We start from the raw sequence: 113341 nt of genomic DNA on the forward strand, positions 1-113341 counted from the left end.
ACCTGCCGTCGGTCCTCTGCAGGAGGGTCCGGACCCGTTGAACGGTGGTGGCGAACCCCTCGCGCAGATCCACGCGATTAGCCAGCACCACAGTCCATCCGGCGCGCTCGAACTGGGCATTGCGCCACTGGTCGCGCGCCTGCTGCTCGGCAGTGAAGTGATGCTCGCCCTCGTACTGCAGCACCAGCTTGGGCCTGCGGTAGCCGGCATCGCCGACGGGCGAGAGACGATCACGCGGGTCAAGCTGGATCTGCAGCTCCGGCTCCGGCAGGCCGGCATCGATCAGGGCCAGCCGAAGTCGCGTTTCCGGCACCGAGTCCGCGCCGACCCGCACCAGCTCCAGCGCCTGCCTCGCCCGCTCGATGCCCCATCTCCGACGGCCGCGCTTCACGCCGAGCCTCAGCTCTTACAGAGTGCACCACGCTTTCTGCTTAGACTCGACGCCCGACCGCGGTACGCGCACCAGCTGATCCCCCAGCTCAACCAGTGCGGGCACCGTCAGGTACCGGGCCAGCTCCACAAACAGCTCGCCTGGCGGAGAGACAGGAATGCCGCAGAGCGTATGCGACCGGTCCGGCGCCTCACCGAGCCGGTGCAACACTGTCTCGGGATCACCGCCCCCGAAGTGCGAGTGATGCAGGTCGGATAGGTGAAAGGGCCGGCTGCGGCTGAACTGCGGAGGCAGCGGCAGTCGGTAGAGCTGGGCCGCTGTGACGTGGCTGGCCCGGACCGCGGTGGGACGCGCGCACAGCATTCGCAGCAGCTCGACGTCATCAGGCCCGAGGAGGGCTGAGCCGTGCTCCTCCGGATGAGGATCGGCTCCCGTGGGCGAGGCGCGGTGACGGTAGGTCGTCCTGGCCACTCGTTCCAGGTCCCGGGCCCGCAGTCGTTTGGGCGGCACACCCAGCTCTAAGGCCTGGCGTCGGGTGAAAGTACGGCCCACAAGCGGGGCAGGAAGCGGCGTCGGAGGTCTCATACCTCCAGATTGGTCCGAATTCGACGGCCCTGCTCGCGAATTCCACAGCCTGTGGATATCCGCCTCTCCCCCGCTTTCCTGTGTGCACGCCTGCATCACTCCCCACCGCCGGCGCATCACGTGCCGGAAGGGCCCAAACTCCCGGCCAAAATGGCCGAGTTCAGCACTTTGCGACACGTAACCCGCTCAGGGCGCAGGGGCGGCGCTGGGCGCGCAGGGTGCCGAGGCGCACTTCGGTGCCCTACGTCGGGGGCACAGCAGCGCGGGCACCCCGGGCGTGCAGGCTGCAGCTCATGCGGGTGAGGCGCTACTTCTTGCCCTGGTTAGCCACAGCCTGGATAGCTTCGGCAGCCGCCTCGGGGTCCAGGTAGGTGCCGCCGGTGCTGATCGGCTTCAGGTCCTCCCCCAGCTGGTAGTGCAGCGGAATGCCGGTGGGGATGTTGACCCCGGCGATGTCCTCGTCGCTGATTCCGTCCAGGTACTTCACCAGCGCCCGCAGCGAGTTCCCATGGGCGGCCAGCAGAACGGTCTTGCCGGCGGTCAGGTCCGGCACCACCTCCGCCTCCCAGTACGGCAGGAAACGCTCGACGACGTCTTTGAGGCACTCCGTCTTGGGGGCGTCGTCGCCGAGGTCCGCGTAGCGGGGGTCCCCGCTCTGGCTGTAGGGATCGTCATCGGCGATCTCCGGGGGCGGAGTGTCATAGGAGCGGCGCCAGGTCATGAACTGCTCCTCGCCGTACTCCTCCCGGATCTCGGTCTTGTTCTTCCCCTGCAGGGCGCCGTAGTGACGCTCGTTCAGCCGCCAGCTGCGCTTGACCGGGATCCAGAGCCGGTCGGCTGTCTCCAGCGCCAGGTGCGCGGTGGTGATGGCCCGCTGGAGCAGAGAGGTGTGGACGACGTCGGGCAGCAGCTTATGCTCGGCGAGCAGCTCGCCCCCGCGGGCGGCCTCGGCACGGCCGGTCTCGGTGAGCGCGACATCCACCCATCCGGTGAACAGGTTCTTCTGGTTCCAGTCGCTCTGCCCGTGGCGGAGCAGGATCAGGTCATAGGCCATCGTGCGGGTCGGTCCCTTTCTTCAGCTGTGGTGCGGGGGCTAGTTGGAGACTTCCGGGTCGACGTCGACGAGGTAGACCGCCGCCATGCACGCCGCTGCGACGGGGAACAGCAGTCCGAAGGGTCCCGCGCCGAAGAATCCGAAGAACGCCAGGGCGCAGGCGCCGCCGGTCATCCCCAGCCAGAAGCCCTTGGTGCGCTTGAAGCGCATCTCAAACATCTGTGCGGACTTCGGGACGCATTTGATCAGCGCGATGACGGCCAGGATCAGGCAGCCCAGGGCGAAGAGCTGCCCGAGCATGATTTCGATCGCGTAGGCCCACTGCCAGGGGGATGAAGTGTCGAACTGCATGATGGCTCCATCCTAACCGGACGCAGCCAGGCCGAGCGGTCGGCCCCACAGGATGACGTGCTCTGGCGATAGGCTGGACGGGTGAACAGCTCCACGCCCGCCTCTGCCAGCGCCCGCCGGGGATTGTTCGTAGTGCTCGAAGGCGGTGAGGGCGCCGGCAAGACCACGCAGCTGCGCCTGCTGGAGGCCTGGCTGCGCCAGCAGGGGCGCGATGTGCTGGCCACCCGCGAGCCGGGCGGCACAGAGATCGGCGAACGCATCCGCCCGCTGGTGCTCGAGCACGGCCAAGGTGAGGTGGATCCGCGCACTGAGGCGCTGCTGATGGCCGCGTCCCGCGCGGCCCATGTGGAGCAGAAGATCAAACCGGCCCTGGCCGCCGGCTCAGTGGTGCTCTGCGACCGGTATGTCGACTCGTCGCTGGCGTACCAGGGTGCCGGCCGCGGGCTGGGGGTCGAGGCGGTGGAGCAGATCAATCAGTGGGCCACCGATTCGCTGGCGCCGGATCTGACCGTAGTGCTGGATGTGGATCCTGAACTCTCCAGGGCCCGCCGGGCAGCCCGCGACGGCGGCAGCGCCGGTGACCGGATCGAGTCTGCTGAAGCCGACTTCCACACCAGACTGCGAGAGGCCTTCCTCCAGCGCGCAGAGCGGTTCCCGACACGGTATGTAGTGCTGGACGCCTCTGACGAAGTGGACGCGATTCAGCAGCAGATCCGTCAGCGCGTGGCAGAGCTGCTCTCGGCAGACCCATACACGGTCCGGGAGGACGCATGAGCACCGAGACCGCCACCGCTGCCGACGACGTCTTTGCCGAGCTGGTCGGGCAGGACGCCGTGGTCAACCAGTTGCGCTCGGTGGTCGCCGCGGCCAATCCGACCCACGCGTGGCTGTTCACCGGTCCCCCCGGGTCGGGCCGGTCGAATGCCGCACGGGCATTCGCGGCTGCCCTGAACTGCACGGAAGGTCAGGGCTGCGGACGCTGCCGGTCCTGCCGGCTGGTGGCCTCGGATTCGCATCCGGCCGTGTCGCTGGTCTCCACGGAGAACGTCAGCTACCGGATCGAAGACGTGCGGGACCTGATCAGCACTGCACAGGACCGTCCTCAGGGCGCCCGGTGGCGGGTGATCGTCATTGAGGACGCCGACCGCATGACCGAACGCGCCACCAATGTGCTGCTGAAGTCTATTGAGGAGCCTCCCCCGCAGACCATCTGGGTGCTCTGCGCCCCCTCTCCGGCCGATGTGCTGGTCACAATCCGCTCCCGGTGCCGGCACGTGAGCCTGCGCGTCCCGCCCACCGAGGCGGTGGCGGATCTGCTGGTGACCCGGGACGGGCTCAACCGGCAGCAGGCGGAGTTCGCGGCCCGGGTGGCGCAGAACCATATTGGAGTGGCCCGCCGACTGGCGGGCTCGGCCGAGGCCCGCGAGCGCCGCGAGAAGGTGGTCTCTCTGCCCATCCGGGTTCGTTCGGCATCACAGGCAGTGCTGGCCGCCGCGGAGCTGGTATCGGTGGCCGAGGCGGAGGCGCAGGCCGAGGCCGAGTCCCGGCTTGCTCAGGAGGAGGCGGGGCTGCGCCGCAGCCTGGGCCTGGAGCTGGAGGAGAAGATTCCGCCGAAGCTTCGTGCGCAGTTCAAACGGCTGCAGGAGGAGAGCGCCCGCCGGGCCAAACGCTCGGTGACCGACTCGCTGGACCGCACGCTGATCGATCTGACCACCGTCTACCGAGATGTGCTCAGCCTGAAGCTGCAGGCCGGCGCCGAACTGATCAATGAGCATCTGCGCGGTGATCTGGAGCAGCTGGCAGAGGCGCTGAGCCCGGAGCAGTCATTGGCATGCCTGGATGCGTTGAGCGACGCGCGGATCAGGATCCGGCAGAATGTGCCGGCCCAGCTGGCGATGGAGGCACTGATGATGAACCTGATCCCTCGCCGTCACCGCCTGCGCTGATTCCGCACACGTCAGGCGCCGCTGAGCCTGTACTATGATGTGCATCACTGCTAGCCTGAAACTGCCGGATGACGACGGCGTCTCCGGCTTACCCCGCAGGAGGCAGACATGTCCGCGCAGTCGGCTTCAAGCACCAAGTCGCTTGGAATCCTGATCGGATTCGACGGGTCCGACCATGCGATTCGGGCCCTGCATTGGGGCGCCGTGGAGGCGCTGCGCCGGAATCTGCCGGTGACGGTGATGACGGCGTTCACGGTCCCGCGGCTGATCTCCGGCTACGTCGACTCCACTACGGAGGTCACCGGCGACTCCTTGGCCCGTCAGGGTGCCGAGCAGGTGCTGGAAGAGGCCCGCGACCTGCTTCAGGACTTTCCCGGCGACGCGCACTATCACGTGGAGTACGGCGACGCTGCAGGCGTTCTGGTCGCCCACTCCTCAGATGCGGAGGTGGCAGTGGTGGGCGCCCGCGGCCGCGGCGGTTTCATCGGCCGGGTGCTCGGCTCAGTCTCCTCTGCGCTGCCGGCCCACGCCAGCTGCCCCACGGTGATCGTGGACCGCTCCTACGAGCCCTACCACGCCGAGGGACAGGACCGCTTCACCGCACAGGACGACCGCCCAGTCTCTGTGGGGATGGATCAATCGCGCGGTGCGAAGATCGCCGCACTGCACGCCGCGCAGGCGGCCGCGGACCATCAGGTGCCGCTGCGGGTGGTGATGGCTATACCGCCGTTGGACGGAGCCCTGCTCTGGTACCCCGAACTGGGGCCCCGCGAGGAGGAGGCCGAACGGCGCCGTCGCGAGCTGGAGGACCGGCTGCAGACGCAGGTCCAGTGGCTCTCTCAACACTTCGAAAACTTGGTGATCACCCCGTACTTGGCTGATGGTCTGCCGGTGGAGGTGCTGCGCGAGGAGACCAAGCGCGCCCAGCTCACGGTGGTGGGGACCCGTGGGCGCGGCAGTCTGGCCAGCGCCCTGCTGGGCTCCACCTCGTCAGGGGTCATCATGCACGCCTCAGGGCCGGTGATGGTGGTTCCACCGGTGGAGGACTCTCGCGTGGAAGAGGAGGACGCCGCCGCGCAAGCCCCGGCCAGGTGAGATGCGCACACCTGGCCGGGGCAGACCCGTAAGAAGTGGCGGCGGCAGTCAGCGGAGCGGTAGAGTAGATGCTCGCGTGCCCACACAGGCGCGCAGGCCTCCTTAGCTCAGCTGGTAGAGCATTCCACTCGTAATGGAAAGGTCACCGGTTCAAATCCGGTAGGAGGCTCACATTTCCCGGGTCTTGCCCCCGAGTGCGGCCTCCGCTTCGTTGAGATTCTGCAGCACCTGATCGGCGCGGTGCCGCACCGCCTCGATGGTCCCGTGGTTCAGCCGCAGCATCGCCTCCGCCTCCGCGGTGGTGGCCAAGTGATTGGCAGCCCGAGAGAGCGCCGAATGCAGCATCTGCGCCCCCGCCGGGACCCGCATCTCAGTAGCCGGGTACCGCTGATGGGCCTGCTGACACAGCGAGTAGACCAGCGGGAGGCGGTCGGCCAGTTCATCACCGATGACCACCAGCTGATTGTGAACTTCGTCATCCTCCACGCCGTCGAGGATCTGGTGGAAGCGATCCAGACCCCGCACATAGCGGTCATGGGCCTGCCGCCAGAGGCCGGTGCCCAGCTCCTTCTCCAGCCGCTTGGCCCGGCGTCGGCGCGTGAACAGCTTCATAGTGGTCAGAGTCTACCGCCGAGTCGAGAACACACTTCAGCTGGCGTATAGTCGATGTCCGGAGCTGCGCCTCTGAGGCGGCGGACCTCCAGGAGCGGTGACCGAGCGGCCGAAGGTGACGGTCTTGAAAACCGTTGTAGGCAACCCCTACCGTGGGTTCGAATCCCACCCGCTCCGCACAGGATTCTTCTCTCTGCAGGAGCGCGACGGCGGCTCTCAGCTCTGGTTCTTGAACACCACGAGGAACCGGTGGGCCTCGTCGGTGGTGAGCGGGGAATGCTCAGCCAGCAGCTGTGCGGCCTCATCCACATGGTCGTCGCGCAGCAGCGCGTAGAGCTGGTCGTGGACCCAGGGCTCCAGATCCTCGTGGGAGAGAGTGATCTTCTCATCCCCGCGCTGGACCTCCAGATGGAATCCGGCCTGCTCGTCCTCCTCTGCGGCCCACTCCTCCGGGATGGTCAGCTCCTGGTCCGGGTCAAAGCCCGACTGCTCCAGCAGCTCGCGAGCCCGCGCGTCGACGTCGTCGTCATCTGCGGCCTTCTCCGGCTCGCCGCCGGGGATATCCGGCACCTGCTCGGAGTTCTCCCCCAGGATCTTTCCGGTGTGGGGGTCGGCTTCGGCCACCGGTCCCTCCGGCTCCTTGTCCACCTCACCGCGAACCTGGTCGATGGCGTCCTCCAGGTACTCCTCCTCCACGTCCGTTCGGGACTCGTCATCGGAGTTGAGATTGAAGCCCTCTTCGAACTGGATCTCTGAGGGTGCCGGCTGCGGAAAGCGGTAGAGCGCCTGGACTGCCACCACGCAGTCGCGCACGGACGCGCCGGTGGCCTCCTTGAACAGGGTCATCGCGCGGCGGGCGTCCTCGGCAGCGATGGCCTGATAGATGGCCTTGTGCTGCTCATCGGTGAGCGCCGACGCGGCCTTGCGGGCCGTGTCGGCGGTGATCTCCTCCTGCAGGCGGTGGTGCATCTTCCTCGCCTGGCGCTGCATCAGCATGCGGATGCCTAGGAAGAGCAGCACACCGAGTGCCACCAGCATCAGGATCTCCATGCGGGCCAGTCTACGCAATACGTCAGGATCCGGCAGGGCGGCGTCCGCCGTAGGATAAGCGGGTGACTATTGATCTGACCGAATCGTTCAAGGCCTACGATGTGCGCGGCATCGTGGGCGAAACCATCACCGCAGACTCAGTGCGCGCTGTGGGGGCTGCATTTGTGGATGTGCTGGACCTGTCCGGCAAGCAGGTGCTGGTGGGCGGGGACATGCGCCCTTCCTCCGGTGAGTTCATCCAGGCATTCAGCGAGGGAGCCACGCGCCGCGGCGCCCATGTCACAGACCTGGGGCTGATCTCCACCGACATGCTGTACTTCGCCTCCGGGCAGCTGCAGGCGCCCGGGGTCGTATTCACCGCCAGCCACAATCCGGCCCAGTACAACGGGATGAAGATGTCCCGGGCCGGCGCGGTACCGCTGAGCGCGGAGACGGGACTGTCGGAGATCCGCGACGCCGCCCAGGTGTATCTGCGCTCAGGTGACATTCCGGCCGCCGGCACGCCGGGTTCTGCCGACGCCGCGGACATGCTGGCCGACTATGCGGCCTACCTGCGCTCATTGGTGGATCTCAGCGGGATCCGGAAGCTGAAGGTGGTGGTGGACGCCGCCAACGGAATGGCCGGCAAGACCACTCCCGCAGTGCTCGGTGATGCGGTGCTGCCGGCACTGCCGCTGGAGATCGTCCCGCTGTACTTCGAGCTGGACGGAACCTTCCCGAATCACCCGGCCAATCCGCTGGAGCCGGAGAACCTGCGGGACCTGCAGCGAGCTGTGGTCGAACACGGTGCCGATATCGGCTTGGCCTTCGACGGCGACGCCGACCGCTGCTTCGTCATCGACGAGCGAGGCGAACCGGTCTCCCCCTCCGCGGTGACCGCGCTGGTGGCCCGGCGGGAGATTGCCCGCGCCCAGGCCTCCGGTGAGCATCAGCCGGTGATCATCCATAACCTGATCACGTCAAAGGCCGTGCCCGAGCTGGTGGAGCGCGCCGGCGGCCGTGCGGTGCAGACGCGGGTCGGACACTCCTATATCAAAGCGGTCATGGCCGAGGAGTCGGCGGTCTTCGGCGGAGAGCATTCGGCGCACTACTACTTCCGGGACTTCTTCAACGCTGACACCGGGATGCTGGCGGCCATGCATGTACTGGCCGCGCTCGGTGAGCAGGACCGGGGCCTGGGAGAGCTGGCGGCGGAGTACAGTCCCTACGCGGCCTCCGGGGAGATCAACTCCGAGGTGGAGGACAAGGCCGCGGCCATGGAGCAGGTGGTGGACGCTTTCGCAGACCGTGAGGTGGAGGTCTCGCGGCTCGACGGGGTGACGGTCAGCGCCGCCGACGGCAGCTGGTGGTTCAACCTGCGGCCCTCCAACACCGAGCCGTATCTGCGCTTCAACGGAGAGGGCCGCACCGAGGAGCTGATGTCCGCAGTACGGGATGAGGTGCTGCAGCTGGTGCGCAGCGCCTGAGGCCGGCTGCGCCCCCGCAGGTCTGTCCTGCTGGCGCGCCGGTCGCGGCTCAGGTCCTGGCTGTGGAGCGCTTCAGCAGCCAGAGCAGGTACGGGGGGCCGATGACGGCCACCACCAGTCCGGCCGGGAGCTGGTCCGGGGCGATGACGCTGCGCCCGAAGGTGTCGGAGATCGAGACCAGTGCCGCTCCCAGGAGGGCGGAGATCGGAAGGAACCAGCGGTGCTCACGGCCGATGAGCATGCGGGCGGCATGCGGAGCCGCCAACCCGACGAAGCTGATCACTCCCACTGCAGTGACTGAGGCGGCCGAGAGCACCACCGCCACGGTCAGTGCGGCACCGCGCACAGTGGGCAGGGAAACGCCCAGCACGCGCGGGGTGATGTCATCGATGCTGATCAGGTCCAATTCGCGGCGCAGGAAGATCATCACCGGCAGGCTGGCGACCAGCATCAGAGCCAGCGGCCCCAGGTCCCGCCAGGCGGTGCCGAAGGTGGAGCCTCCCAGCCAGGAGATCGCCATCGCCTGGTTGTGCGGATGCGCGGTGGCGATCAGCAGCTGAGTGACCGCCTGGGCCGCCGTCATCACCCCGATGCCGACCAGCACCACTTTCTCCGGGCTCCCTGCCGGGGAGCTGGCCAGCGCGAAGACGATCAGTCCGGCCAGCACTGCGCCGGCGGCCGCACCGGCGGACATCGTCCAGGCCGATCCGGTGGGAAGCACAATAAGGGCGATGACGGCACCGGCGCCTCCGGAGGCCGCGACCCCTAGGATTCCCGGCTCCGCCAGCGGATTGCGGGTCACCGTCTGCACCAGAGCCCCGGCCGCTGCCAGAGCAGCGCCGGCCAGCAGGGCCGCGGCCACGCGCGGGGCACGGAAGTCCAGGGTGATCTCGATGCTCCGCGGCGCCTCGCCGCCCAGCCACAGCAGCACGTCTCCCAGCCGCAGCCACCAGTCCCCCAGCAGCATGCCGGCCACCACCAGGGCCACCAGCAGCGTGCAGCTGACCACCAGCACGGTGACTCGCCGGCTCAGCCGGACCGCGCTGGGCACCCCCACTGCACTGATCTCCTGGCTTCCGCCTGCGCTGCGCATCCGGAGAGCCAGCACCACCAGGAATCCCGCGCCCAGCAGGGAGGTCACAACGCCGGTGGGGATGCCCACGGCCAGGCTGGGATCGGTGAAGCCGAAGATTCCGTCGAGGAAGACCGCACGCACCCCCACATCGGCTCCGATGACGATCAGAGCCCCCAGCAGTGCGGAGCCGGCCAGCGCCCAGCCGAAGCGGCCGAAGCGGATCACCCGTGTGGAGAGCAGCCGCACGATGGCGGGGGCGCAGAGTCCCACGAAGCCCAGCGGGCCCACCATGGTCACTGCGCAGGAGGCCAGCAGCACCGAGCAGACCAGCAGCCCGGCGCGCACCGCAGTGACCCGGACTCCCATGGACTGCGCGGTGTCGCTGCCCAGGGAAAGCACATCGGTAGAGCGGGCCAGCAGCACCAGCACGGCCGCCGCGGCCAGCACCACCGGCAGCAGCCGCAGCACACCATTGAGGCCGGAGAGGTTCAGCGTGCCGGCGCCCCAGAGGAAGAGGCCCTGGGTGGACTGGGCATAGATCATCAGCAGAGCTGCGGTCACCGAGGCCAGCCCCATCGCCACCACAGTTCCGGCCAGCACCAGCCGGATGGGCGCGGACTCGGAGAACCCGGTCAGCGCAAGCACCAGCCCGGCGGCCAGGAAGCCCCCGGTGAAGGCCACTGTCGCCGAGCTCATCAGCGGCAAGCTGATGCCGAAGGCCGCGGCCGCTGTCAGAGCCAGATGCGCTCCGGCGTTGACCGCCAGTGTGTCCGGGGAGGCCAGCGGGTTGCGGGTCATGGCCTGCAGCGCGCAGCCGGAAACCCCCAGCACGGCCCCCACGGCCACGCCGCCGATCAGTCTGGGCAGCCTGGAGTCCACCGCGATGCCTGCCAGCTGCGGATCGTCACCGCTGAGCAGGGCTCCCAGCAGTTGGCCGGCAGTGGCCTGGGATGTTCCCTGGGTTAGGTGCACTGCGCTGAGCAGCACCAGCACAGCCACACCAAGGACCAGCACGGTGAGCACCGCCGCACGTGCCCGCGCGGGGGTGGTCCGCTCAGCAGCTGCCGTGCGGCCGGCGGCCAGTGCGTCGGGGGTCTGTGTCACGTCAGCGGGTCGGTGCGCGGCGTCTGCGCTCAGCTGCCGGCGACAGTCTCAGAGACGTACTCGGCCCATTGCATGGCAGAGCCTGGGCCGCCGTAGATCCAGATGCGCTCGACCGGGTACATCCGCTCCTGCTCCACAAAGCTCAGGGAGTTCCACGCAGCGGAGTCCTCCAGGGGCGCGAAGGGGTTCTCCGGCTCAGTGGAGGCGGTCCACCAGAAGACTTCGGTGTCCTCCGGCAGCGCCATCAGCCCTTCGACGTCGGAGGTGCTGATCCCCCATTCGGGATCTCCCTCATCCTCCCAGGCGGTGCTCAGTCCCAGCTCCTCACCCACGGCACTGGCCAACGCCCCAGGTCCGTGCATCCGGAAGGTCGCGGTGTTGCCCTCCACTGAGGGGTAGAGCACCACGAACGGGGTGTCTTCAGCGCCGGCGTCGGCGATCTGCTGGCCGGCCGCATCGAGGGTCTGCTCATAGTCGGCCCAGATCTCCTCGGCGCGCTCCTGGGCGCCCAGCAGCTCGGCGGTCTGGAAGAAGGTGCGCTCCATATGTCCCAGCGGGTCGGAGGCGTCGGCCGGCTCCTGCAGCACCACCGGGGCGATCTCCTCCAGGTCGGCGCGCAGGCCGTCCGGAACAGACCCCTCCACTCCCAGGATCAGGTCGGGGTTCGCCTGCCCGATGGCTTCCAGGCTGGGTTCGGTGCGCAGCCCGACGTCGACGACGTCGTCATCCACCTCGGCGGCCGAGGCCCAGGCCTGGTAGCCCTCCAGATCCGCCATACCCACGTGGTTGCCGCCCAGCAGCTCCACGTTCTCGGTCTGAGCCCACTCCAGGGTGACCACCCGCTGAGCGGGCCCCTCCAGGGTGACCTCTTCGCCTGCGTAATCGGTGACGGTGATGGGCTCCCCGGCCGGGTCGGATTCCTGGTCACCTCCGTCTACGTCGGTGGTTCCGCAGGAGGTCAGCGCCAAGGTGCTCAGCGCCGCGGCCGCCAGCAGCCAGCGAACCGGAGCAGAGGTGGTCAGGGTCATGTGATTGTCCTTCCAGCAGGTCGGTGATGGTGTCAGGCAGCTGCCGGTGCTGCGGCGGCGAACTCGGCGAGCTTCTCCTGGTGGGCGCCGCGGCGCCCGGCCCGCTGGGCGCGCACCGCCAGTCCGCCGCCAGGCATGGGCGCCACCTGGATCGGCACCCCGTAGACCTCGCTGAGCAGCTCGGAGGTCATCACCGTCTCTGGGGCTCCGGCGGCGACGACGCGACCTTCGTCCAGCAGCACCACGTGGTCAGCGATGTCGGCGGCCTGCTCCAGGTCATGCAGCACCACGCCGATGGTCAAGCCGTGCAGGTCGGCGAGCTCGCGGATGAGGTCCAGCAGGCTCATCTGGTGCTTCAGATCCAGGAACGTGGTGGGCTCATCCAGCAGCAGCACATCCGTCTGCTGGGCCAGGCAGGCCGCCAGCCACACGCGCTGCAGCTGTCCGCCGGAGAGTTCGGAGACCGGGCGGTGCTTCAGCTGCTCCAGACCGGTCAGCGCCACGGCGCGCTGCACTGCCTCGGCCCCGCCGGGATCCGTACGCCCAAAGCGGCTTCGGTGGGGATGCCGGCCCAGCTCCACCACTTCGGCCACCGTCAGACCGGAGGGAGTGGGCCGCTGCTGGGCCAGTATGGTCAGGCGCTTGGCGAAGCTGCGCGGGGAGAAGGAGCTCAGCTCCTCACCGTCGAGGGCGAGGGCTCCCTCAGCTGCGGTGAGGCGGGACATTCCTCGCAGCAGGGTGGTTTTGCCGCTGCCGTTGGGACCGATCAGGGCAGTGACGGCTCCGGGGATGAGGTCGACGTCGACCCCGTGAACGATCTGCTGCTCGCCGTAGGAGACGGTGACGTCGCGACCGTGGAAGGTGGCTGCCCGAGTCATCTCAACTTTTTGCACAGCTGCATATTACCCAATGCAGCATAGGTTCACCTAACACTTTTTTGGTCGGGCGCTCTGACGCATCGCCGCAGCGTCTCCTGCGCACAGCCGAAAGGGCCGGGAGCTGCGGCGCCGAAGCACCGCGCTTCCCGGCCCTCTGCGGGGACTGTCAGGCGGACTGAACCCGGCTGCGCAGCTCGTCGAGCTCCTCGCGGATGGAGGCCGGCAGGGATTCGCCGAAGCGGGAGAACCACTCCTCGATGTCGGCCAGCTCCTCGCTCCACTCCTGCGGGTCGACCTTCAGGGCGTCCTCAATATCGGCATCCGACACGTCCAGGCCGCTCAGATCGAGGGCCTCAGGCGTCGGGGTGTAGCCAATGGGGGTCTCCACGGCCTCGCCGCGCCCTTCGATCCGCTCGACGATCCACTTCAGCACGCGGGTGTTCTCAGCGAATCCGGGCCAGGCGAAGCCGCCGTCGCGGTTGCGGCGGAACCAGTTGACCAGGAAGATCTTCGGCAGCTTATCCGGGTCAGCCTTGCCTGAGACCTCCACCCAGTGGTTGAGGTAGTCGCCGGCGTCGTAGCCGATGAACGGCAGCATCGCCATGGGGTCCCGCCGCACTGTGCCGACCTGCCCCTCGGCGGCGGCTGTGGTCTCCGAGCTCAGCGTTGCACCGAAGAAGATGCCGTGGTTCCAGTCGCGGGACTCGGTGACCAGCGGCACGGTGGTCTTGCGCCGCCCGCCGAAGAGGATGGCGTCCAGCTTCACGCCGTTGGGCTCGAAGTACTCATCGGCCAGCATGTCGGTCTGGTCGATAGGTGTGCAGAAGCGGGCGTTGGGGTGGGCGGCCGGCCGCCCGGAATCAGGAGTCCAGTCATTGCCCTGCCAGTCCGTCAGGTGGGCCGGCGGCTCCTCGGTCATCCCCTCCCACCAGACGCCGCCGTCGTCGGTGAGCGCGCAGTTGGTGAAGATGGAGTTGCCCTTGGCGATGGCGCGCATCGCGTTGGCGTTGGTGTGCCAGCCGGTGCCCGGAGCCACACCGAAGTAGCCGGCCTCGGGGTTGACCACGCGGAACTCGCCGTCGGGACCGGGGCGGATCCAGGTGATGTCATCGCCGAGGGTTTCGGCTTTCCAACCCTCAAGCGTGGGATCGATGAGCGCAAGGTTGGTCTTGCCGCAGGCCGAGGGGAAGGCCCCGGAGACGTGGTAGCTGCGTCCCTCCGGACTGGTGAGCTTCAGAATGAGCATGTGCTCGGCGAGCCAGCCCTCATCGCGGGCCATCACTGAGGCGATCCGCAGCGCGTAGCACTTTTTGCCCAGCAGCGCGTTGCCACCGTATCCGGAGCCGTAGGACCAGATCTCCCGGGTCTCCGGGAAGTGGACGATGTACTTCTCCTCATTGCAGGGCCAGGGCACGTCCTGCTGGCCAGGCTCCAGCGGTGCGCCCACTGAGTGCACGGCGGGGACGAAGAATGCGTCCAGCTCCTCCATCTTCCGCAGCACATCGGTGCCGATGCGGGCCATGATCCGCATGCTGGCCACCACGTAGGCGGAATCAGTGATCTCCACCCCGAATTTGGGGTCGTCGGCCTCCAGGTGACCCATAACGAAGGGGATCACGTACATAGTGCGTCCACGCATGGCGCCGTCGAAGACACCTTGAAGCGTCTGGCGCATCTCGGAGGGGTCCACCCAGTTGTTGGTGAAGCCGGCGTCGCGCTCACGCTCGGAGCAGATGAAGGTCCGCGACTCGACACGGGCGACGTCGGCCGGGTCAGAGAAGGCGGCGAAGGAGTTGGGGAAGTCCGGGCTGGTCAGCCGGGTCAGGGTGCCGGCCTCGACGAGTTCGTCGGTCAGGCGGTCGTACTCCTGCTGGGAGCCGTCCACCCAGTGGACGTCATCGGGCTGAGTCAGCTCGGCGATGCTGCGGACAAAGTCGATCAGAGGCTGATGCCGTGTGGGGGCGTTCTCTGCGATCGCGGCAGAGAGGGTTTTGCCATCACCGGGCGCCGTTGCAACGGTGGTCACTGTGTTTCCCTCCATTGGGTACAGGTTGTTCGGCTCTGCCTCGCACCGGCGGCACTGATGCGCCACAGCTCAGCGCCCGGAACGCTGAAGCGCGGACCACGTTGTCCGCACCGGACTGTATGCGCATCTCACCGGTCGGCGGGATGAAGCAGACGTGCCCACTGTAACCGGGTTTCGTCACCGGCACATGGACGCATGCCGAAATGTGATGGATTTCACTCCGCATATCCAGGGCGTTCGCGCCGGCGGCAGGGATTTGCTGGGGGCGGTGCGGGGCTGTATAGTCGTCTAAGTCCACAACGCGGATCACTGCGATGTTGGAAGCCACGCGCCTATAGCTCAGCTGGATAGAGCGTCGGTCTACGGAACCGAAGGTCTGGGGTTCGAATCCCTATGGGCGCACAGATCTACTTGAACACAAAACCCCTGGTCAGAAGGCTAAACAGGCTGAAGGCTGGGGGTTTTCGCATGCTCTGGCGCGCTCGCCAGGTTTTTGGGGTTATAGGCCATAAACGTGTTGCTGGCTCGGGCGTGTCACGGCCTGCCGGTCCAGCCTTTGCGGGCCCAGAGTCCCGACATAGAGCCCGTTGGCTGAGCCGCCATGCTCACCGCCGGAAGCTGGGACTACGGCCCGAGGGATACATAGAGCAGGCCGCAACGGTCTACGGCTTGCGGCCCGATGGCCGGCGGAAGTAGCCGGGCTCAGTCGTAGATGCTTCCCCTGTGGTCTATCTCCACGGCGACAATCACCAGCGCTTCGCGCTGCACGTCCACCAGGACGCGCCAGTCACCGACTCTGAGTCGGTACAGGCCTACCAGTGGCCCGGCAAGAGGCTTCAGCCCATCGGCGGGATCGTCTAACTCTGTGAGCCGCTGAAGCTTCGAACGAATCCGCTTGGCTACCGGCTTATCGAGCTTCCCCAGCGCCTTATCAGCCCGGGGACCATAGCGAAGTTCCCACTTCGACATGCTCAGTCATCGAGCCCGAGACGCCGCCCCAGCTCTTCATCTGAGACGGTGGGCACCTCACCAAGCCGGATCGCTTCGACATGTTCCCGCAGCTCAGCAGCCTCTTCAAGCTCTGCAATGTGGGAAGTCACCAGTTCCCGGGCAAGCTCGCTCTTCGACTGGCCGGTACGCGCTGCAATGCGCTCTAGGCGTGCGTCAGTCTCAGGGTCGAAATCCAGGACGGTAGACATGTCAGGCTCCGTAGTTGTCAGACTCAGGTGTTCCTAGTGTCTCATCACCGGCATCACCGCGCCATACACAGCAGGGACTGCACCCGCGGGATTCGGCGGGCGCTTCAGCCCGCTAGTGAGCACACGTCCCGGAAGCACTCCAAAATAGTCACCCCTGCTACGCCCTGATGGGCGCTCTGACCTGAGAGTTCCGTGAACCGCCAGGTCAGCAGAACGCCCCGAACGATCTACGGAACCGAAGGTCTGGGGTTCGAATCCCTATGTACGCACCACTGAAGAAGCAAGATGAGGGGACTCGCCGGGCCATGTTCCCAAAGTCTCCCCACATTACTCCCAAGCGGCTCTTCCGCTGGCGGCCCGCCTACGGCTGATCACCCATGGAGATGCCGATCAGCGCCCAGTAAGGCGCAGACGTCGTGCTCGTGGGGCTCTCGGCTGTCCGCCCCAGCCCCTATGCTCAGTCTCACCGCACCCTGAAGGAGACCTGAGCAATGCCTGGGATGCAATCGAACTACGCCGCCCACGACGACGACGCACCGCCGGCGCGCAAGAAGACCCTGCGGGTCCTCACCGGTCTCGGCATCGTGGCCGCAGCCGCTGCCGCACTGGTGATGCTGGTGTCTGTCCTGTCACCCGGCAACGCACGCCCCGGAGCAGGCGACGCGGCCGCGCCAGCAGCGACGGCCGAGACAGCCGGCAGTTCCGAGGAGGGCTGCCTGACGGTCAGGAGCGCGCCACCGTAGCTGAGGGCGTTGACGTGCCGGACGGCTTAGATATCGACACCGTCTATGTGAGCGAAGGGCCCCCGCCGTTGACCCAGGAGCAGGTGGAGGCCCTCGATCCGGCGAACGAGTACGTCGTTGAATGCACGGACCCGGCCGCGCTGGAAGCTCACGCCGGCCGCGAGCCGGCCGGCTGGCCTCAGGACTGGGAACCCGGGGATCCGCTGCCGGACCCGGAATGCCATCCGGACTTCATCGAGGTCCACACATGGGATCGCTTCGAGGAGTTTCACGAATGCCGTGAAGGTATTGAAACCAGCACGATTGTGCGGACTCCCGAGATGACCGACCAAGCTGCCTATCGGGCAGCGTGGGAGCAGTCGCGGGCCCGCGCCACCTGGGAGCCGGAGCAGACATGTGAGGAGATGCTCTCCCACCTGAGCGACTAGGTAGCTGCGCCGCGGCAGCTGCGGCACGGCACGGGCGCCGCCGCACCTGAGGGCGGGCCGCACATCTGAGGCAGGGCGCCTCAACTGCCTCTGAATCCTCCTCAAGGCTGATGGCCACGCGCCCTGCGCGACCTACTGTGAATGCTATGAGTGGACCCCTGATTCCCCTGATCGCCCTCAGCTCTGCCGCCGGAATGCTCACCGCCGGCGGCTTGGATCCGGAGGACGACGTGGTGCGGGAGCTCGCGGTGGAGATCGAGCTGGATGACTCCGGCACCATGCACGTCACGGAGACCTACCAGTGGGATTTCGGGGAGCGGGAGGGCCTGGGGTTCTACCGCAGCCTGGTCCAAGAGCAGGAGGCCGACGACGGCGGCAGCTACCACTTCGAGTTCTCCGACTTCACCTTCGACAGCCCCTCAGGCGCCCCGGCGGAGATTGTGGAAGTCGACGAAGACGGCGACGAGCTTCTGCTCAGCCTCGGCGCTCCCGATGACTCGGATCAGACGCGCAGCGGAGTGCAGACCTACGAACTCAGCTATCAGGTTGACGGGGCCGTCCTGCCGGAGGGGATCAGCTGGTTCGCCGCCGGCCCCTCTGCTGAGGTGCCCCACGAACGGGTGGTCACCACGGTCACCGGCCCTGCAGAAATACTCCAGGCGCACTGCCGCCAGGGTGAGCCGGAGAGCCTCACCAGCTGCTCGGCCGAGCACGATGGCACTACCGTCACTCTGGTGGCCGAGGACCTCGCCCCGGGAGAGGGTCAAGTCGTTGAGGTCTCCTTCCCTGAAGGAACCTTCCCCGCCGATGCCGCGATCTACCGCGAACCCACCGCGCTGGCCCAGTGGGGCCATCAGATCGCCCCTGCAGCAGACCGCACGTGGTCTGCCGTCAGCTCAGTCTGGCTGCCCGGCGGCGCTGCGGCCGCGGCGCTGCTGGCTGGATTCGCCGCCCTGCGTCTGCGCCGCGGCCGGGACTGGCACTACCCGGATCTGCAGCCCGGGCAGCTGCCAACCCCGGACCAGCGGGACCAGCTGGCCACTGCGCGTCTGACCCACGAGCCGGAACCGCAGCTGCGGGCCGAGCCGCCGGCCGATCTGAGCCCGGTGGAGGCGGCCATGCTGTGGCACAAGAGCGCGAGCGCCCAGACTGCCGACCTGCTCAGCCTCACCGTGGTGGACCTTGCGGCTCGCGGGCACCTGTCCCTGGAGCAGACCACCCGGGGTGAGGATGATGCCGAAGACTGGCTGCTGCACCGCAGGGAGCCTGCCGGCGCCGATGAGCTGCGGTCCTGGGAGGCGGACCTGCTGGCCGGGATGTTCGCCGGCAAGACCACCGTCGTCGCCTCAGAGCTGGGTGAGGAGTTCCATTCGGCCCAGCAGGCAGCGGTCCAGGAGGTTCGCAAGAAGTTCGATGACCGCCGGCTGTTGGAGCGTCCTATGGCGGCGGTGGCGATGGACGGCTGGCTGGCCATCGCAGCAGCCGGCCTGCTGCTGGCAGGCTTCGTAGCCATCTTCGGGCTGGCCTCGCCCCTGCCGGACTCGGTGGGCTATCTGGGCGGCGTGGCTGCTGGATTCTTCCTGATCATGCTCATCATTCAGCTGTGCACCGCGCAGGCCACCACCTCACGCACCGCCCTGGGCCGGGCCTACTACGAGCAGCTGCGCGGGCTGGATCTCTACCTGCGCAGCAGTCGCAGCACCCAGGCCGACCAGCCCGCTGACCCGGCGCAGATCACCGCGCTGCTGCCCTATGCCATGGCTCTGGGTCACGGCGAAGAGTGGGGCCAGCTGATGGATCAGCACGCCAGCGACGTCCACGGCGGCTCTGTGACCGGAAGGAGCACCGGGGGGCTGAATTCCGGGTCCTGGGCAGTGCTGATCGCGACGCTGCCCAATTCAGTGGGAGCCGCCCATGCGGGTTCCTCAGCCGGCGCCTTTTCCGGCGGAGGGTTCAGCGGCGGCGCCATGGGCGGCGGAGGTGTGGCCGGCCGCTGAAGCCCGCCCGGCTAGCCGGCCGGAGGCTCCTCAGCGGGGCGGAACAGGCGCAGCTGCGCGTCCCGGCCGTCCAGCTCGGCCCAGTCGCCGTCGTACTCAAACAGCGCCAGTCCCGCCGGCGGCCAATGCTCAGCCATACTCAGCACGGCCGTCTCATCCGAGTCCACGCTGGCCAGCTCCATGCTCAGCTGCTGGACGCCGGGCATATGCGCAATGACCAGCAGCGTCTGCACCGTCTCCGGGGTCTGGTTGATCACCGAGCACATGGTCCGCGCGTCGGCCAGATAGAGCCGGTCCTCCAGCGAGGGGGTGGCAGCCTTCTCCCCCAGCTCGGAACCGATCCAGATGCAGGTCTGCCGGGTCCGCATGGCGCCGGAGACGATGGTCATCTCCGGCCAGGGGCCGTGCTCGGCCAGCCAGCGGCCGACGTCGCGGGCTTGGTGCTGGCCCCGAGGGGTCAGGGTGCGCGCGTGGTCGTCTCCGGTGAAGCTCTGCCCGGCCTCGGCGTGCCGCAGGATCAGCAGGGTCTTGCTCTCAGGCATGGGTGTCAGCAGGCAGCCTGGAGTGTCTCAGATGGAGTATTCCGGAGCCGCCCAGACGGTGACCTCCGGGTGCTCGTAGAAGCGGTAGCCCTGGCCGCGCACTGTGCGCACCGTATTGGCCAGCCGGCCCAGTTTGGAGCGGAGCCGCCGGATGTGCACGTCGATGGTGCGCTCGTTGGGCATCTGGTCGACGTCGACGTTGCGCCACAGGGTCTTCAGCAGCTCTTGGCGCCCCACTGTGCGCATGGAGTTGTCCACCAGGTAGTTCAGCAGCTCGAACTCCTTGTACGTCAGGTTCAGGCTTTCGCCGTCGAGCTTGACCTCCCGGCGGGCCAGGTCGATGAGCACTCCGGAGTTCGAGGGGGCGGCCGGGGCCGGCTGCTGCAGCGGGGTTTCTCCGCTGCGCTTGGTCACGGTGGGGTCGCCCAGTGCTTGGCGCACCACCTCCAGATCGGTGCCTTCGGCGGCGGCGGAGGCCATGGCCATGGCGATGTGCACCTGAGACTCCGGGGCGATGTGCTCCACATAGTCGCGCAGTTCGGTGGCCATCCGGTGCAGGGATGTACCCGCAGCCGAGGCGGTGTCCTCATCCAGGCCCACGTAGATGACGAATCCGCGGGCCACTACGTCCGGGGGCACGACCTGCCCGGGGCCCTGGGGGCCGACCACCGGCATCGGAGCAGTCTCCGACTGGCCGCCGGACGCGCGCCTGCCGTTTGCGGAGCCGTTGCGCATGCGCCGAGCCAGCTCAGCACGCCGGGCCGCGTTTCGCACGGAAACGTGGACGTACCCTGGATTTTGGGCCTGACTCAGCGGTGCGGACATATGAATCGTGACTACTTTCCTGGCTTGCGGCCGGGCGGTTGGGCCCTCTCAGCATGTCCGTAATATTTGACGAACGCAAGTAACATAAGCCCAAATATTCCGGATAGTGAGATATGCGCGCCCAGGTGTGATATTTCCCACCTGCTATTCGGCCAGGCCGTAGAGCCTGTCCCCCGCGTCGCCGAGGCCCGGGACGATGTAGGCGTTCTCATCGAGCCGCTCGTCGATGGCGGCTACGTAGAGGCTGATGTCAAGGTCGCTGACTTCGCGTTCGAGCCGTTCGATGCCCTCCGGGGCGGCCAGCAGGCAGATGCAGGTGACTTTTGCCGCTCCGGCGCGCTTGAGGAACTGCACCGCCTCAGCCAAAGTCCCGCCGGTGGCCAGCATCGGGTCCAGCACAAAGACGTGCCGGCCGGTCAGGTCCTCGGGAAGCCGCTCCGCATAGGTGACGATGTCCAGCGTCTCCTCATTGCGGGCCATCCCCAGGAAACCGACCTCCGCAGTGGGGATCATGGCGGTCATGCCGTCGAGCATTCCCAGCCCGGCGCGCAGAATCGGGACCACCAGGGGCTTCGGACCGGCAAGCCGGGTGCCGGTCATCGCAGCCACCGGCGTCTGGATCTCCACCGGCTCGGTGTCCAGGGTTTCGCTGGCCTCATAGGCCAGCAGGGTGACCAGCTCCCGGGTGAGGTCCCGGAAGGCGTTGGAAGTGGTCTCCACCCGGCGCAGCTGGGTCAGCTTGTGGTTGATCAGGGGGTGCTCCACGGCATGTACACGCATGGCCACCAGCCTACCGGCGTGCAGAACCGGCCGACGCCGGCGGGCCGTAGTCTTGTCTGTATGCAGTTCTCCGTCCGGGACCCCGCCGCTCAGCATGAGCTGATCGGCCGCTGCCTTCAGGAGGCCCGCCGCTGCGCCGACTCCCAGGACGTGCCGGTGGGCGCGGTGGTGATCAGCCCGGACGGACGCATCATCGGCCAGGGGCACAACACCCGCGAGCGCGACGGCGACCCCACCGGGCATGCCGAGCTCAACGCGCTGCGTCAGGCCGCAGACCAGGTGGGCACATGGCAGCTGCCTGGCTGCAGCCTGGCGGTGACGCTGGAGCCGTGCCCCATGTGCGCCGGGGCGATCAGTCAGTCACGGATTGCCGCGGTGATCTTCGGCGCCTGGGATGAGAAGGCCGGTGCGGCCGGCAGCGTGTTCGATGTGCTGCGCGAACCGCGGCTGAACCACTGGGTGGAGGTCCACCCGGGCGTGCGCGCACAGGAGTGCGCTCAGGTGCTGCGGGACTTCTTCACCGCCCGCCGCTGAGCAGGTGGCTGCACCCGGCAGCACGGATGCGCCGCGGCGGCTCGGTTATTCACCGGTAGGCGCGCTCGTAGGGGCCGGGGATCTCCTCGGGGTGGTGTCCGAGCTGCCGGGCTGCTTCCAGCGGCCAGTGCGGATTGCGCAGGGCGGCCCGTCCGATGAGCACGGCATCGGCCTGACCGGTGCCCACTATGTGCTCGGCCTGCACGGGATCGGTGATCAGCCCGACGGCGGCCACCGGGACGCCGGTCTGTTCGCGGATGGCCGCGGCCAGGGGGACTTGGTATCCCGGGCCGGTGCGGATCCGGGCTGGGGCGTTGCCCCCGCTGGAGACATCGATCAAGTCCACACCGTGGTCCCGCAGCCAGGTGACTACCTGCACTGTGTCCTGCACATCCAGTCCGTCCTCAACCCAGTCGGTGGCCGAAACCCGCACCAGCAGCGGCACCTTCTCCCCCACGCGCGCCCGGACGGCGTCGACCACCTCCAGCAGCAGCCGGGCTCGGCCGCGCAGGTCACCGCCGTAGTCGTCGTCGCGGAGATTGCTCAGCGGGGAGAGGAACTCATGGATCAGGTACCCGTGGGCGGCGTGGATCTCCAGCAGGTCGAAGCCGGCCTGCACCGCCCGCTGGGCCGCATCGGCGAAGGCCTGCACCACTGCGGCGATCCCGTCGCCGGTGAGTGCCCCCGGCTCGGCCAGTCCTGGATACGCCACAGCCGAGGGCGCCAGTGTGCTCCATCCGCCCTGGTCAGCGGTAAGGCTTCCGCTGCGCCCCTCCTCGCCGAAAGGTCGGGCCGTGGAGGCCTTGCGGCCGGCATGGGCCAGCTGGATGCCCGCCGCAGCGCCCTGGGCGTGCATCAGATCCACCACCGGCTGCAGCTTCTCTGCCTGCTCGTCGTTCCACAGCCCGGTGTCCTGGGGCGAGATCCGGCCCTCCGGGGTGACGGCGGTGGCCTCCATGATCACTGCTCCTGCTCCGCCGCGAGCCAGCGAGCCGAGGTGAGCCATGTGCCAATCGGTGGCCATTCCGTCGCAGGCCTCGGCGGAGTATTGGCACATCGGGGGGATCCAGATCCGGTTCCGCACGGTCAGGCTGCGCAGGGTGATCGGCTCGAAGAGCTGTGGCCGCATACAGGGGTCCTTTCCGGGAGGTGGACTCTCAGGCCGGGAGTTCGGCCTTCCGCAGGTGAGCAACGCGCACCAGCCCAATTCATTCCTGACCCGTCCTCGGGGTGGGCTGGCTCAAGAACCGCGGCGGCGCGTCGGCGTCGGCGGAGCTGATAGGATGGGTTGTCGCGTTTTCGCGCACAGGTGGAGTGTCCGAGCGGCCGAAGGTGCAGCACTCGAAATGCTGTGTAGGGTAACCCCCTACCGTGGGTTCAAATCCCACCTCCACCGCCAAGTCGATCGACGTGCGAGCCCTCGCCAGGTCACCTCCTGGCGGGGGCTCCTTCCTCTCCCGAACTGGTGGGCTGCCGTAGGCTGAACGGCTATGAGCATCACCGTGGTGGCCGTCGGCAAGAAGCACGAATCTTGGGTCACTGAGGGCATTGAGCGCTATGCCAAACGGCTGCGCAGACCCTTCGACCTGCGCTGGAGGCTGCTGCCGCACTCGTCCAAAGCCGACGACGCCGCCCGCGCCGAGGAGTCCGCAAAGATCCTCCGGACTCTGCGCCCGAACCAGCATGTGATCCTGCTCGATGAGCGCGGAACCAACCTCTCCTCCCCCGCCCTGGCCAGCCACCTGCAGAAGCAGTTCGACTCCGGCCGCGAGGTGGTGCTCGTCATCGGCGGGGCCTACGGAGTCAGCTCCGAGCTCAGCAGCCGCGCGGATTTCACCTGGAGCCTCTCCAAGCTGGTCTTTCCCCACCAGCTGGTGCGGCTGATCCTGGCCGAGCAGCTCTACCGCGCCCAGGAGATCGCCGGCGGCAGGCCCTACCACCACAGCTGAGGACGAGGTCGCCGCAGGACATCGGCACCCAGTGGAACAATAGGGTGCTGTGGAGCAAGAGCAGCCCGTCATCGGCATCCTCGGCGCAGGCCGCGCCGGCACCGCGATCGCCCGCACACTGCTGGCCGCCGGCATCGCCGTGGACATCTGCTCCACTCGAGCACCGAAGGCGCTGCGCCACCACCTGAAGATCTACGCTCCCGGAGCCCAGGCGGTCTGGCCCGCCGAGGTGGCCGACCGAACCCGCAGATTCGGCCCCGGCACGGTGGTGCTCGCCGTCCCGCAGGAGGAGCTCGATGAGGTCGAGCCCGAATGGGCGGCCGGATGCGTGCTGATCGATGCGACCAACCGGTGGCAGGACGAGCTGCTGCCGGGCTGGCTGCAGGCCGCCGTCGACGAGCAGCTGCCTACCTCCATGGCCATCGCAGGCCGGTTCGCCGACTCCCGCGTGGTCAAGGCGCTGAACCACATCTCCCACCATGAGCTTCCCGAAGCAGCCGAACCGGACCTGCCGCTGGCTCAGCGCCGCGCACTGGCGGTGGCCTCTGATGACGACGACGCCCGCGGGCTGGTCATGGGGCTGCTGGTGCGCGCTGGGTTCGACCCGGTCTCAGTCGGCGGCCTTCCGGCCGGTCGACTGATGGAGCCCGACGGCCCGCTGTTCAACCGTCCGCTGCGCCGCGACGATATTCTGCGCGCCGCCGGCTGAGCCCAGCTGCCCGCGCTGTCCGGGCACGGCCGTAGGCTTAGAGGGGTGAGCGCACTGGCGAAGTTCTCCGAGCCGACGCGGACCTGGTTCTCCGCGTCCTTCGGCGCGCCCACCGCCGCCCAGGAGGGAGCCTGGGAGGCCATCTCGCAGGGACGCAATGCCCTGGTGGTGGCTCCCACTGGGTCGGGCAAGACCCTCTCGGCATTCCTGTGGTCGATCGACCGGCTGATCACCTCCGGGCAGGCCGCCGACGGTCCCGGAACCCGGGTGCTCTACATCTCCCCGCTGAAGGCCCTGGGGGTGGACATTGAGCGGAACCTGCGCAGCCCCCTGGTGGGCATCGGGCACACTGCGCGGCGCCTGGGCGCCGAACCAGCCGAGATCAGCGTAGGAGTGCGGACCGGGGACACTACCGCCAAGCAGCGCCGCGATCTGGTCCGCACCCCGCCGCATATTCTGATCACCACCCCCGAGTCGCTCTACCTGATGCTCACCTCCCAGGCCAGGCAGACTCTGCGCAGTGTGGAGACCGTCATCGTCGATGAGATCCACGCTCTGGCCGGCACCAAACGCGGGGCCCACCTGGCGCTGTCCCTGGAGCGCCTCGACGAACTGGTCACCGCCTCGAGGCCCCCGCAGCGAATCGGGCTGTCCGCCACCGTGGAGCCGCACCAGGAGGTGGCCCGGTTCCTCGGCGGCACCAGCGCAGTCGACGTCGTCGCCCCCGCAGCGCAGAAGCAGTGGGACATCACCGTGTCCGTGCCGGTGCCGGATATGGCCTCCCCCACCGCGGATCCGCCCGCCGGCGGAGAGGCGGGCCAACCCCTGCAGCCGAGCATCTGGCCGCATGTGGAGCACCGGGTGGTCGACCTGATCACCGCCAACCGGTCCACCATCGTCTTCGTCAATTCGCGCCGCCTGGCGGAGAAGCTGACCGGCCGGATCAATGAGATCTGGGCCGAGCGCAGCGGTTGGTCCGCTGAAGCCGATCTCACCGGAGAGCCCGAACCGGAGCAGCCACCACCACTGGCGCGGGCCCATCACGGATCGGTCAGCAAGGAGCAGCGCGCGCTGATCGAAGATGAGCTGAAATCCGGGCGGCTGCGCTGCGTGGTGGCCACCAGTTCGCTGGAGCTGGGCATCGATATGGGAGCTGTGGACCTGGTCATCCAGGTCGAAGCTCCGCACGCGGTCTCCGCCGGACTGCAGCGCATCGGGCGGGCCGGCCACCAAGTCGGCGAAGTCTCGGTGGGCTGGTTCTTCCCCAAGCACCGTGGGGACCTGCTGAGCACCGCAGTGGTGGTCGAACGCATGCTCTCCGGGCGGATCGAGGCGCTGCGGGTGCCGAAGAACCCGCTGGACGTGCTCGCCCAGCAGACCGTGGCCGCCGCGGCGATGGACACCCTCGACGTCGAGCAGTGGTTCGAGACCGTGCGCCGGTCCGCGCCCTTTGCGAGCCTGCCCCGCTCCGCCTATGAGGCTACCCTCGACCTGCTGGCCGGGAAGTACCCCTCCGACCGGTTCGCCGATCTGCGGCCGCGGATCATCTGGGACCGCGACGCAGGCACCATCACCGGCAGGCCCGGGGCCCAGCGGCTGGCGGTGACCTCCGGGGGCACCATCCCGGACCGGGGGCTGTTCGGGGTCTACCTGGTGGGCGCGGAGGATTCACGCACCGGCGGCCGACGCGTGGGCGAGCTGGATGAGGAGATGGTCTATGAGTCCCGGGTCGGCGACGTCTTCGCCCTCGGGGCCACCAGCTGGCGGATCGAAGAGATCACCTTCGACCGGGTGCTGGTCTCCCCTGCCTTCGGACAGCCGGCCTCGCTGCCGTTCTGGCACGGTGACGGGCTGGGCCGGCCTGCCGAGTTGGGCCAGGCGCTGGGGGCGTTCACCCGCCAGCTGGCCGCCGGAGGGGACGACGTCGGGCCCCGGCTGAGCGGACTGGGGCTGGATGAGTGGGCCCAGGAGAACCTGCTGCGCTATATCGAGGATCAGCGCGAGTCAGCCGGGGCGGTGCCCACCGACACCACACTGGTGGTCGAACGCACCACCGATGAGCTGGGCGACTGGCGGATCATTCTGCACTCCCCCTACGGGATGCAGGTCCACGCCCCGTGGGCACTGGCGGTGGGCGAGCGCCTGCACGAACGCTACGGGCTGGACGGGGCGGCCTTCGCCGGCGACGACGGCATCGTGCTGCGCGTGCCGATGATGGACGACGATCCGCCGGGAGCCGAACTGTTCCGCTTCGAACCCGAGGAGCTGGAGGAACTGGTAGTCCGCCGGGTCAGCAGCTCCGCGCTGTTCGCCGGCCGGTTCCGGGAGGCAGCGGCCCGGGCGCTGCTGCTGCCGCGGCAGAACCCGGGGCAGCGCACTCCGCTGTGGCAGCAGCGTCAGCGCTCCTCGCAGCTGCTGGAGGTGGCCCACGAGTTCCCCGACTTCCCGGTGATCATGGAAACGATGCGGGAAGTCCTCCAGGACGTCTACGATCTGCCGGCCCTGGACGAGCTCACCCGCCGCATCGACCAGCGCCGCGTCAAGCTGGTGGAGACCACCACCGTCGCACCCTCCCCATTCGCCCAGTCGCTGCTGTTCGGATACATCGCTCAGTACCTCTATGAGGGAGACTCTCCGCTGGCGGAGCGGCGCGCGGCAGCACTCAGCGTGGATCCGCGCCTGCTCAACGAGCTGCTCGGCCGGGTGGAGCTGCGCGAATTCCTGGACCTCGCGGTCATTGAGGAGGCCGAGCAGCACAGCCAGCGCCTGACCGACTCCACCCGGCTGACCGGTGCAGAGGGCGCCGCCGACCTGCTGCGGCTTCTGGGGCCGCTCAGCGCCGAGCAGCTGGGACAGCGGCTGAACGCGGAGAGCGGCGATGCCCCCGCCGGCCCGGCCCAGGCCGAGCAGTGGGCGCAGTCGCTGGTGCAGGCTCAGCGGGCGTTCCCTCTCACCTGGCAGGGGCAGCAGCGATTCGCGGCAGTGGAGGACGCTGCCCGGCTGCGCGACGGGCTGGGGGTCAATATTCCTCCCGGCATTCCGCAGACCTTCCTGGAGCCGGTCGAGGACCCGCTGGGAGACCTGGTCGGCCGCTATGCGCGCACCCACCGGCCCTTCACCGCCGAGCAGGCCGCCGCCGCGCTGGGACTTCCGCAGCCGGCCGTCACCGAGGTGCTGTCCCGGCTGAAGGACGAAGGCCGCGTGGTCGAAGGGCTGTTCTCCCCGGACCGTCAGGTCAGCGCCGAATATGTTGATGCTGAAATGCTGCGCCGGATCCGGCGGCGCTCCCTGGCAGCGCTGCGCGCCGCCGTCGAACCTGTCCCTCCCCGGGCCTATGCCCAGCTGCTGGCCGAATGGCAGTCGGCGGCCCCAGGGCATCAGGTCTCCGGGACCTCCGGACTGGCCGAAGTCTGCGCTCAGCTCTCCGGGTTTCCGGCGCCGGCCAGCGCCTGGGAGAGCCTGATCCTCCCTGCGCGGGTCAGCGACTACCGCCCCGAGATGCTCGATGAGCTGCTCAGCTCCGGGGAGGTGCTGGCCTTAGGGCACGGCGCGCTCACCGGGCACGATGGTTGGGTGGCGTTCTATCCGGCCGAGGACGCTGAACTGCTGCCGGCGCGCCAGGCTGATTCCGGTGGCGACGTGGCCGCAGACGTCCTGGAGGTGCTCGGCCGCGGGGGTGCCTGGTTTCCTGAGGCAGTCTCCGCTCAGCTGGAGGGCACCGATGCCGAGCAGGTGCGCCAGGTGCTCTGGGAGCTGTTCTGGGCCGGGCATGTGCATCCGGACACCTTCGCGCCGCTGCGCAGCTTCATGAGCACCGGCACCACCGCCCACCGCAGACGCAGCCGCCCGGCCCGCAGCGCCCGCACCTCCCGCAGAATGGCGCTGCGCCAGGCAGTGCGCGCTGCCCGCGGAGAGCAGGCCCCGGGCTCCGGTGCGGCCTCGGGCGCTCCCGGGCGGTGGCAGCTGGCCCCGCAGCACAGCAGCCCGGGCCCGGCCAGCCCCACAGAGGCCGCCCACACTCGGGCGGAAGTCCTGCTGGACCGCTACGGTGTGGTGACCCGCGGCTCCGTGGTCGCCGAACAGACACCGGGCGGATTCGCCGGGGTCTACAAGGTGCTCTCCGCCGCCGAGGAGGCAGGCCGCATCCGCCGCGGCTACTTCATCGAAGGCCTCGGCGCCGCACAGTTCACCGCCTCGGCCACCATCGACCGGCTGCGGGAGATCTCCGAGGCCCTGGAGAACGCCGACGCCTCACCGCACCGGGGACGGGCGGCAGAGGCCTTCGCACTGGCCGCAGCCGATCCGGCCAATCCCTATGGAGCCGCCCTCGACTGGCCGCAGACTCAGACCTCGGCACGGCCCGCCCGCAAAGCTGGAGCCGTCGTCGTGCTGCTCCGCGGAGAGCTGCTGCTGTATATGGAGCGCGGTGGCAAGACCATGCTGCTGTTCACCGAGGACCCCGAGCAGATGGACTTAGCCGCCCGTGCCCTGGTGCAGCGGCTTTCCCAGGCCCGCACCGGCCGCCTGGCGGTGGAACGGGTCAACGGTGAGCCCGTGCTGGGCCACCGGTTCGCCCAGTCGCTGAAGGACGCCGGCTTCGACTCCTCACCCTCGGGGCTGCGGTTCAGCGGATAGTCCCCCGGAGCATCTCATCGGCGAAAGTTCACCCTTGCGGAGCCAGCCTCCGCTAGGCTGGCATCCATGATTCTCTGCCTCCCGTTTCTGATGTTCCAGGGCCGCGCCCAGGAAGCCATCGATCTCTACCTCGAGACATTTCCCGACGCCGAGCTCCTGGAGATCCTGCACCACCCCGAGGGCACCGAGATCTATGATCCGCAGACCCGTACGGAGAGCACCACGGAGGACGACGACGAGCCGCAGGACGACGACGCCGGGGCGGAGGACCAGCACGGCCCGGAGGACGGCGAGACCGCGGACGCAGATTCTGCGGAGGCAGATGCTGACGGGGCGCAGCAGGATCCCGGGCCCGCTCAAGACGAGGACGAAGACGACGACGCCCCGGCAGATGAGGAGCCGCAGCGTTTCGACGACACCGCGGCGATGGAAACCGTGGTGGACTGGGAGACCACTCTGGTGGCCACCGCCCAGCTGAAGATCGGCGGTCAGGTGCTGATGATCCAGGACTCCCTGGTCAAGCGGGACTTCGACTTCACCCCCTCGATCTCGGTGGCAGTGGTGGTGGACACGGAGGAGGAATTCACCCGCATCACCCACCGGCTGGCTGAGGGCGGGGAGTTCCTCATGCCCCCGGATGTCTACGACTTTGCCGCGAACTTCGCCTGGGTGCGGGACCGCTTCGGGGTCACTTGGCAGATCAACCAGCCGGCCGCCCCCGACCCGGAGGATACCCAGTCTGCGGCCAACGTGGCCCAGGCCCAGGCCCCAGACTGGAGCTGACCCGCCGCCGTGGGGCAGCGCTCACCCTTGCCGGTGCGCGACGGCGTCAACGCCACCCGCCTGCGCGTGCCGCAGACCGGCCCGTGGGAGACCATCCACGACTATGTCCTGGCGACTTTCGGGCACCTGGACCCCGCTGGGATCACCGCACGTTTCCACGCCGGAGAGGTGGTCGACGCCGAGGGCAATCCGGTCAGCGTCACCACCGGCCTGGGTGAGACCGACTTCATCTGGTACTACCGCAGTCTGCCGCGGGAGGAGCCGCTGCCGGTCCGCGAGCAGATCCTCTTTGAGGACGATCACCTGCTGGCAGCAGATAAGCCGCACTTTCTGCCGACCACCCCCGCGGGCCGCTATGTGCGGGAATCGCTGCTGGTCCGCCTGCGCGCCTCCACCGGTCTGGACGATCTGGTGCCCATTCACCGGCTGGACCGCGGCACCGCCGGAGTGGTGCTGTTCTCCAAGAACCCGGAGAGCCGCGGAGCCTATCAGACCATGTTCGAGGACCGCCGGGTGCATAAGACCTATGAATGCGTCAGCGCGCTGCCTGCCGGTATGCCCGCCGATCAGCTGGCCAGGCGCTTCCCGGTGACCGTGCGCAGCCGCATCGAAAAGACCAAAGGCGTGCTGGTCAGCCAGTCGGTGGCCTACCCGGTCTCCGAGTCCGGAGGCCGGCCGGAGCTGCGCCGCAGACCCCGCCGCGGCAGACGGCGGACCCGCGCGGTGCCCGGAGCCAACGCATCCTCCTCGATCCAGCTGCTGGAGACCGGGACCAGCCCCAGCGGCCTGGCGGTCGGCCGCTTCGGCCTGACCCCGCACACCGGTAAGACCCACCAGCTGCGCATCCACATGGCGCTGCTGGGACTCGGTATCCTCCACGACCGGTTCTACCCGGAGCTTGCACCGGATGCGCCCGATGACTTCGCCGCACCGCTGCAGCTGCTGGCCGCCACGCTGAGCTTCACCGATCCGTTAAGCGGCCAGCCCCGCCGCTTCGCGTCAGCACGTAGACTGGCCGAGGCCCCCGGACACCACCTCACCGCGGGCTGACCAGGAGTTTTCATCGGCACGAGAGGGGATGCATGGTCGAGCTCCTCGAGGAATGGGGAGACCTGTACCTGCCGCTGCAGGCGCTGGCAGTCGCACTGACGGCATTCGTGCCGCCCTTCCCCTCAGAGATCATGGTCATCGCCTCGGGGGCGATGGCCTCCGGAGACGCCCTGTGGCTGCCGGCGGTCCTGCTGGCCACCACGCTGGGATGTCTGGTCGGGGACGTGGGGCTCTATATCCTCTTCCGCTACCAGTTGATCCGGCTGATCTACCGGTGGCGGTGGGGCCGCCGCCTGCACCGGATGATGCTGCGCGCCGCGATCCGTGCCGGCAAGGCCACCACCTGGATCGGGCTGCTGCTCATCCGATGGGTTCCCGGCGGCAGGTCGGCGTCAATGGCCACTGCAGGCATGATGCGCATGCCGTGGCCCAGACTGCTGCCGCTGAGCGTCGCCGGCGCTCTGATCTGGAGCGCTTGGCTGGTCGGCTTAGGTTACATTACGGGAACAACTACCGGACTTCCCCCCTTGGCGAGCACTGTGACGGCCATTGTTATCGGTACCCTGGTGGGGTTGACCGTCGCCGTGCTGGCCGCAAGGCGCCGTCGTGCTCGCGCTCAGGATTGAGTGCAAGCATCGTGGGCCGACCGGCCTGCCCGCGCACCTGCAGACCGTGACGATCCTCGAGGGGAGGCGGAGTTGAGCAACCAGGCACGAACTGAGGACACCTCGCCCGCCTCCGCTGAGCAGCCTGACAGCCCTGAGCAGCAGCACTCGCCTGAGCAGCACGACTCGACTGACCAGCACGATTCCGCGGCGCCGTTGGAGAATGGGGAGCCCCAGGAGCGGGAAGAGGCTCACCCCGCCGGCGATGCGCCCGAATCCGACAAGGCAGAGATCACCGCTGCGCCCGAAGACGCAGCAGACAGCCCGGCCGAGCCGGATGCCCCCGCCGAAGCAGAGAGCCCCGCCGAGCAGGGTGCCCCCGCGGAGCCGGCGGCCCCCACTGAGGCAGACAGCCCCGCCGAACCAGATGCCCCCGAAGCTGCAGCCGCTTCTGAGGACTCGGCCGCTGCAGATCAGGCACCCGACTCCGCGGACGACGAGTCCGCCGAAGGCGAGGATGCCGCAGCATCGGAGGACTCCGCTGTGCCGCAGACGTCCCAGCCTGCCGGCGAGCAGGACCGCGGACTCAGTGGGTTTCTGGACACTCTGGATGAGCGGGTACGCGCCTGGTGGTCCGGCCGGAAGACCCGTCGGGAGCAGGCCCGCGCAGCCGTGCCAGGTCGGCACGCCCAGCGCCGTACGGAGCGGGCCGAGGCCACCGGACCCGCTCCTGCCCGCACCAGCACTGGTGCCTCCGGCACGGCAGGACTGGTCCCCCCGCAGTCGGGCGCTGATGCGGCTGGGACCGCCGCGCCGATGACCGGCCGTATCCCGCTGCCGCCGCCCCCTCCGCCGGAGCAGCGCCATCCCGGGCAGCTGTTCACCGGCGCGATCCCGCTCATCTCCACCCCCGAGGCCGAGCCCCAGTCGCCGCCCCCGCCGGCGTCTGAGCTGCCGGTTCGGGACTCCGTCGCCGACCAGGTGCCCGGCACCGCGGCAGATGCCGCAACCGACCAGCACGTGCCGCCGGCCTATTCTGCTGCTGAGCTGCCGCCGGAGCCCGAGCTGCCCGCCGATCCTGAGGCTACCGCTGTGCTGCCGGCCTATCGTGCCCCGGAGGCGCCCCGCCCGGCGGAAGCCCCCAACGCCGCCGAGGAATCACAACAGACCGGCGCACCGGCTGACACAGCCGCAGCCGGCAGCACCGCCAGCCCCTACCCCGCACCCGCGCGCCCGCCACGGGTGCGCCGCGCTCTGGACGACCAGCGCCGCCGCGAGGTCATTGTGCAGAAGGCCCGCGCCATCGAAGACGCCACCGCGGCGTACGGACCCCGCCCCTACCCGGAGTTCGCAGATGAGGAGGAGGACCTCTACACCTATATCCCTCCCTACAATCTGCCCTCCCGGGATCCCGATCCGGAGCCGACCCGCACGGACCTCTACCGGCGGATCTATGTCACCATCGGGGCCGCGGCGGCGGTGATCTGCACCCTGTGGATGTTCGGCCTGTTCGGCGGCGGGGCGGATGAGCGGCCGCCCATACTGGGCGGAGGCGGGCTGCAGGAGGCCTATTCCTCCGGATGGTTCTCCGGTGAGCAGGCGCTGCTCTCTCCCGACTACAACTACTACTGGCTCTGGCCGGTGATCGCCCTCGGTCTGCTGGTCCATGCCGGCTTCCAGTGGACCGCAACTCAGGAATCCACACCGCGGCAGCGGCGCTCCGGCTGGCTGGTGGGCACCGCCGCGCTGCTGATGCTGCCGGTCACCGCCGGGCTGCACCACGGTCTGTTCACCCTCACGCTGCTGGCCAGCGCCGCCATCGCCGTGCTGCTGCTGGACGCAGTCCGGCAGTTCAACCTCTACACCGCCCGCAGCACTGTGGAGCGCCGGTTCACCGATGGAGTGGTGGGCCTGTTCTTCGGCTTCGCGCTGGTGCAGGCCATGTCCGCCGTCTCGGTGTGGCTGACCCAGCGGGGCTGGGACATCCCCGGCATACCGGCTCTGCTGTGGGCCGGTATCGGGCTCTTCGGCTGCGTATGGATCGCGGCGTTCTACTCCATGACCGAGCGCGGCCGCATCACCATCGCCCTGGGACTGGGTTGGGGCATGTTCTGGCTGATCTTCCCGCGGCTGCTCGCCGAGGTCACCAGCGTCTGGGTGGCCATCGGAGCCGCCATGGGTGCTTTCATCGTCATCCTGTGCACCCAGTCGCGCCGCCACCGCATCAACCACGCCGAGCGCCGCGCGGCCATGGGCCGGCCGCTGGAGGACATCATCTGAAGCGCCTCCCCTTCCCACGGCGGCGAGGTGCCTTATGCGCCGCCGGTTCCGGTGAGGCATGATGGTGCCATGTCTGTGCGCACTCCCGACCCGAACCCCGGCTGGCTCAGCGAACAGGACCTCTACGAGGCTCGCAGGCGCCTGCCGATGGTCTATGTGGAGGCCATCCCGGTGCGCCTGGACGCGCTGGGATACGTCACCGAGATCGGACTGCTCTACACCGCCGACGACGACGGCCGCTTCTACCGCACCGTGGTCTCCGGGCGGGTGCTGTACCGGGAAACCATCCGTGCCGCACTGATCCGTCACATTGAGAAGGACCTGGGGTCCCTGGCGCTGCCGCAGCTGCCGCCGTCGCCGGCCCCGTTCACCGTGGCCGAATACTTCCCCTACCCCTCGGAGACCGGACTGGTCGATGACCGCCAGCACGCAGTGTCGCTGGCCTACATAGTCCCGGTCAATGGGGAGTGCTCCCCACGCCAGGACGCTCTGGAGCTGTCCTGGCTGACCCCGCAGCAGGCCCTCTCCCCGCAGGTGCAGGCCGAGTTCGTCGGCGGACGCGAACAGCTGGTCTGCCAGGCCCTGGCCCACCTGGGCCACACCGCATAGCAACAGCTGCCCTAAGACCTAAGGATTGCACTGATGACCACCCCCGCTCCGGAGAAGTCTTCGGCCCGGCGTCGACGCGGCCCCAGCGGCGCAGCCGCAGACCGGCCCCAGCTGAGGCTGGGTGCAAGCGGATGGATCGTCTCCTGGCTGCTGCCCACCGCGCTGATGGGCGCTCTGCTTCTGGGGCTCTCCTTCGTGCCGGGACTGAACCAGGACGGCTTCCTGGCCCCGCTGATCCCGCTGCTGGGCGCAGCCGCCGTCGTCGTCGGCATCCCCGGCACCCTGCTGGTCAGCTGGCTGCTGCGGCACCAGCTCAACCCGGTGATTCATGTGCTCGGCTACGTGGTGGTGGGGCTGCTCTACGGTCCGGTGGTTCTGGTGCCGGGGGCGGCGGGACTGATGCCGCTGCTGGTTCCGCTGGTCGGCTTCCCCGCCGGCATCCTGCTGGGCGCCGGGCGATGGATCGCCCAGCCGCTTGCCCGGACGCAGCCGGCAGAATCCCAGGTGTAGGCAGCCCCGACGGAGCAGGCTCGGGCGGCGCCGTTCACACCGCCCGAGCCACAGGGGACGAGCGTAAGCCTTGAGCCGTTGCACCGAAACTCAAGGGGCTCCAGTCCATACCTGTCTGAGTGCACCGTTACTGCACTGCACCAATAGATTCTGGGAGCTGAGCCGACACCTGCCTAGTCAACTTTTGTCTAGAGATTCCCAGGAACGCTCCTGGTCAGCGCGCCCGCCCGTGGAACCGTCAGGCCTTCTTCATCCGATCGACGCGCACCCGCCAGCGGCCCTGCTCATCAAAGCCGAACTCCGCAGCTCCGCCGAAGGCAGCCGCACGGTCCTGCACACCGATCAGGCCGGCGCCGGAGCGGCTCCAGCCGTCCAGCTCCGACTGGTCCGCTGCGACCGTATTCGTCACGCACATGGTCACGTGCTCAGAGCCCACGTCGATCTCGATCCAGCACTGCGCCCCGGCCCCGGCGAACTTGACCACATTGGTGGTGCACTCCTGCAGCATGCGGTACAGCGCCGCGCTGGCCGAGCGGGAGAGCGAACCCAGGTCTCCGGTGATCCCACGGTGAACAGTGATGCCCAGACTCTGCAGGCTCTCCGCGAATGATTCGCAGCCGCGGCGAACATCCAGCTCGCTGGCCGAGGAGCTGACCTCGTCGTCGACCACATCTTCATTCTTCAGCAGGGCCAGCATGCGCCGCAGATCGTTCAGCGCCTCCCGGGAGGACCGGCCGATCACCTGCACGGCCTCCCGGTAGGCCTCCTCGGTGTCCTTCATCTGCGCAGCCCGCGCCTGCATAGCGATGATGGTGATGTCATGGGCCACGATGTCGTGCAGATCCCGGGCGATCGACTTGCGCTCCGCCGCCACCGCCTTGCGGTGCCGCTGCTCCAGCTGCTCCAGCTCCTGGCGGGTCTGCAGGCGGGCAGTGGTCGCCCGGCGGAAGGCGCCGCCGATGGCATAGGCCACCAGCACCGCAATGCTGATGCCGAAGAACGCCAGCGTTCCGGTGAGCGGATCGTCCAAACCGACGGAGACCAGAACCGTCCAGACGATCATGAAGACCAGCGTGCCGCGGCGGAACCGCGCAGTGGAGGTCAGCGACGTCAGGCCGGTCAGCAGCACCGCCAGGGTGACCGAATAGGCCATCCCGTCCACAAAGAGGGCCATCACCAGCACCAGCAGCCCCGGAGGGACCGCGTAGGTGACGCAGACCCACAGCAGCATCACGCAGCCCACGGAGAGCGCCCCTGCCACGGCCAGACCCAGCGGGATCTCACGGTCTGCGGTGAGCTCGTAGATCACATCGGTGCCCAGGCCGATTCCGCAGGCCAAGGTCACCACCACCAGCACCCATTTGTTCAGCTGTCGGCAGGACCAGAAGCCGCCGGCCTCGAACTCCTCGGCCACGCTGCGCAGCGGTTCGGGTGTGGACGGCATAGGGGGAAGTGTAGATCCCCTCTCCTGAACGCTCCCTGGAAACCTTCAGGATATGTACAGTCAGCGATGGCTGTTCGGCATAGGATGGGCACCATGACCGTTGATGGGCAAAATGCTGACACGGAGTCTGGTGAGTCCCGGTGGGACTCGGCGGCTCCAGTCCGCGTACTCATCGCCGATGACCATCCGGTGATGTCCACCGCGCTGCGCACCTATGTGGACTCCACCTCTGGGATGCGCTGCGTCGGTGAGGCCCGCAACGGGGACGAGGCTGTGCGAATGTGCGCCGAGCGCAGTCCGCATGTGGTGATCATGGATCTGCACATGCCCACTATGGACGGCATCGCCGCCACCAAGGCCATCCGTGCCGAATTCGCTGAGGTTGCCGTGCTGGCGGTGACCACATTCTCCACGGAGCGCTATGTGATTCCGGCGCTGCGGGCCGGGGCGGGGGGCTACATCGTCAAGGACGCCGAGCCGGAGGAGATCATCCAGGCCATCCGTGAGGTGCATGAGGGCCTGGCGCCGTTCTCCCCCGCTGTGGCGCACCAGCTGATGGTCTCGGTGAAGAACGACCCCTCCCAGCTGCGGTCCGCCCTGGCCCGGTTCCCGGAGGCCCCAAGCATCCCGGAGCGGGAGCTGCAGTGTCTGCAGCTGCTGGCCAAAGGCTGCTCCAATGCGGAGATCGCCTCGCAGATGATGGTCTCTGAGGCCACCGTGAAGGTGTATATGGGCCGGCTGATGAAGCGGCTCGAGGTCCGGGACCGGGTGCAGCTGCTGATCCGGGCCACCGAGCTCGGTGTGGTGGACCCCTCGCTGAACTGCCCCCGGCGGCCTCCGCAGCATTAGTGACTCTCGGGTAACATGTGAGTCATGGCACAGGAGTACGACATCGTCACCCCCTTGGACCTTGACTACTACGGCGTGTTCGCCGATATCGACGAAGCAGACCGCGCCTGGTGGCAGCGGGCCCGTGAATTCACCACCGGAGTGGAGGAACGGATGATCGGCCACTGGCAGCGGGAGGAGTATCCCACGGATCTGGTGCAGCAGGCCGGTCAGCTGGGGCTGCTCACCGACGGGGTGGACGTCAGCTCGCTGGGGATGAAGCCGATGTCCGGCATGGCGGCAGGGCTGCTGAATATGGAGACCTCCCGGGCAGACGGTTCCCTGGGCACTGCGCTGGCGGTCCAAGGCGGACTGGCGCTGCGGACCCTGATGCTCTTCGGCTCCGAGGCCCAGAAGGCCCAGTACGCCGAGGGGATCGCCACCGCCTCCGTGCTGGGGTCCTTCGCGCTGACCGAACCTGACCACGGCTCGGACTCGGTCTCCCTGGAGACCACCGCCACCCTGCACGGCGACGAGCAGAGCGGCCACTATGAGATCCACGGGGCCAAGAAATGGATCGGCAACGGGGCCTCCGGCGGAGTGACGTTCACCTGGGCGCGGGTCTCCGGCGGCGAGTTCGACGGCCAGGTCCGCTGCTTCCTGGTGCCCCAGGAGACGCCCGGCTACCGGGCGGAAGTCATTGAGGGCAAGGCCTCGCTGCGCGCCATCCACCAGGCGCTGATCCGCTACGAGGGAGTCACGGTCCCGGCCGATGCTGTGCTGCCGGGCAGCCGCAGCTTCAAAGATGCGGCCACTGTCCTGTTCGCCACCCGGCTGGGCGTGGCCTGGTCCGCGGTGGGCCACGCCGCCGCCTGTGTGGAGTCCGCACTGAACTACGCGAAGCAGCGCAAGCAGTTCTCCAAGCCGATCGGTGCCCATCAGCTGGTGCAGGAGCGGCTGAGCTGGATGGTCTCGGAACTGACCTCGATGCAGCTGCACGTCAAACATGTCACCGAGCTCGATGCCGCCGGCCGGCTCTCCGGCCCGCAGGCGTCTATGGCCAAGTACCACAACACGCGCAAGGCCCGGCAGATCGCCCAGACGGCCCGCGACTTGCTCGGCGGCAACGGCATTCTGCTGCAGAACAAGGTGGCCCGGCATATGGCCGATATCGAGGCCATCCACACCTATGAGGGCACCGAGTCGGTGCAGTCGCTGATCATCGGCCGCGACCTGACCGGCTACTCCGCCTTCGCCTGAGCCCGAGCGCCAGCGGCCGGCAGGCGACCTGCCTCAGCCGCGCCGGTAGAACGGCGGTGTGACGACCTCGAAGTCCTGCGGCCGGCCGCGCAGGTCCACCTGCACTGCGGTGCCCGGCTCGGCGTGCTCCACGTCCACATATCCCAGGGCGATGGCGTGGCCCAGGGTCGGGCTGGGCGCCCCGGACGTGACCTCCCCAATCGGGCTGCCCTCGCTGCTGGTGATGGTGTAGCCGGTTCGGGCGGCGCGCTTGCCGGAGCTGACCAGCCCGACCAGTCGCTGCCCGGTGGTCTTGCCCAGGCCGCGCTCCTTGGCAGCCTGCAGGGCAGCGCGGCCCACAAAGTCCTCCTCCTTGGAGAAGGCCACCACCGGCAGCCCCGCTTCCTGCGGGGTGCGCTCGGTGGAGAGCTCATTGCCGTAGAGCGGCATCCCGGCCTCCAGGCGCAGCGAGTCACGGCTGGCCAGTCCGCAGGGCACCAGTCCGTAGTCGGTGCCGGTCTCCATCAGCGCCCGCCACAGGGCACCGGCCCGGTCGTGCGGGAGATACAGTTCGAAGCCGTCCTCACCGGTGTATCCGGTGCGCGCCAGCAGGATCTGGTCGCCTCCGATGGTCACAGTGGTCTGGGCGTAGTAGGGCAGCTGCTGCACCAGGAAGGTCTCATCGGCCCGCACCACCGAGGAGATGATGTCCTCAGAAGCCGGTCCCTGGACGGCGATCAGGCTGATCGCCTCCGATTCGTCCCATATCTCCACGTCGAAGCCGTCGGCGCGTGCGCGCAGCTCAGCGGCCACCCGCTCCCGGTTGGCGGCGTTGGGGATCACCAGGTACTCAGCGGGTTCGATCCGGTAGCTGATCAGATCATCGAGGATGCCGCCGTCGGCATTGCAGATCAGCGAATACTTGGCCCGCCCGGGTTCGACGCGGGCCAGGTTCCCCACCAGCGCGGTGTTCAGGAACGTGGCGGCGTCGGGACCCACCACGCGGACCTCCCCCATATGGGACAGATCGAAGATGCCGGCCGCTGAACGCACAGCCCGGTGCTCGGCCAGCTCCGAGGTGTACTTCAGCGGCATCCTCCACCCCCCGAAGTCGGTGAAGGTCGCACCGAGAGCCTCATGCTCAGCCGTCAGGGGGGTCTGTTTCAGATCAGTCATCGCAGTCACTCGCGTTCCTCATAGGGCTTTCGGGAATTCATAGGGCTGCAGGGGCAATGACAAGCCGAAAGCCCTATGAACAGTAGGTGGCACAGAGCCGGGTGCTCAGTCCACTTCGAAGGCTTCCGGCGGCGGGCAGGAGCACACCAGGTTCCTGTCACCGTGGGCGCCGTCGATCCGGCTGACCGGGGGGAAGTACTTGTCCTGCAGCAGCCCGGCCACCGGGAACGCGCCCTGCTGCCGCGGATAGGGACGCTCCCAGGTGTCACCGGCGACGACGGCGGCCGGGTGGGGCGCGTGCCGCAGCGGAGAGTCCTCGAGCGCGAACTCACCGTCGATGACCTGCTGGATCTCGGCCCGAATGGCGATCATCGCCTCGATGAACCGTTCGATCTCTGCCAAATCCTCGGACTCGGTCGGCTCGACCATGAGAGTGCCGGCCACCGGGAATGCCAGGGTCGGGGCGTGGAAGCCGTAGTCGATCAGCCGCTTGCAGACATCTTCGGCGGTGACGCCGGACTGTTTGGTCAGCTCGCGCAGATCCAGGATGCATTCGTGGGCGACCAGGCCGTTCTCCCCGGTGTAGAGGGTGGGGTAGTGCTCGGCCAGCCGTGCTGAGATGTAGTTGGCGCTCAGCAGGGCGTGGGCCGTGGCCCGGGTGAGCCCCTCGCTTCCGGTCATGGCGATATAGGCCCAGCTGATCGGCAGCACTCCGGCTGATCCGTAGCCGGTGGAGGTGATGGCAGGCACTGCGTGCTCGCCGCTGCCGCGTCCGGGCAGGAAGGGCGCCAGGTGCTCGGCCACCGCCACCGGTCCCACGCCGGGGCCTCCCCCGCCATGGGGGATGCAGAAGGTCTTGTGCAGGTTCAGGTGGGAGACGTCGCCGCCGAACTCGCCCGGCTGGGCCAGGCCCACCAGTGCGTTGAGGTTGGCGCCGTCGATGTAGACCTGCCCGCCGGCGTCGTGGATGCGGCCGCAGACCTCGCGCACATCCGATTCGTACACCCCGTGGGTAGAGGGGTAGGTGATCATGATCGCTGCGATCCGGCCCGGATGCTGCGCGATCTTGGCGTCCAGGTCCTCCAGGTCGATGGTGCCGTCCTCGGCGGTGGCCACCACGCTGACCTGCATGCCGGCCAGCACGGCCGAGGCCGCATTGGTTCCGTGGGCGCTGGCGGGGATCAGGCAGATGTCCCGATTCTCCTCACCGCGGGAGCGGTGGTACTGGCGGATGGCCAGCAGTCCGGCGTACTCCCCCTGCGAGCCGGCGTTGGGCTGGATGGAGACGGCGGCGTAGCCGGTGATCTCCGCCAGCCGATTCTCCAGGTCCTCGATCAGCCGCTGCCAGCCGCGGGTCTGGTGCTCCGGGGCGAAGGGGTGGATGGAGGCGAACTCCGGCCAGGAGATGGCCTCCATCTCCACTGCGGCGTTGAGCTTCATGGTGCAGGAGCCCAGCGGGATCATGGTCCGGTCCAGCGCCAGGTCGCGGTCGGCGAGTCGGCGCAGGTAGCGCATCATCTGGGTCTCCGAGCGGACCTGGTGGAAGATCGGGTGGGTCATGTATTCGCTGCGGCGCACCAGAGCCTCCGGGTAGGAGCGCTGCCCGGCAGGCTGTGTCCGGTTCAGCACTTCCACGCCCTCCTGTGCGGAGGAGGCCAGCCCGAAGGCGTCGAGCACGGCACCCAGGTGAGTCTCGGTGGTGGTCTCGTCCACGCTGATGCCCACCGTGGTCTCTTCCACCCGGCGCAGATTGATCCCGGACTGCTCGGCGGCGAAGATCACTGCCGCTGCCGTCTCAGAGGAGTCCATCTGGACCTGGACGGTGTCGAAGAAGCTCTCGCTCACCAGCCGGTGCCCGGCGCCGCTGAGCGCGACGGCCAGCCGGCGCGCCTGCTGGTGGACCTTCTCGGCAATGCTGCGCAGCCCGTCGGGGCCGTGGTAGACCCCGTACATGGAGGCGGCCACGGCCAGCAGGGCCTGGGCGGTGCAGATATTGGAGGTCGCCCGTTCGCGGCGGATGTGCTGCTCGCGGGTCTGCAGCGCCAACCGGTAGGCGGGTCGGCCCTCGGCGTCCTTGGAGACGCCCACCAGGCGGCCGGGCAGCTGCCGCTGCAGGCCGGATCGGACTGCCATATAGGCCGCGTGGGGGCCGCCGAAGAACAGCGGCACCCCGAAGCGCTGGCTGCTGCCCACTGCGATATCGGCTCCCTGCTCCCCGGGAGGGGTGATCAGCGTCAGCGCCAGCAGGTCGGCGGCCACTGTCACCAGGGCGCCGCGGTCCTTGGCTTCGGAGATGATGGCGGAGTGGTCGGCCACGGTCCCGGAGTTCCCCGGCTGCTGCAGCACCACGCCGCAGATCTCGCCTGCCGGCAGCCCGGCGCTGAGGTCGGTGAACTCCAGGTCGATCCCCACGGCCTCGGCCCGGCCGGTGAGGACCTCGCGGGTCTGCGGGAAGATGTCCTGGTCCACCACGATCTTCGCGTCGGCGAGCTTCTTATTGGCCCGGCGCATCAGCAGCATCGCTTCGGCAACCGCGGAGGCCTCATCCAGCAGTGAAGCGTTGGCGATCTCCAGCCCGGTCAGGTCAGCGACCATGGTCTGGAAGTTCAGCAGCGCCTCCAGGCGCCCCTGGGAGATCTCCGGCTGGTACGGGGTGTAGGCGGTGTACCAGGCGGGGTTCTCCAGGACGTTGCGCAGGATGACCGAGGGCGTATGGGTTCCGTAGAAGCCCTGGCCGATCATATGGGTGGCCACGGTGTTCTCCGCGGCCAGCTGACGCAGCTGCTGCAGCACCTGGTCCTCGGTCGCCGCCGGCGGCAGGTTCAGCGGCTCCGGCTGGCGGATGCTCTGCGGCAGCGCGGCGTCGACCAATGCGCTCAGGGAGTCGAAGCCCAGGGCCTCAAGCATTCTCTGCGCGTCCTGCCCGAGGGCTCCGATATGCCGGTCGACGAATGCGGCGGGCAGGGATCGGTCGGCGGTGAGCTGGGGTGCCGGGGTGTCGGCCATTGCGTGTTTCCTTCGCTGAGCAGGTGCTGGCATGGTGATCCTGGGCGAGGCGGTCACACCGCCTCGCGCTCCCCCGCTCTGTTTCGGACCTGAGAGATTCGCCGGGCGCGACGGCGCCAGCGGCTTGCACCTTGGGTGAGAGCCGCGTCTGCGGCTCTGCTTTCCAGAGTTGCCACCCCAGCGCGGTACAGGTGCCTGAGAGTTTGGTTCAGGGGAGAATCTTGCTCCTTCGGCGCCGGCCGGCTCAGCTGTGCTGGCCGCCGGTCTCTCCCGCGATGAGGACATGGCCGGTATTCAGTTGAGAACCATCTGGGTCCATTCTGCCAGAGCCGCCGAACGGGCTCGGCTGCTGCTCAGCGCCGGGAGATCCGCGCGTCGATGAGCACCAGCACCGCGACCACCGCGAAACCGGCGACGGCGACGCCGGCTGCCGCACCGAGCAGCTCGTCAGGGGGCAGCAGGCCGCGGTCCTCAGTCTGCCAGGGCCACAGCGCGCGCAGGGCTCCGAGCATCACACCGGCCAGCACGATCAGCGTCATCGCCGGATGATGATCCAGCAGCCACTTCAGCGCCTGCACAATGCTGACCACGCCCAGCAGCAGACCCAGGGCGAAGACGCCCAGATAGGCGAGGTCGAAGTCCCGGGCGGCTTGGATGGTGGGCTCGTAGAGACCGAAGGTCAGCAGCAGGAACGACCCGGAGAGCCCCGGCAGCAGCAGCGCGCACACGGCCACTGCGGCGGCGGGCAGGATGCTCCACCACTGCGGTTCGGTCTGGTTCGGCGGCAGCGAGACCAGCGCGAAGGTCACCGCTGCCGCGGCGGCGCCGGCGGCGAGGTGGCGGCCCCGGACCGTCGGGGCCATGCGCACCGGCACCGCGATGGAGGCCAGCACCATGCCGAAGAACACCGCCCGGGTCAGTTCGGGGTGGCTTTCGATCCAGTCGCCGATGAACTGCACGGCGGTGAACAGTCCGATCAGCATGCCGATCAGCACCGGCAGCACCACGCGCCAGTGCACTTCGCGCAGGTGCCGGCGGAATCCCGCCACCCGGTCGGGACCGGTGATCAGCTGCCGGAACGCGGCCACGACGGCTGAGGCTGAGCGGATCAGCTGGCTGTAGATCCCCACCACCAGGGCCACGGTGCCTCCGGAGACGCCTGGGACTGTTTCGACCACGCCGATCATCGCTCCGCGGACGACGTTTCCGGGCACTGAGGTGCGCCGGTCAGGCAGCGGGGCTTCGGTCTGCTGGTGCTGTGCGGAGGAAGGCTTCTGGCTCATCGGGGGCAAGCTTACGCGGTGCAGCTCAGTGCTCGGGTGTGAGGGTGTCCGGGTCGACGGCGAGGAACCGCACTTCCGCGCCCGGGGGCAGCTGGGCGGCCAGCCCCAGGTCCGCGCGGACCACCACCCCGATGACCGGATAGCCGCCGGTGACCGGGTGGTCGGCCAGGAAGAGAACCGGCTGTCCGGAGGGTGGAACCTGTATGGCCCCGCGCACCATCGGCTCGGACTCCAGCTGCTCGGTCCGGCTGAGCTCGATGCGCCCGGCCTCCTCCTCGCTCTGCAGCCGAAGGCCCACGCGGTCGGACTGCTGGCTGACCTGCCAGTCGGTGGTCTGCAGGCGGGTCAGTCCCGGGTTGCTGCCGCGAGTCCCGGCGAACCAGTCGTGGCGGGGCCCTGGGATGAAGCGCAGCGTGGTGACCCCGTCCGGCTCCGGCAGCGCCGTGCGGGCGACATCGGCGATGCCGACGAACCGTGAGGTCGCTCCGACCAGGCCGAACTCCTCTCCGGCCGAGACCGGCGCGGGCCCCAGGCCGGAGAGCGTGTCAGTGGCTGCGCTGCCCAGGCTGCGCACCGCGGCCAGCCCGCCGGAGACCGCCACATAGGAGCGGATGCCCCTGCTGGGACGGCCCAGGCGCAGGCGCTCACCGGGGAACATCCAGAACGGGGCGCGGGCCGGCACGCTGCGGCTGTGCTGCTGGGGGGTCTCCGGGCGGGCGGCACCGGTTCCGTGGAGTGCCATATTCGAGGTCTGCTGCTCCTGGTCGGTGAGGATCTCCGGCTCCACCTCGGCCCCGGTGACCGCCAGCACCAAGGTCTGCCGTGCAGTGAGCTGCAGACCCCCGTAGAGCACCTCGAGCACCGGTGCGGCGTCGTCGTTGCCCACCAGCTGATTCGCCTGGCGCGCCGCGGTGAGGTCCGCCGCCCCGGAGCGCGGCACGCCGAGGTCGCTGAAGCCGGGCCGTCCGGTGTCCTGCACCAGGGTCTGCACACCGGGATCGGTGACCTCCAGGGCGGGATCGGCTGCCGCAGCGGCGGCCCTGCGGCGCCCGGGGTCGGGTTCGGGGACGCTGATCGCTTCGCGGCGGGCGGTGTAGCGGACGGTGTCGCCGGGCCTGATCAGAGCCGGCTGGCTGCGGGATTCGTCCCACAGCTGGGCGTCGGTGAGTCCGATCAGCTGCCAGCCTCCGGGGCTGCTGCGCGGATATACGGCGGAGAACTCGCCGGCCAGGGCCACCGAGCCGGCCGGAACCCGGGTGCGCGGCTCGGCATGCCGCGGTACGGGGGCGACCCGGCTCCGTTTGGGGCGACGGCGGCGCAGCGTCTCCGCCGGGGCGCAGTAGGTGAAGCCTGGGGCGAAGCCGCCGAAGGCGCCCACCCACTCGGTGGAGGTGTGCCAGCGGATCAGCGCCTCTGCGCTGAGGCCCACCGCCTCGGCGGCCGCGTGGAGGTCCTCTCCGCCGTAGTGCACCGGGATCTCCACCTGCTCACCGGCACTCTCCGGGGCCGAACGGGTCTTGCGGCGGCGCAGGCTGCGAACGGCCGCGGCGGCGTCTCTGCGTGAGCGGAAGTCCAGCAGCAGGGTGCGGGAGGCGGCAACGGCTTCCCGCTGTCCCGGCAGCGGGTCTTCTATGAGTTCCCGGTGGACGGCGACCACTTCGGCCAGGGTGTTCAGCTCCAGCAGCAGGGCACGCTGGCCCACCCATCGCAGGGTCTCGGCCATCAGACGAAGCTCCGGATCTCAACGCCGCGCTCGTTCAGCCCAGCCTTCACTGCTCGGCTGATCTGCACTGCATCGGGGGTGTCTCCGTGCAGGCAGATGGTCTCCGCCCGGAGCGCGCGCATCGAGCCGTCTGCGGTCTGAACAGTTCCCTCCTCCACGAACTGCAGCACCTGCTGCACCACGGCTCCGGGGTCGGTGATCACCGCACCGGACTCAGAGCGGGAGACCAGCTCCCCGGCTGCTGTGTAGGCCCGGTCGGCGAAGACCTCCCCCACCACGGGCACGCCGAGGTCCTCGGCGCACTCGATGCCGGCCGAATCGGCTGTCTCGGCGGCGGCCTGCAGCACCAGCGGCACCTGCCGGCCCGCGGCCCGGGAGAACTCAGCCACTGCGGCTGCCACGGCTTGGGCGTGCGGGCGGTGGCTGCGGCAGGCGTGGTAGAGGGCGCCGTGCGGCTTCACGTACTGCACGGTGGTGCCGGCCGCTGCCGCACAGGCCTGCAGCGCCCCGATCTGATAGAGCACGTCGGCGGTGAGTTCCTGCCGGGAGGCGTCCAGGAAGCGGCGTCCGAATCCCGCCAGGTCCCGGTAGGCCACATGGGCGCCGACGGCCACACCGGCCGCCGCGGCCGCTGCTGCGGTGGCGCGCATGGTCACCGGGTCTCCGGCGTGGAATCCGCAAGCGATGTTGGCGCTGCTGACCTGCTGCAGAACAGCCTCGTCGTCGCCCATCGACCAGGGGCCGAAGCTCTCGCCGAGATCGGAGTTGAGGTCGATGTGTGCTCTGGTCGGCACCACGGCTCCCTAGATTGAGGCGGCATGTAAGAATCGATGTGTGGATCAGGATACTTCCCTCAAGGGCGCAGCGGCTGAAGGCAAGGAACGCCTGTTCACCAAGGATTTCGTCTTCGCCACCTTGATCAACCTGATCATCACCACCGGGTTCTTCACCCTGGTGACCGGTCTGGCGGTCTATGCCGCCACCGAGTTCGCCGCCGGGGAGACCGCCGCCGGATTCGCCGCGAGCGCATTCGTGGTCGGCGCGCTGGCGGCACGGTTCTTCGCCGGCAAGTATGTCAACACCCTGGGTCGCAAACGCATCCTGGTGATCTGTCTGCTGCTCTACACGGTGGCCGGCGTCGCCTACCTGTGGGTGGAGAGCTTCGAGCTGCTGATTCTGCTGCGCGTGGTGCACGGCATTTCGCTGGGATTCGGGCAGACGGCGCTGACCGCGGCGGTGTTCGACATCATTCCCAAATCGCGGCGTGGTGAGGGGTCCGGGTACTACCTGCTGGCCAACTCCCTGCCGCCGGCCATCGGTCCGCTGGCGGCGATCCAGCTCTCGGAACGCTACGGCTTTGAGACCATGTTCATCGCGGTGAGCATCATCTCCGCGGTCGCCTTCGGCCTAGCGGTGATGATGGACGTCCCGGAGGTGCGCCCGGTGGGAGCCCGCATGGTGGACCGGCTGCGGCTGCGTCCGCGGGACATCATTGAGCCGCGGGCCTTCTCCATTGCGCTGGTGGCAATGCTGATGGGTATCTGCTTCGCCTCGGTGATGACCTTCCTCAACGGGTTCGCCCGCGACCGGGGAATGGTCGACGCCGCCAGCATGTACTTTCTGGTCTACTCGGCCATGATGCTCATCACCCGTCTTTTCATGGGGAAGGTGCAGGACCGCTTCGGCGATAATGCGGTGCTCTACCCCACTCTGACGATCTTCATCGGTTCCATGGCGCTGCTGGCCTGGTCCCCCGGCCAATGGGCGATCATCCTTGCCGGGGTGGGGGCCGGATTCGGGTTCGGCGCGCTGATGCCCGCGCTGCAGGCGATCATCGCCTCCAAGCTGCCCACCCACCGGATCAGCATCGGAGTCTCCACCTTCTTCATCCTCATGGACAGCGGCTTCGGCTTCGCACCGCTGTTTCTGGGGCCGTTCGTGGAGGCCTGGGGCTACCAGATGATGTACGCCGCCTGCACCGCGGTGGTGGTGCTCACCGTGGGCGTCTATTGGGCGGTGCACGGCCGGTTCTCCGTCAAACAGGGTGTGGCTCGCCGCAGGTCCGACCGGTGGGTCAGCGATGCCACCGGCGTCATGCCTCGGGTGGGCCCTCCGGCAGCTGGTCGGGAGCGTGGGCGCTGAGGAACTCATAGACCTCAGTGGTGTCCACCCCCGGGAACGCGCCCTGCGGCATCGCCGCCAGCAGGTGAGTATTGGCCCGAGCCGCCGGCCACGCCATCCCCTCCCACTGCTGGGCAAGCTCCGGCGGCGGGGTGCGGCAGCAGCTGGGATCATCCGGACAGCGCGAGACCGAACGGCTGGTGGTGTCCCGGCCGCGGAACCACTTGGCATGCTCGAACGGGACTCCGATGGACAGCGAGTAGATCCCCGAGGAGTGGCCCTCGGTGCGTGCTGTGCACCAGTAGGTGCCAGACGGGGTGTCTGTGTACTGGTGGAAGGAGCGGAACCGGTCTTCGACGTCGAAGACCTGCCGTGAGGTCCACTCCCGGCACACCGGCTGGCCTTCGATCGCCCCGGAGTGGTCAGTGGGGAAGCTGACGCCGTCGTTCTCATAGGCCTTGTGGATGATCCCTGATTCGTGGACCTTCTGGAAGTGGCAGGTGATCCCCAGATGCTCGGTGGCCAGATTGGTGAACCGGTGCGCGGCTGACTCATAGGAGACGGCATAGGCATCGCGCAGGTCCTCAATGGCCAGCTCTTTGGCGCTCTGAGCGGCGGAGAGGTACTGCACTGCCGTGCGCTGGGGCATCAGCAGGGCGGCGGCGAAGTAGTTGGTGTAGACCCGCTGGCGCAGGAACTCTGAGTAGTCCTGCGGCTCGGTGTGGCCCAGCACATAGTGCCCCAAAGCCTGCAGCAGCACGGAACGGTCGTCCCAGTCCCGGGTGCGCCCCTGGGTGAGGTAGACGATCCGGTGGCGCTGGTCAGTGACCGAGCGGGTGGAGTTGGGCAGGTTCGGTACGAACCGCAGACTGAATCCCAGGTGCTCGGCGATATCGGCGGCCACGTGGTGGCTCAGCGGACCGGATTCGTGGCCGACGGCGGAGAGTATCTTCTCCGCCTCCGCTTCGATCTCCGGATAGTAGTTGTTCCGCGAGCGCATCTCCTCGCGCAGCTCGGTATTGGCCCGGCGGGCCTCCTCCGGGGTGGCCGCCTGCTCCTCCAAGCGTCGGGTGAGCTCACGCTGCAGGGCAACCAGGGATTCCAGGACATCCATGGGCAGGCGGTTGGAGACCCGCACAGTGGGCAGCCCCAGGGCTGCGTAGAGCGGACCGCGCTGGGTCTTCTCCAGTTCGATCTCCAAAGCGGCGCGTTTGGAGGGAGGCTCTGCACCGAAGAGGTCATCGAGACTCACCTCGAACGTGGCTGCCAGCTGCTGCAGCTGGGACAGCTTGGGTTCGCGGCGCCCGTTCTCCAGCAGCGACAGCTGTGAGGGCGAGGTGCCGACGGCGGCCGCCAGATCATCCAGGGTCATGCGGCGCTTCTTGCGCAGGTGGCGGACGCGGCGTCCCAGGGCGATGAGGTCGATGCCGGAGTCGCTCTCCGAACGCGCTGGTCCAGCCCCTGCAGCACGGTGGGCGGCAGCGGGTCGGGAGGCAGCGTGTGCGTGCTTCGTTGCGCGCATGGAGTTCAGTGTAGGGCAGGACGGGAGGCGGCGCGGACGGTCCCGCCGCAATGCATATTGCCGCAGTTGATATCGCAAACACCGGGGTTTGATAGTTTGTCTCTTGACGATCACGCGCACGAGGGAGTTTCAGAGGGGTGCCCGAGAATACGAATAGGTCAGGATCCGCAGTCAGTGTGCGGAATGTCTATAAGGCATTCGGCAGACGACCCGAGACAATTGTGCGCAGGCTCAAAGAGGGGGCCGAGCGCGAGGAGCTGACCTCCCTGGGGACTGCGGCGGTCATCGACGCCAGTTTTGAGGTGGCTCAGGGCGAGATCTTTGTGGTGATGGGACTCTCCGGCTCCGGGAAGTCCACCTTGATTCGCACGCTGAACGGCATTCAGCCGGCCACCGACGGCACTGTGGAGATTTTCGGTGAGGACATCACCGCAGCGGGCCCCCGTCAGCTGCGTCGCATCCGCCGGGAGAAGATCTCCATGGTCTTCCAGCACTTTGCGCTGATGCCCCACCGCACTGTGGGCCAGAACGCCGCCTACGCTCTGGAGGTCCGAGGAGTCAATCGCGTCGACCGGGAGCAGAAGGCCGCAGAGGCATTGGAGCTGGTCGGGCTCAAAGGATATGCCGACTACCGCCCCCATGAGCTCTCCGGAGGGATGCGCCAGCGAGTAGGTCTGGCCCGCGCCCTGGCTGCCGAGACTGAGCTGCTGCTCATGGACGAAGCGTTCTCCGCCCTGGATCCGCTGATCCGCAAGGAGATGCAGGACCAGCTTCTGGAGCTGCAGCTCGAACTGGGCAAGACCATCGTGTTCATCACCCACGACCTCAATGAGGCGATGCGCCTGGGCAGCCGGATCGCAGTGATGCGCGACGGCCGGATAGTGCAGAACGGCACAACCGAGGAGATCCTCAACGATCCCGCCAATGACTATGTGGCCCAGTTCATCCAGGATGTGGACCGCACCCGGGTGCTCACTGCCGGGGACGTCAAGGAGCCGCCGGTGGCGGTGCTCGGCGCAGGGCAGGGGCCACGGGCTGCCCACCGTCTGATGCGTGAGCATCAGAGCAGCGCCCTGTGCGTGGTGGACCAGTCCAGGCGGCTGCAGGGTGTGGTGTATGAGGACGACGCCGCCGAGGCCGTGGCTGCGGGGAAGGACACCCTGGCCGGAATCATCCGTCCGATGCCCACTACGGCGCCGACCACCATCCTTGCGGATCTGCTCCATGCGGCCGCGGAGCACGCCGCCGGGGTGGCCGTGGTGGATGAGGCTGGACGCCTGCAGGGCGTGATCCCGCGGGTGACACTGCTCAGCGCCTTGGCTGACCCCAGCACCGACGCCGTCCAGACCGTCCCCGAGGAGGTGACCCCATGAGCGCCCGCACCCCCTTCGCTGCGGAGGAGACCGAAGGCGCCGGCATCCCCCGGTTGGACGTCGGCCTATGGCTGGAAGAGGGCTTCGACTGGTTCCAGGAGACCTTCGCCCAGCTCATCGCGTGGTTCGACTACGCTTTCACCACCACCTCCCAGGGGTTGGCAGATATCTTGGCCGGCCCGGACGCCCTCATCCTCACCGTGATCCTTGCGGCGATCGCTTGGCTGATGCGTGACTGGAAGTTGGCTCTGCTGACCGTGCCGCTGATGCTGTTCATCGTCGCGGTGGACCTCTGGGAGGAGGCCCTGGAGACCCTGGCGCTGGTCGCAGTGGCGGCCATCGTGGCCCTTCTCATCGCGATCCCGCTGGGAATTCTTGCGGCGAAGTCCCGTGCAGTCTCAAGCGCCGTCAGACCGGTCCTGGACCTGATGCAGACGATGCCGGCGTTGGTCTGGCTGATCCCGACGATGGCCATGTTCGGCCTGGGCATGCCCGCCGGCATCACGGCTACCATCATCTTCGCCCTCCCGCCGGGTGTCCGGTTCACCGAGCTGGCGATCCGCCAGGTGGACTCCGAAGTGGTGGAGGCCGGACATGCGTTCGGGGCCGGGCAATGGCAGATTCTGTTCCGCATCCAGCTGCCGCTGGCGACCAAAACCATCATGGCCGGCGTCAACCAGGTCATTATGCTGGCGCTCTCTATGGCCGTCTTCGGCGGGTTCGTCGGAGCCGGCGGCCTGGGCAATGAGGTCAGCGCCGCCATCAACACTCTGGACCTGGGGCGGGGGCTGGAAGCTGGCCTCTGCGTGGTCATGCTGGCCATCTACCTCGACCGCGTCACTGCCGCGCTGGGCTCCCTGGAGGGAAGCACACTGAGCCGGCTGCTCCGGCGCCGTCCCAAAGCTGCCGGCCAGCCCGGCGAAGGGACTGAGGCTGCTGCGGCGAGCACCAAGACCGGCTGATTGACCTGCCCGCCCCGGCGGCGGGATATGTATCAGAGAAGTTCGCACCATTGAGAAAGGAATGAGGAGATCATGCATACCTCATCGACATTCGTGAAATCGGCTGCAGTCCTCTCCGTGCTCGGCCTGACCCTGGTCGGCTGCGGGGATGACAGCGGCACTGAGGACGACGCCGGCGAGGCCGGCGGCGGCGGCGAGGGCGGCACCATCACCCTCGGCTACATCGACGGCTGGACCGACGGTTCCTCCACCACCTACCTCTGGCAGCACATTCTTCAGGAGCAGGGCTACGAGGTGGAGATTGAGGCCCTCGGCGACGCCGCCCCGGTCTACCAGGGTCTGGCCGATGGGGACATCGACGTCTACCCCTCTGCCTGGCTGCCGGCGACCCACCAGTCCTACATGGACGAGCACGGCGATGCTCTCGAGGACCTCGGCGCCTACTATGAGGGCGCGGTGCTGACTCTGGCTGTGCCCGAATACACCGAGGTCGACTCCATCCCTGAGCTGCTGGATGACCCGGCGGCCTTCGACAATCAGGTGGTCGGCATCGAGGCGGGTGCGGGCCACATGGACGTCACCGCCAACACGGTCTTTCCGGGATACGGCCTGGATGAGGAGTTCGAGCTGATCGAGTCCTCCACTGCGGCTATGCTCTCCGAACTCGACAATGCCGTCTCCGCCGAGGAGGACATTGTCGTCACGCTGTGGCGCCCCTTCTGGGCCTACGGCCAGTGGGATCTGAAGGACCTGGAGGACCCGGAGGGTCTCCTGGGCGAGGAGGAGACCCTGAACCTCATCGCCAACGCTGACTTCAGCGAGGAGTTCCCCGAGGTTGCTCAGTGGATGAGCGACTTCGAGCTCACCGATGAGCAGTACGCCGAGCTTGAGGATCTGGTGGTCAACGAGTACGACGACGGCCCGGAGGGCGCCGTTGAGTGGGCCGAGAACAACCAGGACTTCATTGATGAACTTGTCGGCTGATCCTCAGCTGCGCTGAGGGCCGTACGCAGCACTGTGCCCCCGAGGAGCTCAAAGGGCTCCCGGGGGCACAGTCGTCTCTGCCCGCGCTGGGGCGCGGTCAGGCCGCCTGCTCCAGCTGCCGGGCTAACGGCTTCTGCTGCTGTCCGGCAGGCGGGGTGCGCGGGACCAGGACCGCTTCGGTCTCATCCTGGGCGTCCTCCTCATCAGCCTCCGGGCACCGGGGGGCCAGGTGGATCGCGCGGATGGTTCCGAAGGGCAGATCCTTCATCTCCTCGGCGGCGGCAAAGAGGTCCTGCCACAGCTCCAGCTCCGCCTCGGTCTCCAGCCCGAGCAGAGAGATGAAGGGGGCTCTGCCCTGGTGCAGCAGCCGGCGCGCACTGGAGTGGATGTGCAGGCCGAAGTCGACGATCCCCGCAGAGAGCGGCGCCTCGCCGCAGCGGATCCGCGGCTCTTCAGCGCCCAGCGCCCGGGGGGTGATGAACGGCGCGGGCTCCTGCTCCAGGTGGCGCTCCATGAGCTGCCGCCACGTGCCGGACGCGGCTGCCGGGGAGGCTTGGGCATTTCGCTGGGCGTCCTCGTCGCTGCGCAGCTGCTCAGCGCGGTCTCCGAACCGGCGGTGCAGGGCGGAGAGGAACTCCAGGGCCTCGGCGGTGCAGACTTCCTTCTCACGCGGGGTCGGCGGTCCGGTGAGGGTCAGTCCGTTGATCGTGATCTGCTGGTCGGTGCTCATGGTGTGACTCCTTTGTCAGGTCCGGGTGGGTGGGCGGCTCAGTGGAACTGGCCCTCTTCGGTGGAGCCCTTCAGGGCCACGGTGGAGGACTCGGGGTTCAGGGTGGTGGAGACGGCGTCGAAGTAGCCGGTGCCCACCTCCCGCTGGTGCTTGGTGGCGGTGTAGCCGGCCGCCTCGGCGGCGAACTCCTTCTCCTGCAGCTCCACATAAGCCTTCATCTGTTCGGCCTGGTAGCCCCGGGCCAGATCGAACATGGAGTAGTTCAGCGCGTGGAAGCCGGCCAGGGTGATGAACTGGAAGGTGAAGCCCATCGCACCCAGCTCCCGCTGGAATCTCGCGATGGTGTCGTCGTCCAAGTGCTTCTTCCAGTTGAAGGAGGGCGAGCAGTTGTAGGCGAGCATCTGGTCAGGATGCTCAGCCTTGACCGCCTCGGCGAACTGCCGAGCCGTCTCCAGATCGGGTGTGCCGGTCTCCATCCAGATCAGGTCGGAGTAGGGGGCGTAGGCCTTGGCCCGGGCGATGCAGGGCTCGATGCCGTTTCGCACCTTGTAGAAGCCCTCGGCTGTCCGCTCACCGGTGATGAACTCGCGGTCCCGCTCGTCCACGTCGGAGGTGATCAGGGTGGCGGCCTCCGCGTCGGTGCGGGCGATGATCACGCTGGGCACCTGGTGGACATCGGCGGCCAGTCGGGCGGCCTGCAGGGTGCGAATGTGGTGCCCGGTGGGGACCAGCACCTTGCCGCCCAGGTGGCCGCACTTCTTCTCCGAGGCCAGCTGGTCCTCCCAGTGGACCCCTGCGGCGCCGGAGGCGATCATCTGCTTCATCAGCTCATAGGCGTTCAGCGGCCCGCCGAAGCCGGCCTCCGCGTCGGCGACGATCGGCACCAGCCAGTCCTCCACGCTCCGGCGGCCCTCCAGGTACTCGATCTGATCGGCCCGCAGCAGCGCGTTGTTGATGCGGCGGACCACATGGGGCACGGAGTTGGCCGGATAGAGCGACTGGTCCGGGTAGGTCTGTCCGGCCAGATTGGCGTCGCCGGCCACCTGCCAGCCGGAGAGGTAGATGGCCCGCAGCCCGGCTTTGACCTGCTGGACCGCCTGGTTCCCGGTCAGCGCACCCAGGGCGTTGGTGAACCGCCCTGTGCGGCCATCCTCCTGCAGCTGCTCCCACAGCTTTCGCGCCCCGCGGTCGGCCAGGGTGAACTCCTCCTGGACGGTGCCGCGCAGCCGCACCACCTCTTCGGCGGAGTAGTCGCGCCGGGTGTGGGCCCATCGGGGGTCGGTGTCCCATGCGCGCTGCAGCGCCTGGACCTTCTCCTCGAACACATCGCGGGTCTCCGGCTGCCCCGCCTCCGGGGGCTGGGATGTCTGCTGGGGGGCCAGTGTCTCGGTCATGGGAATCTCCTTCGGTATGGTGTCCGCGTTTTTGGGGACATTCCCAGTTTTCGGGCCGCACAACCGGCTCTCCAAGCCTTTCTGCGCGAAAGATCTGCAGTTCTTCGCAGAATCGCAAGAATTGCAGAAAGCGGAGTTCTACACGGTGTAGAACAGATCGGTAGACTGGTGCCAGCACCGTGACCCGGCCACCGAAGGAGCGCCATGACCACTGACTATTCCTCCAGCCCCATGCCGAAGCTGACCTTCGCCACCGGCGGTGTCCTCGTGGCCGTCGGTGTGATCGGCTACCTGGCCTCCCTGGTCGGCGGTGCCGACAGCTGGACGGCGCTGATCCCTGCGATCATCGGCGTGCTGCTGCTGGTCAGCGGCTGGATCGCGCGGAAGAACCTGATGGCCGGGATCCACATTGCCCTGCTGATCGCGCTGATCGGGGCGCTGGGCATGTTCATGCCGCTGCAGAGCCTCGGCGCACTCTTCGCCGGCGAGGCTGAGCGACCCGGTGCTGTGATCTCTGCGCTGGTCTCGCTGATCGTGCTGGTGATCTACCTGATCCTGGGCGTGCGCAGCTTCTTGGCTGCCCGCCGCTGGAAGAAGGCCTGAGTCTTCAGCCGGACGGCTCCGGCACACACTGCAGCTGCGGGGAGAACATCCCGGCGCCGGCGGCCTCGGCCTGCTCCCAGGCCTGCTGAATATCCTCCAGAAACCGGTCATTGGGCGCCGCGTAGTACGGCTCGGCCCAACCCTCGCGGGCCAGCTGCTCATTGACGAAGGTCTCCTCCGCGAACACTGCGGCCAGCAGCCGGCCGTAGTGGTCTCGGGTCTCGGCGTCGAACTCAAGCACCACTGAATCTCCGGGCTGCAGCAGCTCCCCCAGCCGTTCGGCCGCCTCCGGCCCTCCGCATTCCACCTCCCGGTCGGGGTGCACCGACTCAGGGGTGTCGATGTTCAGCAGGCGCACCCGCTCCTGCTCGCCGTGAAGGTCCACCACCAGCGTGTCGCCGTCTACCACGCGCACCACAGTGGCCTCCGCTGCGTCCACGGCGCCGCCGTCGGGGCCCTGAGCGTCACGATGCTCAAGCCAGCCCAGAACCACGCCCAGCAGAATCGCCACGGCCACCACGGCCGCCCACGCCAGCACAGCACGGCGGCTGCGGAAGCGTGGACGGCGGCGGGGCATGGCGGCTGGGCTGGTCGGGTCGGCTCAGATCACTTCTTCAGCGCGTCGGCCACATCCTGCAGCAGCTGCGGGATGTCATCACGGCCGGTGACTGCCTCGATGAAGACCAGCTTCTCCCGGTGGGCCATAGCGTCCCGGCAGGCCTGGAGCAGCTCTGCCTCTGTGGCGGCCCGGCGGTAGATGTAGTCCTCCTCGCCGGCGCCGAAGAACTGCGGGGCAAGCTCCCAGCGCCATGGCGCAATGTCGTTGTAGGGCTGATCGGGGCCGTGGATGGCCCGCTCCACCGTGTACCCGTCATTGTTGACCAGCACGACGACGGCTGGCAGCTTCTCACGGACGAAGACTCCCAGCTCTTGGATGGTCAGCTGGGCCGAGCCGTCTCCGATCAGCAGCACCGGCCTACGGGACCGGTCGGCCAGCCCCGCGCCGAGGATCGCCGGCAGCGTGTATCCGATGGAGCCCCACATGGGCTGACCGATGAACGTCGACTTCGCCGGGAAGCGGTGGGTGGCCATGCCGAAGTAGCTGGTGCCCTGGTCTGCGGCCACAATATTGGCCGACTCCAGCTGGGTGGCCAGGATCTCCCAGAGCGCGTTCTGCCCCAGCGGTCCCTCCCCCGGCTCTCCGGGGAGCTGGGCGGCCGGGGCTTCACTGGCCGGCATCGGCACCACGGCCTGGCCGCCATCGGCGCTGCGCAGCTCAGCCACCACCCGGTCGATGACCTCCAGGGCGGCTTCCAGGGAGATGGGGGTGAAGACCTCGCCGGCCACCCGTGCCTCGAACCGGGAGATCTCCACCAGGTTGGCCGGCTGCAGATCCATGGAGAAGCCGGCGGTGGTGTTGTCGGTGTACTCCACACCCAGGGTGATCAGCGCCTCGGCGCCTTCAATGGCCTCGCGCACGTGCTGCTGGGAGGCCGCTCCTGCGTAGATGCCCACAAAGTTCTCATCGGACTCGTCCACCAGGGTCTTTCCCCAGGCCAGGGTCGCAAACGGAAGCTCAGCGGACTTCAGGAAGCTGTTGAGCCGATCTGCGGCGCCCAACCGGTGCACCAGCAGATCTGCCAGCACGGCGGTGCGCCTGCCGGGCAGAAAGCGGCGCAGGGCGTCCTCGAAGGCTTCCTCGGCGCCGGGGGTGGTCACCGGCAGGTCAGTCTGCAGCAGCGCAGACGGTCGGTAGGCCGGCACCTGCGCCACATCGTGGGCGAGCATCAGATAGCCGGGCTTGCGGCGGAAGACGACCTCGCGCAGCACCCGGTCGATCTCCCAGGTGGCGGTGGCGGCGTCGAGGTCGGCGTGGGCGCAGGTGACCTCCTGGGCCATGCGCAGGAAGTGCTTGAAGTCGCCGTCGCCCAGGGAGTGGTGGATCTTCCGGCCCGATGCCTGGGTCTCCTTCGGCGGGGCCCCGACGATCTGCACCACGGGCACGGACTCGGCGTAGGAGCCGGCCAGCGCGTTGATGGCGGAGAGCTCGCCGACGCCGTAGGTGGTCAGGAAGGCGCCGATCCCGCGGATGCGCCCGTAGCCGTCGGCGGAGTAGCCGGCGTTGAGCTCGTTGGCCGAGCCCACCCAGCGGATGGTGTCATGGTCGACCACGTGGTCGAGGAAGTGCAGATTGAAGTCACCGGGGACTCCGAACATCTCGGTCAGGCCCAGCTCGGCCAGCCGGTCCAGCAGATAGTCGCCGATGGTGTAGGTGTTCTCGGACATCAGGGGTCGCCTTCCGATCAGTGCACGGCCAGCCTTGTGAGCCGGCTCAGCGCGAAGTGGGTGTGCGGCTGCCGTCGGTGACCATTCTTACCCACGGAGCGGATCCTCGCTGCCTGAGCACCTGAGCGGCCACCTGAATCCCGGCGCATGCGGGCCCCGGGCGCGAAAGAGCCCCACGCGCACCTGCCAGAGCCCACCTACCCTTGCTACCTTCCGGTCCTGGGGGAGTTCAGCAGGATGACACCACGCGTGGGGCCAGGCTCCATGGTATCCCGCACGCCCGCTGCTTGGCGAACCGGGGCCGGCCCCGCCGCCGCGCACCGGGGAACCGCCGGCGTAGGATGGCTGCAATGTCACAGACCAGCAGCCCGCCCCGCACCCAGTCCGCAGACCCAGCACCCACCCACCCCCTGGTCAATCTGCGTGACCTGGGCGGGATCCGCGTCTCCACCGGCCGGCTGCGGCCTCAGCGGCTGTGGCGCGCTGACGACCCCAGCCTCTCCCCCGCCCCGGAGATCCGCTCGCTGGCCGAGCAGGGGCTGACTGCGGTGCTGGATCTGCGCTCCACCGGCGAAGTCGCCGCCTCCCCGCACTCCCGGGCCGCGGAGCTGGGCCTGCGCCACCACCACCTGCCGCTGGCCGAGACGGCGGTCCACCCGCTGGCGCTGGTGCGTGCAGCCCCGGAGGTGAAGTCACCTGCCGACGTGGGCCGCTGGTACGCATCACTGGTGCGCAGCCACCTGCACGAGGTGGTCGACGCGCTGCGGCTCATCGGCCAGGCCGACGGCGGTGTACTCTTCCACTGCGCCGCAGGAAAGGACCGCACCGGGATCCTGGCCGCCGTGGTGCTCACGCTGCTCGGCGTCGACCGGGCCGAGGTTGTGGCCGACTACGCGGCCACTGAGCAGAATCTGCCGGCCATCTTCACCCGGCTGCGACTGGCTCCCTACTCGAAGCCGGGCACAGCCGATAACGACGACGCCCGGCGGGCTGCCGAGTTCTTCTCCAGCGGACATCCGCTGCTGGGGGCTGAGGCCGATTCCATGGACTCGATGCTCACCGAGCTCGGCGGCGAGCCCGGGCTGCTGGACCTCATCGCCTCCCAGGCGGAGCCGGACAGCGTCGTCGGCGCACTTCACCGCAGACTGGTGGACTGAACTGGCCCCCGGCCGGACCCGGCGCGGCGCCCGGCGCTTGGACTCCGGCTGCAGCGGATGTGCATCCACGGCCAGACGTCAGCTAGGATGTAGTCTGCTCATTCGCCGAGCATCGGCGGAGCGAGCAGACAGGTGCGGTGTCCGAGCGGCCGAAGGAGCAACGCTGGAATCGTTGTGTAGGGCAACCCCCTACCGTGGGTTCAAATCCCACCCGCACCGCAGATTCATAGGGCGGGCCCCGGACTCCGGTTCGGGGCCTGACCCATATGGAGGGGACCTATGATCAGCCGCAGCGGCGCCGACCTGATCATCCACGCCGATAACGCCGACGTGCTCCCCCGCCTGCCGGAGGCTGCCTTTCAGCTGATCTATATCGACCCGCCGTTCAACACCGGGATCCTCCAGCAGCGACGCACACTGCGCAAGTCTCCCGACGGCGGCGAGTCCCGGTCCGGCTTCCGCGGAGGGCAGTACACCGCGCAGGAGACCCGGCGGGTCAGCTACGCGGACGCATACGACGACTACCTGGAGTTCATCGCCCCGAAGCTGGAGCAGGCCCACCGCCTGCTGCACGCCACCGGCACACTCTACTTCCACATCGACTACCGCGAGTCTCACTACTGCAAGGTGCTGCTGGACAGCATCTTCGGCCGGGAGAACTTCCTCAATGAGATCATCTGGGCCTATGACTACGGCGGCCGCGCCAAGGACCGCTGGCCGGCCAAGCATGACACCATCCTGGTCTACACCAAGACCGCCAAGGGCCACTACTTCAACCAGGATGCGGTGGACCGCATCCCCTATATGGCCCCTGAACTGGTCAGCCCGGAGAAGGCTGCGTACGGCAAGCTGCCCACTGACGTGTGGTGGCACACCATCGTGACCACCAACGGACGGGAGAAGACCGGCTACCCCCACCAGAAGCCGGAGGGGATCCTGCGCCGCATCCTGCAGGCCTCCTCCGCGCCGGGCGACTAGGTGCTGGACTTCTTCGCCGGAAGCGGCACCACCGCGGCGGTCGCCCAGCAGCTTCACCGGCGCTTCGTGATGGTGGACCACAATGCCGAGGCCATCGCCACGATGCGCCGTCAGCTGGACGAGCAGAACGTGGAATTCCTGGACGCCAGCGGTGATCGGCTGTCCGGCGAGCCGTGACTGCCCTGTGCTGTGTGACACAGGGTTAGCCCGCTGGTCACCCTGAGTTCATCCGGCCCTGGTGATATACAGAGGACAGCGCTCCATCCTCAACGAGGCCGGAGCCCCACCTGACCGCCGCCTGATGAGGATCACACGCACCTATGAGCCCCGCATCTGCTGCACCGGCACGTGGCCGCCTGCGCCGCGCCCTGTCCGCCTTCGCCCTCGCCGCTCTTCTGGGAACCGCACTCTCCCCCGCCCACGCTTCGGCCGAAGCCGAGGCGCCGGAGGGGCCGGAGTGTGTGAGCATCAGCGAAGTCAATGCCAGCGGCGGAAGCAGCGCCTCCCCGCATCCGCGCTACGTGGAGCTGCACAACAGCTGTGAGACCGACGTCGACGTCTCCGGCTGGTCCGTGCAGGGCTATCAGAGCAGCGGCACGCTCTACAACGGTGGGAGCCGCCAGCTCAGCGGCTCCGTGCCGGCCGGCGGACACTATCTGATCCTCGGGCCCGGCAACGGCCAGGAGCCGCTGCTGCACGACCACGACGCCGGCTATGCGCTCAACACCGCCGGCGGAGGGGCCTCCGTGGTGGTCTTCTCCACCCCGGAGCCGGCCGAGGTCAGCGGCGACGTCTCGGACCACCCAGATGTGGTCGACGCACTCGGCTGGGGCGGAGCGAGCATCGCCGCCGGAGAGCCTGCCCCGGCCGCGGACAATCCGCTCACCCTGCACCGGACCCAGAGCACCGGCAGCAACGCGCAGGACTTCAGCGCAGCTGAGCCGACTCCCATGTATTCCGGCGGCAGTGCGGCCGGCGAGCCGGGACCCGGCTATCAGGGGCCGGAGACGCTGCTGATCAGCGAGGTCTACACCCAGGGCGGAGAGCCTGGTTCGGTCTACCAGCATCGCTATGTGGAGCTGTACAACTACGGGACCGAGGATATTGACCTCACCGAGTGGTCCCTGCAGTACGGCAATGCCGCCGGCACCTACAACGGCAACCTGGACCTGACCGGCACCGTACCGGCCGGGGAGCATTTCCTCATCGCCTTCGACGGCGCCCGCTCCGGGGCAGGAGCACCGCTGAACGACGACACCGGCACCTCTCTGGCTGAGCACGCGGATCAGCTGACTGAGGACTACTTCGGCACCCTGTCCTACTCCTTCGCCCTGACCACCGCGCCCGGAGCGACCACGATCCCTGACGGGCCGGTCGAACAGGCGGAGGTGGTCGACGCCCTCGGCTACGGCCAGGCCCGCTATTGGGCCGGCGAGGCGCCCTCACCGGGTCCGGAAGACGCCTCAGAGGTCGTCGCTGTGCAGCGGACTTCGGAGCTGACCGGAAGCTCGACCGACAATGCGTCCGACTTCGCCCTCTCGGCAGAACTCGTGGCCACCAACTCCGCCGGAGAGGATCTGCCCGGTGAGCGCAGCGAGCCCGGAGACCCAGGGGACCCGGGAGACCCGGAAGGGCCCACCGACATCCGGCAGATCCGCGGGGAAGCCACCACCGATCCCTCCGACAACCCCATGATCGGCGAGTCGGTCACCATCGAAGGCTTCGTCACGGCCCGCTACGCCGACGCTGAACATGACTCCCGGGCCCATGACGGCTTCTACGTGCAGCAGGAGGCTGCCTGCGGCGAAGCGGACTTCAGCGACCTTGAGGTCTCCTGCGCCATCTTCGTCTACATGGGCACCAGCTGGGACGGTGCCGAGGTCTCAGCAGGCGACTATGTGGAGGTCACCGGCACAGTGGACACCTGGCGGGAGACCGGCGCGGCGGAGTCCATGCAGCTGCAGATCACCAGTCCGCAGATCGAAGTCATCGACCTGCAGGCCGAGGGCCTGGACGTCGTCGAGCCCCTCCCCTACGTCTATGAGGGATTCGTGGAGGCCAGCGAGCGCGAACGGCTCATCGGCATGCTGATCGAGCCCGCCGGGGACTGGACGGTCACCGACAACTACGGCCTGCTGCACGGGGAGCCGGACAGCGTCGGCGGTGTGCTCGGCATCGTTGACGGCACCGAGCCGCTGTGGACCCCCACCGCTCAGCACGCGCCCGGCCCCGAGGCGGAGCAGCTGCAGGCGCAGAACGATCAGCGCTATATCCGGCTCGGCCATGGCGGACGCAACCGCTGGGCGAGCTTCGCCTTCGACCGGCATATGCCGCTGCCGTACCTGCAGAGCCACGACACGGTCCGGGTAGGAGCAGCAGTCGACTTCACCGCCCCGGTGGTTCTGGAGCACCGGTACGACGGCTGGCGCTTCGAGCCCACCAGCTTCCTGCCCGGCAACCCCGAGGCAGAGCCGGTGAGCATTGAGAACACCCGCCCGCAGGCGCAGCTGCCCGAGCCCGCCGGCGACCTCCGGCTGGCCGGGTTCAACGTGCTCAACTATTTCCCGCACGTCGGGCAGCAGTTTGCGGACTGCGGCTACTACGAAGACCGCTTCGGGGAGCCGACCACGACCCGAGACTGCACACCCCGCGGGGCCTACACCGAGGAGCATTTCGCAGTCCAGCAGTCCCGGATTGTGGAGACCATCACCGCAATGGACGCCGACGTGGTGGCCCTGCAGGAGATCGAGAACTCCCGCCACTTCGGCGAAGACCGCGACTATGCGCACCAGCGCCTGGTCGAGGCGCTCAATGCCGCCGAAGGCGAGCAGACCTGGGACTTTGTGCCGGTGGAGACCGCACCGGAGGATGAGGACGTCATCCGCAACGGCTTCATCTACAAGCCGGAGGCCGTGGAGCTGGTGGATGCGCTGATCCTCTTCGACGACGGCGTGGCCCATCTGGACTCCGACGCCCTGGACGGCTACGACCTGGAGGATATCTACTCCAACGCGCGCGAACCCATGGCCGCGATCTTCCAGCCTGTCGGCGGCTCCGAGGAGGACCAGTTCGTCACCGTGGTCAACCACCTGAAGTCCAAAGGCTGCAGCGGGGCTGAGGGCGGCAATGCCGACCAGGGCGACGGTCAGGCCTGCTACAACCCGGACCGGGTGCAGCAGGCTGAGGCGCTGGCCGCCTTCACCGAGGCGGTGCAGGACCATTACGGCACCGAGAAGTCCTTCCTGATGGGCGACTTCAATGCCCATGCCCAGGAGGACCCGATGCGCGCCCTGTACGAGCAGGGCTTCACCAATGAGTCCCTGGGCCAGGCCTCCTATATGTTCTCCGGTGAGATCGGGGCCCTGGACCACGTGCTGACCTCGGATGAGGCCTCCGAGGCCGTGGCGCAGACCCACATCTGGAACACCAACGCCTTCGAGCCCATTGCCCTGGAGTACTCCCGGTACGAGGCCTCGGGCACCCCGGGGCTCTATGAGGAGCCGCAGTGGAGCAGCCAGGTCTGGCGAGCCTCGGACCACGATCCGATCGTGGTCGACGTCACGCTCACCGACGGTGAGGAGACCCCGGCCTGGGACGCTGAGGCCGTCTACACCGGCGGGGAGACCGTGGTGCACGACGGCGCCGCATACACCGCGCTGTGGTGGACCCAGAACCAGGAGCCGGGGGCATCGGACTGGTCCGCCTGGTCAGAGATCGGCGAACCCACCACCTGCGGCGGCGAGACCTACCCGGCCTGGGCCTCCAGCACGGAGTTCACCGGCGGTGAGACCGTGGTGCACCAGGGAGGCGCCTACACCGCCAAGTGGTACAGCCGCAGCCAGCAGCCCGGCGACCCCTACGGCCCGTGGGAGAAGATCGGAGACTGCTGAGCCGCAGAAATCCTCCGGCAGTCGCATTCGCATCCGCAAACAGAGCTGCTGGGGGTGCCGCGGGCAGATCAGTGCCATTCTGCCCCTAGCACCGTTTATACGATCGTGACGAGATCACGCCAATCGTTACACACTTTGCGGATATTTGCGTTGCGTTGCATCCGCAAACTCACGTATCGTCGCTGTCAGACGCCCGATACGGCGTCCCCGCCCCGGCGGGACCGATCACGACAGCGACCCAGGAGCGTGAGCATCATGACCCCCATCCGACGCACATCAGGCGGAGCACGAGTGCACCTGCTGCGTTCTGCCGCCGCGCTGGCGGCAGCCGCAGGAATAGCACTGAGCACAGCCGGCGTCGTCGCCTCCGCACAGCACACCAGCCCTGCCGCGGAGCGTGAGGCCTCCGGCACGCTTCACGACGACCAGACGGCCGTGGACCAGGACTGCGCGGCAGCAGCGCCCCCAGACCCCGAGCAGGACACCGGCGGGGACGCGGAGATGCCGGCGGAGCGTCACGGGCCCGAAGGTCCCACGGCCGAGAACCTCACGGACGAGACCCGCTACAGCATCTCCTTCGGAGAGGGCGGGACCGGTCAGCTCCCGGTGAACACCGGCTTCCTGGTCTACACCGAACTGGGAAGCTATGTCAGCGACGGAACCCAGATGCGGATCTGGCTGGTACCTGCTGATGGGCCGGGCAGCGCCATCGATCTGGGGCCCAGCACTGCCGTCGAGCACTGGTATGCCGACATCCACAACCCCCACCAGGACTACACCAGCCGGATCGTGCTGCCCGCACAGATCCCCAGCACCGTTCCTGATGGCCAGTACCACCTGGTGGCGTCCAGCTATGACCACTACGTCTTCGGATGGCATGAGGTCACCGTGGACAGCACCCTGGATGTCCCGGACCAGGAACCGCAGCCGGACTACCCCGGTGAACCGCTCTCCGGGTGAGCCGCTGCCCCCAACTTCCAGGCCGGCCCGGATAGTCTCGAGAATGATGGCACTGACCGGTTCCCGGCAGAACCCCTAGGCGAAGGAAGCGATTCCTATGACCACCACCGCCACCGCACACCGGCTGACCGCGGCAGCGGCAGCCGCCTCCGCCCTGCTGCTGGCCCTGCCGGCTGCCGCATATGCCGCGGCGCCGCAGGCTGAGGACCTCTCTGAGGACACCTACGGAGGCGTCTCCCTGGGCGAGGGGGTGGGCGCGTTCCCCAATGATTCGACCTTTGAGCTGATGCTGGCCTCCGAGGACTTTGAGATCCCCGAGTCCGTGGAGGTGTGGGCGCTGCCGCCCGATGACGGCGATCCGGTGCTCATCGGCTCGGGCGAAACCACCAGCGACGTCTACCAGAACCCGGGATCACCCACCTACCCCGAGCAGGAGGTGGAGCTGATCGAGGTCAATTTCCCCAGCTCGGAGGTGGCCACCTCCGACTGGTACGCCTTCGCCGCCGTGGACGAGGCCACCGGCGAGCTGATCACCTGGACCTCCTATCCGGTGGTGCGCGAGGGCGATTCGGCTGATTTCTCCGGCTCGCCCAGGGACAACTGGCCGGTGCCCGACCACAGCGAGAACACCGAGCCGAGCAGTGATCCGCCCACGCTGGAGACGCTCACCGAGGACACCTACGGGGTGGTGAGCATCCTGCGGGACGAACCGGTCATCCCTCTGGACGAGGCCTTCACAGTGGACGTGGAGACCTCATCGGCCGACGTCGACCTCTGGCTGCTTCCTCCCGGCGGAGAGGATGCGATCTTCCTGCCCGCTGAGATGGTCTCCGACGGGGTGGGCGTCTCCGCTGAGAACCCGCGGTGGAGCACCACCGTGGACAGCGAGATGGTGGACTACAGCGGGATCTACGGAATCGTGGCCACCAATGAGAGCGACGGCCTGATCGGCTGGACCCCGTTCGCCCTCCATGTGGACGACCAGCCGCTGCAGCCCGGGGACCCGGGAGTCCACCAGAGCGAGGCGGGCTACTCCGACCGCAGCATCTGGCCGATCCCGGACTCGGTGCCCGGGCCGGAGGAGGGCCAGACCGCCGGCGAGGAGGAGCCGGAGGAGGAGACCGCAGATCCGTCTCCGACGCCCACCGGCGAGGAGACCGGCACCGAGCTGGCTGACCAGCCCGAGGCCACTGCCTCTCCGGACACCGCCTCGGTCACCGGAGGAGTCGATGGATGGGTCATCGTCCTGGCCTTCACCGGTGCCGGGCTCATCATTGCCGGAGTGGCGTATCTGATCGCCCTGCGGCGCCGGTGAGGCCCGCTCAGGCCGGACTGACGATGGTGTCCACCCGCTGGAAGGACTTCAAGTCCACATAACCGCAGGTGGCCATGGCATGCCGCAGCCCGCCCATCAGGTTGGAGGTGCCGTCGGTGTGATGCCCAGGGCCGATGAGCACCTCCTCCAGCGGGGCCACGGTCCCGACCCGGGTGCGGTGGCCGCGGGGGAAGTTCGGGTGCACCGCCTCCAGGCCCCAGTGCCATCCCTGACCGGGTGCTTCTTCGGCGCGGGCCAGGGTGGTGCCCAGCATCACGGCATCGGCACCCATGGCCAGCGCCTTGACGATATCGCCCGAGGTCCCCAGGCCGCCGTCGGCGATGACATGCACGTACCGGCCGCCGGACTCATCCAGGTAGTCCCGCCGGGCCGCAGCGATATCGCTGATGGCCGTGGCCATCGGCACCCGGATACCCAGAGCACGGTGGGTGGTGGAGGCTGAGCTGCCGCCGAATCCGACCAGCACCCCGGCGGCTCCGGTGCGCATCAGGTGCAGCGCTGGGGTGTATCCGGCAGCGCCGCCGACGATCACCGGGACATCCAGCTCGTAGATGAACTCCTTGAGATTCAGCGGGTTCGCCTGCTCGGAGACATGCTCGGCCGAGACGGTGGTGCCGCGGATGACGAACATGTCCACCCCGGCGTCCACCACGGTCTGGTAGAACTCCTGGGTGCGCTGCGGGGTCAGGGAACCGGAGACCACGACGCCGGCCTCACGGATCTCAGCCAGTCGGCGGGTGATCAGCTCGGCCTTGATCGGCTCGGAGTAGAGCTGCTGCATCCGCCGGGTGTTGGCGGCGGAGATCTCCGCGGCCTCCAGGTGGACAATCTCCTCCAGCACCGGCTCCGGGTCCTCGTACCGGGTCCACAGACCCTCCAGGTTCAGCACCCCCAGTCCGCCGAGCCGGCCCAGCTCAATGGCGGTGGCCGGTGACATCACCGAGTCCATGGGCGCACCGATGACCGGCATGGAGAAGGTGTAGGCATCGATCTGCCAGTCCAAGCTGACGTCCTGCGGGGAGCGGGTGCGCCGGGTGGGCACGATGCTCACATCATCCAGCGCCCAGGCGCGCCGGCCGGAGGTGGCCTGTCCGATGGGGATCTCGTTCACTGCTGCCTCACCTTCCGCGGTAGTTCGGGGCCTCGACGGTCATCATCACATCATGGGGATGCGACTCTTTGAGTCCCGCCGAGGTGATCCGCACGAACTGGCCCTTGGCCTTCAGCTCACCGATGGTGTGGGCCCCGACGTAGAACATGGTCTGCCGCAGCCCGCCGGTGAGCTGGTGCAGCACCGCCGAGAGCGGGCCGCGGTAGGGAACCTGCCCCTCGATGCCCTCGGGGACGAGCTTCTCATCATCAGGCACATCGGCCTGGAAGTAGCGGTCCTTGGAGTAGGAGGTGTTCTTTCCGCGGGTCTGCATCGCGCCCAGCGATCCCATGCCCCGGTAGGCCTTGAACTGCTTGCCGTTGTAGAAGACCAGATCGCCCGGGGACTCCGCGGCTCCGGCCAGCAGTGATCCCAGCATGACCGAGTCGGCTCCGGCCACCAGCGCCTTGCCGATGTCCCCGGGGTGCTGCAGCCCGCCGTCGGCGATCACCGGCACTCCTGCCGGCACGGCCGCCTTCGCGGACTCGTAGATCGCCGTGATCTGGGGGACCCCCACACCGGCCACCACGCGGGTGGTGCAGATGGACCCGGGGCCCACGCCCACCTTGATCGCATCGGCACCGGCATCCACCAGCGCCTGGGCGCCGGCCCGGGTGGCGGCCTGGCCGCCGATGACATCCACGCCGGCGGCCCGCGGCTCAGCCTTGAGCTTGGCGATCATCTCCAGCACACCGCGGGTGTGACCGTTGGCAGTGTCGACCACCAGCACGTCCACTCCGGCGTCGATGAGCGTCATCGCCCGCTCGAAGCCTTCGCCGAAGAAGCCCACTGCCGCTCCCACGCGCAGCCGGCCTTCGGCGTCCTTGGTGGCCTGGGGGTACTTATCCGCCTTGTCGAAGTCCTTGATGGTGATCAGACCGGTCAGCCGGCCGTCGTCGTCGACCAGCGGCAGCTTCTCCACCCGGTGCTCACTGAAGATCTTCAGCACCTCCGCATTGGAGATGCCCTCCTTCGCGGTGATCAGCGGCGGGCGGGTCATCTTCTCCGCCACGGTGGTGGTGGCGTACTCAGCCTCGGGGATGAAGCGGATGTCGCGGTTGGTGATGATGCCCAGCAGCGTGGAGTCCTCATCGACCACCGGCAGCCCGGAGATCCGGTAGTGGCCGCAGATCTCGTCCAGCTCCGCGATGGTCGCCTGCGGGGAGATGGTCACCGGATCGGTGATCATCCCCGATTCGGAGCGCTTGACCTGATCGACCTGCTTGGCCTGGTCCGAGATGGAGAGATTGCGGTGAATGATGCCGATGCCGCCCAGCCGGGCCAGAGCGATGGCCATCGGGGCCTCGGTGACGGTGTCCATCGCCGCGGAGACCACGGGAGCCTGGATTTCGATATTGCGGCTCAGCCGGGTGGAGGTGTCCGCCTCCGAGGGGATCACGTCAGTCTCCCCCGGCAGCAGCAGCACGTCGTCATAGGTCAGTCCGGTCAGGGCGAATGGATCGTGCCCCTCGGCGTGGATATGGCTCACGGATGGCGCCTCTCGGGTCGTTCGCGGCAGATCAGTGCAGAGCGTCAACAAGTCTACTTCTCCTGATGTTCCTCTACAGACCGGCCAGCCCGAAGCTGGTCAGCACCAGCGGGAAGGCCAGGAAGGCGACGGCGTCCAGCAGGAAGTGCGCGATCACCAGAGGCATGACCCGGCCGAACCGCAGGTAGATCCAGCCGAAGATCAGCCCCATGAGCAGATTGCCCGCCCCGGGGCCGAAGCCCTGGTAGAGGTGGTAGGCCCCGCGCAGCACCGCGGCGGCCAGCACCACTGCACCCATGGCGCGGCCGTCGGTGGTCTGCGGCCAGATCCGCCGTGCCCGGTCGAAGAGGTAGGCGATCATGATCACCTCCTCCAGCAGCGAATGGCGCAGCGCGGCCAGCAGCAGCGCCGGCGGGGTCCACCAGTATTCGGTGACATCGGCCGGAACGATCTGCGCGGTGATGCCCAGGCTGCGTCCGGCGAAATAGACCACCAGGGTGCCCGCTCCGATGAGGCCGAACAGTCCGGCTCCCAGAGCCCAGTCCCGGCCGGGCCGGCGGAAGTCCAGCCCCCAGCGGCGGAAGGGGTTCTCCCCGGAGAGCAGAACCAGGTAGATCACCAGGGCCACCGGAGCCAGGGCGAACAGCGAGTCGAGCAGCTGGTAGGCGGCGTCGAATCCCTCAGCCCGGGACCGTGAGCGCTGCACTGTGGCGGTCTGCTCGGCCAGCGGAGCAATGCTGAGCCGCTCGGCCAGCTGCAGCACTGCGTAGATTGCCGAGCGTCCCAGCGAGAGCGCCAGCACAATGCCGACTTCCCATGCGTAGAACCGGCGGGAGCGAGCGTCAGTTCGGGGCGGCGCGCCCCCGGTGGTCAGCTCGGTCATGGGCATCAGTGTAGACATGAAAGAACCCCGCCGGTCCCGGGCCTCGAGCCTGGGTCGGCGGGGTTCCTTCAGCGCTGGGGGCGAGGAATCAGTCCTCGTCCTCCTCGTCCTTCTTCTCCACCACCAGAGTCTCGGTGGTCAGCACCAGAGCGGCGATGGAGGCTGCGTTCTGCAGTGCGGAGCGGGTCACCTTCACCGGGTCGATGACGCCGGCGCTGATGAGGTCTCCGTACTCCCCGGTCTTGGCGTTGTAGCCGTGGTTGGGCTCCAGCTCCGCGACCTTGGAGGCGACGACGAAGCCGTCCTCGCCGGCGTTCTGGGCGATCCAGCGCAGCGGCTGGACCAGAGCACGCTTGACGATGCCCACCGCAGCGGCGGCGTCGCCGGTCAGCCCGGTGACCTCGGCATCCTCGTCCAGCACCGAGAGCGCGTTGATCAGCGCGGTGCCGCCGCCTGCCACGATGCCCTCTTCCAGGGCAGCGCGGGTGGAGGAGACGGCGTCCTCGATGCGGTGCTTGCGCTCCTTCAGCTCCACCTCAGTGGCGGCGCCGACCTTGATCACGCCCACACCGCCGGCCAGCTTGGCCAGGCGCTCCTGCAGCTTCTCGCGGTCCCACTCGGAGTCGGTGGCATCGGCCTGCGCCTTGATCTGGGCAGCCCGCGCCTCGACGTCGGCCTTGGAGCCGGCGCCGTCGACAATGGTGGTCTCGTCCTTGGTCACCGTGACGCGCCGGGCGGTGCCCAGATCGTCCAGGCCGACCTGGTCCAGCTTCAGGCCCAGGTCCTGGGTGATGACCGTAGCGCCGGTGAGCACTGCGATGTCCTCCAGCATGGCCTTGCGGCGGTCGCCGAAGCCCGGTGCCTTCACGGCCACCACGTTCAGGGTGCCGCGCAGCTTGTTCACCACCAGAGTGGACAGGGCCTCGCCCTCCACGTCCTCGGCGATGATGAACAGCGGCTTCTTGGCCTGCAGGACCTTCTCCAGCACCGGCAGGAACTCCTGCATATTGGAGATCTTGCCCTGGTGGATGAGGATCAGCGGGTCCTCCAGGACGGCTTCCTGGCGCTCAGCGTCGGTGACGAAGTGCGGGGACAGGAAGCCCTTGTCGAACTGCATGCCCTCGGTGATGTCCAGCTCCGTGGAGGTGGTGGAGCCTTCCTCGATGGTGATCACACCATCGGTGCCCACCGCGTCGAAGGCGCGGGCCAGCAGCTCGCCAACCTCGTCGTCCTGAGCGGAGATGGCGCCGACGTAGGCGACCTCCTGCTGACCGTTGACCTCACGGGCGTTCTCACGCAGCCGGCGGGTCACCGCATCGACGGCGACCTCGATGCCGCGCTTGATCTCACCAGGAGCCGCACCGGCAGCCACATTGCGCAGGCCCTCCTTGACCAGCGCCTGGGCGAGCACAGTGGCGGTGGTGGTTCCGTCGCCGGCCACGTCATTGGTCTTGGTGGCGACCTCCTTGGCCAGCTGCGCGCCGAGGTTCTCGTACGCGTCCTCCACCTCGATCTCACGGGCGATGGTCACGCCGTCGTTGGTGATGGTGGGCGCGCCCCAGGACTTGTCCAGGACCACATTGCGGCCCTTGGGGCCCAGGGTGACCTTGACGGTGTCGGCGAGCTTGTTGATGCCGTCCTCCAGTGCCTTGCGGGCGGCATCATCGTAGAGAAGCTCTTTTGCCATATGTTCTGCTCCTTAGAGTCGAGCCGGTGGGTCTTACTTCTCGACCTTGGCGAGAACGTCGCGAGCGTTGAGCACCAGGTACTCCTCGCCGCCGACCTTGACCTCAGTGCCTCCGAACTTGGAGTAGATGACGACGTCGCCGGTGGCCACGTCTACCGGCAGGCGCTCGCCGGAGTCAGAGACCTTGCCCGGCCCCACGGCGACAACCTCGCCCTCCTGGGGCTTCTCCTTGGCGGTGTCCGGGATGACCAGGCCGGAAGCGGTGGTCTGCTCGGCCTCCAGGGGGCGGACAACAATGCGATCCTCGAGGGGCTTGATGGAGACTGACACGTCAGTTCTCTCCTTTGCTGTGGAGTCGAAAATTTCCTTGACTGTTGCTCGCCTTGGGAGTGACCAACCGTCGTCGCGGGTGAAGGAGATGCGCAGGCATCTCCACCGGTGGCGCGTCCTTCAGGCTTGAACCCGGAGAGTTGACGGCCCTCCAGGCGTTAGCACCCGAGCGAGCTGAGTGCTAATACAAACTATATGACCCGCCTAGCACTCGATCAAGCAGAGTGCTAAAACTCACCGGCGCTGCAGAATCCGCCCCAGCGTCTCGACCGGTTCACGGATCTGCCGGAACGCTTCGTCATAGACGCTCTCGGGCAGCATATAGGGGTCGACGACGTCGTCCTCACAGGATGATTCGGCCCCGCGGCTGCGCGCCCGGTGGGCGGCAGCGGTCAGCGCGGCCAGCTGCCCGGCCGTGCCGGACTCAGAGCGGACGGCGGCCAGCTCCTCCTCCGGCAGCGAGTCCAGCAGGCGGCCGAACTCTCCGATGGTGAACATCCGCTCGGCAGCGGAGGGCACCTCGGCGAGCATGTCCTCCACGTGGACTGCCGTTGCGGCCAGGATCAGATCCGCCTGGGCGACCATCTCGGCGGTGACCTGCTGCGCCACAAAGCCCTCAGCATCTGCGCCGTAGTCGGCGACGCGGCGCTTCATCGGCTCCTGCATGTCTTCGCCGTCGTGGGCGTGGGTGCCGCCGGAGCGGACCTCCACGGCCGGGTCCTGGACGAACAGCTGAGCAAGCAGCCGCTCCATGGCCGGGGAGCGGCAGATATTGCCTGTGCACACGGTCAGGATGACGAACGGATCAGTCACCGGCGGGCTCACTCTCCTTCAGCGTTCAGCAGCTCGGATGCGGGCCGTCCGGAGTGGACGGCGCGGATGAAGAACGGGAACCGGGCGGTCTTGGCTTCGGTGATCAGCACGAAGTCCCGGTCAGGGTCGGTGGTGAAACCCTCTGCGCGGTACAGCTGGTGGGCGGTGCGCATACTGGTGAGGCTGCACAGGGTGACCGCCTGGATCTCCGGCCGGGCCTCGGCCTGGGCGATCACGTGCCGCACCAGCTGCCGGGCGATTCCGCGGCCCTGAAACTCCGGGGCCACCGCCAGCATGCGGAACTCGATCTCACCGGGCCGGGAGACCTCCGCCCAGGGGCCGTCCCAGTCGGTGACGGTGACCGAGCCGGCCACGGCACCGTCCACGTCCGCCACCCACACCTCTGCGGCCGCGGCCCGGTCGGCGACTTCACGCAGATGAGCGATGTAGCCGTCCTGGGCCGACATATGCCCGCCGTCGATATAGGCGGCGACGGTCAGGTCGCCGATGCGCTGGTAGTCGCGGGGTTCGGCGCGGCGGATGCGTGCCGGAGAGCCGGTCATGAGGCGCTGGAGTCCCCGCTGACCCGGCGGCGGCGACGCCGGCGACGACGCTGACCGGCCGAGGAGCGCTCCTTGCTGCCGGCCGAGTCCTCTGCCGTCTTGCCGGAGCCCTGCTGGGAACGGCGGCGCGGCCGCGAACCGCCGCGGGGACGCTCGCCGCGGCCGCGTGGCTTCCGGTCCTCCGGACCTCCGAGGTCCTCCAGCTTCTCCGCCTCCAGACCTGCCTTGGAACGCTTGTGGCGCGGCAGCCGCCCCTTAGTCCCCTTCGGGATATCCAGGTCCTCGAACAGGTGGGGCGAGGAGGAGTAGGTCTCCACCGGCTCGGACACACCCAGGCCGATCGCCTTGTCGATCAGCTTCCAGCGCGGCACGTCCTCCCAGTCCACGAAGGTCACCGCAGTGCCCTTCTGGCCTGCCCGGCCGGTGCGGCCGATGCGGTGCAGATAGGCGGACTCATCCTCAGGGCAGACGTAGTTGATCACGTGGGTGACATCGGTGACATCGATGCCGCGGGCGGCCACATCGGTGGCGACCAGCACATCGACCTTGTCATTGCGGAAGGCCCGCAGCGCCTGCTCCCGTGCGCCCTGGCCCAGATCGCCGTGAATGGCGCCGGCGGCGAACCCGCGGGAGATCAGCTCATCGGCAAGTTTGTCGGCCTGCCGCTTGGTGCGGGTGAAGATGATGGTCCGACCGCGCCCGGAGGCCTGCAGGATCCGGGCGATCATCTCGTCCTTGTCCAGCGAGTGGGCGCGGTAGACCACCTGTCGGATGTCCTTCTTAGTGACTCCGAAGTCCTCGGGATCCGCTGCGCTGATATGGGTGGGCTTGGTCATGAACCGCCGGGCCATGGAGACCACGGGGCCGGGCATAGTGGCGGAGAAGAGCATGGTCTGCCGCACCTCGGGGACGTAGGAGAGCAGCTTCTCCACGTCGGGCAGGAAGCCGAGGTCGAGCATCTCGTCGGCCTCGTCGAGCACCACGATGTTCACGTTCTTCAGCACCAGGTGCTTCTGCCGGTGCAGGTCGATGAGGCGGCCGGGGGTGCCGACCACGATCTCCACCCCGCGGGTGAGCTCTTCGATCTGCGGCTCATAGGCCCGCCCGCCGTAGATGGTGGCGATGCGCACGCCCATCTGCGATCCGGCGACCTTCAGGTCCTCGGCCACCTGGACGGCGAGCTCGCGGGTGGGAGCCACGATCAGCGCCTGCGGCGATCCCGGGGACGGCAGGTTCTGGTACGCCTCGGTGCCGGGCGCTGCCACCCGCTGCAGGGCGGGAATGCCAAAGCCCAGGGTTTTTCCGGTGCCGGTCTTGGCCTGGCCGATGATGTCATTGCCGGCCAGGGCGATCGGCAGCGTCTCGGCCTGAATCGGGAAGGGGGTGATGATGCCCTTCTCCGCCAGGCTGGAGACGATCTCCTCGCGGACGTCGAAGTCCGCAAATGTCAATGTGGTTGTCTCAGTCTCAGCAGTCATTCGTTCTTTCAGTCGGCGACGGCGGCGAAGCCGACCGTCTGTTTGGTGTCCGAGCCGATCTCCACGTACCCGATGGAGGCCACCGGGACCACGATCGTCTTTTCGCGACGATCGGTGAGGCTCAGCAGCGGCTTGGAGTTTTCGATCGCGTCGGCCACAGCCTTCTCCACGTCCTCAGGACTCTGGTCCGTCTCCACCACGATCTCCCGGGAGACGTTCTGCACTCCGATGCGTACTTCCATGCCACTCCTTCAGGCTCAGCGCGGACATGCGAGGATTCGCAGCGCCCGCGCAGTACAGGTCTGCTCACCGTCGATAATATCTGGCCGGTGCAAATCGGCTCCGGCTCAGCCCTCCTTGGGGAAGCCGGAGATGCCGCGCCAGGCCAGCCGGGAGGTCAGCTGGGCCGATGTCCGCAGGTCCGGGCGCTCGGAGAGTCTGCTCCAGTGCCGGGCTGCGGTGGTGGCCATGCCCAGCAGGCCGTGGCCGAGCATCGTCGCCTCCGCCATCGGCTGGCCGGTGTCATCGGCGATCACCTCGGCGATCGCCGCGGCCATGGCATCGTGGAACCGCTCCAGCCGGTCGGAGACCTCCTCATCATGGTCCATGCCGGCGGCGAAGACCAGGCGGTAGGCCTCATCCTCGCGGGCGATGAACTCATAGAAGGTGGTCACTGTTCCGGTGACCCGCTCCTTATTGGTCTCCGCCTCGCTCAGGGCAGAGGTCAGCTCGTCGCGCAGCTGGCTCAGGTGGGTGTCCAGCAGATCCAGAAACAGCTCGTGCTTGCCCGGAAAGTGCTGGTAGAGCACCGGCTTGGAGACTTCGGCGGCTTCGGCGATGTCATCCATGGAGGCGGCGTGGTAGCCCTTGGCGACGAAGACCTGCAGGGCGCAGTCGAGCAGCTGGCGGCGGCGCTGCTCCCGCGGCAGGCGTTTGGTCCGGCCGTTCGCGGCACTCTCGGGTGAGGATGCGGAACTCATGGGTTGACATTGTACGGCTGGCTGCCGGTGCCCAGCTGCAGGATCCGCGCCACCTGATCTGCCTCGGTGGTGTTCTCCCCCAGGCGGTTCGGCTTCCCGGCTGCTCCGTGGTAGTCGGAGGAGCCGGTGACGATCAGGTCGTGACGGGCCGCCAGATCCAGCAGCAGCGCTCGGCCGGGCTCCGGGTTGTCCCGGTGATGGACCTCCACACCGAGCAGACCGGCGGCCACCAGCTCCTCCAGCTGTGCCGGACTCAGCGTCTGCCCGCGGCCGACCGCCATGGCGTGGGCGATCACCGGGACTCCCCCGGCCTGCCGGATCAGCCGGATGACCTCCACCGGGTGGGGGTTCTGCTGACTGACGTAGTAGCGGCTGCGCCGGTGCAGGTACTTGCGGAAAGCCTCCGACCGGTCCGCCACCATGCCGGCGGCCACCAGCGCATCGGCCAGATGCGGGCGTCCGATGGCCGCGTCCGGGCCGACCTGCTCCAGCACGGCCTCCCAGGTGATGGGCAGGTCCTCCGCCAGCCGGGCGCAGATCTGTTTGGCCCGCTCCACCCGTCCAGCCCGAGCGGCGGCATTGAGCTGCCGCATTCCCGGATGCTCCGGGTCGTGGAGGTAGCTGAGCACGTGGACGCTGATCCCGGCGGCCATCGAGGTGACCTCCATCCCGGGGATGAACCCCAGACCGTGAGCCTCGGCCGCGGCCCGGGCCTCAGCCCAGCCGGCGGTGGCATCGTGGTCGGTCAGGGCCAGCCCCCGCAGTCCTGCCCGGGCGGCTTCGGCCACCACCATCGCCGGCGGTTCGGTGCCGTCGGAGACCGTGGAATGGGTGTGCAGGTCGAAGCTCATCTCAGCATGAAAGACTACCGGTATGAGTGAGTCACCGAGCCAGAAGTCTGCCCAGGAGCTGTCCGACCGCGTCAACAACCGCTCGCAGCGGCCCACCTCCGAGGCCTTCAAACAGTTCATGGCCTCCCACTGGGCGCCTGCCGAGCAGCCGCAGCATCGGCGCGATGAGGTCGCCGACTACGCCGCCCGCCGTCGTCGTGAAGTTTCTGAGCGGTTCCCCGGCGAGCGCCTGGTGATCCCCGCCGGCCCGCTGAAGGTCCGCTCCAATGACACTGACTACCGCTTCCGGCCCCATTCGGCCTTCGCCCACCTCACGGGCCTGGGCGTGGATCACGAGCCGGACGCAGTGCTGGTCTTCGAACCGGTGGATGAGGGGGCCGGCGACGACGGCGGGCACCACGAGGTCACCCTGTACTTCAAGCCGATGGCGGGCCGGGACTCGGAGGAGTTCTACGCCGACTCCCGGCACGGTGAGTTCTGGATCGGGCCGCGCCCCGGGCTGGAGGAGTTCCGCCAGCGGCTGGGGGTGCGCACCGCCGATGCCTCCGAGCTGGAGGTCGCGGTGACCAAGAACGCCGGGGCGGTGGAGATCGGCGGCACGCGGATCAGGCTGCTGCGTGAGGTGGATCTCTCCGTGGACGCGCTGGTGGACACCTCACGGATCAACACCGGCGTGGACCTGGAAGCCTCGGATGCCCTGGACGCCGAGCTGACCGAGTTCGTCTCCGAGCTGCGTCTGGTCAAGGACGACTGGGAGGTGGAGCAGCTGCGCACCTCGGTCTCGGCCACTATCGCCGGGTTTGAGGATGTGGTCCGGGCGCTTCCGCGGGCTGTGGGGCACGAGCGCGGCGAGCGCGTGGTGGAGGGCGCCTTCTTCGCCCGGGCCCGCCTGGAGGGCAATGACCTGGGGTATGACACGATCGCCGCCTCCGGCAACAATGCGACCATTCTGCACTGGATCCGCAATCACGACCGGATCGAGCCCGGCGAGCTGCTGCTGCTGGACGCCGGGGTGGAGGCGGATTCTCTCTACACCGCTGACCTGACCCGCACCCTGCCGGTCTCCGGACGCTACACACCGGTGCAGCGGAAGGTCTACGAGGCGGTGCTGGCTGCCGCTGATGCCGCCTTCGACGTGGTGCGGCCGGGCATCCGGTTCCGCGAGATCCACCAGGCGGCGGTGACGGTGCTGGCTGAGCATCTGCAGCAGTGGGGCCTGCTTCCGGTCTCACTGGAGGAGGCGCTGTCCCCGGAGGGGCAGCATCACCGCCGGTGGATGCCGCACGGCACAAGTCATCACCTGGGGCTGGACGTCCACGACTGCGCTCAGGCTAAGCGGGACCTCTACCTGGACGGGGTGTTGGAGCCGGGCATGGTCTTCACCATCGAGCCGGGCCTCTACTTCAAGCAGGAGGACCTCGCGGTCCCGGAGGAGTATCGCGGGATCGGTGTGCGGATTGAGGACGATGTGCTGGTCACCGACGATGGCGCGGAGAATCTCTCCGCCGCGCTGCCGCGTGAGCCCGATGCGGTGGAGGCCTGGATGGCCGAGCTTCAGTCCTGAGCCTCAATGCCGATCGGGCGGCCCTCGAAGAAGGTCTGCAGCACCACAGTGGTGCGGGTGTTCACTGAGGCCGCCTGCCGGATCTCGCGGATCAGGGCTTCCAGGTCCCGGGGTGTGGGCACCCGCACAAAGAGCATGTAGCTGGCATCGCCCGCCACCGAATAGCACCCCTCGATGGCGGCCAGGTGCTCCAGGCGCTGCGGGGCGTCATCGGCCTGGGCAGGGTCCAGCGGCGTGATCTCGATGAAGGCCGACAGCGGCCTGCCCAGCGCCTCCGGGGACAGCTCAGCCTTGTAGCCGCGGATCACGCCGCGGCTCTCCAGCCGCCGCACCCGGGTCTGGACCGCGGAGACGGACAGCCCGGTCTGCTCGGAGAGCTGGGCCAGCGTGGTGCGAGCGTCCTGGGAGAGCTGGCGGAGGATGACGTCGTCGATCTGGTCGTGGGACCCGGCTGGCATCGGCTCAGCTCTCCTCTCTGGGGGCGGGGTCGAACCGGCGGTCGCGCAGGTAGGGGTTCTGCTGCCGGGAGCGCTGCAGCGTGGGTTTGTCGATCTGGCAGATCAGCAGCTGCGGCTCGCGCCCGGCAGCGGCGACGGCGGATCCGTCCGGTCCGATCACCCGGCTGAGCCCGCCGTAGCGGTAGACGGCATCTGCTCCGCAGTAGTTGGCGTAGGCCAGGTAGATCTGGTTCTCCACCGCCCGGGCCGGCAGCAGGGTGGTCTGGACCTGGTCATAGTCGGCCATATTGGCGGTGGGCACGCAGACCAGCTCGGCCCCGGCGACCGCCAGAGCGCGGGTGACCTCCGGGAATTCGACGTCGTAGCAGACAGCGGCACCCACCTTCCATCCCCGCCAGGTGACCACCTCCCCCGCCGAGGCGGCGGGCCGGTCGAACTGTTGACGGTCCAGATCTCCGAAGTAGTGCAGCTTCCGGGTGTCGAAGAGGCGCTGACCCGAGCTGTCGACGAATCCGACAGTGTTGAACACCGCGCCGGAATCCTCCTCCGGGTATCCGTAGAGGATCGCCAGCCCGCAGCGCTGCGCGATGGCGGCGGCATGCTGGGCCGAGGGGCCGTCGGCCGGCTCGGCCAGGGCGCGCGTGCGCTGGCGACCCAGGGCGTATCCGGTCAGATGCATCTCCGGCAGGATGAGCAGGTCCGCCCCGGCCTCCGCGGCGGAGGCGGCCAGCTGCTCCATGCGCTGCAGATTCTTCGCCGTGTCCCCGATGACAGGCTCCACCTGCCCCAGGGCCAGGCGCACAGCGCTGCTCATGCGGGCAGCTCCACCGGACCCAGTTCGGGGTAGGCCTCGCCCGGGCCCGGATTCTCCGGATGGGTGGAGCCTCCGAAGTGGTGCAGGATGCCCCAGACGGAGTTAAGCGCGGTCTGCACGGCCCCCTCGGCCCACGCCGGCGTGAAGGAGATGCTGTCTCCGGCCAGGAAGATTCCGCGATGGGCCTGGGGCATGGTGTCCTGCATGAAGTGGCCGTACATGCGGTGATTGTAGCGATAGTGCCCCGGCAGCGCCCCTTTGAAGGCGCCGAGGAAGTACCGGTCGGCCTCCCAGGAGACGGTCACCGGCTCACCGATGATGTGCGAGCGGATGTCGACGTCGGGGTAGATCTTCTCCAGAGCGTTCAGGGCCAGCTCGGCGCGCTTCTCTGCGGGGTAGGGCAGCATCTTCAGCGCATCTGACATCCAGGAGTAGGTCAGGCAGATGACGCCGGGCTGGTCCTCCCCGTTGTCGAACAGGTAGGTGCCGCGGGTGATCCGGTCGGTCAGGGTCATGCTCATCAGCTGCCGGCCGGTGTGCGGGTCGCGGTCCTTCCAGAAGGGCCGGTCCACCATGACGAAGGTCTTTGACGACTGCATATAGCGCGTCCGGTCCAGGGCCATCCACATCTGCTGGGAGAACAGGGACTCATCGCAGTCGATCTCGGTGGTCAGCAGCCAGCTCTGGCAGGTGGCCAGCACCGCCTGGTAAGTGCGGACTTCGCCGGAGGCCTCGGTCACCGCGATGCTGCCGTCGGCGCACCGGCGCAGGGCCGCAACCGCTCCCCGGGGTGCGTGATCCGGGTGCAGCGACGCCAGGGAGGTTCCCTTCGGCCAGTAGGCGATCTCCTCGGGTTCGCGGCGCCACAGCCCCAGCGGCAGCTGCTCGACTCCGCCGACCACCAGCTCCTGGTCGGTGTCGCATTCGGTGACGACCACCCGGAGGATCTCCAGCATCGAATTGGCGAAGTCGGAGTCCCAGCCTCCAGTGCCGAATCCGACCTGGCCGAAGACTTCGCGGTGCCGGAAGCTCAGTGAGCGGAACTCCTCGGCCTGGGAGACGAATTCGTAGAAGCTGCGATCGTCCCATGCGGCGACGATCCGGTTCCACATCCGCTTCAGCCGGTGGGCGTCGCGGCTGCGGATCGCCTGCTGCAGGCCGCTGAGGCCGAACTCCCGCTCCAGCGCGGCGTCCCAGGCCTGGGCGACCTCGGTGAACAGGGCAGGAAGGTCCTCCAGCTTTTCGGCGTACCAGGTCTTGCCGCCGAGATCGATGACGGTGCTTCCGGCCGCCGGTGTGAGCGGATTCGGAAAGGGGGCGGTGGACAGCCCCAGCAGGCGCAGATAGTGGTAAAACCCAGCCGAGGAGACCGGGAACCGCATCCCGCCCATCTCCGCGACGACGTCGCTGCACCGGTCGCCGTCGTCGATCCTGAACCGCTCTGAGCGCAGGCGGCCGCCGAGGCGTTCGGCCTCATAGACCACCGGGCGCAGGCCCAGGCGCATCAGTTCGTATGCGGCCACCAGCCCCGCTATGCCTCCGCCGATGACGGCCACCTCTGAGCCGTGCGCCTGCTCCGGCAGCCGCCCCAACCCGGCGGGATGGGCGAGCCACTCATCATAAGAGAACGGAAAATCTGGCCCAAAGACCGTCAGCTTTCGGTCATTCTCCTGGGATTCACCATGCTCAGCAGTAGAAAATGTGGTCATAAGCCGATCATAGCGAAACTGCTCCAGATCAGTTCTGAGCGATGGAGTCCAGTACGATGCTGATCCCTTCGGTCAGCAGCTCCTTGCTGATGGTCAGCGGAGGCAGGAAGCGAATGACATTGCCGTAGGTGCCGCAGGTCAGGGTGATCACCCCGGCTCTGCGCGCAGCCGCCGCCGCAGCACCGGTCAGCTCCGCATCCGGGGCACCGGTGTCCGGGTCCACCAGCTCCACCGCAAGCATGGCCCCGCGCCCGCGAACATCCCCGATGCGCGGATCCTTCTGCGCAGCGCCGCGCAGCTGCTCCAGCGCGGTGAGCTCAATATCGGCGGCCTTGGCGCAGAGATCCTGGTCTTCCATGGTGGCGATGGTCGCCAGCGCGGCCGCGCAGGCCACCGGATTCCCGCCATAGGTGCCGCCCAGTCCCCCGGCGTGCACGGCATCGAGGATCTCGGCCCTGCCGGTCACCGCAGACAGCGGAAGCCCGCCGGCAATGCCCTTTGCCGTGGTGACCAGATCCGGCTCCACCGACTCGTGCTGGCAGGCGAACCAGGAGCCGGTGCGGGCGAATCCGGTCTGGATCTCATCAGCGATGAAGATCACCCCGTTCTCCCGGCACCAGGCGGCCAGGCGCTGCAGGTAGCCCTCGGCCGGGACGATGAACCCGCCCTCACCCTGGATCGGCTCCACAATCAGTGCTGCCAGGTTCTCAGCCCCGACCTGGGTCTGCAGGGCGGAGATCGAACGCTCAGCCGCCTCGGCGCCGTCGAGCTGGTCCCGCAACGGGTAGGAGCCCGGAATGCGGTAGACCTCCGGGGCGAAGGGACCGAAGCTGTGCTTATAGGGCATCGACTTCGCCGTCAGCGACATCGTCAGGGTGGTTCGGCCGTGGTAGGCGTTGTCCAGTGCGGCCACCGCCTGACGGCCGGTGTAGGCCCGGGCGATCTTGACCGCGTTCTCCACCGCCTCAGCTCCGGTGCTGAACAGGGCGCTGCGCAGCTGTCCGCGGATCGGCACCAGTTCGGCAAGCTTCTCCGCCACCGCGATGTACCCCTCATAGGGGGTGGCCATGAAGCAGGTGTGAGTCAGCTGCTCAACCTGGTCCTGCACCGCCTGGACCACTGCCGGGGCGCTGGCCCCGACACTGGTGACCGCGATGCCCGAGCCCAGATCGATCAGCCGGTTGCCGTCGACATCCTCGACGATGCCGTCCTGGGAGCGGACCGCATAGGTGGGCATCGCCGAGGCGACCGCCGGAGCCACGGCTGCCGCCTGTCTGGCAGCCAGCTGCCGGGCCTTGGGGCCGGGGATCTCAGTGGCCAGGTGACGGGACTGCGGCAGCTCTGCCATAGCGGTTCCTTTCGTAGGGGAGGGTCAGCGGAAGGCCGGGAGGCCGGTGAGCTTCTGGCCCAGGATGAGCGTATGGACCTCGTCGGTGCCCTCATAGGTGCGCACCGATTCCAGATTGTTGGCGTGCCGCAGGGGCGAGTAGTCGCCGGTGATGCCGTTGCCGCCCAGCACGGCCCGGGCTTCGCGGCAGATATCGATGGCGGTGCGGCAGTTGTTCAGCTTGCCCACTGAGATCATATGCGGCTCCAGCTGACCGGCATCCTTCAGCCGCCCCAAGTGCAGGGCGAGCAGCTGGCCCTTGTTCAGCTCCACGGTCATATCTGCCAGCTTCTTCTGGGTCAGCTGGTAACCGGCCAGCGGCTTGCCGAACTGCAGCCGTTCTCCGGCGTAGTCCAGGATGGTCTCAATAGAGTCCCGCGCGGCGCCCATCGCACCCCAGGCGATGCCGTAGCGCGCCTCGGATAGGCAGGCGAAGGGCCCGCGCAGCCCTGGGTTCTCCGGCAGCAGCGCCTCGGCGGACAGGCGGACATTGTCCAGGTCGATATCGCACTGCTGGGAGGCGCGCATAGAGAGTTTGCCGCCGATCACGCTGGCGGTGAAGCCGGGAGCATCGGTGGGGACGATGAATCCGCGGACCTTCTCCCCCGAGCCGTCCTCGGCTGGTGATTTGGCCCAGATGATGGCGATATCTGCGATGGCTGCCAGGCCGATCCAGCGCTTCTTCCCGTTGAGCACCCACTCTTCGCCCTCACGGTGTGCTGTGGTGCTCATCGAAGACGGATCGGAGCCGGCGGTGGGCTCGGTGAGTCCGAAGCAGCCGATCACCTCGCCGGAGGCCATCTTGGGAAGCCAGTGCTGCTTCTGCTCCTCGGAGCCGTTCTTGTAGATGGCAGACATCGCCAGCGAGCCCTGGACGGAGATGATCGTGCGCAGACCTGAGTCCCCGGCCTCCATCTCCTGCATGGCCAGGCCGTACTCGGTGGCGGAGCGTCCGGCACAGCCGTAGCCCTTCAGGTGCATGCCGAACAGGCCCAGCTCAGCCATCTCGCCCAGCAGCTCGGTGGGAAGCACCGCGTCCTCGTACCACTGGGCGATATTCGGCCGGACGCGGCGGTCCACAAAATCGGCCACCCGGTCACGCACCGCACGCTCCTCGGCGGTGAACTGGTCCTCGAGATTCAGCAGGTCGGTGGCGGCACGGCTGGCCACGGGCGGCTCCTTCGGTCGGCGGTCGGTCGGTTCAGAGTCTCTCGCAGCCTCCGGCGGACTAAGGCAATTTATGCACAACTTTCATGAAAGTGGGTGAATATGCGCCTCAATCCGCAAAGGTGCGCTCCGAGCGGTTAGCGTACAGGGTCATGATGCAGCCGTCTGGTCACCTCAATCACCTCGCGCAGTGCGGGGCTGAGGTCCTCGCGGCGCCAGATCAGCCTGACTTTCAGCGGCGGGGGCTGCTCGGCGATGGGGCGGAACTCCACGCCTTCGGCATGAATATGCTCCCGGACGGTGGACTGGGTCAGGGCCACGCCGTATCCGGCGGCCACCAGCACCAGCGAGGTGGCCGAGTCGGGGGCGATCTGGGTGATCTTCGGAATGAACCCGGCCTGGCCGGCCAGCGAGTGCAGCCGCTGCGGCAGGGCGGCGGCCGGCCCGCTGGGCAGCACCACCCAGCTGTCGGCGTGCAGCTCTTTGATGGACACCGCTGCGCGGCGGGCCAGCCGGTGGCCTACCGGCAGCGCGATGAGCAGCTGCTCCTGGGCGATGACCATAGACTCCACCTGGGCCGGCAGCACGTCCCAGCGCCCCAGGGCGCAGTCCAGCTCGCCGGCCAGCACGCGGTCCAGACCCAGGTGGGACAGCATCGAGGAGACCAGCTGAAGCCGCAGCCCCGGCAGCCGGTCCCGGATCTGGCGGGCCATCGGCCCGACCACGTGATTGGTGGAGGGACTGGCGAAGCCCAGGCGCACTCGGCCGGTCCGCCCCCGTGTGGCCTCCTGCACGATTTCGGCCGACCGGTCCACCAGGGTGACGATCTCCTGGGCGTGCGGAAGCAGCGCCTCTCCGGCGGCGGTCAGCCACACCCGTCGGGTGGTCCGCTCCACCAGCTGGCTGCCCAGCGAACGTTCCAGCTGAGCCACCGACCGGCTCAGCGCCGACTGGGTCATCCGCAGCTGCTCGGCTGCCCTGCCGAAGTGGCGCTGCTCGGCCACTGCCACAAAGCACCGCGCCTGCTGGATCTCCATGGGCACATCGTAAGTGAGAGGACACCGCGCATATGCACTCATCTGTGACCGGCCCGCTGGCCGGCGTCGTCGTTCTGGACCTGTCCCGGGTTCTGGCCGGCCCCTATGCCACCATGCTGCTGGCCGACCTCGGCGCCACTGTGATCAAAGTGGAGTCGCCGCAGGGCGATGAGACCCGCACCTGGCGTCCCCCGGAGCGCGACGGGGAGTCCACCTACTTCCAGAGTGTGAACCGCAATAAGGCCTCGATCGCCCTGGATTTGGCCGAGGACGGTGAGATCCTGCAGCAGCTGGTGGCGCGGGCGGATGTGCTGGTGGAGAACTTCAAGCCCGGTGGATTGGAGCGCTTCGGGCTGGACTATGCCACGCTGTCTGCACGGCATCCGGAGCTGATCTACGCCTCACTCTCCGGCTTCGGCCACCAGGGTCCCGGCGCCGCCCTGCCCGGCTATGACGTGCTGGTGCAGGGGGCATCGGGCCTGATGCACGTCACCGGCGATCCCGAGGGCGAACCCACCAAGGCAGGGGTGGCTGTAGTGGATGTGATCTCCGGGCTGCACCTCTACGGGGCGGTGCTGGCGGCTCTGTATGAGCGAAGCCGATCGGGCAGGGGACAGCATCTGCAGGGCAGTCTGATGCTGTCGATGCTCTCCGGACTGGTCAACCAGACCTCGGCGGCGGCCAATACCGGCATCTCGCCGGCCCGGATGGGCAACGAGCATCCCAGCCTGTTCCCCTACGGCCCGTTCCCCACCGCGGAGGGCACGCTGATCATCGCCTGCGGCAACAACGCGCAGTTCGCCCGACTCTGCCAGGTGCTGGGCTGCCCGGAAGCGGCCGAGGATCCGCGCTGGCAGACCATGGCCGGGCGCAACGAGCACCGAGGACCTCTGCGTGAGCTGCTGGAGCAGCGGCTGAGCCGGCACAGCTCGGAGCACTGGTCCCAGGCTCTGCGCGAAGCGTCCGTGCCTTCGGCCCCGATCAACGACGTCGTCGCCAGCCTGGACTTCGCCCGGCAGCTGGGTCTGGAGCCGACGGTGGAGCTGACCCGCGACGACGGCAGCAGCTCCGCCTCGATCGCTCACCCGGTGCAGTGGTCCCGTTCAGAGGTCAGCTACCGCACCGCTCCCCCGCGGCTGGATGAGCATCGGGAGCAGATCTTGGACTGGCTGCGCCAGTGAGACTCACCGGGCGGACGCATTCTGCCCGCCTCCCCGGCGGGCCACGGCGGCCTGCAACTGGGCCTCGGCGTCGACGCCGGCACCGATTCCCCCGGGCAGCCGCAGCAGGAACAGGATGCCCAGCAGCCACCAGCCGCCGAACATGATCCACGGCTGCGGGTCCAGGAACGCCGGCATTCCCGGCATATACAGCACAAACATGCCCACGCTGCACAGCAGTGCCGCCACGCCCACGGCGATGCCCAGACCCCCGCGCTGACCTCCCACGCGCATCGGACGCGGCATCTGCGGTTCGCGCCGACGCAGCACCAGGAAGGTCACGCAGACCATGATGTAGGTCATCACAATCGACGGTGACCCGGAATCCACCAGCCAGTCCAGCATGACCGCGCCGAAGAACGGGGCGATCACCGAGAGCCCACCGACGAACAGCAGCGCGTTGACCGGGGTCTTGTTCTTCGGGTGCAGCTTGGCGAAGAAAGCCGGCAGCATACCGGAATGGGCCATGGCCCACATCAGCCGGGAGGATCCCACCAGGAACGCGTTCCAGGATGTGGTCAGCCCGGCGATGGCCCCGGCGACCACGAAGTTGGACCACACCTCGCTGCCCATCAGCACGCCGAAGGCATCAGCGGTGGCCAGCTCGAAGTCCACCAGCTCGGAGGCCGGCAGCGCCACCGAGGTGGTGAGCACCACCGCCACGTAGAACGCGGTGGCCGCCAGCACCGCGATCACCACCAGGCGTCCGACCTTCTGCGGAGGCAGCTTGACCTCCTCGGCGGACTGCGGGATCACGTCGAAGCCGACGAAGAAGAACGGGACCACCACAAGAACGGCGATGATGCCGGCCGAGCCGCCGGTGAACACCGGCTCCATATGCCCCGGCTCGCCTCCGGTGAACGAGGCCAGGACCATCACCAGGATCATCACGAACAGGAACAGCACCACCGAGCTCTGCAGCAGGCTCGCCGGCTTGATGCCGCGGATGTTCAGCCAGGTGAGGAAGACGGCGGCGCCGACGCCGATCAGCGCCCAGACCAGGTACACCTGGGAACCGGCCACCTCCCACAGCGGCACCGAGTAAACCTGCGGGAACAGGTAGGCCACAGTGTTGGGGATGGCGACCGCCTCATAGGCCGCCACGGTGATGTAGCCGCCCAGGATTCCCCACGAGCCGAGCAGAGCCAGCCGAGGGCCCAGTCCGCGCATCAGATAGTGATGCTCGCCCCCGGCCCAGGGCATCGCAGAGGTCAGCTCGGAGTACAGCAGTCCGACCAGCGCCATGATCACGCCTCCGGCTGCAAAGGCGAGCACGGCTCCGCCGGTGCCGGCCTCATTGAGCCAGCTGCTGGTCTGCACGATCCAGCCGAAGCCGATCATGGCGCCGAAGCCGAGGAAGAAGACCTCGAACCGGCCCAGAGTGCGTTTGAATCTGCTGTCAGTCGTATCTGCCATGGACCAGCTCACCACTTCCCTTGTGCTGCCCCGCCTGAGAGCGGGACAGGCTTCGTGACGTGATGGAGGTCACTCTAGCAACGCAGCGCTACTGCGGCGGGGAGCTGCTCTGGTGCGGCTCGTCCTCCCCCTGATCAGTCTTCTCATCCGGCTTCACATCGGTCAGCCGCACGCCGTAGCGGGGCCGGCCGCTTTCGTCCTGCCAGCCGCTGGCAGGCCTGCCGGACGGGCGCGGCTGCGCCTGCGGCCCAGTCCCGGAGGCACCACTCGGCCCGCCGACCGCGCCAGCGCCGGGTCCAGCACTCTGGCCCGCACCCTGGCCGGTCCCCGGGCCGGTGGGATCGTCGGCGCGCTGAAGGCTCGCCACGCCGGAGGAGGCCACCAGCTGCCTGGCGCGCGGGGCCTGGGAGAAGTCGCAGACGACGTCGAAGGTGGTGGCCACCAGCTGAGAGGAGGAGGCGAAGTCCCGCTGGCCGCGGCGCACCGCATAGCCCACCACGCCGATCAGCATCCAGATGCACATGCCCAGCACCACCGAGAGCAGCATGTTGATCATGGGCGAATCCGGGGCGAACAGCCAGATCAGCAGACCGATGAAGAAGCCGAACATGGCGCCCTGGGCCGCACCGGCCCCGGCGACCTTGGGGTAGGAGAGGCGGGAGCGGATATGCTCCACCGACCGCAGATCATTGCCCACGATGCTCAGCGCCTTGACGTCGAAGCCTTCGGCGGAGGCCAGGTGGTCCACCACCTTCTGGGCCTGGTCATATGTCCGGTAGCGGCCCAGCAGTTCGCCGCGGGGAAGGCCACCGGTGTTCATCTGCGCAGCAGGACTCATAGCACTATTCTGCCAGCGTCGCCGGCCACCGAAGCGCGGGTACTCGCTGAGCGGACAGCCGGCTGGACGGGGCCCATAGACTGGAAGGGTGCCTGATCCCACCTCCACACCGCAGTCTGCGGCCGATAACGTCCTCCGCCGGCTCGGCGAGGTCCTGGACCCTGAGCTGCGCATTCCGATCACCGAGGTCGGGATGGTCGGCGGCGTCGAAGTGGACCGCCACGGCCGGGCCGATGTGACCATCAAGCTCACCACCGAGGCCTGTCCGATGCGCAGCCGAATCGTCACCGACGTCACCGCCGCGGCCGTGCGCGCCGAGGGGGTCCGCACCGCGGAGGTGCAGCTGGAGGTCATGACGCCGCAGGAGCGGGCTGAGCTGAAGGAGCAGCTGCGCGGCGGCGCGAAGGTCAACCGGTTCGCCCAGCCCGATTCGCTGACCCGGGTCTATGCGGTCGCCTCCGGCAAAGGCGGGGTGGGCAAGTCCACCGTCACGGTCAACCTGGCCTGCGCCCTGGCCGACCGCGGCCTGAAGGTCGGGGTGGTCGACGCCGATGTGCACGGCTTCTCCGTGCCGTCGCTGATGGGCATCACCGATGCGCCCACCCGGCTGGACGAGATGATCCTGCCTCCGGTGGCCTACGGGGTGAAGACCATATCCATCGGCATGTTCGTGGAGGGGAATCAGGCAGTGGCCTGGCGAGGGCCGATGCTGCACCGGGCGGTGGAGCAGTTCCTCACCGATGTGCACTTCGGGGATCTGGACGTGCTCCTGCTGGATCTGCCCCCGGGCACCGGGGACATCGCCATCTCTGTAGCTCAGCTGCTTCCCAGTTCGGAGCTTCTGGTGGTCACCACCCCCCAGACGGCCGCGGCCTCGGTGGCCGAGCGGGCCGGGGCGCTCAGCCATCAGACCGGCCAGCAGGTGGCCGGTGTGGTGGAGAATATGGGGCCGATGACGCTGCCGGACGGCACCGTGATGGAGCTCTTCGGCTCCGGCGGCGGCCAGCTGGTGGCCGACCGGCTCAGCGAGCAGCTCTCCACCCAGGTGCCGCTGCTGGGCTCGGTCCCCCTGGACGCCGCACTGCGGGAGTCCGGAGACGCCGGAACGCCTGCGGTGCTGCGCGCCGAACCCTCCCCCGCCGGGACTGCGCTGCGCCAGATCGCCGACCGGCTGGCCTCGCGCAGCCGGGGCATCGCGGGGCGGTCCCTGCCGCTGAGTCCCGCCTGAGGCGCCGAACCCGCAGTGACGCAGGTCTCCTGCATACCCATTAGACTCGTGTCCCACACCACAACTGTGAGGGAGACTGGAATGCCTTTGAGAAACCAGACTCTGCGCCTCGGCGGGGCGCTGGCCGCCTCCGCCCTTCTGCTGACCGCCTGCGGCGGGGGCAGCGAGGAGGGCGGCAATGCTGAAGGAGGCGGCGACGTCGGCGATATGGATGCTGAGTTCATCACCATCGCAACCGGCGGCTCCTCCGGGGTCTATTACCAGGTCGGCGCGACGATGGCCGACATTCTGGCGGAGACTATCGATGCGGACACCTCCGTGCAGGCCACCGGCGCCTCTGCCGAGAACATCAATATGATCTCCGACGGGGACGCGGAACTGGCCTTCACCATGGGCGACGCCACCGTCCAGGCGGTGGAGGGCACCGGCCCGTTCGAAGACGATCCGCGCGAGGGCCTGCTGGCCATCGCCGCACTGTACCCCAACACCGTCCAGCTGGTGGCCACCGCGGACTCCGGCATCGAGTCAGTGGAGGATCTGGCCGGGGCCAATGTCGCCGTCGGGGATGTGGGCTCCGGAGTGGAGCTGAATGCCCAGATGGTGCTCGATGCCTATGGGATGAGCTACGAGGACTTGAACGAGGACTACCTCTCCTACGCTGAGGCGACCGATCAGATGGCCAATGGCCACATCGACGCCGCGTTCGTCACCTCGGGACTGCCCAATCCTGCGCTGACGGAGCTGGGCACCAGCACTGACTTCGTTGTGGTGCCCATCGACGGCGAAGGTGCCGAGAATCTGCTCACCGACTACGACTTCTTCGCCGAGGATGTGGTGCCGGGCGGCACCTACCTGCAGGAGGAGGACGTGCCGACGGTGGGCGTGACCAACCATCTCATCGCCACCGCGGACCTCAGTGAGGACGCCGTCTATGAGATCACTGCAGCGCTGTTCGACAACCTGGACCGGATCCACGGTTCGCACGCTGCCGCAGAGCAGATCACCCTGGAGACCGTGACCGAAGGCCTGGTCGTGCCGATGCACCCCGGCGCGGAGCGGTACTTCGAGGAGCAGGGTGTGTCCCTGGACTGACGCGCGCCGAATATCGCGACGGCGGCTGCTGGGCCTGGCATGGCCTGCGGCCGCCGCCGTGTGCTGCGGACTCTCCGGCTGCTCCACGCAGCTGCATCTGGTGGCCGCGCATCAGCGCCGCTCAGAGGTGTACGCGCGCACGCCGGTGAGTCCGGGCACCGTGATCAGCCACTCCTGGATCCACTCGATCGAGCTGTCGCGCTGGAGCGACTTCTACCGCGTGGAGCCGGACCGGCTGGTGCTGTCGAAGACGGAGTTCTCCGAATACGGTGCCGGAATGCCCCTGGACGAAGGGGATCTGCGTCTCACAGATGGCAAGATAGTGATTGAGAACATAGGCCGGGATTTCACCACGATTCGCTGGTTCCATTCGCACCGGGCCCAGTACCGCATAGGGGTCGACGGCGATCTCCGGGTCATCGATGCCGGCTCCCTGCCGGACCGCGAGCCCCTCGAACTGAGGCTGGAGAACTGAGGCTTCTATGAGTGAACGCAGCCAGCACCGTCCGGCCGTCGGCGTGGAGCCCGGCGCCCAGGCCGAGCCGGAAGCCAGCGTTGATCTGGGCACTCTGGTGCCCGAGGATGATCAGCTCCGGGAACAGAGGCAGCGCCAGGCGCAGGAAGCGGCGGCGAGGTATGACGCGGAGTCTCGGGTGCGCACCGAGCAGTGGCGTCCGGTGGCGCTTCTGGTCAGCGCCGTGGCGGTGTGCCTGGCGCTTTACCACATCTACACCGCGTATCAGACGCTGCTGCCCACCATGGTGCACCGCTCGCTGCATGTCAGCGCGATGCTGTTTCTGGTGTTCATGATCTATCCGCCCACCCGCAGGGCGCAGGGCTGGGTGTGGAGGATTCCTGACACAGTCCTGGCGGTGCTGGCGCTGGTGCCCACTGTGTACCTATGGGCCAACTATGAGCAGGTGGTGCTTCAGGCCGGGCGGTTCACCGGCACGGATGTGGCTGTGGGAACGCTGCTGGTGGTGCTGGTGCTGGAGGCTGCCCGCCGGGTCACCGGCTGGGCGCTTCCGGTGCTGGGGCTGCTGTTCATTCTCTTCGGGCTCTACGGCCGGGAGATGCCGGGGCTGTTTCGGCATCGCGGCTATGACTGGGACACCCTGGCCTATCACTACTTCGCCACCACCGAGGGCATCTTCTCCACTGCAGTGGGCGTCTCATCCACCTACATCATTCTGTTCATCATCTTCGGTGCGTTCCTGGCGAAATCGGGGATGAGTCTGATGTTCAATGACCTGGCCCTGGCCATCGCTGGGCAGACTCGGGGCGGGCCCGCCAAGGTCGCCACCGTGGCTTCTGGGTTCATGGGGTCGATCAATGGGGCGGCCATCGCCAATGTTGTCTCCACCGGAGCCTTCACCATCCCGCTGATGAAGAAGATCGGCTATACGCGCACCTTCGCCGGGGCTGTGGAGTCCACTGCGAGCGTGGGCGGGCAGATTCTGCCGCCCATTATGGGGGCCGCGGCGTTCATCATGGCCGAGACCCTGGGGGTCCCCTACACCACCGTGGCGCTGGCAGCGATTGTTCCGGCGCTGCTGTACTACCTCAGCCTCATCGTCCAGATCCACCTGCGCGCCACCCGGATGGGGCTGAAGGGCATCTCCAAGGACAACCTGCCCGACGTCCTCGAGGTGCTCAAGGAGCGCGGACACCTCATCCTTCCGCTGGTGTTCCTGATCTACATGCTGTTCTTCACCGGCTTCACCATCCTGTACTCCGCTGCCATGACCATTGTGGTGACCGTGGTGGTGGCGATGCTGCGGCGCAGCAGCCGGATGACTCCCCGGCAGATTCTCCAAGCCCTGGAGGAGGGCGTCCGTTCTGCGGTCAGCGTGGCAGTCGCCTGCGCGGCCGTGGGAGTCATCGTCGGAGTGGTGGGCATCTCGGGGTTCGGAGTGACCCTGGCCAGCGCGATCGTCTCCCTCTCCGGCGGCGTCCTGTTCTGGACGCTGGTGTTCACCATGATCGCCTGTCTGGTGCTGGGCATGGGGCTCCCCTCCATCCCTGCCTACATCGTCACTGCCACGATGGCCGCACCCGCGCTTGTGGAGTTGGGAGTAGAGCCGATTGTGGCCCACCTGTTCGTCTTCTACTTCGGCCTGTTCGCCAATATCACTCCGCCGGTGGCGCTGGCCTCGTTCGCGGCCGCCGGCATCTCCGGCGGCCGCCCTATGGCCACCGGTTTGGCGTCCCTGAAGTTGGCGGGGGCAGGGTTCGTGGTCCCCTACATCTTTGCCTTCAACCCGGATCTTCTGCTGCGTGGGGTCGATCTGGTCACCGGCGTCAGTGTGGTGGCATCAGCTGTGGTCGCTGTGATGCTGCTCGGCGTCGCGCTGGAGGGCCACTTCATGGAGCCGGTGGCCTGGTATCTGCGCCCGGTGCTGGCGCTCGGGGCCGTTCTGATGCTCAACACCAATATGGTCTACGACCTCATCGGGCTGCTGCTGGTGCTGGCGGTGCTGGCGGTGCAGATGCTCAAGGCCCGTGCGCGCGGGAACCTGAAGCTCAGCGCCATCTGAGCCTAGGTGGCATCGGGGTCGAAGGGCGCCGGCCGTCTCTCCTGCTCGGCCTGACGGGGTGAACCGGCCACACCTGCGGAGGCGCCGGCCACACCGGCGGCCACTGTGGAAGCCCCCGCGCTCTTCTCCGAAGCGGAACCGGCGGCGAACAGTTCCCGCGGATCCACACTGCGACGGAGGCTGCGCGCGTCCTTGACCACGTCGTACTCCTCCGCGAGGGCTTCGCGAATGATGCGGCGCGGGTCGTACCGTCGGGGGTCGTACTTCTGCCAGTCAACCTCGTCGAAGTCGGTTCCGGTCTCTTCCTTGAACCGCACTTTGGCGTCCTGTGCCATAGCACGGGCCTTCTTCACCCAGCGAGCCAGCGCCTGGGCGTACTGCGGCAGCCGTTCCGGCCCCAAGAGCACAAAGGCCAGCAGGATGAGGATGAAGAACTCGTAGACGTTGATCCCCGGCACGCAGTCAACTCTATCGCTTCGGATGCGGACCCGGTCAGTCGAAGAGTGCGAACAGCTCCTCGAAGCCGCGCTCCAGCCGGTCGCCCGCCCCCGGGGAGGAGGGCAGCAGCTGCACCCGCGACCGGTCCGTGATCAGCACCCAGGAGGCGATCTCAGGGGCCGATTCGGCAGGCAGGTTGGAGGTGATCACGTACTGGACCTGCGGCATCTCCACCGCCGCGGTCCAGGCGGCGCGCTGATCGCTGACGAAGAAGGAGCCCTCGTGACCGGTGGAAAGTTCCAGCGTCTCTTCGGTCACCGCATCCAGGTCCACCACATTGTGAAGCTTCTCGCGGAGCGGATACAGCTCGCGTTCCTCCTCTTCCGGACGCGTCTCCGCCACATTGATGTAGTGCTCACCGTCGGAGAGGTGGGCCTGTATGGTGCGCACCCCCTCCAATGAGCTGGTCTCCAGGTACTGGTGGTCGTAGCCGCTGCGGTTGAGGTACGGCACCGACCAGCCCAGCTCCTTGAGCCCGGAGAGGTTCTCCACCGGGATCTCCCGGACCTCTGCACCGGTGCGCGCGCCGGGAAGCACCACTGCGGCCTCGCCGACCACATAATCCTCGTGGGTTCCCACCGCTGGGGAGAGCGCCGATGCCATCGCAGCCTCTTCCCCGGAGTTCGCGCTGGAGTCCGGCTCAGGCTCGGGCGGCAGCAGCTCTTGGACGCTGCTGGTGGCAGCCGGCGCACGGCCGCCCAGAATCCACGCGGCAGCGACCATCACGCACGAAACCAGCACCAGCGAGGACAGAAATGCCGCGACCACCCAGCCCAGCCGGACATGGCCGGCTCGGCGTGCTGCAGTGCTCTGGGTGCTGCTGATATGCCGGGGCATCCTTTCAAGGATGCCGCCCTTGGCTGAACATCGGCTTAAATTATCCTGGACATTGGGTAGGGTCGGGGCGTCCGCGGCGACCCAGATTCCGGGGATTAGGATGAGGTGTCATCGCCGATGCGAGGAAGTGAGTTATGAGCCCGGGTCAGACCGCCAAGCACTCCAGCTGGGCCTACGCGGAGGAGCATGCCGAGGAGGATCCTGTGCTCGAGCTGGCTCGCGCCCGCGCGTGGCAGCTGGGCGCCCGCCCGGTGAGCCCCGGCACCGCGTCGGCCCTGCAGCTGCTCGCCGCCGCCGTCGGTGCCTCGGCACTGGTGGAGATCGGCAGCGGCGCCGGGGTTTCCGGGACTGCGCTGCTGCGCGGGGCACCTTCGGGCGCGGTGCTGACCACTATCGATGCGGACCCTGACCACTCAGCGGCGGCCAAGGAGGTCTTCCGCGCCGAGTCGGTTCCCGCCTCTCGGACCCGGATGATCACCGGACGCGCCGAGACCGTGCTTCCGAGGCTGACCGCCGCCGGCTATGACCTTGTGTTCATCAACGCTCCCGCGGAGGAGACCGGGCACTTCGCGGCGGAGGCTCTGCGGCTGCTGCGGTCAGGCGGACTGCTGCTGATCAATGACGCCCTGGACAATGACCGGGTGCCCAAACCCGCGGTGCGGGAGGACTCGACGCAGGCGATGCGGGAGCTGGAGCGCCGCCTGCGGGAGGACCCGCAGCTGACCACGGCCCTGCTGCCCACCGGCACCGGCCTGCTTGCTGCGGTGAAAGCCTGAGCCGCTCTACTCCCCCACGGCCTCAATGAGGCACTGCTTCAGAGACTCAGCCTCTTCATTGTTGATCTCCAGCACCAGGCGGCCTCCGCCGTCGATCGGCACGCGCATGATCAGGCTGCGCCCCTCTTGGGTGACTTCCATCGGGCCGTCGCCGGTGCGCGGTTTCATAGCAGCCATCGAGAGAATCCTTCTTCCATTGTCGTGCCGTCGGAACACACTTGCTCAACCATTATCTATCTGCCGCTGGAGGAATGTCATCTCCATCACCCGCCTGTCGCAGCTGGGCTGCCAGAGCGTCGATCAGCTTGTCGACCTGATCCATCCGGTAGCCGCGCACCGCCGAGTCGAACTGCACCTGGTCCAGATCGTCTGCGGTCAGCGGTCGGCCGGCCGCTGAGGACAGCAGCTGGTCGACGTCGTCGCCACCGGCGGCCGGGGACTCCTCCTCCGGGACGCGGGCCGGCTCCCAGCGGCCCAGCAGCACCACCACAATGAGACCGATGAGCGCCAGCGCCAGCAGGTACAGCCACATCATCCCTCCACCCTAACCGGCGGGGCGCACCACGGCGCCGCCTCGCCGCCAGCGGTCTGCTGCTGCCCGGCCGGCACCCGGTCCTCTCCCGACGTTTCGCCGGCATCGGGCTGGACCAGCAGAGTCACCACCGCCAGGAGGATCACGTAGACGGCAAAGACCCGGAAATAGCCGCGGTAGAGCATGCGCAGCACCAGCCACAGGGCTCCCGCGCCCACCACCGCGGAGACGATGAGAGCCAGGACGTAGGCCTCCCAACCCACGGCCAGCGTTTCGGAGTGTCCCAGCAGGGACAGCGACTTGAGTCCGGTGGCGGCCATGATGGTGGGGATCGCTGCGAAGAAGCTGTACTGCGCAGCTGTGCGCCGGTGCATGCCCACCGCCAGCGCCGCTGCAATGGTCAGGCCCGAACGGCTGAGTCCGGGCAGCAGAGCCGCAGCCTGGGCGAAGCCGATCACCACTGCGGCCAGCACCGTCACCTGTGCCGCTGAGCGCCAGGTGCTCCGCACAGAGTCTGTCCACCACAGGACCGCTCCAGTGAGCAGCAGCAGCGCAGAGACCGCCCACGGGGCGGCGAAGACGCCGGTGCCGTAGGCACGGATCACCAAGCCCAGCACCCCGGTGACCGCGGTGGTGACCGCTCCCAGCACCATCAGCCGCAGATGAATCAGGTGACGCAGGGTGCCTCGGCGCCGCAGCAGAGCCAGGTCGCGCACCGTTCCGCGCAGCAGCCGTCCCAGCGGCTGATGCATCACCACCACCACGGAGACCATGGTGCCTAAGTGCACCACCAGGTTGAACAGAATCATCTCCGGGCTCTGCGGAGACGGAAGCGGGGATCCGGAAGCCGACAGCCAGTGCTGAGTGAGCACCAGGTGGGAGGAGGAGCTCACCGGGATGAACATGAAGAGCCCCTGGATCACCCCCAGCAGCAGGGCCTCGGCCAGTGTCACCGGGCAGAGTCGACCAACTGGGGCAGAAGCTGGCCGGAGGGGCCGCGCAGTGAGTAGTCCATCACCTCGGACAGCTCGGTCTGCTCCGGATTGATCTCCACCAGAGGAGCGCCGCGCTCCAGGGCCAGCAGGGGCAGCGACGCTGCCGGCTGCACCATCCCGGAGGTGCCGACCACCAGCACCAGATCAGCGGCACGGATGCATGCCGCAGCCGCGTCAAAGGTTTCCATCGGAAGCATTTCGCCGAACCAGACCACACCGGGCCGCAGAGTCCCGCTCCCGCACGCCGCACAGACCGGCGGCTCCTCCGGCTGGTCAGGGGGCTGCCAGCCGTTGTAGTTCCCGGCGGGCACATCTGCCGGCGCATCACATTCGAAGCAGCGGTGCGCGAAGATGCTGCCGTGCAGGTGGCCCAGCACCTCGGCGCCGGCCCGCTCGTGAAGATCATCCACGTTCTGCGTCACGATGCTCAGCTCTCCCCCGGTCTGCCGGAGAGCCTTCTGCCAGCGTGCCAGCGCGGTGTGCCCCGGATTGGGATCCACCTGCCGGATCAGCGATTGGCGCCACCGGTACCAGGTCCATACGCGGGCCGGGTCCGCCTCATAGGCCTCAACGGTGGCCAGGTCGGCTGCGGAGAACCTCTCCCAGAGGCCGGTCTGCACCTCGCGGAAGGTGGGCACCCCTGATTCAGCGCTGATGCCAGCGCCGGTGAGCACCGCGACGCGCTGGGCCCTGCGCGCCAGGTCCGCCACCTCCGGACTGACCTGATCCAACTGTCTGACCACCAAACCTCCAACTGTTTGCTATCGCAAATAGTTTCTGTACAGTGGGACTCCTCATCAGGATCACACACAGGAGGACCGCATGTCACAGCACCCGCAGGGCCCCGGCGACCCGCACGATCCGCGCTACGGGCACCACTCCCCCTACGGCGACGGCCCCACGCCGGCACCGCTGAGCGCCGGCGAAGAGCAGGGCTGGGGCGTGGCCATTCACCTGGGAGGAATCTTTGTCTCCTGGCTGGTGCCGCTGGTGGTGTGGCTGGTGTTCCGGGAACGCTCCCGGATGATCGACGATCACGGCAAGGAAGCGCTGAACTGGCAGATCACATTGTTCATCGCCTACGTGATAGGCGGCATCCTCACAGTGGTGCTCATCGGCTTCGTGGTGATTCTGGCAGCCTGGCTGTGCGCGCTGATATTCGGCATCATCGCCGCGGTGGCCGCCTATCAGCGCCGGCCCTACCGCTATCCGTTCAACATCCGGTTCATCAAATAGCGACGGCGGACCGGACTCAGGACTTGCGGTTATAGATGAACATGGACAGCGGGCCGAAGATCGCCACCAGCACTGCACAGTAGATCAGCACAGTGGTGATGCTGCCGGCGTCGACGGTGCCCTCCATCAGTTCGCGGATGGCGCCCACCACATTGGAGACCGGGTTGACCTCTGCGAAGGCCCGCACCGGTCCGGGCATAGTCTGCGGATCGGCGAAGATGTTGGAGACGAACGTCAGCGGCATCATGATGAACATGGACACGCCCATCGCTGCCTGCTCGGTGCGCATCAGCAGCGCCACAGTGGTCCAGACCCAGGAGAGGCAGAAGCTGAAGACCAGCAGCAGCAGGAAGGCGCCGAGCACACCGGTGAGCCCGCCGTCGGGCCGGAACCCCATGATGAAGCCGACCGCGAGGATGATCACACCGGCGATGGTGTAGCGCACCTGGTCTCCCAGCAGCGCGCCCACCAGCTGGGCCGGCCTCCAGGTGGGCAGGGACCGGAACCGGTCGAAGACGCCCTTGGAGATGTCGCGGTTCAAGGTGAGGCCGGTGTACATGGTGATCATCACCAGGGTCTGGGCGAAGACGCCAGGGATGAGGAACTGCACATAGGCGTCCACCGCTGCCGAGGAGTCCCCGGTGCCTGCCATGGTCTCCCCGATGGCCCCGCCGAAGACGTAGGTCATCATCACCGTCATCATGATCGGGAAGATGGTCACATCGAAGAGCTGCTCAGGAATGTGCTTGATCTTCAGCAGCGCTCGCCAGCCGTAGGTCAGGGAGGCCGAGGCCGCTCCTGACGGGGTGGGCCGCTGGTCGTCGTTGAGCAGCACGCCGCGGATGGTGCGGGCCTGCGAGGCCTGATGGGTTGTCTGCGCGCTCATCGTCCTGCTCCTGTGTGATCACCGGCCGCGGCGGCGGCTGGGTCCGGTTCCTCAGTGTCCTCATCGCTGGGCTCGGCCTCAGCGGGTTTGCCGGTCAGGGCGAGGAAGACCTCGTCCAGGCTGGGCTGGCCGAATGCGAAGGTCTCCACTCCGATTCCGGCCTGCTCCAGAGCGGCCAGCCCGTCGGAGGTGCGGGCCTGCTCCTGCAGAGAGACGGTCAGCGCGGTCGGGTCGGCCTCGCGGACCACTCCCCCGCCCAGCGTGGTCGCCAGGATCTCCGCGGCCTGCTCCCGCTCGGCCGGATCCACCACTCGCACCTTCAGGGCGCCGGAGCCGACCTGGGCCTTCAGCTGACCCGGGGTGCCTTCGGCGATCACCCGTCCATGGTCGATCACCGCCAGCCGGTCGGCCAGCTGGTCGGCCTCCTCCAGGTACTGGGTGGTCAGCAGCACCGTGGTGCCGCCGTCGACCAGGGTGCGGATGATGTCCCACACCTGGTTGCGGCTTCGCGGGTCGATGCCGGTGGTCGGCTCGTCCAGGAAGATCATCTCCGGGGTGACCAGCAGGGAGCCGGCGATGTCCAGGCGTCGCCGCATCCCGCCGGAGTATTTCTTGACCTGCCGGCCTGCCGCATCGCTGAGTCCGAAGGCTTCCAGCAGGTCTGCGCCGCGGCGGCGAGCAGCTGGTCCGGAGAAGCCCTGCAGCCGGCCGAGCAGCACCAGGTTTTCGATGCCGGTGAGGTCCTCGTCCAGGGAGGCGAACTGGCCGGTCAGCGCGATCTTGGAGCGAATGGCCTTCGGCTCGGCGAGCACATTGTGGCCCAGCACCTCCGCTTCGCCTGCGTCTGGGCGCAGCAGGGTGGCCAGCATCCGGATGGCGGTGGTCTTGCCGGCACCGTTGGGGCCGAGTACCCCGTAGATGCCGCCGCGCGGGATGGTGAGGTCTATTCCGTCGACGGCGGTGTTGTCGCCGAATCTTTTGACCAGCCCTCGGGTGACGACGGCAGGCTCGGTGGTGGGTGCGGTTCTCACGTCTGTTCCTCTGTGCGAAAGGTGCGTCAGGCTCGATGGTGCGTACCCATCCTACGGGCTGCCGGCCGTGTGCTGAATGCTCAGCTGCTGCGGTTCAGAGTCTTGGCCAGCCAGCGGTGGATGAGCGCGTTCATCACAGCCTGCTGCTCGGGATTGGCTGCCCCGCCGTGGCCGCCTTCGGTGTTCTCCCAGTAGGTGACCTCTGCGCCGAGCTCCTCCAGGGCGGCGGTCATTTTGCGTGCATGGCCGGGGTGGACGCGGTCGTCCTTGGTGGAGGTGGTCAGCAGCACCGGCGGATACTCCGCGCCGCGGCGCAGCAGATGGTAGGGCGAGAAGGTCTGCAGATACTCCCAGTCCTCGGTCTCCGGATCCCCGTACTCAGCCCGCCAGCTGGCTCCGGCCAGCAGCTGGGCGTAGCGCTTCATGTCAAGCAGGGGCACCTGGATCACCACTGCTCCGAAGAGCTCGGGATACTGGGTGAGCATATTGCCGGTGAGCAGCCCTCCATTGGACCCGCCGCGGCAGGCCAGCTGATCAGTGGTGGTCACCCCGGAGGCGACCAGGTCCCGCGCCACTGCGGCGAAGTCCTCGTAGGCTCGGTGCCGGTTCTGCTTCCGCGCTGCCTGGTGCCAGCGGGGGCCGTATTCGCCGCCGCCGCGGATATTGGCCACCGCGAAGATGCCGCCGGATTCCAGCCAGGCTTTGCCGACAAGCCCCAGATAGTGGGGCGTCTGGCTGATCTCGAAGCCGCCATAGCCGTAGAGCACGGTGGGACGGGGCGCCGTTCCGGCGATAGTTTCGCTGGGCACTGCCTCAGCAGCGTGCTGCACAGCCTCGGCCGGACCGATGAGGAAGTAGGGCACCTCGGTGCCGTCGTCGCTGGTGGTGAACCGCTGGACAGCGGCCAGGCCTTCAGCGTCAAAGCGTTCCGGGGCCCGTTTGACCAGCTCTATAGTCTCGGCTCCGCCTGCAGCCAGTTCGCCCAGGGATCCAAGGTACAGGCTGGTGGGGGTCAGGAAGTCATCGGCGGTGATCCAGACCTGGTCGCTGGCGCGCGCATCGTAGGCACCCAGGCTCAGGGATCCGGTGACCTCCTGCAGCACCCGGGCGCAGCGCCATTCGCCGGTCCCCGGATCGCGCCAGTGGGCCTGGATGTGTTCGACGACGTCCTCCATCACGGTGAGCGCGAAGAAGCTGCGGGTAGCGGTGATGCCCTGCAGGGATGTGGACTCGGTGGGCACAAACAGCGGGGTCAGCCCGCCGCGGCCGTCCAGGAAGGACTCAGCCTCGGCCACGTAGAGGCTCCCTCCGGGCAGGGTGGTGCCGGCGATGCTCGCCTCGGTGCGCGGAGCGAAGAAGATCAGATCGCGGTGAAATCCGACTCGCACATCGGTGGGCACCTCGATGCGGCGCAGTGTGGGGCTCTTGCCCTGGTAGTCGATCAGGTAGGTCTCGGCGTCGTAGAAGCCCAGCAGCCGCTGGCCGATATGACGTTCGTAGCCCGGGGTGGAGTCATAGACTGCGCCTGCGGCCATATCGTCGGACGCCGCTGAGAGGATCGGTTCGGCCTCAGCCAAGTCGGTCCCGCGTCTCCACTGCCGCACGATGCGCGGATATCCGGAGGTGGTCACCGGGTCCTGTGCGCCGCGGCCGGGCTGGTCGGTGGCGGCGTATACGGTGTTCGCGTCGATCCAGCTGAGCCCGCCTTTGCCTTCTGGACGGTAGAAGCCGCCGTCCTCCGGCGGGATGAATTCCCCGCGCAGCAGGTCGAACTCGCGGGTCACATCGGCGTCGGAGCCCCCGGGCGAGAGATCGATCAGCGCCCGGGACCAGCCCGGGATCTCGCCGTCGGTCTGTTCGGGCCGCAGCAGCGTGGCGCCGTGCCAGACCCATGTGGTGCCTTCGGCGGCTGAGAGGGCGTCCAGGTCCAGCAGCACTTCCCATTGGGGGTTCTCGCTGCGGTAGGAGGCCAGTGTGGTGCGCCGCCAGATGCCCTGCGGGTGCTCCGCGTCGGTCCAGAAGTTGTAGAGATGCTCGCCGCGCTTGGTGACCCCGGGGATGCGGTCGGAGGCGTCGAGGATCGCCTGCAGGGAGTCCTTCAGCGGGCCGAACTGGTCATCGATCAGTGCCTCTTCGGCACGAGCGTTGCGCGCGGCGACCCAGGCCGCCGCGTCATCGCCGTCGACGTCCTCCAGCCAGAGGAACGGGTCATTGTCGGGGTCGATCAAGCGGGCAGACATGAGCCCAACTCTACCCACCGGGGGTGTCAGCGCACCTCGATGCGCACCTCGCCCTCCACCGGCTGACCGCTGTATCCGGAGATGATGATGGTGGCAGTGCCGTCCTCAGGCGCGTCGAGCTGCAGATAGGGGTCGAACACATTGCCGGTGTCCGGGCCGCGGGAGCCGCGATCATCATTGTCCTCCACCAGGCCACCGGGCAGGCTGGCCTCCAGCACGGCGTCTCCGTCCCCGTCGCTGCTGCGCACGTCTACCGTCAGGGTATCCAGGGCTGAGACGTCAATCACCCGCACCCACTCTTCGCCTGGGGCGACGGAGAAGTCGTGGCGTCCGGTGCTGATCTCTTCGAATTCGACCGATTCGGCGGTCAGCGTCACCTCGGCCGGGTCGCCGTAGTACTCCGAGACTTCGATCTCATACTCGCCCGGCTCCAGGGACAGCCGCAGCCCGGCGTCCCTGCCGTTCGAGCTCGGCGAGCCGCCGTCGTCTGCCGAGTGCGAGGCAGCGGGGCCGTAGATGTCCAGCACCGGATCGACGGTGCCGGAGCTGGTGGTGTAGATGTGGTAGGGACCCGGTTCCTCGACGGTCAGGGTCGCCTGCTCCGGGGTATGGCGGCTGAGGCTGAGCTGGACCGGTTGCCCGAGAACCAGGCTGGTGTCCTCTTCAGCCGGCTGCGACCTCATGGTCTCCTCCGGCTCCTCCGGGGTGGTTTCCTCCGGCGAGGCCGCATCCTCAGGCGCCGGTTCCTGCAGCTGCGGTCCGGCGGCCTCGTCCAGGTCCCACGAGGGGGTGGTGTTCTGGTGGCTGGTGGCCAGCACCGCGATCAGACCGCCGAGAGCGAGCACGAGCACCAGCGCGAGCACCCCGACCACGCCCAGGGCGGCTCCGTCCAGCCCGCTGGACTCGCCATAGGGAGAGGCCTCTGCCCGGTGCGGGGGTGTGTAGTTCGACGGCTGTTCTGCCTGCGGCTGCGGTCCGTTCTGCCCGTTCGGCACGCTCTGGCCGGGCGGCGAGCTCTGCTCTGTCCAGCGCTGGCCGTCCCAATACCGGGTGCCGGGTCCGTAGGGGTCCGGGTACCACCCTGCTGCCGAGCTCATAATGTCCTCCCTCAGGTGTGCCCGGCGACCGCGGAGCAGGTGCGGCGGCGGGCGGCGGTGCTCTCAGCCCCTACCCTAACGCCTGACCTGGCGCGCGGCACTCTGGGCACCTCAGCCGGTGTCTTGGCAGGCTGTTGACCTGGCCAGGAATACGCTGTGGGCTGGGTTGCGCCGAAAGCGCTCGCTGAAAGGGGTTGCCGATGAACAACTACACCGCACTGCTCATAGTCAGCCTGGTCGTGGCGGTCCTCCTCAGTGTCTCCGCCGTCATGAGCTTCCTCAATGGGTCGGTACTCCCCGGCGCGCTGCAAGCCCTCGGTGCTGTCCTGTTCGCGGCAGCAGGCATCGTGGTGAGTGCTAAGCGACGCGATCAGGATCCCGCCGACACCTGAGCACAGAGCGACGCCGGGAACAGCCTGGGCACCTCAGCCGGTGTTCTGCAGGCCGGCAGCGACTCCCTTGAGAGTGATCAGCAGCAGATTGCGCGAATCGGCCAGCTCCTGGTCGCTCAGCTGCTCGGACCGAAGTCTGCGCAGGGCACGCAGCTGGATGAGGCTGAGGGCGTCCACATAAGGGTTCCGCAGCTGGACCGCTCGGCCCAGCACCCGGTGGTCAGCCAGCAGCCGGTCCTGACCGGTGATGGTCAGAACCCATTTCTCGGTCAGCTCCAGCTCCTCCAGCACGGCCTGGGCCAGGTCCTCGCGGTCTCCCAGCGCCAGGTACCGGCGGGCGATCCGCCGGTCTGTCTTGGCCAGTGACATCTCCACGTTGTCGATCATTGCGGCGAACAGCGGCCATTCGAGGTAGGCGGCGCGCAGCAGCTGCTCATCCCCCACTTCCTGGAGTGCGGTGCCCAGCCCGTACCAGCCGGTGAGATTGATCCGTGCCTGGCCCCAGGCGAAGTTCCACGGTATGGCGCGCAGGTCTTCCAGGGACTCCACGGACAGCCCGCGCTTGGCAGGGCGGGAGCCGATGGCCAGCAGGCCGATCTCATCCTGAGGCGTGACCTGCGCGAACCAGGGTGCGAAGCCTTCGGCGCGCACCAGCTGGTGGAACCGGGTGCGGGAGGCTTCATCCAGCTGAGCCGCCAGCGCGCTGTATCGCTTGGCCGCATCGGCGTTGCGCCTCTGGGTGGAGGGTGCACTGGCCATCAGGGTGGCCGCGGCGACCTGCTCGATGTGCCGCAGAGCGATCTCCGGGTTGCCGTACCGGGCGTCGATCACCTCCCCCTGCTCGGTGACCTTGAAGCGCAGATCCACTGAATGCGGCGGCTGAGCCAGGATCGCACGGTTGGCGGGACCTCCCCCGCGGCCCAGTGCTCCGCCGCGGCCGTGGAACTGGGTGAGAATGATGTCATTCTCCTGCGCCCATGCGGCGATCTTCTCCTGTGCTTCATACAGCGCCAGGGTCGCCGCCACGGGACCGACGTCCTTGGAGGAGTCGGAGTAGCCGAGCATGACTTCCATCCGCCGCCCGGTGGCCTCCAAGCGCTCGCGCAGATGCGGGTCGGCCAGGGCCTCATCCAGGATGCGGGGGGCGTTCTGCAGGTCCTGGTAGGTCTCGAAAAGCGGGATGACGTCGAGCACCGGCGCGTTCTCGGCACCACCGAGCGCCTTCTCGGCCAGCACGTAGACGTCGGCCAGATTCTGTGCGCTCTGGGTGAAGGAGACGATGTAGCGGCGGGCGGCGTTGACCCCGTAGCGCTGCTGCACCGAGGCGATGGCGCGGAAGGTCTCCAGAACCTCCTCGCCGGGAACTGCCATCGACTCCACCGAGTCGGGATCCTCCAGCCAGGCAAGCGTCTGACTGTGCACCGCTGAGTGCTGGCGAACCTCCAGCTCGGCCAGGTGGAATCCGAAGGTCTCCACCTGCCAGATCAGTTCCTGCAGGTCGCCGTAGGCGGCCCGCGGAGCACCGCCGGCGGCCAGGGATGACTGCACGGTGCGAAGCTCCTCCAGCAGCTCCTCCGGACCCCGGTAGCCCAGATCGGCGTTGCGCTCCCGGGTGGCCCCGACTCGCCCTGCCGCTGCCAGCAGCACCTGCCGGTGGGGCTCCTTGGGTGAGTGGGCGACCGCCTGGGCGGTCAGCTCCTCGGAGAGCTGGCGCATGCGGTTCCACAGGCCGGTCAGTTCCTCCGAGGGCGGGGTGTAACGCTCATCCAGAGTCAGCGCGAGTCCCACCCGGCGGGTGCGGGCTTCCAGATCTGCCAGGACCCGGTCGGCGGCCTGGGCCACCGCCTGGCGGGTTGTGGAGGCGGTGACATGCGGATTGCCGTCGCGGTCCCCGGCGATCCAGGATCCCAGGCGGATGAAGGCCGGCGCCTTCGGCGGTGCTGCCGCTGCGCTGCTGCCCTGCAGCCAGTCGTCCATACGCCGGTAGGTCTCGGTGAAGACCGTGGAGAAGGAGTTGTCGAAGACGCCGAGCGCGGTGCGCACCTCGTCCAGCGGGGAGGGATTGGAGACCCGCAGCTGCGCGGTGCGCCACATATTGTCGATCTCTTCGGTCAGCTCCCGGGTGTTGCGTGCCCGCGCGGCTGCTCCCATACGCGGGTCGTCGCGCTCGTCCAGCAGGGTGCCGATGCGCCGCACCGAGGCGGTGATGGCGTTGCGCCGGGCCTCGGTGGGGTGGGCGGTGAGCACCGGATGGAAGCGTAGCCGCTGCAGGCGACGCTGCGCCTCCTGCTCCCCGACTTCGGCCGCGAGGCGGCTGAAGGCTGCCGCCACCGAATCGGAGGGCTGTTGCTTCTCCACCGGCACCTCGCCGTCGCGGGAGCGCAGGGTCCGGATACGGTGCTGCTCCTCGGCCAGGTTGGCCAGCAGGAAGTAGCAGGTGAAGGCTCGCGCCACCTCTTTGGCCCGTTCGGCCTCGAGTCCCTCTACGAACTCCTCGGCCTCGGCCAGCGCCTCCTCGGAGTCGTCTTCGACTGCGGCGATGGTCAGCGATCGCAGCCGTTCGACGTCGTCCAGGAGACTCTGGGAGCCGTATTCGGCCAGCACCTGGCCCAGCAGTTCGCCGAGCAGTCCGACGTCGCGGCGCATCGGGTCGGGAATCTCATGCTGAGCCTCACGGCGTGAGTGGTGGTCGGCCGCAGTGTGCGCAGTCATCCTTCGGGGTCCTCCTTGATCGTCCAACGCGGTGCACGTGTGGATGCAGGCGGGACCCCGTCGTCACGCAGTGGCGGTGCCTCTTACCGTACCAGCGCCGGCGGCACGGCCGCTCAGCTCTCGGCACGCAGCGCCCGGCGGCGGCGCTCTAACTCCATCAGCTGTGCGTTGACCTGCCGGTGCTCCTCGGGGGATTCGGAGGGGTTCATCCGCTGGAGCCGGCCGAGCAGATTGGCCTTCTCATGCTGGATCTTCAGCTCCACCAGTCGGTTGAGGATCTCCATGCAGTACCGGTCCAGATGCTCCTCGGTCTTTGCCGGAAGAGTGGTGACGGCCAGTTCGGAGATCAGCGGCCGCAGCGGTTCGGGCACTTCCTGGCGCACGGTCTCCACCCAGGTGCGCGGGTCGGTGGCGTTGGCGGCCGCAATGCGGATCCCGTCATGGATCGCCTGGTGGGCCGCGGCGGTGAACCGGACGGTGAATATCTCCTCCCACTGCTCGGCAGTCAGCCGGGTGGGGTGCTGCAGGATCACCTCCAGCGCCTGACGCTCCATCAGCACCGCCGGGTCCCGGGTGTCCGGGCGCTGGAACGCGGGCTGCTCCGGCTGCGGCTGGGGCGGGCGCTGCCCTGCCTGGGCGGGTACTGGGCCGGGCTCGCGCCGCTCGGTGCTGCGCTCACGGGGGCTGCGAGCCCCGGAGGCGCCGGCGGATGCAGCCCTGTCGCGGGCGGCGGCGACCTCCTGGACCTCGGCGCCCAGCCAGCCGGCGAGTTCGCGGGTGTAGGCCTCGCGCAGCGAGCGGTCGCGGATCCCCGCGACGACCGGGGCGGTGGCCCGCAGGGCTCCCACCCGGCCGTCGACTGTGCTGAGGTCCCAATCCTTCAGCCGCCGCCGGATGACGAATTCCACCAGCGGGGTCTTGGCCTCGATGATCGCCTGGACGGCCTCGTCCCCCCGGTGCTGCCGCACATCGCAGGGATCCATTCCCTCGGGCCCCACGGCGATGAACGTCTGGGCGTTGAACTGGTGAGCCTCGTTGAACGCCTTCACCGCCGCCTGCTGGCCGGCTTCGTCGCCGTCGAAGGTGAAGATCACCTCAGCGGGGCTTCCGTCATCGGAGAGCAGGCGACGGGCAATCTTGATGTGTCCCTCCCCGAAGGCTGTGCCGCAGGTGGCCACCGCGGTGTCCACCCCGGCGATGTGGCAGGCCATCACGTCGGTGTAGCCCTCCACCACCACCAGCTGACGTTTTTTGGCGATGTTCCGCTTGGCGTGCTCGATGCCGTAGAGCACCTGGGACTTCTTGTAGATGGGCGTCTCCGGAGAGTTGAGGTATTTGGGGCCCTGGTCCTCCTCATAGAGCCGGCGTCCGCCGAATCCGATCGTATTGCCAGTCATGTCCCGGATAGGCCACATCAGCCGGCCCCGGAACCGGTCGTAGAGGCCGCGGCGGCCTTCGGAGAACAGGCCGGTGGCCTGCAGCTCGTCGTCGCTGAAGCCGCGGCTGCGCAGGTGCCCCAGCAGGTTGTTCCAGCCCTGGGGCGCGTATCCGACGCCGAACTGCTCGGCGTGGGCCCGGGTGAACCCGCGGGAGGTCAGCGTCTGGCGGGCCAGCTGAGCCTCCGGGGACTCCAGGGCCCTGCGGAAGTATTCGTCGGCGATCTTGTGCGCATCCAGCAGCCGCTGCCGGCGGGAGGCCTCATGCTTGTCCGGCCCGCTGCCGCCGTCCTCATAGCGCAGCTCGACTCCGTACTTCTGCGCCAGCCGCTCCACGGTCTCGGCGAAGCTGGTGTGCTCCATGGCCTGCAGGAAGGCGATGACATCGCCCGATTCTCCGCAGCCGAAGCAGTGGTAGGTGCCCACCTGGGGCCGGATGTGGAAGCTGGGGGTGCGTTCGTCGTGGAAGGGGCACAGGCCCTTGTAGGAGCCGATGCCGGCCTTCTTCAGGGTCACGTACTGCTCGACGATCTCGCGCAGATCGGCGCGCTCGCGCACCGTGTCGATATCCTCGCGCTTGATCAGACCGGCCATGGCTCCAATCTACCCCCGCCGCGGTCTGCTCAGCCGCCCTGGGGAAAACTCGGTCCGGCCTGCGCGCCCGCTAGGCTGATCCACTATGAGCGACAGCGGATGTGACCGAGTCCAGGCCGATGCGCAGGCCCACGGGGTGCAGATCGAATTCGCACCCCGCGGGGACGCCGGCTCTCTGCAGGAAGCGGCAGCGAACCTGGGGATCGAGCCCCGCGAGATCGTCAAGACCCTGGTGGCGCGGGCCAAACGCACCCAGACCGCGCGGGACCACAGCTACGTCATCGCGCTGATACCCGGCGACCGGCAGGTCGACTGGGCCGCGCTGCGCAAGCTGGCCGGGTTCAAGAAGCTGTCCATGGCCTCCCCGGAGCAGGGTCTGGAGGCCACCGGCTACCGGCCCGGGACCATCACCCCCTTCGGCGCCGAAGCCGCCGACGGCACCCGGTGGCCGATCTACGCCGATGCCTCTATCAGCGGACGCATCTGCATGGGCGCCGGTGCGCCGGGGATCAATCTCTTCGTCCAGGCTGAGGAGCTGTTCGCCGCCTACGGTGTGATCACCGGGGAGATCGCCAAGCCGCTGACCGGGCAGACCCCTCCACCGGCCTGAGGCGTGCAGGTTCTGGAGGCCGGGTGCTCAGGCGAAGAGCCGGTTGGTGACCGGCAGTCCCTTCACCAGGGTGGCGTACCACTCCAGGCAGGCGCCGTCGGTCAGTGAGGCGATCTGGTCGATGATCGCGCGGTGCCGGCCGGCATCATCGCCGGCGGTGCGGAAATCGGCTTGGAACTGCGGCTCCAGGAACCGGTCCCCGGTCTCCACCAGCAGGGCGTGCAGCTCCTGAAGCACCTCGCGCTGGCGGGCGTAGACCGGCATCTGCTCCCGGGAAGCCATGATGTAGTTCGCCGCGATACCCTTCATCACGCAGATCTCCTCCAGCGTCTGCCGGGGCACCACCAGGTCTGCCTCGTGCCGCACCAGGGGCTGATCCCCGTGGGCCTGACGCGTCGCGGTGTAGATCGCCGAGCAGAACCGCCCGATGAACTCGCTGGTCATGTTCTTCAGCGCCGCCAGCGCACGGCGGGACCCGTCGGACTCCTTCACCCAGCTCGGCCTGGACTCCAGCCGGGAGATCGCCTCCTCGATCCGGTCCTCCTCCGCTTCGGGCAGGTACCACTCCTGCGTCGTCTGAATCACCCGCGCCCGCTGTACGGCGTCATCGAGGAACTTCAGCTGGAACCGGCCGTTGACGATCCCGTCCTCCACATCGTGGACCGAGTAGGCGATGTCATCGGCAGCGTCCATCACCTGGGCCTCCATCGACTGCCGGCGCCCTTCGGTGCCCTGCCGCAGCCAGGTGAACACCTGAAGATCATCCTCATAGGCGCCGAACTTCTGGCTGCGGGTGCCGTCGGACTTCAGCGGCGCCTCCTCAGCACGCCAGGGGTATTTCACCGCCGCGTCGAGTGAGGCGCGGGTGAGGTTCAATCCGGCTGAGCGGCCGTCGGGGTGGAAGCGTTTGGTCTCCAGGCGGGTGAGGATCCGCAGGGTCTGCGCATTGCCCTCAAAACCGCCGATGCCGGCGGAGAGCTCGTGCAGCACACTCTCCCCGTTGTGCCCGAACGGCGGGTGCCCCAGATCGTGGGAGAGGCAGGCGGCATCGACGACGTCGGGATCGCAGCCCAGCAGCCGTCCCAGTTCCCGGCCGACCTGGGCGACCTCCAGGGAGTGGGTCAGGCGGGTGCGGGAGAAATCGTCGACGTCGGGCGAGACCACTTGGGTCTTCGCGCCGAGCCGGCGCAGCGACCACGAGTGAAGCAGCCGGGCCCGGTCACGCTCAAAGCTGGAGCGGTAGACCGACTTTCCGTGCTCGGGGACCCAGCGGTCCTCATCCGCCTCGGTGTACCCCGGTCTCAGCGCCGCGTACTGCCCCTCGAGACGCTCCACATTCCGCACAGTCATACCGACCACGATAACGGAGCGGCGCTGCGCCGGATGCGCAGCAGCGGCGGGCGCACACGGTGCGAAACCCCCAGTGCGGCGGTCGTCACATCAGCGGCATCCGCGGAGGCGAGGCGACGCTCAGCCGCCGGAGGTGTCCACCTCTGCAGCGGCGATTATCTGCCGCTGCTCCTCGTTGAGCTCCCGGGACTCCAGCCAGTCCTGGGGCAGGTGCACCTTCTTCGGGGAGCCGGCGCGGCCGCGGGGGCCCTCGGCGTCGGGGCCGGGGTATCCGATGGTCGGGTCGAGCTGGCCGAGCAGGTCCTCCAGCTGGGCGTAGGACTCCACCGTCACCAGTTGGGTGCGTAACGCCGACCCGACAGGGTAGCCCTTGAAGTACCAGGACACGTGCTTGCGGATGTCCTGCATGGCCTTGCGCTCATCGCCGTCGAAGTACGGGATCAGCAGCTGCGCATGGCGCAGCAGAGTGCGGCACACAGTCGCCACCCCGGGGCGGAAACGGTCCTCTCGGCCTTCGAACGCGGCCTGCAGGTCACCGAATAGCCAGGGACGGCCCTGGCAGCCGCGCCCGACGACGACGCCGTCGACGCCGGTCTGCTCGACCATCGCGAGGGCGTCCTCGGCCGACCAGATGTCGCCGTTGCCCAGCACCGGCACATCCGGCAGCGCCTCGCGCAGGGCGGCGATGGCCGACCAGTCCGCTGTCCCGGAGTAGTGCTGGCGGGTGGTGCGCCCGTGCAGCGCCACCGCCGCGACCCCGCAGTCCCGGGCGATGCGGCCGGCGTCCAGGTAGGTCAGGTGGTCCTCGTCGATGCCCTTGCGCATTTTCACCGTCACCGGGATGTTCGCCCGCGAGGCTTCGCGCACCGCGGTGGCCACGATGGACTCGAACAGCCGGGTCTTCCACGGCAGAGCTGAGCCGCCGCCCTTGCGGGTGACCTTGGGAACCGGGCAGCCGAAGTTCAGGTCGATGTGGTCGGCCCGGTCCTCCTCCACCAGCATGCGCACCGCGCGGCCGGTGGTCACCGGATCCACTGAGTACAGCTGCACCGAGCGGGGCACCTCATCAGGCTCGTGCTTGATGATCCGCAGGCTCTCCGGCCGGCGCTCCACCAGAGCCCGGGCGGTGACCATCTCATTGACGTAGAGACCCCCGCCGTACTCCCGGCACAGACGGCGAAAGGCGGTGTTGGTGATGCCGGCCATCGGCGCCAGCACCACGGGGGTGTCCACAGTGATAGGACCCAGCTGCAGGGCCGGCAGCAGCCGGGCGGCGGGGCGCTCAAGAGTCTCAGTCACAGCCACTATTCTCTCAGCTTTTCATGCACCTGTCGGGGTGTCATACGCCTATACCCCTATGAGGTCCGGATAGGTGTATAACAGGTGGGATTCAGCCGGCGTCGCGGGCGTAGATGAGGGCTTCGAAGTCCACTTCGACCTCATCGCGCTCGGCCAGCGCGTCGGTAACCCGCTTCAGCGGAGTCATGGCGTCGTCGACCTCCACGGAGACCGGGTAGCGGGCGGTCACCAGGGCCAGCAGCTGCTCCACCGCCGTTTCGGCGGCGTCATCGCTGAGCGCAGGATCCCAGCCCAGCAGCACATCGGCAGGAGCGTCGGTGCGCTCGGCTGTGTAGCTCACCGCGAAGGCCAGAATGGGGTGTCCGCCCTCACCGGAGGAGCGGGTGTCGCGCAGCACCACCGCGCCGGAGGCGCCGGCTTCGGGGGACAGCAGCATCTGCTGCGCCTTGCCGATGGTCATCTCCGCCCGGTCCCAGTCGTGGATGGCGTTGTAGAAGTCTGCCACCAGCTGAGTCAGCTCCACTGAGCCCGTGGCAGACTCCTGCAGGTCGATCGGCAGGTTCTCCACATCCGGAACTGGCAGCGTCCCGGGATGGATGATGACCTTGCGGGAGTGCTGGACCTTGCGGAAGCCGCTGTCCTTCAGGAAGCACTGGGCGGCTGAGCCCTTGGCGCAGCGGGCCTTGAGGGACTGCACCTCACAATTGGGGATCTCCGCCTCCAGGATCTGAAGCATCTGGGCGGCCACGCCGCGGCGCCGGTGCTCCGGGGCCACCTCGGCGTAGAACGAAAGCCGGTCCGGATGCAGCGAGGAGCGGAAGATGGTGGCGGCAGCCACGGGCACGCCATTGTCCTCAGCCACGATGCAGCGCGCCCAGGGGTCGTTGGAGGAGGGCCGCAGCAGACTGCGGTCCTGGTGATGCATCGGGTTCTCGGGGTCGCCCCAGACCTGCAGGAGCTTCAGGTCATCCCCTTCGGTCCAGGGACGCACGGTCAGTCCGGAATCCAGGGTGAGGGTGGGGGACTCGCGGTCATCGGCAGAGTCAAGCACCTGCGCGAGTCTAGACCTGGGCTGGGCTTTGCGCAAAGCAGCCCCAGCCGGCGTCTGAGCCTTCCTCAGCCCAGCAGGCGTGCCGCCAGCCAGGACTGCACCTGGTCCAGGCTGATCCGCTCCTGAGTCATCGCATCCCGGTCGCGGATGGTCACCGCCTGATCCTCCAAGGTGTCGAAGTCCACTGTGATGCAGTAGGGCGTGCCGATCTCGTCCTGCCGGCGATACCGGCGGCCGATGGCGCCGGCGTCGTCGTAGTCGATGTTCCAGTGCCGGCGCAGCTGGGCCGCCAGCTTGCCCGCGGGCTCGGCCAGCTCGGACTTCTTCGACAGCGGCAGCACTGCAGCCTTGACTGGAGCCAGCTTGGGGTGAAGCTTCAGCACGGTGCGCACATCGACCCCGCCCTTGGTGTTGGGCGCCTCATCCTCGGCATAGGCGTCCACCAGGAAGGCCATCATCGAACGGGTCAGCCCGAAGGAGGGCTCGATGACGTAGGGAACGTAGCGCTCCCCGCTGGCCTGGTCGAAGTAGGACAGCTCCTTGCCGGAGTGCTTGATATGGGTGCCCAGGTCATAGTCGGTGCGATTGGCGATGCCCATCAGCTCGCCCCATTCCGAGCCGGGGAAGCCGAACCGGTATTCCAGGTCGATGGTCGCGGCGGAGTAGTGGGCCCGCTCCTCGGCCGGCACGTCGAAGCGTCGCAGGTTCTCCGGGTTCAGCCCGAGGTCGGTGAACCAGGACTCGCAGGCCTGCACCCACTGGCCGAACCAGTCATCGGCCTGATCGGGATGCACAAAGAACTCGATCTCCATCTGTTCGAACTCGCGGGTGCGGAAGATGAAGTTGCCCGGGGTGATCTCATTGCGGAAGGCCTTGCCGATCTGCCCGATGCCGAAGGGCGGCTTGCGCCGGGCCGCGGTGACCACATTGGCGAAGTTCACGAAGATGCCCTGTGCGGTCTCGGGCCGCAGGTAGTGCAGACCGGACTCGTCATCGACCACCCCCAGGTAGGACTTCACCAGGCCGGAGAAGGCTCGCGGCTCAGTGAATCGGCCCTTGGTGCCGCAGTCGGGGCAGGGCACCTCGCTCATATCTGCCGGCGTACGGCCGTGCTTGTCCTCGAAGGCCTCCACCAGGTGATCCTCACGATGCCGCTTATGGCACTGCAGGCACTCCACCAGCGGGTCGGTGAAGGTGTCCACATGCCCGGAGGCCTTCCACACCGCCGAGGGAAGGATGATCGC

Annotated in this window: 99 protein-coding genes, 5 tRNA genes, 1 other RNA gene, 2 pseudogenes and 1 riboswitch (1 of these 108 cut by a window edge); of the genes and pseudogenes, 44 read left to right on the forward strand and 63 right to left on the reverse strand. The window is 68.0% G+C overall.

Features of this window, described 5'->3' with window-relative positions; genetic code table 11:
• The 4 genes and pseudogenes from Q1K09_RS01655 to Q1K09_RS01670 form a co-directional block, all read right to left on the reverse strand.
• Nucleotides 1-391 (reverse strand): annotated as a pseudogene (locus Q1K09_RS01655) (hypothetical protein); the annotation flags it as partial.
• Nucleotides 392-406: 15 nt separating this feature from the next.
• Nucleotides 407-976, reverse strand: a complete 570-nt coding sequence (locus Q1K09_RS01660; protein WP_300342669.1) for a type IV toxin-antitoxin system AbiEi family antitoxin domain-containing protein — start codon at nt 974-976, stop codon at nt 407-409.
• Nucleotides 977-1283: 307 nt separating this feature from the next.
• Nucleotides 1284-2030 (reverse strand): phosphoglyceromutase, encoded by a 747-nt coding sequence (locus Q1K09_RS01665; RefSeq protein WP_300342670.1) that lies wholly within the window; start codon nt 2028-2030, stop codon nt 1284-1286.
• 39 nt (nt 2031-2069) lie between these two features.
• On the reverse strand, nt 2070-2381 hold the full coding sequence (locus Q1K09_RS01670) for a DUF2516 family protein (protein ID WP_300342672.1): 312 nt from the start codon (nt 2379-2381) through the stop codon (nt 2070-2072).
• Between the two features lie 81 nt (nt 2382-2462).
• On the opposite strand from Q1K09_RS01670, the gene tmk reads away from it, so the two are divergent.
• The 4 genes from tmk (at nt 2463) to Q1K09_RS01690 (ending at nt 5591) form a co-directional block, all read left to right on the forward strand.
• Nucleotides 2463-3155 carry a dTMP kinase gene (gene tmk, locus Q1K09_RS01675; protein WP_300342673.1) on the forward strand — a complete coding sequence of 231 codons (693 nt, stop codon included), beginning with the start codon at nt 2463-2465 and terminating at the stop codon, nt 3153-3155.
• A complete protein-coding gene (locus Q1K09_RS01680; protein WP_300342675.1) occupies nt 3152-4327 on the forward strand; it encodes a DNA polymerase III subunit delta' in 1176 nt (391 codons plus the stop codon). Before tmk ends, Q1K09_RS01680 begins: the two co-directional genes overlap by 4 nt.
• A gap of 108 nt (nt 4328-4435) precedes the next feature.
• Nucleotides 4436-5422 (forward strand): universal stress protein, encoded by a 987-nt coding sequence (locus tag Q1K09_RS01685; RefSeq protein ID WP_300342677.1) that lies wholly within the window; start codon nt 4436-4438, stop codon nt 5420-5422.
• A 96-nt stretch (nt 5423-5518) separates the two neighbouring features.
• Nucleotides 5519-5591, forward strand: a tRNA-Thr gene (locus Q1K09_RS01690).
• Here Q1K09_RS01690 and Q1K09_RS01695 read toward each other — a convergent pair.
• Entirely contained in the window at nt 5591-6034 is a 444-nt protein-coding gene (locus Q1K09_RS01695) for a hypothetical protein (protein ID WP_300342679.1), read from the reverse strand. The genes Q1K09_RS01690 and Q1K09_RS01695 overlap by 1 nt on opposite strands.
• A gap of 91 nt (nt 6035-6125) precedes the next feature.
• Here Q1K09_RS01695 and Q1K09_RS01700 point away from each other — a divergent pair.
• Nucleotides 6126-6211, forward strand: a tRNA-Ser gene (locus tag Q1K09_RS01700).
• 39 nt (nt 6212-6250) lie between these two features.
• Here the strand turns inward: Q1K09_RS01700 and Q1K09_RS01705 are convergent.
• Complete coding sequence (locus tag Q1K09_RS01705; RefSeq protein WP_300342681.1) at nt 6251-7084, reverse strand: hypothetical protein; 834 nt, start codon at nt 7082-7084, stop codon at nt 6251-6253.
• 62 nt (nt 7085-7146) lie between these two features.
• Here Q1K09_RS01705 and Q1K09_RS01710 point away from each other — a divergent pair, with 62 nt between their 5' ends.
• A complete protein-coding gene (locus Q1K09_RS01710) occupies nt 7147-8550 on the forward strand; it encodes a phosphomannomutase/phosphoglucomutase (protein ID WP_300342683.1) in 1404 nt (467 codons plus the stop codon).
• 49 nt (nt 8551-8599) lie between these two features.
• Here Q1K09_RS01710 and Q1K09_RS01715 read toward each other — a convergent pair whose 3' ends face one another.
• The 4 genes from Q1K09_RS01715 to Q1K09_RS01730 all read right to left on the reverse strand — a co-directional run bounded on the left by Q1K09_RS01715 (nt 8600) and on the right by Q1K09_RS01730 (nt 14661).
• Nucleotides 8600-10729 carry an iron ABC transporter permease gene (locus Q1K09_RS01715; protein ID WP_300342684.1) on the reverse strand — a complete coding sequence of 710 codons (2130 nt, stop codon included), beginning with the start codon at nt 10727-10729 and terminating at the stop codon, nt 8600-8602.
• A gap of 29 nt (nt 10730-10758) precedes the next feature.
• Nucleotides 10759-11757: an iron-siderophore ABC transporter substrate-binding protein gene (locus tag Q1K09_RS01720; protein ID WP_300342685.1), complete on the reverse strand. Its 999-nt coding sequence runs from the start codon at nt 11755-11757 to the stop codon at nt 10759-10761.
• A 32-nt stretch (nt 11758-11789) separates the two neighbouring features.
• Nucleotides 11790-12635 (reverse strand): ABC transporter ATP-binding protein, encoded by an 846-nt coding sequence (locus tag Q1K09_RS01725; protein WP_300342686.1) that lies wholly within the window; start codon nt 12633-12635, stop codon nt 11790-11792.
• Nucleotides 12636-12801: 166 nt separating this feature from the next.
• A complete protein-coding gene (locus Q1K09_RS01730; protein WP_300342688.1) occupies nt 12802-14661 on the reverse strand; it encodes a phosphoenolpyruvate carboxykinase (GTP) in 1860 nt (619 codons plus the stop codon).
• Between the two features lie 328 nt (nt 14662-14989).
• On the opposite strand from Q1K09_RS01730, the gene Q1K09_RS01735 reads away from it, so the two are divergent.
• Nucleotides 14990-15063 (forward strand) — tRNA-Arg (locus tag Q1K09_RS01735).
• A 300-nt stretch (nt 15064-15363) separates the two neighbouring features.
• On the opposite strand, the gene Q1K09_RS01740 is transcribed toward Q1K09_RS01735, so the two are convergent.
• Both Q1K09_RS01740 and Q1K09_RS01745 read right to left on the reverse strand, forming a co-directional pair.
• Nucleotides 15364-15630: a type II toxin-antitoxin system RelE/ParE family toxin gene (locus Q1K09_RS01740; RefSeq protein WP_300342689.1), complete on the reverse strand. Its 267-nt coding sequence runs from the start codon at nt 15628-15630 to the stop codon at nt 15364-15366.
• A gap of 2 nt (nt 15631-15632) precedes the next feature.
• A complete protein-coding gene (locus tag Q1K09_RS01745) occupies nt 15633-15860 on the reverse strand; it encodes a ribbon-helix-helix protein, CopG family (protein ID WP_300342690.1) in 228 nt (75 codons plus the stop codon).
• Nucleotides 15861-16351: 491 nt separating this feature from the next.
• Between Q1K09_RS01745 and Q1K09_RS01750 the strand changes: the two genes are divergently transcribed.
• From Q1K09_RS01750 to Q1K09_RS01760, 3 genes are all read left to right on the forward strand, one after another.
• A complete protein-coding gene (locus tag Q1K09_RS01750; RefSeq protein WP_300342691.1) occupies nt 16352-16603 on the forward strand; it encodes a hypothetical protein in 252 nt (83 codons plus the stop codon).
• Nucleotides 16604-16617: 14 nt separating this feature from the next.
• On the forward strand, nt 16618-17031 hold the full coding sequence (locus Q1K09_RS01755) for a hypothetical protein (protein WP_300342692.1): 414 nt from the start codon (nt 16618-16620) through the stop codon (nt 17029-17031).
• 146 nt (nt 17032-17177) lie between these two features.
• Complete coding sequence (locus Q1K09_RS01760; RefSeq protein WP_300342693.1) at nt 17178-19028, forward strand: DUF2207 domain-containing protein; 1851 nt, start codon at nt 17178-17180, stop codon at nt 19026-19028.
• 11 nt (nt 19029-19039) lie between these two features.
• Here the strand turns inward: Q1K09_RS01760 and Q1K09_RS01765 are convergent, their stop codons facing one another.
• The 3 genes from Q1K09_RS01765 to upp form a co-directional block, all read right to left on the reverse strand.
• On the reverse strand, nt 19040-19570 hold the full coding sequence (locus Q1K09_RS01765) for a histidine phosphatase family protein (protein WP_300342694.1): 531 nt from the start codon (nt 19568-19570) through the stop codon (nt 19040-19042).
• A gap of 27 nt (nt 19571-19597) precedes the next feature.
• Nucleotides 19598-20395 carry a winged helix-turn-helix domain-containing protein gene (locus Q1K09_RS01770; protein ID WP_300342696.1) on the reverse strand — a complete coding sequence of 266 codons (798 nt, stop codon included), beginning with the start codon at nt 20393-20395 and terminating at the stop codon, nt 19598-19600.
• 144 nt (nt 20396-20539) lie between these two features.
• Nucleotides 20540-21175: a uracil phosphoribosyltransferase gene (gene upp, locus Q1K09_RS01775; RefSeq protein WP_300342697.1), complete on the reverse strand. Its 636-nt coding sequence runs from the start codon at nt 21173-21175 to the stop codon at nt 20540-20542.
• A 60-nt stretch (nt 21176-21235) separates the two neighbouring features.
• On the opposite strand from upp, the gene tadA reads away from it, so the two are divergent.
• The gene (gene tadA / locus Q1K09_RS01780; RefSeq protein ID WP_300342698.1) at nt 21236-21709 is read left to right on the forward strand and encodes a tRNA adenosine(34) deaminase TadA; all 474 of its coding nucleotides are present in this window, start codon (nt 21236-21238) and stop codon (nt 21707-21709) included.
• A gap of 49 nt (nt 21710-21758) precedes the next feature.
• Here tadA and Q1K09_RS01785 read toward each other — a convergent pair whose 3' ends face one another.
• On the reverse strand, nt 21759-22838 hold the full coding sequence (locus Q1K09_RS01785) for an NADH:flavin oxidoreductase/NADH oxidase (protein ID WP_300342699.1): 1080 nt from the start codon (nt 22836-22838) through the stop codon (nt 21759-21761).
• A 179-nt stretch (nt 22839-23017) separates the two neighbouring features.
• Here Q1K09_RS01785 and Q1K09_RS01790 point away from each other — a divergent pair.
• The 10 genes from Q1K09_RS01790 (at nt 23018) to Q1K09_RS01835 (ending at nt 34839) form a co-directional block, all read left to right on the forward strand.
• Nucleotides 23018-23108: transfer RNA gene (locus Q1K09_RS01790), tRNA-Ser, on the forward strand.
• 91 nt (nt 23109-23199) lie between these two features.
• Nucleotides 23200-23658 carry a 23S rRNA (pseudouridine(1915)-N(3))-methyltransferase RlmH gene (gene rlmH, locus Q1K09_RS01795; RefSeq protein ID WP_300342700.1) on the forward strand — a complete coding sequence of 153 codons (459 nt, stop codon included), beginning with the start codon at nt 23200-23202 and terminating at the stop codon, nt 23656-23658.
• Between the two features lie 49 nt (nt 23659-23707).
• Nucleotides 23708-24367 carry an NAD(P)-binding domain-containing protein gene (locus Q1K09_RS01800; protein WP_300342701.1) on the forward strand — a complete coding sequence of 220 codons (660 nt, stop codon included), beginning with the start codon at nt 23708-23710 and terminating at the stop codon, nt 24365-24367.
• A gap of 45 nt (nt 24368-24412) precedes the next feature.
• Nucleotides 24413-29002 (forward strand): ATP-dependent helicase, encoded by a 4590-nt coding sequence (locus Q1K09_RS01805; RefSeq protein WP_300342702.1) that lies wholly within the window; start codon nt 24413-24415, stop codon nt 29000-29002.
• A gap of 66 nt (nt 29003-29068) precedes the next feature.
• Complete coding sequence (locus Q1K09_RS01810; RefSeq protein ID WP_300342703.1) at nt 29069-29785, forward strand: VOC family protein; 717 nt, start codon at nt 29069-29071, stop codon at nt 29783-29785.
• Nucleotides 29786-29794: 9 nt separating this feature from the next.
• Nucleotides 29795-30835 (forward strand): pseudouridine synthase, encoded by a 1041-nt coding sequence (locus Q1K09_RS01815; RefSeq protein WP_300342704.1) that lies wholly within the window; start codon nt 29795-29797, stop codon nt 30833-30835.
• A gap of 32 nt (nt 30836-30867) precedes the next feature.
• Nucleotides 30868-31461, forward strand: coding sequence for a VTT domain-containing protein (locus Q1K09_RS01820; protein ID WP_300342705.1), 594 nt, complete (start codon nt 30868-30870; stop codon nt 31459-31461).
• A gap of 72 nt (nt 31462-31533) precedes the next feature.
• Nucleotides 31534-33720: a hypothetical protein gene (locus Q1K09_RS01825; RefSeq protein WP_300342707.1), complete on the forward strand. Its 2187-nt coding sequence runs from the start codon at nt 31534-31536 to the stop codon at nt 33718-33720.
• A 69-nt stretch (nt 33721-33789) separates the two neighbouring features.
• On the forward strand, nt 33790-34329 hold the full coding sequence (locus Q1K09_RS01830) for an NUDIX hydrolase family protein (RefSeq protein WP_300342709.1): 540 nt from the start codon (nt 33790-33792) through the stop codon (nt 34327-34329).
• A gap of 33 nt (nt 34330-34362) precedes the next feature.
• The gene (locus Q1K09_RS01835; protein WP_300342711.1) at nt 34363-34839 is read left to right on the forward strand and encodes a hypothetical protein; all 477 of its coding nucleotides are present in this window, start codon (nt 34363-34365) and stop codon (nt 34837-34839) included.
• Between the two features lie 238 nt (nt 34840-35077).
• Here Q1K09_RS01835 and Q1K09_RS01840 read toward each other — a convergent pair whose 3' ends face one another.
• Entirely contained in the window at nt 35078-36283 is a 1206-nt protein-coding gene (locus tag Q1K09_RS01840; RefSeq protein WP_300342713.1) for a histidine kinase, read from the reverse strand.
• Between the two features lie 93 nt (nt 36284-36376).
• On the opposite strand from Q1K09_RS01840, the gene Q1K09_RS01845 reads away from it, so the two are divergent.
• The gene (locus Q1K09_RS01845) at nt 36377-37132 is read left to right on the forward strand and encodes a response regulator transcription factor (protein WP_300342715.1); all 756 of its coding nucleotides are present in this window, start codon (nt 36377-36379) and stop codon (nt 37130-37132) included.
• A 24-nt stretch (nt 37133-37156) separates the two neighbouring features.
• Nucleotides 37157-38371 (forward strand): acyl-CoA dehydrogenase family protein, encoded by a 1215-nt coding sequence (locus Q1K09_RS01850; protein ID WP_300342717.1) that lies wholly within the window; start codon nt 37157-37159, stop codon nt 38369-38371.
• A 33-nt stretch (nt 38372-38404) separates the two neighbouring features.
• Here the strand turns inward: Q1K09_RS01850 and gcvT are convergent, their stop codons facing one another.
• The 5 genes from gcvT to Q1K09_RS01875 form a co-directional block, all read right to left on the reverse strand.
• Nucleotides 38405-39526: a glycine cleavage system aminomethyltransferase GcvT gene (gcvT, locus tag Q1K09_RS01855; RefSeq protein WP_300342718.1), complete on the reverse strand. Its 1122-nt coding sequence runs from the start codon at nt 39524-39526 to the stop codon at nt 38405-38407.
• A 105-nt stretch (nt 39527-39631) separates the two neighbouring features.
• Nucleotides 39632-42532, reverse strand: a complete 2901-nt coding sequence (gene gcvP / locus Q1K09_RS01860) for an aminomethyl-transferring glycine dehydrogenase (RefSeq protein ID WP_300342719.1) — start codon at nt 42530-42532, stop codon at nt 39632-39634.
• 173 nt (nt 42533-42705) lie between these two features.
• A riboswitch (glycine riboswitch) is annotated at nt 42706-42815 on the reverse strand.
• A 70-nt stretch (nt 42816-42885) separates the two neighbouring features.
• On the reverse strand, nt 42886-43815 hold the full coding sequence (locus Q1K09_RS01865; protein WP_300342720.1) for a DUF368 domain-containing protein: 930 nt from the start codon (nt 43813-43815) through the stop codon (nt 42886-42888).
• A 25-nt stretch (nt 43816-43840) separates the two neighbouring features.
• Complete coding sequence (locus Q1K09_RS01870; protein ID WP_300342722.1) at nt 43841-45538, reverse strand: carboxyltransferase domain-containing protein; 1698 nt, start codon at nt 45536-45538, stop codon at nt 43841-43843.
• The gene (locus Q1K09_RS01875) at nt 45538-46332 is read right to left on the reverse strand and encodes a 5-oxoprolinase subunit PxpA (protein WP_300342723.1); all 795 of its coding nucleotides are present in this window, start codon (nt 46330-46332) and stop codon (nt 45538-45540) included. The genes Q1K09_RS01870 and Q1K09_RS01875 overlap by 1 nt, the downstream gene beginning before the upstream one ends.
• Before the next feature lie 40 nt (nt 46333-46372).
• On the opposite strand from Q1K09_RS01875, the gene Q1K09_RS01880 reads away from it, so the two are divergent.
• Nucleotides 46373-47680 carry an MFS transporter gene (locus Q1K09_RS01880; RefSeq protein ID WP_300342725.1) on the forward strand — a complete coding sequence of 436 codons (1308 nt, stop codon included), beginning with the start codon at nt 46373-46375 and terminating at the stop codon, nt 47678-47680.
• Here the strand turns inward: Q1K09_RS01880 and Q1K09_RS01885 are convergent.
• Entirely contained in the window at nt 47631-49181 is a 1551-nt protein-coding gene (locus Q1K09_RS01885; protein WP_300342727.1) for a helix-turn-helix domain-containing protein, read from the reverse strand. The two genes, Q1K09_RS01880 and Q1K09_RS01885, sit on opposite strands and share 50 nt — an antisense overlap.
• A gap of 176 nt (nt 49182-49357) precedes the next feature.
• Between Q1K09_RS01885 and Q1K09_RS01890 the strand changes: the two genes are divergently transcribed.
• The 3 genes from Q1K09_RS01890 to Q1K09_RS01900 all read left to right on the forward strand — a co-directional run bounded on the left by Q1K09_RS01890 (nt 49358) and on the right by Q1K09_RS01900 (nt 52500).
• Nucleotides 49358-50554: a betaine/proline/choline family ABC transporter ATP-binding protein gene (locus tag Q1K09_RS01890; RefSeq protein WP_300342728.1), complete on the forward strand. Its 1197-nt coding sequence runs from the start codon at nt 49358-49360 to the stop codon at nt 50552-50554.
• On the forward strand, nt 50551-51516 hold the full coding sequence (locus tag Q1K09_RS01895) for an ABC transporter permease subunit (RefSeq protein WP_300342730.1): 966 nt from the start codon (nt 50551-50553) through the stop codon (nt 51514-51516). The genes Q1K09_RS01890 and Q1K09_RS01895 overlap by 4 nt, the downstream gene beginning before the upstream one ends.
• Before the next feature lie 72 nt (nt 51517-51588).
• Nucleotides 51589-52500 carry a glycine betaine ABC transporter substrate-binding protein gene (locus Q1K09_RS01900; protein WP_300342732.1) on the forward strand — a complete coding sequence of 304 codons (912 nt, stop codon included), beginning with the start codon at nt 51589-51591 and terminating at the stop codon, nt 52498-52500.
• Between the two features lie 97 nt (nt 52501-52597).
• On the opposite strand, the gene Q1K09_RS01905 is transcribed toward Q1K09_RS01900, so the two are convergent.
• A complete protein-coding gene (locus Q1K09_RS01905; protein WP_300342733.1) occupies nt 52598-53230 on the reverse strand; it encodes a hypothetical protein in 633 nt (210 codons plus the stop codon).
• A gap of 38 nt (nt 53231-53268) precedes the next feature.
• Nucleotides 53269-54624, reverse strand: coding sequence for an isocitrate lyase (gene aceA / locus Q1K09_RS01910; RefSeq protein ID WP_300342735.1), 1356 nt, complete (start codon nt 54622-54624; stop codon nt 53269-53271).
• Between the two features lie 204 nt (nt 54625-54828).
• Between aceA and Q1K09_RS01915 the strand changes: the two genes are divergently transcribed.
• Nucleotides 54829-55227: a hypothetical protein gene (locus tag Q1K09_RS01915; protein WP_300342737.1), complete on the forward strand. Its 399-nt coding sequence runs from the start codon at nt 54829-54831 to the stop codon at nt 55225-55227.
• A gap of 4 nt (nt 55228-55231) precedes the next feature.
• Here the strand turns inward: Q1K09_RS01915 and Q1K09_RS01920 are convergent, their stop codons facing one another.
• The 3 genes from Q1K09_RS01920 to ffs form a co-directional block, all read right to left on the reverse strand.
• Nucleotides 55232-55804: a thermonuclease family protein gene (locus tag Q1K09_RS01920; protein ID WP_300342738.1), complete on the reverse strand. Its 573-nt coding sequence runs from the start codon at nt 55802-55804 to the stop codon at nt 55232-55234.
• A 29-nt stretch (nt 55805-55833) separates the two neighbouring features.
• Complete coding sequence (locus Q1K09_RS01925; RefSeq protein ID WP_300342739.1) at nt 55834-57513, reverse strand: thiamine pyrophosphate-binding protein; 1680 nt, start codon at nt 57511-57513, stop codon at nt 55834-55836.
• A gap of 163 nt (nt 57514-57676) precedes the next feature.
• An RNA gene (gene ffs, locus Q1K09_RS01930) (signal recognition particle sRNA small type) lies at nt 57677-57773 on the reverse strand.
• A 90-nt stretch (nt 57774-57863) separates the two neighbouring features.
• Here ffs and Q1K09_RS01935 point away from each other — a divergent pair.
• The 6 genes and pseudogenes from Q1K09_RS01935 (at nt 57864) to Q1K09_RS01960 (ending at nt 65813) form a co-directional block, all read left to right on the forward strand.
• Nucleotides 57864-58670 carry a tyrosine-protein phosphatase gene (locus Q1K09_RS01935; RefSeq protein ID WP_300342741.1) on the forward strand — a complete coding sequence of 269 codons (807 nt, stop codon included), beginning with the start codon at nt 57864-57866 and terminating at the stop codon, nt 58668-58670.
• Between the two features lie 131 nt (nt 58671-58801).
• Nucleotides 58802-58889 (forward strand) — tRNA-Ser (locus Q1K09_RS01940).
• A gap of 60 nt (nt 58890-58949) precedes the next feature.
• Nucleotides 58950-59825, forward strand: a pseudogene (locus Q1K09_RS01945) (site-specific DNA-methyltransferase).
• 143 nt (nt 59826-59968) lie between these two features.
• Nucleotides 59969-63538, forward strand: coding sequence for an ExeM/NucH family extracellular endonuclease (locus tag Q1K09_RS01950; protein ID WP_300342743.1), 3570 nt, complete (start codon nt 59969-59971; stop codon nt 63536-63538).
• Nucleotides 63539-63793: 255 nt separating this feature from the next.
• Nucleotides 63794-64498 (forward strand): hypothetical protein, encoded by a 705-nt coding sequence (locus Q1K09_RS01955; RefSeq protein ID WP_300342745.1) that lies wholly within the window; start codon nt 63794-63796, stop codon nt 64496-64498.
• 97 nt (nt 64499-64595) lie between these two features.
• The gene (locus tag Q1K09_RS01960) at nt 64596-65813 is read left to right on the forward strand and encodes a hypothetical protein (RefSeq protein WP_300342747.1); all 1218 of its coding nucleotides are present in this window, start codon (nt 64596-64598) and stop codon (nt 65811-65813) included.
• Nucleotides 65814-65820: 7 nt separating this feature from the next.
• On the opposite strand, the gene Q1K09_RS01965 is transcribed toward Q1K09_RS01960, so the two are convergent.
• From Q1K09_RS01965 to Q1K09_RS02015, 11 genes are all read right to left on the reverse strand, one after another.
• Nucleotides 65821-66945: a GuaB3 family IMP dehydrogenase-related protein gene (locus Q1K09_RS01965; protein ID WP_300342748.1), complete on the reverse strand. Its 1125-nt coding sequence runs from the start codon at nt 66943-66945 to the stop codon at nt 65821-65823.
• A gap of 7 nt (nt 66946-66952) precedes the next feature.
• Nucleotides 66953-68473, reverse strand: coding sequence for an IMP dehydrogenase (gene guaB, locus Q1K09_RS01970; protein WP_300342750.1), 1521 nt, complete (start codon nt 68471-68473; stop codon nt 66953-66955).
• A gap of 73 nt (nt 68474-68546) precedes the next feature.
• Nucleotides 68547-69356: a CPBP family intramembrane glutamic endopeptidase gene (locus Q1K09_RS01975; RefSeq protein ID WP_300342752.1), complete on the reverse strand. Its 810-nt coding sequence runs from the start codon at nt 69354-69356 to the stop codon at nt 68547-68549.
• A gap of 88 nt (nt 69357-69444) precedes the next feature.
• Complete coding sequence (gene groL, locus Q1K09_RS01980; protein WP_300342753.1) at nt 69445-71043, reverse strand: chaperonin GroEL; 1599 nt, start codon at nt 71041-71043, stop codon at nt 69445-69447.
• 33 nt (nt 71044-71076) lie between these two features.
• Nucleotides 71077-71373, reverse strand: a complete 297-nt coding sequence (gene groES / locus Q1K09_RS01985) for a co-chaperone GroES (protein ID WP_300342754.1) — start codon at nt 71371-71373, stop codon at nt 71077-71079.
• Nucleotides 71374-71607: 234 nt separating this feature from the next.
• Complete coding sequence (locus tag Q1K09_RS01990) at nt 71608-72186, reverse strand: low molecular weight phosphatase family protein (protein WP_300342756.1); 579 nt, start codon at nt 72184-72186, stop codon at nt 71608-71610.
• An 8-nt stretch (nt 72187-72194) separates the two neighbouring features.
• Entirely contained in the window at nt 72195-72749 is a 555-nt protein-coding gene (locus Q1K09_RS01995) for a GNAT family N-acetyltransferase (protein WP_300342757.1), read from the reverse strand.
• Nucleotides 72746-74227, reverse strand: a complete 1482-nt coding sequence (locus tag Q1K09_RS02000; RefSeq protein ID WP_300342759.1) for a DEAD/DEAH box helicase — start codon at nt 74225-74227, stop codon at nt 72746-72748. Before Q1K09_RS02000 ends, Q1K09_RS01995 begins: the two co-directional genes overlap by 4 nt.
• Before the next feature lie 8 nt (nt 74228-74235).
• Nucleotides 74236-74469 carry a DUF3107 domain-containing protein gene (locus Q1K09_RS02005; RefSeq protein ID WP_300342761.1) on the reverse strand — a complete coding sequence of 78 codons (234 nt, stop codon included), beginning with the start codon at nt 74467-74469 and terminating at the stop codon, nt 74236-74238.
• Nucleotides 74470-74574: 105 nt separating this feature from the next.
• Nucleotides 74575-75207 carry a TetR/AcrR family transcriptional regulator gene (locus Q1K09_RS02010; protein WP_300342763.1) on the reverse strand — a complete coding sequence of 211 codons (633 nt, stop codon included), beginning with the start codon at nt 75205-75207 and terminating at the stop codon, nt 74575-74577.
• The gene (locus tag Q1K09_RS02015) at nt 75204-76058 is read right to left on the reverse strand and encodes a PHP domain-containing protein (protein WP_300342765.1); all 855 of its coding nucleotides are present in this window, start codon (nt 76056-76058) and stop codon (nt 75204-75206) included. The genes Q1K09_RS02010 and Q1K09_RS02015 overlap by 4 nt, the downstream gene beginning before the upstream one ends.
• 22 nt (nt 76059-76080) lie before the next feature.
• Between Q1K09_RS02015 and Q1K09_RS02020 the strand changes: the two genes are divergently transcribed.
• Nucleotides 76081-77622: an aminopeptidase P family protein gene (locus tag Q1K09_RS02020; protein WP_300342767.1), complete on the forward strand. Its 1542-nt coding sequence runs from the start codon at nt 76081-76083 to the stop codon at nt 77620-77622.
• On the opposite strand, the gene Q1K09_RS02025 is transcribed toward Q1K09_RS02020, so the two are convergent.
• From Q1K09_RS02025 to Q1K09_RS02050, 6 genes are all read right to left on the reverse strand, one after another.
• Nucleotides 77613-78080, reverse strand: coding sequence for an Lrp/AsnC family transcriptional regulator (locus Q1K09_RS02025; RefSeq protein ID WP_300342768.1), 468 nt, complete (start codon nt 78078-78080; stop codon nt 77613-77615). The two genes, Q1K09_RS02020 and Q1K09_RS02025, sit on opposite strands and share 10 nt — an antisense overlap.
• 4 nt (nt 78081-78084) lie before the next feature.
• Nucleotides 78085-78894: a carbon-nitrogen hydrolase family protein gene (locus Q1K09_RS02030; RefSeq protein WP_300342770.1), complete on the reverse strand. Its 810-nt coding sequence runs from the start codon at nt 78892-78894 to the stop codon at nt 78085-78087.
• On the reverse strand, nt 78891-80603 hold the full coding sequence (locus Q1K09_RS02035) for an NAD(P)/FAD-dependent oxidoreductase (RefSeq protein ID WP_300342772.1): 1713 nt from the start codon (nt 80601-80603) through the stop codon (nt 78891-78893). Before Q1K09_RS02035 ends, Q1K09_RS02030 begins: the two co-directional genes overlap by 4 nt.
• Before the next feature lie 28 nt (nt 80604-80631).
• A complete protein-coding gene (gabT, locus tag Q1K09_RS02040; protein ID WP_300342774.1) occupies nt 80632-81951 on the reverse strand; it encodes a 4-aminobutyrate--2-oxoglutarate transaminase in 1320 nt (439 codons plus the stop codon).
• Nucleotides 81952-81975: 24 nt separating this feature from the next.
• Nucleotides 81976-83160, reverse strand: a complete 1185-nt coding sequence (locus Q1K09_RS02045) for an acyl-CoA dehydrogenase family protein (RefSeq protein WP_300342776.1) — start codon at nt 83158-83160, stop codon at nt 81976-81978.
• A 134-nt stretch (nt 83161-83294) separates the two neighbouring features.
• Nucleotides 83295-84194, reverse strand: a complete 900-nt coding sequence (locus Q1K09_RS02050) for a LysR family transcriptional regulator (protein WP_300342778.1) — start codon at nt 84192-84194, stop codon at nt 83295-83297.
• A 32-nt stretch (nt 84195-84226) separates the two neighbouring features.
• Here Q1K09_RS02050 and Q1K09_RS02055 point away from each other — a divergent pair, with 32 nt between their 5' ends.
• Nucleotides 84227-85375 (forward strand): CoA transferase, encoded by a 1149-nt coding sequence (locus Q1K09_RS02055; protein ID WP_300342779.1) that lies wholly within the window; start codon nt 84227-84229, stop codon nt 85373-85375.
• A 3-nt stretch (nt 85376-85378) separates the two neighbouring features.
• Here Q1K09_RS02055 and Q1K09_RS02060 read toward each other — a convergent pair whose 3' ends face one another.
• The gene (locus Q1K09_RS02060) at nt 85379-86830 is read right to left on the reverse strand and encodes an APC family permease (protein WP_300342781.1); all 1452 of its coding nucleotides are present in this window, start codon (nt 86828-86830) and stop codon (nt 85379-85381) included.
• A gap of 88 nt (nt 86831-86918) precedes the next feature.
• A complete protein-coding gene (locus Q1K09_RS02065; protein ID WP_300342783.1) occupies nt 86919-87668 on the reverse strand; it encodes a general stress protein in 750 nt (249 codons plus the stop codon).
• 88 nt (nt 87669-87756) lie between these two features.
• Between Q1K09_RS02065 and Q1K09_RS02070 the strand changes: the two genes are divergently transcribed.
• From Q1K09_RS02070 to Q1K09_RS02085, 4 genes are all read left to right on the forward strand, one after another.
• Complete coding sequence (locus tag Q1K09_RS02070; protein WP_300342785.1) at nt 87757-88896, forward strand: P-loop NTPase; 1140 nt, start codon at nt 87757-87759, stop codon at nt 88894-88896.
• A gap of 87 nt (nt 88897-88983) precedes the next feature.
• Nucleotides 88984-89988: a TAXI family TRAP transporter solute-binding subunit gene (locus tag Q1K09_RS02075; RefSeq protein WP_300342787.1), complete on the forward strand. Its 1005-nt coding sequence runs from the start codon at nt 88984-88986 to the stop codon at nt 89986-89988.
• Entirely contained in the window at nt 89972-90463 is a 492-nt protein-coding gene (locus Q1K09_RS02080; RefSeq protein WP_300342788.1) for a DUF1850 domain-containing protein, read from the forward strand. The genes Q1K09_RS02075 and Q1K09_RS02080 overlap by 17 nt, the downstream gene beginning before the upstream one ends.
• A 7-nt stretch (nt 90464-90470) precedes the next feature.
• Complete coding sequence (locus Q1K09_RS02085; RefSeq protein ID WP_300342789.1) at nt 90471-92525, forward strand: TRAP transporter permease; 2055 nt, start codon at nt 90471-90473, stop codon at nt 92523-92525.
• 2 nt (nt 92526-92527) lie between these two features.
• Here the strand turns inward: Q1K09_RS02085 and Q1K09_RS02090 are convergent, their stop codons facing one another.
• Nucleotides 92528-92983: a hypothetical protein gene (locus tag Q1K09_RS02090; RefSeq protein WP_300342791.1), complete on the reverse strand. Its 456-nt coding sequence runs from the start codon at nt 92981-92983 to the stop codon at nt 92528-92530.
• A 34-nt stretch (nt 92984-93017) separates the two neighbouring features.
• Nucleotides 93018-93860, reverse strand: coding sequence for a hypothetical protein (locus Q1K09_RS02095; RefSeq protein WP_300342792.1), 843 nt, complete (start codon nt 93858-93860; stop codon nt 93018-93020).
• Between the two features lie 134 nt (nt 93861-93994).
• On the opposite strand from Q1K09_RS02095, the gene Q1K09_RS02100 reads away from it, so the two are divergent.
• Nucleotides 93995-94636, forward strand: a complete 642-nt coding sequence (locus Q1K09_RS02100) for a class I SAM-dependent methyltransferase (RefSeq protein ID WP_300342794.1) — start codon at nt 93995-93997, stop codon at nt 94634-94636.
• Between the two features lie 6 nt (nt 94637-94642).
• Here the strand turns inward: Q1K09_RS02100 and Q1K09_RS02105 are convergent, their stop codons facing one another.
• The 4 genes from Q1K09_RS02105 to Q1K09_RS02120 are packed head-to-tail and all read right to left on the reverse strand — an operon-like array spanning nt 94643 to nt 96906.
• On the reverse strand, nt 94643-94813 hold the full coding sequence (locus Q1K09_RS02105) for a DUF3117 domain-containing protein (protein WP_084709788.1): 171 nt from the start codon (nt 94811-94813) through the stop codon (nt 94643-94645).
• Nucleotides 94814-94865: 52 nt separating this feature from the next.
• Entirely contained in the window at nt 94866-95171 is a 306-nt protein-coding gene (locus Q1K09_RS02110; RefSeq protein WP_300342797.1) for a DivIVA domain-containing protein, read from the reverse strand.
• Nucleotides 95168-96121: an undecaprenyl-diphosphate phosphatase gene (locus Q1K09_RS02115; RefSeq protein WP_300342799.1), complete on the reverse strand. Its 954-nt coding sequence runs from the start codon at nt 96119-96121 to the stop codon at nt 95168-95170. Before Q1K09_RS02115 ends, Q1K09_RS02110 begins: the two co-directional genes overlap by 4 nt.
• Nucleotides 96118-96906 carry an NAD-dependent deacylase gene (locus tag Q1K09_RS02120; RefSeq protein WP_300342801.1) on the reverse strand — a complete coding sequence of 263 codons (789 nt, stop codon included), beginning with the start codon at nt 96904-96906 and terminating at the stop codon, nt 96118-96120. Before Q1K09_RS02120 ends, Q1K09_RS02115 begins: the two co-directional genes overlap by 4 nt.
• A gap of 79 nt (nt 96907-96985) precedes the next feature.
• On the opposite strand from Q1K09_RS02120, the gene Q1K09_RS02125 reads away from it, so the two are divergent.
• Nucleotides 96986-97399: a DUF4870 domain-containing protein gene (locus tag Q1K09_RS02125; RefSeq protein ID WP_300342803.1), complete on the forward strand. Its 414-nt coding sequence runs from the start codon at nt 96986-96988 to the stop codon at nt 97397-97399.
• A 16-nt stretch (nt 97400-97415) separates the two neighbouring features.
• Here Q1K09_RS02125 and Q1K09_RS02130 read toward each other — a convergent pair whose 3' ends face one another.
• The 4 genes from Q1K09_RS02130 to Q1K09_RS02145 all read right to left on the reverse strand — a co-directional run bounded on the left by Q1K09_RS02130 (nt 97416) and on the right by Q1K09_RS02145 (nt 102653).
• Entirely contained in the window at nt 97416-98285 is an 870-nt protein-coding gene (locus Q1K09_RS02130) for an ABC transporter permease (RefSeq protein WP_300342804.1), read from the reverse strand.
• Entirely contained in the window at nt 98282-99316 is a 1035-nt protein-coding gene (locus Q1K09_RS02135) for an ATP-binding cassette domain-containing protein (RefSeq protein ID WP_300342806.1), read from the reverse strand. Before Q1K09_RS02135 ends, Q1K09_RS02130 begins: the two co-directional genes overlap by 4 nt.
• Before the next feature lie 80 nt (nt 99317-99396).
• Nucleotides 99397-101556 (reverse strand): prolyl oligopeptidase family serine peptidase, encoded by a 2160-nt coding sequence (locus tag Q1K09_RS02140; RefSeq protein ID WP_300342807.1) that lies wholly within the window; start codon nt 101554-101556, stop codon nt 99397-99399.
• A gap of 26 nt (nt 101557-101582) precedes the next feature.
• On the reverse strand, nt 101583-102653 hold the full coding sequence (locus tag Q1K09_RS02145) for a DUF2510 domain-containing protein (RefSeq protein WP_300342809.1): 1071 nt from the start codon (nt 102651-102653) through the stop codon (nt 101583-101585).
• A gap of 200 nt (nt 102654-102853) precedes the next feature.
• Between Q1K09_RS02145 and Q1K09_RS02150 the strand changes: the two genes are divergently transcribed.
• Nucleotides 102854-103045 carry a hypothetical protein gene (locus Q1K09_RS02150; protein ID WP_300342810.1) on the forward strand — a complete coding sequence of 64 codons (192 nt, stop codon included), beginning with the start codon at nt 102854-102856 and terminating at the stop codon, nt 103043-103045.
• Nucleotides 103046-103078: 33 nt separating this feature from the next.
• Here Q1K09_RS02150 and Q1K09_RS02155 read toward each other — a convergent pair whose 3' ends face one another.
• Both Q1K09_RS02155 and dnaG read right to left on the reverse strand, forming a co-directional pair.
• On the reverse strand, nt 103079-105757 hold the full coding sequence (locus Q1K09_RS02155; RefSeq protein WP_300342812.1) for a phosphoenolpyruvate carboxylase: 2679 nt from the start codon (nt 105755-105757) through the stop codon (nt 103079-103081).
• Between the two features lie 113 nt (nt 105758-105870).
• Nucleotides 105871-107787: a DNA primase gene (gene dnaG, locus Q1K09_RS02160; RefSeq protein WP_300342813.1), complete on the reverse strand. Its 1917-nt coding sequence runs from the start codon at nt 107785-107787 to the stop codon at nt 105871-105873.
• Between the two features lie 85 nt (nt 107788-107872).
• Here dnaG and Q1K09_RS02165 point away from each other — a divergent pair, with 85 nt between their 5' ends.
• Nucleotides 107873-108397: an aminoacyl-tRNA deacylase gene (locus Q1K09_RS02165; protein WP_300342814.1), complete on the forward strand. Its 525-nt coding sequence runs from the start codon at nt 107873-107875 to the stop codon at nt 108395-108397.
• 27 nt (nt 108398-108424) lie between these two features.
• Here Q1K09_RS02165 and Q1K09_RS02170 read toward each other — a convergent pair whose 3' ends face one another.
• The 4 genes from Q1K09_RS02170 to Q1K09_RS02185 all read right to left on the reverse strand — a co-directional run.
• Nucleotides 108425-109747: a deoxyguanosinetriphosphate triphosphohydrolase gene (locus Q1K09_RS02170; protein WP_300342816.1), complete on the reverse strand. Its 1323-nt coding sequence runs from the start codon at nt 109745-109747 to the stop codon at nt 108425-108427.
• Between the two features lie 120 nt (nt 109748-109867).
• A complete protein-coding gene (gene dusB, locus Q1K09_RS02175; RefSeq protein WP_300342818.1) occupies nt 109868-111046 on the reverse strand; it encodes a tRNA dihydrouridine synthase DusB in 1179 nt (392 codons plus the stop codon).
• Nucleotides 111047-111137: 91 nt separating this feature from the next.
• A complete protein-coding gene (locus tag Q1K09_RS02180) occupies nt 111138-112097 on the reverse strand; it encodes a GNAT family N-acetyltransferase (protein WP_300342820.1) in 960 nt (319 codons plus the stop codon).
• A 65-nt stretch (nt 112098-112162) separates the two neighbouring features.
• Nucleotides 112163-113341 carry the 3' portion of a glycine--tRNA ligase gene (locus tag Q1K09_RS02185; protein WP_300342822.1) on the reverse strand. The gene runs 198 nt beyond the window's last position, so only the last 1179 of its 1377 coding nucleotides appear in the window; its start codon lies off the right edge, out of view — the gene reads right to left on this strand; its stop codon occupies nt 112163-112165.

The sequence above is a fragment of the Nesterenkonia sp. genome (assembly GCF_029265375.1).
Taxonomy (GTDB): domain Bacteria; phylum Actinomycetota; class Actinomycetes; order Actinomycetales; family Micrococcaceae; genus Nesterenkonia.

Bases quoted from the DNA above. Each gene is read 5' to 3' on its own strand.
- Q1K09_RS02050 (WP_300342778.1), bottom strand. From the start codon at position 84,194: ATGGAGATCCAGCAGGCGCGGTGCTTTGTGGCAGTGGCCGAGCAGCGC.
- Q1K09_RS01995 (WP_300342757.1), bottom strand. From the start codon at position 72,749: ATGACCGGCTCTCCGGCACGCATCCGCCGCGCCGAACCCCGCGACTAC.
- Q1K09_RS02105 (WP_084709788.1), bottom strand. From the start codon at position 94,813: ATGGCTGCTATGAAACCGCGCACCGGCGACGGCCCGATGGAAGTCACC.
- Q1K09_RS02020 (WP_300342767.1), top strand. From the start codon at position 76,081: ATGAGTGAGTCACCGAGCCAGAAGTCTGCCCAGGAGCTGTCCGACCGC.
- Q1K09_RS01685 (WP_300342677.1), top strand. From the start codon at position 4,436: ATGTCCGCGCAGTCGGCTTCAAGCACCAAGTCGCTTGGAATCCTGATC.
- Q1K09_RS01670 (WP_300342672.1), bottom strand. From the start codon at position 2,381: ATGCAGTTCGACACTTCATCCCCCTGGCAGTGGGCCTACGCGATCGAA.
- Q1K09_RS01835 (WP_300342711.1), top strand. From the start codon at position 34,363: ATGACCACCCCCGCTCCGGAGAAGTCTTCGGCCCGGCGTCGACGCGGC.
- Q1K09_RS02145 (WP_300342809.1), bottom strand. From the start codon at position 102,653: ATGAGCTCGGCAGCAGGGTGGTACCCGGACCCCTACGGACCCGGCACC.
- Q1K09_RS01960 (WP_300342747.1), top strand. From the start codon at position 64,596: ATGACCACCACCGCCACCGCACACCGGCTGACCGCGGCAGCGGCAGCC.
- Q1K09_RS01845 (WP_300342715.1), top strand. From the start codon at position 36,377: ATGACCGTTGATGGGCAAAATGCTGACACGGAGTCTGGTGAGTCCCGG.
- Q1K09_RS01680 (WP_300342675.1), top strand. From the start codon at position 3,152: ATGAGCACCGAGACCGCCACCGCTGCCGACGACGTCTTTGCCGAGCTG.
- Q1K09_RS01785 (WP_300342699.1), bottom strand. From the start codon at position 22,838: ATGCGGCCACAGCTCTTCGAGCCGATCACCCTGCGCAGCCTGACCGTG.
- Q1K09_RS01770 (WP_300342696.1), bottom strand. From the start codon at position 20,395: ATGTCCGCACCGCTGAGTCAGGCCCAAAATCCAGGGTACGTCCACGTT.
- Q1K09_RS02095 (WP_300342792.1), bottom strand. From the start codon at position 93,860: ATGCCCCGGCATATCAGCAGCACCCAGAGCACTGCAGCACGCCGAGCC.
- Q1K09_RS01660 (WP_300342669.1), bottom strand. From the start codon at position 976: ATGAGACCTCCGACGCCGCTTCCTGCCCCGCTTGTGGGCCGTACTTTC.
- Q1K09_RS01915 (WP_300342737.1), top strand. From the start codon at position 54,829: ATGACCACTGACTATTCCTCCAGCCCCATGCCGAAGCTGACCTTCGCC.
- Q1K09_RS02140 (WP_300342807.1), bottom strand. From the start codon at position 101,556: ATGTCTGCCCGCTTGATCGACCCCGACAATGACCCGTTCCTCTGGCTG.
- Q1K09_RS02110 (WP_300342797.1), bottom strand. From the start codon at position 95,171: ATGATGTGGCTGTACCTGCTGGCGCTGGCGCTCATCGGTCTCATTGTG.
- Q1K09_RS02000 (WP_300342759.1), bottom strand. From the start codon at position 74,227: ATGACTGCTGAGACTGAGACAACCACATTGACATTTGCGGACTTCGAC.
- Q1K09_RS01840 (WP_300342713.1), bottom strand. From the start codon at position 36,283: ATGCCGTCCACACCCGAACCGCTGCGCAGCGTGGCCGAGGAGTTCGAG.
- Q1K09_RS01850 (WP_300342717.1), top strand. From the start codon at position 37,157: ATGGCACAGGAGTACGACATCGTCACCCCCTTGGACCTTGACTACTAC.
- Q1K09_RS01900 (WP_300342732.1), top strand. From the start codon at position 51,589: ATGCATACCTCATCGACATTCGTGAAATCGGCTGCAGTCCTCTCCGTG.
- gcvT (WP_300342718.1), bottom strand. From the start codon at position 39,526: ATGACTGATCTGAAACAGACCCCCCTGACGGCTGAGCATGAGGCTCTC.
- Q1K09_RS02030 (WP_300342770.1), bottom strand. From the start codon at position 78,894: ATGAGCAGCGCTGTGCGCCTGGCCCTGGGGCAGGTGGAGCCTGTCATC.
- Q1K09_RS01820 (WP_300342705.1), top strand. From the start codon at position 30,868: ATGGTCGAGCTCCTCGAGGAATGGGGAGACCTGTACCTGCCGCTGCAG.
- Q1K09_RS01955 (WP_300342745.1), top strand. From the start codon at position 63,794: ATGACCCCCATCCGACGCACATCAGGCGGAGCACGAGTGCACCTGCTG.
- Q1K09_RS02130 (WP_300342804.1), bottom strand. From the start codon at position 98,285: ATGAGCGCGCAGACAACCCATCAGGCCTCGCAGGCCCGCACCATCCGC.
- Q1K09_RS02060 (WP_300342781.1), bottom strand. From the start codon at position 86,830: ATGGCAGATACGACTGACAGCAGATTCAAACGCACTCTGGGCCGGTTC.
- Q1K09_RS01665 (WP_300342670.1), bottom strand. From the start codon at position 2,030: ATGGCCTATGACCTGATCCTGCTCCGCCACGGGCAGAGCGACTGGAAC.
- Q1K09_RS02165 (WP_300342814.1), top strand. From the start codon at position 107,873: ATGAGCGACAGCGGATGTGACCGAGTCCAGGCCGATGCGCAGGCCCAC.
- Q1K09_RS01745 (WP_300342690.1), bottom strand. From the start codon at position 15,860: ATGTCTACCGTCCTGGATTTCGACCCTGAGACTGACGCACGCCTAGAG.
- Q1K09_RS01720 (WP_300342685.1), bottom strand. From the start codon at position 11,757: ATGACCCTGACCACCTCTGCTCCGGTTCGCTGGCTGCTGGCGGCCGCG.
- Q1K09_RS01705 (WP_300342681.1), bottom strand. From the start codon at position 7,084: ATGGAGATCCTGATGCTGGTGGCACTCGGTGTGCTGCTCTTCCTAGGC.
- Q1K09_RS01935 (WP_300342741.1), top strand. From the start codon at position 57,864: ATGTCACAGACCAGCAGCCCGCCCCGCACCCAGTCCGCAGACCCAGCA.
- Q1K09_RS02055 (WP_300342779.1), top strand. From the start codon at position 84,227: ATGCACTCATCTGTGACCGGCCCGCTGGCCGGCGTCGTCGTTCTGGAC.
- Q1K09_RS01810 (WP_300342703.1), top strand. From the start codon at position 29,069: ATGATTCTCTGCCTCCCGTTTCTGATGTTCCAGGGCCGCGCCCAGGAA.
- Q1K09_RS01760 (WP_300342693.1), top strand. From the start codon at position 17,178: ATGAGTGGACCCCTGATTCCCCTGATCGCCCTCAGCTCTGCCGCCGGA.
- Q1K09_RS01895 (WP_300342730.1), top strand. From the start codon at position 50,551: ATGAGCGCCCGCACCCCCTTCGCTGCGGAGGAGACCGAAGGCGCCGGC.
- Q1K09_RS02010 (WP_300342763.1), bottom strand. From the start codon at position 75,207: ATGAGTTCCGCATCCTCACCCGAGAGTGCCGCGAACGGCCGGACCAAA.
- Q1K09_RS02005 (WP_300342761.1), bottom strand. From the start codon at position 74,469: ATGGAAGTACGCATCGGAGTGCAGAACGTCTCCCGGGAGATCGTGGTG.
- Q1K09_RS01865 (WP_300342720.1), bottom strand. From the start codon at position 43,815: ATGAGCCAGAAGCCTTCCTCCGCACAGCACCAGCAGACCGAAGCCCCG.
- Q1K09_RS01750 (WP_300342691.1), top strand. From the start codon at position 16,352: ATGCCTGGGATGCAATCGAACTACGCCGCCCACGACGACGACGCACCG.
- groL (WP_300342753.1), bottom strand. From the start codon at position 71,043: ATGGCAAAAGAGCTTCTCTACGATGATGCCGCCCGCAAGGCACTGGAG.
- Q1K09_RS02015 (WP_300342765.1), bottom strand. From the start codon at position 76,058: ATGAGCTTCGACCTGCACACCCATTCCACGGTCTCCGACGGCACCGAA.
- Q1K09_RS02035 (WP_300342772.1), bottom strand. From the start codon at position 80,603: ATGACCACATTTTCTACTGCTGAGCATGGTGAATCCCAGGAGAATGAC.
- Q1K09_RS01920 (WP_300342738.1), bottom strand. From the start codon at position 55,804: ATGCCCCGCCGCCGTCCACGCTTCCGCAGCCGCCGTGCTGTGCTGGCG.
- Q1K09_RS02065 (WP_300342783.1), bottom strand. From the start codon at position 87,668: ATGAGTCCTGCTGCGCAGATGAACACCGGTGGCCTTCCCCGCGGCGAA.
- Q1K09_RS02025 (WP_300342768.1), bottom strand. From the start codon at position 78,080: ATGCCAGCCGGGTCCCACGACCAGATCGACGACGTCATCCTCCGCCAG.
- upp (WP_300342697.1), bottom strand. From the start codon at position 21,175: ATGCGTGTACATGCCGTGGAGCACCCCCTGATCAACCACAAGCTGACC.
- tadA (WP_300342698.1), top strand. From the start codon at position 21,236: ATGCAGTTCTCCGTCCGGGACCCCGCCGCTCAGCATGAGCTGATCGGC.
- Q1K09_RS01885 (WP_300342727.1), bottom strand. From the start codon at position 49,181: ATGCGCGCAACGAAGCACGCACACGCTGCCTCCCGACCCGCTGCCGCC.
- Q1K09_RS01905 (WP_300342733.1), bottom strand. From the start codon at position 53,230: ATGAGCACCGACCAGCAGATCACGATCAACGGACTGACCCTCACCGGA.
- Q1K09_RS02150 (WP_300342810.1), top strand. From the start codon at position 102,854: ATGAACAACTACACCGCACTGCTCATAGTCAGCCTGGTCGTGGCGGTC.
- Q1K09_RS01925 (WP_300342739.1), bottom strand. From the start codon at position 57,513: ATGTCCGAGAACACCTACACCATCGGCGACTATCTGCTGGACCGGCTG.
- Q1K09_RS02085 (WP_300342789.1), top strand. From the start codon at position 90,471: ATGAGTGAACGCAGCCAGCACCGTCCGGCCGTCGGCGTGGAGCCCGGC.
- gcvP (WP_300342719.1), bottom strand. From the start codon at position 42,532: ATGGCCGACACCCCGGCACCCCAGCTCACCGCCGACCGATCCCTGCCC.
- Q1K09_RS01765 (WP_300342694.1), bottom strand. From the start codon at position 19,570: ATGCCTGAGAGCAAGACCCTGCTGATCCTGCGGCACGCCGAGGCCGGG.
- Q1K09_RS01950 (WP_300342743.1), top strand. From the start codon at position 59,969: ATGAGCCCCGCATCTGCTGCACCGGCACGTGGCCGCCTGCGCCGCGCC.
- dnaG (WP_300342813.1), bottom strand. From the start codon at position 107,787: ATGGCCGGTCTGATCAAGCGCGAGGATATCGACACGGTGCGCGAGCGC.
- Q1K09_RS01830 (WP_300342709.1), top strand. From the start codon at position 33,790: ATGTCTGTGCGCACTCCCGACCCGAACCCCGGCTGGCTCAGCGAACAG.
- aceA (WP_300342735.1), bottom strand. From the start codon at position 54,624: ATGACCGAGACACTGGCCCCCCAGCAGACATCCCAGCCCCCGGAGGCG.
- Q1K09_RS01740 (WP_300342689.1), bottom strand. From the start codon at position 15,630: ATGTCGAAGTGGGAACTTCGCTATGGTCCCCGGGCTGATAAGGCGCTG.
- Q1K09_RS01725 (WP_300342686.1), bottom strand. From the start codon at position 12,635: ATGACTCGGGCAGCCACCTTCCACGGTCGCGACGTCACCGTCTCCTAC.
- Q1K09_RS02125 (WP_300342803.1), top strand. From the start codon at position 96,986: ATGTCACAGCACCCGCAGGGCCCCGGCGACCCGCACGATCCGCGCTAC.
- rlmH (WP_300342700.1), top strand. From the start codon at position 23,200: ATGAGCATCACCGTGGTGGCCGTCGGCAAGAAGCACGAATCTTGGGTC.
- Q1K09_RS01695 (WP_300342679.1), bottom strand. From the start codon at position 6,034: ATGAAGCTGTTCACGCGCCGACGCCGGGCCAAGCGGCTGGAGAAGGAG.
- Q1K09_RS02100 (WP_300342794.1), top strand. From the start codon at position 93,995: ATGAGCCCGGGTCAGACCGCCAAGCACTCCAGCTGGGCCTACGCGGAG.
- Q1K09_RS02155 (WP_300342812.1), bottom strand. From the start codon at position 105,757: ATGACTGCGCACACTGCGGCCGACCACCACTCACGCCGTGAGGCTCAG.
- gabT (WP_300342774.1), bottom strand. From the start codon at position 81,951: ATGGCAGAGCTGCCGCAGTCCCGTCACCTGGCCACTGAGATCCCCGGC.
- Q1K09_RS01870 (WP_300342722.1), bottom strand. From the start codon at position 45,538: ATGGCCGAGACCCTGCGATGGGTGGGCCAGCGTGCCCTGCTGCTGGAG.
- Q1K09_RS02170 (WP_300342816.1), bottom strand. From the start codon at position 109,747: ATGACTGTGCGGAATGTGGAGCGTCTCGAGGGGCAGTACGCGGCGCTG.
- Q1K09_RS01975 (WP_300342752.1), bottom strand. From the start codon at position 69,356: ATGACCGAGCTGACCACCGGGGGCGCGCCGCCCCGAACTGACGCTCGC.